This is a genomic window from Streptomyces sp. NPDC050509, from assembly GCF_044457965.1.
GTDB lineage: Bacteria > Actinomycetota > Actinomycetes > Streptomycetales > Streptomycetaceae > Streptomyces.
This window is the reverse complement of record NZ_JBITHL010000003.1, coordinates 55,617-170,959: the sequence shown is the minus strand read 5'-3', so window position 1 is coordinate 170,959 and position 115,343 is coordinate 55,617. Positions and strand designations below refer to the sequence as shown.

Below are 115,343 nucleotides of genomic sequence, written 5' to 3'. Positions count from 1 at the left end.
GCGACGAGAGCCGGTTCAGCTCCATCAGCAGGACGCGGATGAGCGTGGCCCGGTCCGGGATGTCGTCCTCGATGCCGAGCAGCTTCTCGACGCCCAGGCAGTACGCCGTCTCGTTGAAGAACGACGTCAGGTAGTCCATGCGCGTGACGAAGGTGGTGCCCTGCGTCCAGTTGCGGAATTCGAGGTTCTTCTCGATACCGGTGTGCAGATAGCCGATGCCGCAGCGGGCCTCGGTGACGGTCTCGCCCTCGATCTCCAGGATCAGCCGCAGCACCCCGTGCGTGGAGGGGTGCTGGGGACCCATGTTGACGACGATCCGCTCGTCGTCGGCCTTGGCGGCGGACTGGACGACCTCGTCCCAGTCGCCGCCCGTGACCGTGTAGACGGTGCCCTCGGTGGTCTCCCGGGCGGAGGCGAGCGCGTCGAAGGCGTCCGGGGCGGAGTCCTGCGACGCGGAGGGGTGTGAAGTGGTCATCAGGAGTACGACCTCCGCTGGTCCGGAGCCGGGATCTGGGCGCCCTTGTACTCGACGGGGATACCGCCGAGCGGGTAGTCCTTGCGCTGCGGGAAGCCCTGCCAGTCGTCCGGCATCATGATCCGGGTCAGGGCGGGGTGGCCGTCGAAGATCAGGCCGAAGAAGTCGTACGTCTCGCGCTCGTGCCAGTCGTTGGTCGGATAGACCGCGACCAGGGACGGTACGTGCGGATCGGCGTCCGGGGCGGAGACCTCCAGGCGGATCAGCCGGCCGTGGGTGAGCGAGCGCAGGTGGTAGACGGCGTGCAGCTCACGGCCCTTGTCGTCCGGGTAGTGGACGCCGGACACCCCCGTGCACAGCTCGAAGCGCAGGGCCGGGTCGTCGCGCAGGGTGCGCGCCACCTGGACGAGGTGCTCGCGGTCGATGTGGAACGTCAGCTCGGCGCGGTCGACGACCGTCTTCTCGATGGCGTTCGCGGGAACGAGGCCCTGCTCCTCCAGCGCGCCCTCCAGCTCGTCCGCGATCTCGTCGAAGACTCCGCCGGGGCCGCCGTACGGGCGGGAGGAGGCGCCCGGCAGCGTCACGGTCCGTACGAGACCGCCGTAACCGGAGGTGTCCCCGCCGTTGTTGGCGCCGAACATGCCCTTCTGCACGCGGATGGGCTCGTCGGCCCGGCCGCGCGCGGAGGGAACGTTCGCCCCGGACGCCTGCTCGTCGCTCCCGGACGCCTGCTCGTCGCTCCCGGACGACCGGTCGTCGCTCCCGGACGGCGGCTCGCTGCCTGCGGGCCGCTTCTTGTCATCTCCGGATCGCTGGTCGTCATCCCCGGATCGCTTCTTGTCATCTCCGGATCGCTGCTTGTCGCTCACCGCAGCAGCCCCTTCATCTCGATCAACGGGAGCGCCTTGAGGGCCGCCTCCTCCGCCTCGCGGGCCGCTTCCTCCGCGTTGACCCCGAGCTTGGAGCTCTGGATCTTCTGGTGGAGCTTGAGAATGGCGTCCATCAGCATCTCGGGACGTGGTGGGCAGCCGGGCAGATAGATATCGACAGGGACGACATGGTCGACGCCCTGCACGATCGCGTAGTTGTTGAACATCCCGCCCGACGAGGCACAGACCCCCATGGAGATCACCCACTTGGGGTTGGGCATCTGGTCGTAGACCTGCCTCAGGACGGGCGCCATCTTCTGACTCACCCGTCCCGCCACGATCATCAGATCGGCCTGGCGCGGCGAGCCGCGGAAGACCTCCATGCCGAACCGCGCCAGGTCGTACCGCCCGGCGCCGGTCGTCATCATCTCGATGGCGCAGCAGGCGAGACCGAACGTCGCGGGGAAGACGGAGGACTTCCGTACCCAGCCCGATGCCTGTTCGACGGTGGTCAGCAGGAAACCGCTCGGCAGCTTCTCTTCGAGTCCCATTGGTGGCCCCTCAGCCCCTTTAGTCCCATTCCAGACCGCCGCGCCGCCACACATACGCGTAGGCGACGAAGACGGTGAGCACGAAGAGCAGCATCTCCACGAGCCCGAAAATCCCCAGGGAGTCGAAGGTGACCGCCCAGGGGTAAAGGAAGACGACCTCAATATCGAAAATGATGAAGAGCATCGCCGTCAGGTAGTACTTGATGGGGAATCGGCCGCCCCCGGCCGGCGTCGGCGTGGGCTCGATGCCGCACTCGTACGCTTCAACTTTCGCCCGGTTGTAGCGCTTTGGGCCGATAAGCGTGGCCATGACCACGGAGAAGATCGCAAACCCGGCCCCGAGGGCGCCGAGCACGAGGATGGGTGCGTAGGCATTCACGCCCCTCAGCTCCTTCCAGTCGTCCTTGACCGTTGGATCGCACCGGGCGGACCGCCTCGCCGCCTCGTCGCGGATCACCGAAGATCGCGCACATGTGAGGCAGTTCACAAGCCCGGCTGCCCCGCATCCTATGCCCGGTGGGCTGTGATCTGCGACACGGGGTACAGAGGCGACTTTGTGATCTCCACCACCTGACGAAGGATCATGAAGTCGGATGAGGGGTGATCTTCATACGCGAAGCGGCCACGTGATCACCAGACGTGACATTCGAGCCCGTCGGTGCTGGCCAGAGGCGTGTTGCCCTATCAAGAGATGCACCGTACAAGCAAATTGGCGATGAGACACTTTCGAGTGATACGGCGTCGAGGGTCACCCGGGTGAGGGACCGGCGGGCTCCAGATGGACCGATGTGGATATGTGCACGCATTCACGAGCAACCCGGCGCGAGCGTGGAGACACCCCTCGCGCGGGCGCGCGAGCGACGGAACGACCTCGGGGGAGCAGCGGAAAGACCTCGGTCGGGAACGCCTTACACCTCATGTGACCGGACCGACAGTCGAACAGTGACCGAGCCGTTATCTGCGCGTCGGGAAAGTGACCTGTGTCACTTCACGCAACCCCCCAAAGAAGGGGGCTTGGCCATGAGTGCGAAGCAATGGTAGGCGACAGGCAATTCGGACGTTTATCGGAAAGCCCATGATCACGGCCATGATCACCCTTGCCCGGTTTGCCCGTTACGGCGTCAATAAGAGCCCCCGGAAAGCGGATTCACAGATTCCGGACGCAACTGTGGCGCACCCCACGTTTCTTGACGGGAACCCGGGCCGACCTGATAGCCGTTGGTCTCATGTCCCACACCGCTCAGATACCCAGCCACCGGAAACCCCGCCGGAGCACCCCGCGCGTCACCCTTCGGGCCGGAGTCGCCGGTGGCGTCCTCAGCACGATCGCGGTCGCAGGTGCCGCCGCGCCGGCGAACGCCGAGCCGGTGACCGAGACCATCGAAATGCCCACCCTCACCGCCGGCCTCGCCGGTGACTTCGCCCGGTCCGCCGACGCGACCCAGCGAGTGGCCAACACCCTGGACCTCCAGGCCCAGCAGGACGCCGCCGCCGCGAAGGCGGCCAAGACCGCCAAGACGGCGAAGGCGGAGGCCGAGCGCAAGGCCGAGGCCAAGCGGAAGGCCGAAGAGGCCAGAGTGAAGGCCGCCAAGGCCGCGGAGGCCGCCGAGCGCGCCTCCCGCTCCACCGAGCGCACGGCGCTCGCCAGCACCTCGAACTCGGACTCCGGCTCCAGCACGGGCTCGTCCTCTTCCTCGTCCTCGAACACGGTCTCCGAGACCACCTCGCAGGCCACCGGCTCGGCCGCGTCCGTCGTCGCCTTCGCACAGGCGCAGGTCGGCGACGCGTACATCATGGGCTCCACGGGCCCGAACGCCTGGGACTGCTCCGGCCTCGTCCAGGCCGCGTTCAGCCAGATCGGCGTCGACCTCCCCCGCGTCTCGCAGGACCAGTCGGTGGCAGGCACGCAGGTCTCCCTGGACAACCTCCAGCCGGGCGACATCCTCTACTGGGGTGGCGCGGGCAGTGCGTACCACACGGCGATCTACATCGGCGGCGGCGAGTTCATCGGCGCGCAGAACCCGAGCAAGGGCGTCGTCAAGGCCTCCCTGGACTACGACCCGCCGAGCGGCGCGGTCCGCGTCCTCTGATACGGCCCAGCCCCACGCTTCACGCTCCACGGCGAAGACCCGCACCCCGACCCGGGGATGCGGGCTTTCGCCGTTGCGGCGAGCCCGGGGTGCGTTGTGGCGGGCGAGCGGCCTGTCGGGGTGGGCCGGGGGTGCTTTATGGCGGGCGGTCCGCCCCCTCCCTGGTCCGATGATCGCGGCTCCGGGGCGTGCGTCAAGGGCGCTCCTACGTCGCGTCGGCTGCGCCGATGTCGCTGCGCTCCACCCTTGACCCACACCCCTCCACCGCTGGAAAAGGCGTGGGGAGGGGGCGGGGGGGAGGGGTCCCCTGGGGAGCACTGCTTGTCGCTGAGGTCGGTTCCAGGCTGGCGGGTGGGTTTGCCCTGCGGGGCGCGCGGTCGTGGAGTGGGGCGGTGGCGGCTTTCGTCAAGCGGCTCCCCACCGGATGGCGGCTGGGCTTCATGCCCCGCTGGTCACTCGTCGTGGGTGGGGAGGCCGGGTGGAGTCGGGGCGGATGTGACGTGTGGGGCGGGAGTGGTGTGCAATGGGGAAGTGTGTGCCGAGAGTCCCGCATAGGTGCGCTGGCTGCACGCAGTCACGGAACAACGGAGCCCCCCCCCCAATCAGACGGGGCAAACTGGGGCATAACGCATGCTTTCTGGGTGGGGAAGCGCCCTATCGACCACCAAGACCCCGCCCTGCCCCGGCACCGCATCCCGCCCCGGCACCCCACCACCCCGACTCCATCAAGGCACCCGGCTGCGTCAAGTCGCCCCACTCCACGCCCCATTCACCACCGCCCCCACCCACGGCGAATGACCAGCGGGGCATGAAGCCCAGCACACGACCGGTCGACGGACGCTTGACGAAGCCCGTCACCGCCCCACTCCACTACTGCGTGCCCCGCAGGGCGAGCCGGCCCGGCGGCCTGGAACGGAGCCCAGGGACATCGGTGTTCCCAGGGGACCCCTCCCCCCGCCCCCTCCCCACGCCTTTTCCAGCGGTGGAGGGGTGTGGGTCAAGGGTGGAGCGCAGCGACATCGGCGAAGCCGACGCGACGCAGGAGCGCCCTTGACGCACACCCCGGAGCCGCGATCATCGGACCAGGGAGGGGGCGGACCGCCCGCCATCATCCGCCACCGGCCCACCCCGACAGGCTCGGCGCCTCTGCCGACGCGGCGAGATCGGGGGGCTCCGGGCCGACGTTCAGGCTCCGGCCCTGATCCTCAAGATCTGATCAAGGTCGCACTTAACCCGATCGAGTGATGGCAAGCTAACTCCTCCTGGGTAGAAGACACTTACGTCATTTCGCACCACACGCCAGACGATCCCTACATCTTCTGGCCAGGAGGAAGCTCCCCCCATGACCATAAAAGGCATCGACGTCTCGTCGTATCAGAGTTCGAACTACACCACCTCCGGCTTCGACTTCGTCTTCGTCAAAGCCACCGAAGGCACCTCGTACATCAACCCGAGGATGTCCGCCCAGGCCGCCCACGGCCGGGCGGCCGGGCTTGTTGTCGGGTTCTACCACTTCCTGCGGGCCGGGAACATGAAGGCCCAGGCCAGGTACTTCGTCGAGGAGTGTTCCAGCATCGCCTACGACCCCCTCTTCGCGGATTGGGAGGACAGCGATGTCTCCAACGCGCAGAAGGACTCCTTCCTCGCCGAGGTGAAGCGGCTGCGCGGGGAGACGCATCGCGTCGGGCTGTACTGCAACCGGGACTACTGGCTGAACCGCGACACGACCAGCAACGCGGGCGACGCCCTGTGGATCGCCGATTACGTGACCGCCGGGAAGCCCCGGATCCAGGCCGCGTGGAAGTTCCACCAGTACACCGACAGCCCGCTCGACACGAACCTCGGTCAGTTCGCCGACCGTGCCGCGCTGAAGAAGTGGGCCAGAAAGGGCTGAGGTCCCCCACCGGGTCCGGGTCCCCGCCCCGGCACCGGTCGATCCGCGCCCCGGATCCATGCCCGTGCGCCACGACGCCGCCCTACGTCGCCTCGCTCAGCCGTAGTGCCACGCGTTCGCGTGTCGTCGCAGCACGCGGATCGTCGTAAGCGGCGAGGAGTTCGAGCGCCCTCGTCCAGTGCTGCCGCGCGGTGTCTCCCTCCGCGCCTGCATCCGCGCCCGCCCGCGCGTGACGCAGCGCCGCGCCCAGTCCTTCGAGCGCTACCGCCTCGTGCCACGCGTCGCCCAGTTCACGGTGGACCGTGACGGCCGCACGGTGGAAGTGGACGGCCTCGTCGGGACGGTCGAGCAGCGCGTAGGTCTCCCCCGCCCCCTGCCAGGCCTGTGCCTCACGGCTTCGGTCGCCCAGACGGCCGTGCAGCATCGCCGAGCGCTGGTAGGCCGTGAGCGCGTCGCCGTACCGCGTCAGCGCCCGGTGAGCGTTGCCGAGAGCGATCAGCCACCAGCCTTCCGCGACATGGCTGCGCAGATCCAGGGCGATCCGTACCGCTTCCTCGGCAGCCCGCAGGGAATCCTGGAACTCTCCACGATCCAGGTGAATCGCGCTCCGGATCCAGAGCGCGTTGCCGATGCTGCGTGCGTTCCCTCGCCGACGGTGGAAGGACAAGGCACGCTGAAGGCGCTCGGCGGCCTCCGTAAGGCGACCGGCTTGATAGTGGGCTTGCGCGAGATTGGTATCGGACACGGCTTGCCAGTGCGTCTCTTCCAGCTCTCCGAAGATCGCGGACGCCTGCTCCAGCGGGGCTTCCGCGCCGGCGAGGTCTCTTATCCGCAGGTACACCAGGCCCAGGGCGTTGAGCGAAGTGGCTTCGCCGTATCTGTCGTTCTCTTCCTGCCGGATCTCCAGGGCGGCCTGATGGCAGGAGAGGCTGTCGGCCAGTCGGCTGGTCTTCGTGTGTCCGAAGGCCAGGCTCTCCAGGATCCTGGCTTCCGCGGGGCGGTCACCGAGACGGCGGGCTGCGGGGAGGCCGATGCCGCCCATGACCATCCAGTCCGCGGTGAGCGCGGAGGGCGCCTTGGCATTCCACAGGATCGCCGGCAGCCGCCACGCGTATTCGTCGAGGCCGGACTTCTCGGCGGCCCGGATCAGGGGAAGGAAGTTGGCCTGCTCCTGTTCCGACCAGTCGACGGCCTGGTCGTACTCGCCGAACACCCGTGGCGAGACACGGGCGGCCGGTGGGCCGGTGAGGAGGTGCTCTTCCTCGGGCCTGATCCATGCCTGCGCCGCGTCGGCCGTGTGTACGTACCATTCGAGAAGGCGGAGCAGCGCCTCTTTCCGGCCCTCCGGGGATACCTCCCGCCGCACCTGATCTCTGGCATAGGCGCGTAAAAGGTCATGGAATTCGAACCGGTTCGGTGCTTTCTGTTCCAGGAGATGCGCGCCCATCAGTGTGTCCAGGAGTTGACGCGCACGACGCACTTCGACGCCTGCCAGGGCTGCTGCTGCGGCGGCGGAGATCCACGGCCCCGGGTGCAGTCCCAGCAGGCCGAACATCCGGGCGGCGGCCGGTGGCAGGGCGCGATAGGACCAGGCGAACACCGCGCGTACGGCTTCGGATTCTTCCTCGTCGCCGGCGCTCAGAGCGTCCCACAGCGCCGATTCGTCCCGCAGATCAGCGATCAGTTCGTCCAGCCGCATGTGTGGTTGGTTGGAGGCGCGTTCGGCGGCGATGCGCAGGGCGAGCGGCAGGCGGGCGCACAGCCGGGCGAGTTCGGCCAGTTGATCGCTGTCGTCGGACCGGTGGTCGGCGGTGATGGTACGGAGCAGGGCGACCGCCTCCGGCTCCGCCAGGGTGCCGAGGGTCAACCGGTGCGCACCGTCGCGGATGGTGAGTCCGGACAGCCGCCTCCGGCTGGTGACGACCGTCAGGCAGCGGGCGTTCCCCGGCAGCAGCGGACGGACCTGGGCGACCGTGGCGGCGTTGTCCAGGACGATCAGCATTCTGCGGTCGGCCAGCAGGGAGCGGTAGAGCGCGGCGGCGGCTTCGGGGTCGGAGGGGACCGCGTCCGGCGCTGTCCCCAGTGCCAGCAGGAAGCGAGGCAGCAGCTCCGTCGCGGTGAGCGGCGCCCCCGGGTCGTAGCCGCGTAAGTTGGCATACAGGTGCCCGTCGGGAAAGCGGTCTGCCACCCGGTGCGCCCAATGCAGGGCGAGCGAGGTCTTTCCCGATCCGGCCGTACCGACGATGACATGTACGGGGACGCCGAAGAGTGAGCCGGGAGCGCCCGTGGCCGCCGGATCGCCGCCCACGGAGAAAGCCGCGTCCAGCTTCCGCAACTGCTCCGCGCGATTGACGAAGTTTCGTATGTCCGCTGGAAGTTGGCGTGGTCTCGGGCTTTGGCCGGGGTGTTCTTGTGCATCGCGGCCGTGGAAGTGGATATCGCCGGTCACCTGACCGGCCTGCACCACATCACGGGTAGTCCCCGACAGGTCCGAGTGTGTACCGCCGGGGTTCGCTTGCCGGTTGGTCCTCGTGGTTCTCGGGTTTTCTTCGCCCTCACCGCTCCTGGTGATCTTCTACTCCCCTTCTGCCCGAGGAGGAGGCAGATGCGCCACATGGCGATCGACGTAGGAAGTGATGTCCTCGCCGTCCTCGTACAGCTCTTTGATGAAACCTTCCCAGCGTCCGATGAGACCGGAATCGGCGAAACGAATTCCCCCGTCCAGAACTCCGGCCTCGGTGTAGACGACCTCGTACAGCACCTGGCTCCCCAGGACGACGATCTCGGGCAGCGGGGCGGATGCCTCCAGCGCCTTCAGCCTGTCGCCGCTGGCCACGCGAACAGGGACTCCGTGCTCGGCCTGGAAACGAAGAGAGTTCAGCTCCCACTGGAGATAAGAGGTCAGGGGCTCTTCCACCACTCGAACCCGGTGGAAAACGCTGTCCCGTTCACCGCGTTCCCGGACGACCCTGGACCAGTGTGTGGCCCCTTTTTCCGCCATGAGCCGCAGCGCTCCGTCCCAGTCGCCGCTTTGAAAGGCTTCCCAACTGGGCGAGCCCGGCTCCTCGAAGTGCTGCCTTCGCTCGAACTTCCAACTGTCCCGTCCGGTGATCTTTTCGTCGCGCTGCCGGAAGTCACGCCGGTAGTCGTCCCGGAGAAGCCGCTGCCCCTGATGCCCTTCGAACGCGAGAGCGCTACGGTCACGCATCCGCGATGTCCGGCTTCGCCGCGCGCAGCATACGTCCGGGGATGACGATCAGACGCTCGTCATGAGAGATCGACATACCCGTGGGGAGATGGGACCGGTACGTATCCGTGAGGTCCCGGCCTACGACGGCGATATCACCGTTGTCCAGCTCCCAGATGTCGGGGCATCCGTCGTCATCGTCGGTGACACCGAGCTCTCCGGCCGATTTCCCCAACCGGCGCGACAGTAAAGCCGACGGATCGGCCTCCCAAGGACGGGCCATGTGAACACCCTTTCGGCAGGCGTCGATCACATTTGTAGTGCCCTCGATTCTAGGAAACCCGCCGACTCGGCAGTAAGGACATAACGAGCCAACAGCCCACACTTTCGGGTGAGTTGCCGAGCGGCGTCACGCCTTCGGCGCCACCTTGGAAAGCCCGTTGATGATTCGGTCCATCGCGTCGCCGCCCGTCGGGTCCGTCAGGTTCGCCAGCATCTTCAGCGTGAATTTCATCAGCAGCGGATGCGTCAGTCCGCGTTCCGTCGCGAGTTTCATGACCTTCGGGTTGCCGATGAGCTTCACGAAGGCGCGGCCCATCGTGTAATACCCGCCGTAGGTGTCCTTGAGTACCTTCGGGTAGTGCAGCAGGGCCAGTTCGCGCTGTGCGGGGGTCGCGCGGGCGTGGGCCTGGACGATGACGTCCGCCGCGATCTGGCCCGACTCCATGGCGTACGCGATGCCCTCGCCGTTGAACGGGTTGACCATGCCGCCCGCGTCGCCGACCAGGAGCAGGCCCTTGGTGTAGTGCGGCTGGCGGTTGAACGCCATCGGGAGCGCGGCGCCGCGGATCGGCATCGTCATGTTGTCGGGGGTGTAGCCCCAGTCCTCGGGCATCGACGCGCACCACGCCTTCAGCACCTCGCGCCAGTCCAGCTCCTTGTACGCGGAGGAGGAGTTGAGGATGCCGAGCCCGACGTTGGACGTGCCGTCGCCCATGCCGAAGATCCAGCCGTAGCCGGGCAGCAGCTTGTCGGGGCCCGGGCCGCGCCGGTCCCACAGCTCCAGCCAGGACTCCAGGTAGTCGTCGTCGTGGCGGGGCGAGGTGAAGTACGTCCGTACCGCCACGCCCATCGGGCGGTCCTCGCGGCGGTGCAGCCCCATCGCGAGCGACAGCCGCGTCGAGTTGCCGTCGGCGGCGACGACGAGCGGCGCGTGGAAGGTGACCGGGGTCTTCTCCTCGCCCATCTTGGCGTGGACGCCGGTGATCCGGCCCGTGCGCGCGTCGGTGATCGGGGCGCCGACGTTGCAGCGCTCGTGCAGCCGGGCGCCGGCCTTCTGGGCCTGCCGGGCGAGCTGCTCGTCGAAGTCGTCGCGCTTGCGGACCAGGCCGTAGTCCGGGTACGAGGCCAGGTCCGGCCAGTCGAGCTGGAGCCGTACGCCGCCGCCGATGATCCGCAGCCCCTTGTTGCGCAGCCAGCCCGCCTCTTCGGAGATGTCGATGCCCATCGACACGAGCTGCTTGGTGGCGCGCGGGGTGAGACCGTCACCGCACACCTTCTCGCGCGGAAACGCGGTCTTCTCCAGCAACAGGACGTCCAGGCCCGCCTTGGCGAGGTAGTACGCGGTCGTGGCACCGGCCGGACCGGCTCCGACGACGATGACGTCCGCGGTGTTCTCGGAGAGGGGCTGGGGCTCGGTCACAGCGGGTTCTCCCGAAGACTCGAAATCGTGTACCGGACGGCACTGGTCCTGTGCAGTCTATGGGTGCGTACTGATCCCCCAGTGAAGGGCTGCCGCCATGACCCATGTGACCGAACCGCTCCCCGTGGTGCAGCTCCGCGTCCCCACCGAGGAGGACGCCTTCGCCTGGCACCGCGTCTTCGACGACCCCGAGGTGATGGAGTTCCACGGCGGTACGTCGGCCGAGATGTCCCTGTACGAGGAGCTGACCGCCCGGCAGCGCCGCCACGACGCGGAGCACGGTTTCTGCCTCTGGACGATGCTGGACGCGTCCGGGGAGGTGATCGGCTTCACGGGCGCCCAGCCCTGGCCGCACGCGTCGTTCGGGCCGGTGGGCGAGATCGAGATCGGCTGGCGGCTGGGCCGGGCGCACTGGGGCCGGGGGTACGTGACCGCCGCCGCGCGGACCACGCTGGAGCGGGTACGGGCGGCGGGCGTCGGCCGGGTCGTGGCGATGGTGAACTCCCGTAACGCGCGCTCGGTCGCGGTGACGCGGCGGCTGGGGATGGAGCTGGCGGAGACGTACGTCGGACCGGTGTCCCGGCAGGAGGCGCACTGCTACCGGTTGGAGTTGTGAGCCGGTGAGTGAGTGAGCCGGTAAGTGAGTGAGCCGGTGGATGGGTGAGCCTGTGAGTCGATGAGCCGATGAGCCGGTGAGTGGGGACGTGCCCTCCGCTCATCGGCCCCGGCCGTCAGGCCCGTACGCCCCGGTGCAGCGCCACGATCCCGCCCGTCAGGTTCCGCCACGCCACCTTCGACCAGCCCGCGCCCTGGAGCCGGGCCGCCAGCGCGGGCTGGTCGGGCCAGTCGCGGATGGACTCGGCGAGGTAGACGTACGCGTCCGGGTTGGACGAGACGGCGCGCGCGGCCGGCGGGAGCGCCCGCATCAGGTACTCCGTGTAGACGGTCCTGAAGGGCGCCCAGGTCGGGTGCGAGAACTCGCAGATCACGATCCTCCCGCCCGGCTTCGTCACCCGGTACAGCTCGCGCAGCGCCTCGTCCGTGTCGTGGACGTTGCGCAGGCCGAAGGAGATCGTCACCGCGTCGAAGACCTCGTCGGCGAAGGGCAGCTTCGTCGCGTCGCCCGCCGTGAACGGCATCCACGTGTGCCGCTTCTTGCCCTCGCGCAGCATCCCCAGCGAGAAGTCGCACGGCACGACGTACGCGCCGGTCGCGGCGAACGCCTGGGAGGAGGTGGCCGTGCCGGCCGCCAGGTCGAGGACCTTCTCGGCCGGGCGCGCGTGCACCGCCTTGGCGACCTCCTTGCGCCATCGCCGGTCCTGGCCGAGCGAGAGCACGTCGTTCGTGAGGTCGTAGTTCTCCGCCACGTCGTCGAACATCGAGGCGACTTCGTGCGGCTGCTTGTCCAGGGAGGCTCGGGTCACGGTGTCGAGTGTGCCAGGGCGTGACCCGCCGCCCGGCATCAGGGCAGCAGCCTCGGCCGTCGTTTCGCCGCCACGTCCTCCACCCACCCGAAGAGCGCCACGGCCGCCGCGATCAGCACCCAGGCAATCCCGAACTGGAACCACGCGCTGTCGAGCGGCAGGTCCCGCTCGAAGGCGGGGATGTCCCACATCACGTCGATCACCGGCACGCTCACCATCAGCGCGACCTCGTGCCAGAGGTAGATCGTCACCGCGCGGGCGTTGAAGACCCGGACGACCCGGTCGGCCACGGGACGGCGCGCCAGCCACCCGAAGTCCGGCCGGAACCGCAACAGCAGCAGCACGAACCCCGCCGACCACAGGGCCTGCGCGAGCGGGATGTCGTCCAGGTCGTACGTACCGTCCACCCGGTGGTGGAACGCCCACCATCCGCCGGCCGCCATCACCGCGAGCGCCGCCGCGACCACGCGCCCCGGGCGGAGCCGGTCGAGCACCCCGTCGCGGTGCGCGAAGCCGAGCAGCCAGCAGAAGAGGAAGACGGACAGATCGCTGAGCGCGGCGCCGAGCCGCCCGTCCGGCAGGGTCCACAGGGTCTCGAAGGCCACGACCGGGACGAGCGACAGCAGGAGTACGGGGAGCGGCGCGCGCCGGAAGAGCCTCAGCAGGACGGGCGAGAGCAGGACGAACCACAGATACGTCCGCAGGTACCAGAGCACCGCCCACGCCTGCTCGCCCCAGGCGTCGCCCGGCGGATCCCCGACCGGCAGCACCCAGTAGACGGCGTCGGCGCCCGGCAGCCACCCGTGCTGCGCCATGGCCACGACGAGTACGGCCCCGAACACCCACATCGGCACCAGCAGCCGCCGCAGCCTGCTCCGGATCACCTTCCCGGCGGGCCGCTCCAGGGAGCGCGCCATCAGCGACCCCGCGAGCGCGAACATCACCCCCATGGAGGGGAAGACCAGGCCCAGCCAGGGCCACTCGAAGGTGTGGTACGTGACGACGCGGATCAGCGCGAGGGCGCGCAGCGCGTCCACGTATCGGTCCCGGCCTCCGGGAGATCCGTCGGGAGTGGGGGCCTCGACCGGGGTACGGGTTACCGGCGCCGCGTCCGCCTCCCGCACCGCCTCCGGCGGCAGCGCCCCCCTGCGGTGCGCGCCCGCCATCAGGCCGCCCCCGCCCCGGGACGCGGCGCGCCGACCTCGCCGGTGCGCTTGAGCTTCTGCCAGCGCAGCCGGCCGCCCGTGAGCGCGGTGACGCTGGAGTGGATCAGCACCAGGTACATCAACTGCCGGTAGGCGATCTGCTGTAGCGGCATCATCAGCAGATACCGGTACTTCTCCTTGTCGAGCCGGAACGCGTAGGCAGCGCAAAGCAGTTGGACGAGGAGGACCGCCAGCCACGCCAGCAGCGACGCCCGGAAGTCGACGAAGATCATCGCGTAGACGGTGAACACGTCGATGAGCGGGGCGAAGACGGGCGTGACGATCTGGAAGAGCACCACCAGCGGCATGCCGACCCGGCCGAACCGGCCCGAGGGCCCCTTGTCCAGGACCGATCCTCGGTGCTTCCACAGCGCCTGCATCGTGCCGTAACTCCAGCGGTAGCGCTGGCGCCAGAGCTGTCCGACGCTCGCCGGCGCCTCGGTCCAGGCGCGCGCGTGCTCCGCGTACACGACCCGCCGGCCGGCCCGGTGCAGCGCGATGGTGATGTCGGTGTCCTCGGCGAGGGTGTCCTCGCTCATGCCGCCGACTTCGAGGACCGCCCGGCGGCGGAAGGCGCCGATCGCTCCGGGGATGGTGGGCATGCAGCCGAGGACGTCGTACATCCGCCGGTCGAGGTTGAAGCCCATCACGTACTCGATGTGCTGCCAGGCCCCGATGACGGTGTCCCGGTTGCCGACCTTGGCGTTGCCCGCGACGGCGCCGACCCGCTCGTCACCGAACGGCTGCACCAACTCCCGTACGGTGTCGGGCTCGAAGACCGTGTCGCCGTCCATCATCACGACGATGTCGTGACCGGCCTGGCGCACCCCGTTGTTGAGGGCGGCGGACTTGCCCGCGTTCTCCTGGCGGATGACCCGTACGTTGGGCAGCCCCAGGGACTCCGCGATCTCGGCGGTGCCGTCGGTGGAGCCGTCGTCCACGACGACGATCTCGATCGGATGGGTGCTCGCGGCAAGGGAGTTGAGCGTGTTGGCGATGCACTCCTTCTCGTTGTACGCGGGCACGATCACGCTCACCGGTTCGTACACCGGCGGCCCCCACGTGAAGCGGCGTCTGTTGCGCTGCCGGTGGTGACGGCGGGCGAGGACGAGCATCAGCCCGAACCGGGCCATCACGGCGACGCCGACGACCGCGAGGCCGGTGGCGAGACCGGGGACGGACCACTCGGCGACGGCCACGGCGGCGATCAGGGCCCTGCCCTCCCAGAGGGTGGTGCCGGTGGCCTTGCGGTGGGCCATCTGCGCGACGTTGACGCCGGAGTCCGCGTTCCCGTTCGCGTTCCCGGCCCTGTTCGCGTTCCCGGCCCCCGGCGGGCCGGCGGGGCCGCCGCCTGCGGGGCCGCCGGCCGACTGATCCGCCGCGCGGTCCGCCTGCTGGGCGCCGCTGACCGTCGTGAAGGTGTAGCCCTTCGCCTTCATCTTCTTGATGTACCGCGGCAGCGCCTTCAGCGTCTCCGTACGGTCGCCGCCCGCGTCGTGGAAGAGCACCGCCGCGCCGTCGCCGTCCTTCGGCGTGGCCCACTTGATGATCTTGTTGACGCCCGGCTCCTGCCAGTCCTCACTGTCGGTGTCGATGAAGACGCTCGTGTACCCCATCGCGCCGAGGCGCTGGTAGATCGGCCAGCTCTCGTTGTCGATCGCGTCGTTCTTCGAGGAGTACGGGGCCCGGAACAGCGTCGTCGTGATCCCCGCGGCGCCCGCCAGCGCGAGCTGCGTCTGGGCGATCTCGCGTTTGACGCGGGAAGCGCTCTGGTACGAGAGATCGACATGCGTGAAGGTGTGGACGCCGACCTCGTTCCCCTGGCCGACCATGTCCTTCACCACGCCCGGATAGCGCGAGACCATCGAGCCGATGAGGAAGAACGTGCCGGGCACGTCCTGGTCGTTCAGGATCTTGAGGACCTTCTCCGTGTACTCGGGATCGGGTCCGTCGTCGAAGGTCAGCACGATGGTCTTGTCCGCCACGGACTGCGTACGCGCCCGGCCGCCCGCGAAGCTCAGGATGGGACCGCCGTCGGCCACGCCGGCGGGGACCTCGCTGTTGCTCGCGTCGGAGCGGATCCGCTGGTCGCCGCCGACCTCGGAGCGCAGATAGCCGTCGAGCAGCAGCACGCTGACGAGGCCGACCAGCAGCAGCACGGCGAAGACCACCCGGGGCTTGGGGATCGCCTGGCGCCCGACGCGCTCGATGCGGGAGGGGGTGGCGTGCCGGCGCTTGCCCGCGGGAGCGGGAGCGGGGGTGGGGGTGGGGCTGGGTTTCTGGGGCATCGGCTCAGTCGTCGCTGCCGGTGGAGGCGGAAGCGGACGGGGCCACGGAGGACGCGGCCGAAGGGGGCGCCGTGGCGGGCGCCGTGGGCGGAGCCTCCCCCGCGCCGGGCGGCGGGGCGCCGCCCGGCGGTCCGTACCCCGTTCCCTCCTGGGCGGCGGCCGGTCCGCCGTCGAACGGCAGGATCTCCGACGGGCTCAGGGAGATCCCGCCCATGAAGGCGAGCCCCAGGACGGCGACATACCCGAGGGTCACGACGCCCAGCGCCATCCCGGCGCGGCGCAGCAGGCGGGCCCGGCGCCCGGAGGCGTCCACGAAGACGGGGCCCTCCTGGGGGCGGCCGGCACCACGTTTACGGCGCCGGTCCGGCCTGTCCGGGCGTACCGGGCGTTCCTCAAGGGTGGGGTCAGAATGCATGCGAGCAGATTGGCCACCCTTTATGTGCGAAACCTGTGCCTGTGACGACGCGTTCCTATGAATTCTTTCTTTTCCTGTCAGCGAGCTGAGAGGGATACGGTCCGACGATCAGCAGGAGGTATTCGCGATCCCCGCGCACACGCTGTTCGGAATGGGGGGTTGGGAATTTCCACCGAACCGCCCTCCTCGAACTGTGTGCTCCGTCACCACATTCCCGTGTGGGAAGCTCCTGAGGCTCCTGCCGTCCGGAACATTCTTCGAGAACACACGAGAGCGGGTGTATTTCTCCATGCCGAGTTCGCCGAGTTCGCCGAGTTCGCGGAGTTCGCGGAGTTACGGGCGTACGGTCACCTGGGCGGCGGGGCTCGCCGCGCTCGCGCTGGCCTGCACGTCCTGTGCGACGGGCACCGCCGCGGACGCCGGCCCCCGGGGCAGGGCGGACGGGAACGGCGCGACCGCCGCCACGGCGACGGCGTTCGCCCCGTACGTCAGCGCCACCACCGCCGCCGACAGTGACGGATCCGGCTCCCCCGACACGTACAACCTGGCCTTCGTGGTCACTGGCGACGGCGAGGGCTGTACCCCGGCCTGGGGTGGTACGGCGGCGTACGACAGCGCGGCCGTCAAGGCCCGCGTCGCGAAGCTGACGGCGTCGGGCGCCGATGTCCGGGTCTCCTTCGGCGGCGCCGCGGGTACCGAACCGGCGCTCGCCTGCGGCAGTGTCGACGAGCTCGTGGCCGCCTATACGAAGGCGCTCGACGCGGTGGGTGCGACGAAGGCCGACTTCGACATCGAGGGCGACGCGCTCACCGACAGCGCCTCGGTCGCCCTGCGGAACAAGGCGCTCGTCCGGCTCCAGGAGGAGCGGGACCTGGACGTCACGTACACCCTGCCGGTGATGCCCGACGGTCTGGAGAAGAGCGGCGTCGCCCTCCTCTCCGACGCGGTGGAGCGCGGCGTGCGGCTCTCCGCCGTCAACATCATGGCGATGAACTACGGCTCCGCGTACACCGGGAACATGGGCGGGTACGCGGAGCGTGCGGCGCGGGCGGCCCACGGCCAGATCGCGTCCACGCTGGGCCTGTCGTCGGCGCGGGCGTGGAAGGCGCTCCACATCACGGCGATGGCCGGTGTCAACGATGTCGCGGGCGAGACCTTCACCCTCGCGGACGCCGCGCGGCTCCGCCGCTTCGCCCGGGAGCAGGGTGTGGGTGCGCTCTCGATGTGGGCGACGTTCCGGGACCGGGGGTGCGCGGAGGGGGTGTCGACGGCCGAGGCGTCCGACACGTGCAGCGGCGTCGAGCAGACGGCGGGGGCGTTCGCGAAGGCGCTGGCGGGCTGACCCCACCGGCGCCCCCGCGATCTCGGGCACCCCGCGTCGGGCACCCCGCGTCGAGCGCCCCCGCGCTCTCGGGCGCCCCCGCGTCTCAGGCGGCCGGAACGTCCAGCGCGCTGATCCGCTGGGCTCCGTCGACCGCCCCCGGGTGGCGGCTCGTCAGGTCCAGTCGCAGCCGGGAGCCGCGTACCGGGTCGAAGGTGATGACGGTGGGCGCGTCCGAGGTGGTGGCCCAGGTGATCGCCGCCCCGCGCACCGGGACGTAACGGCGCCCGTCCCAGCAGGACACCTCGACGGAGGCGGGCAGCGTGTGTGTCGCGTCGGTGGTGAAGGAGACCTCGACGCGACGGAACCGGCGCTTCCCTGCCCAGGTCACCGCGACCCAGTCGGCCGCCCTGGCCCCGTCGAAGGCGGGCAGCAGCCGTGTGGCGGGCTTGTGGAAGGCGTTGGACCAGCCGGTGGCCGGGTCGCCGTCCAGCATCGCCGCGGGCAACGTCCCCGGCGCCCCCGAGTAGCTCGCGTCGGCCAGCGGGTACGCCGGGGCGCCAGGCCCGAGGTCGGGCGCGAAGGGCGGCGCGGGGGTGCCAGGCTTCGAGGTTCCGCCGGTGGCCCGTACGGTGACAGCGCCCTTGCGCAGCCCGGCCGAGCGGGCGGTGACGGTGAGGGGGCCCGCCGCGGTGCCGGAGCGGACGATGGCCAGGGCCTTGCCGTGGAAGGCGGTGCGCGTGCTCGCCTGGTACCGCTCGGCGCTCTCCTGACGTCCGTTGTCGACCCCGGCCAGCCGGCCGCCGGTGACCTGGAAGGAGATCAGGTGGTCGGCGTCGGGCACCACGACGCCGTGCCGGTCGGTGATCTCCGCCGTCACGAAGCAGAGCGACGAGCCGTCGGCCTTCAGGGTCGTACGGTCCGGGGTGAGCCGTACGGAGTGCGCGGGGCCCGCGGTGCGCAGCACATCGCTGGCGACCACCCGGCCGCCCTCCCGGGCCACCGCCTTCAGCTCGCCCGGTGCGAACGGCACCTTCCAGATGAGGTGGAGCTTCCCGGCGCTGCCGCCCGGACTGGTGTAACTGCCGGGGTACGGACCGGAGGTGACGGTCCTGTCGTCGCCGGTAGCCTCGGTGGTCTCCAGGTACGCGCGGCCGTCGGCGGTCCTCTTGGCGTCGAACCGGCGGACCCCGAGCGATGTGCCGTTGAGGAACAGCTCCACGGTCGCGACGTTGGAGTACGCCCACACCTCGACGGTCTCGCCCGCCCGGTGCCCGGTCCAGTCCATGGGCAGCAGATGGACCATCGGTTCGGCCGTCCACTGGCTCCTGAAGAGGTGGTACATGTCCTTGGGGAAGCCGGCCGTGTCCACCGCGCCGAAGAACGACGCCTTGACCGGGAACACGTCGTACGGCGTGGGCTCGCCGATGTAGTCGATGCCCGACCAGAGGAACTGTCCGGCGAAGTACCTCCGGTCCCGGTCCTTCTTCAGGCCGTACTCGCCACTCATCGTCCACGCGGCGAGGTTGTTGTCGTACGAGGACGTCTCGCGCTTTCCCGGGGTGTGGTTCTCACCGGTGTTGAGGTGCTCCGGCTCCTGGTAGCTGCCGCGTGTGGAGGTCTCGGAGGAGGACTCGGACTCGAAGAGGAACAGGTGCGGGTACCTGGCGTGGAGGGCGTCCACCGAGGCGGCGGTGTTGTAGTTGAGCCCGAGGCCGTCGATCCTGGCGAGCATGAGGTCGGCGGGGGAACCGACGGCGGGCAGGTCGCGGTACTTGTCGGAGCCGATCACCACGGGCCGGGTGTCGTCCAGTGCCCTGACGGCGTCGATGAGCCGCTGGGCCATCGCCAGGCCCTCGGTGGTGGTCGAGTCGGTGATCTCGTTGCCGATGGACCACATGACGACGGCCGGGGAGTTGCGGGCCGCGTGGACCATTTCGGCGATGTCCGCCTCGCAGTGCTCGTCGAAGAAGCGGCCGTAGTCGTAGGCGTTCTTGCCCTTCTTCCAGCAGTCGAACGCCTCCACCAGCATGATGATGCCGAGCCGCTCGCAGACCGCGATCATCTCGGGCGAGGGCGGGTTGTGCGACGTGCGGAAGGCGTTGACGCCCATGGACTTCATGATCTTCATCTGGCGCAGCAGGGCGTCGGTGCTGACGGCGGCGCCGAGGGCACCGAGGTCGTGGTGGAGGTCGACGCCCTGGATCTTGGCGTAGGCGCCGTTCAGCGAGAACCCGTGGTCGGGGTCGATCGTGAAGTGGCGGAAGCCGAAGGGGGTGCGGTAGGTGTCGGCGGTCCTCCCGTCGACCCGTACCTCCGTTTCGAGCGCGTACAGCCGCGGGGTCTCGAACGACCACAACTGCGGCCGGGTGACGTGGAGTTCGTGGGTGGCGGTCTCCGTGGCGGCGGCTCCGACGGTGAGGGTGGAACTCGTCCTGGCCACCGTGCGGCCCTCGGGGTCCTTGACCGTGGAGATGACGGTGACCGGTGTCCCGCTCTCCGACGCGTTGACGACACCGGTCAGCGCGCGGACGGTCGCGCGCCCGGCGGGCAGGGTGGCGGCCAGCTCCGGGGTGGTCACCTGGGTGCCCCAGCGCGCCACGTGCACGGGGTCCGTGATGACCAGCCGGGCGTTGCGGTAGATGCCGCTGCCCGAGTACCAGCGGCTGCTGGGCAGCCGGTTGCGTACCTTGACGGCGAGTACGTTCGGGGTCGAGCCGTCGGTGTGCAGCAGGTCGGTGAGGTCGAGGGCGAAGCCGGTGTAGCCGTACGGGTGGTCTCCGACGAGCTGCCCGTTGCAGTAGACGGACGAGTCCATGTAGACGCCGTCGAACTCCACGGATATCCGCCGGCCTGCCGACTCGCGCGGCAGCGTGAAGGATCTGCGGTACCAGCCGAGACCGCCGGGCAGGAACCCGGTGTGGCTCCGGGTGCCCGACTCCGTCGTCGGGGTCAGCTCGATGCTCCAGTCGTGCGGCACCGCGACCGTACGCCAGCCGGAGTCGTCGTGGCCGGGGTCCTGCGCGTCGTCGTAGGCGCCGGTCGGATCGGTGATTCCCCCGGGGTTGACGAGGGCGAAGCGCCAGCCGTCGGTGAGCGGGACGCTCCGCCGCCCCGGTCCGCCGAGGGGCGCGGTGGCGGAGTGCGCGGTGGCGCCCGGCGCGGTCGCGCCCTGCGCGGGGGTGGCCGTGGCGAGCGCTCCGGCCACGGGTGCGACGGCTCCTGCGATCAGTAACGACCTGCGAGTGACGCCCATGCGATCCCCTTTGATCGGCCTGTTGGGTTCAGCGCACAGATTCTGACAGTTTCAAACAGGTGCATGTCAAGGGTGCGTGCGCGCCCGTACGGGCCCAAGTGGCGGGAATCAGGGGGCAGGAGTCAGGGGGCAGGAGTCAGGCGCGGCGGTGGACCAGGCGTCCCGCGCACACCGTGGCGACACAGCGCCCGTCCGCGTCGAACACGGCGAGGTCCGCGCGTCCCCCCGTCCCGGCGATCGCGGGGCGCCGGGCGGCCGGCGAGTCCGACAGTACGACCACGCCCACCCGCGCGGCGGCGGCCCGGAGCCCCGGGTCGTCCGCGACGTACGCGTCGAGCACCGCGACCGCGCCCAGCTTCAGCACGGCGTGGATCCGCTCGCGCGGGCTCGGGGCGTCGGGCAGGGGCCCTTCGTGGACCCGCCCGGGTCCGAGGACGCCGGACCACTTCCGTACCCGCGCGCCCGGGAACCGTACCCGCAGCTCCTCGAACGTACCGACCGCGACGATCCGGTCCCGGCCGACCACCACCGCGCCGCCCGCGAGCGGCCCGCCGTCGCCGTTGTCGTCGCTGTCCCACGTGTACCGGAGCACGTCGGCCGCGTGCAGGGTCTCCACCTCAGCGCCTCACGGGAGTCGAAAGCCGGTACGACGACGTCGTCAGTTGGTGGCGATGAGCTTGAGCTCGGGGTGGGCCGTGCCGCCCTCGATCGCCGTCGACGAGATGTGCGACGCCACCCGCTCGTCGACCGGGTCGTTCGCCGGGTCGTCGTGCACCACCAGGTGCTCGTACGTCGTGGCGCGCTGCGCCGGGACCCGGCCCGCCTTGCGGATCAGGTCGATGATCTCCATCCGGTTGGAGCGGTGCTTCGCGCCGGCCGAGGAGACGACGTTCTCCTCCAGCATGATCGACCCGAGGTCGTCCGCCCCGTAGTGCAGCGAGAGCTGGCCGACCTCCTTGCCCGTGGTCAGCCACGAGCCCTGGATGTGGGCGACGTTGTCGAGGAAGAGCCGGGCGATCGCGATCATCCGCAGGTACTCGAAGAGCGTGGCCTGCGTGCGGCCCTTCAGGTGGTTGTTCTCGGGCTGGTAGGTGTACGGGATGAACGCGCGGAAGCCGCCCGTCCGGTCCTGTACGTCGCGGATCATCCGCAGGTGCTCGATGCGCTCGGCGTTGGTCTCGCCCGTGCCCATGAGCATCGTGGACGTGGACTCGACGCCCAGGCCGTGCGCGGCCTCCATGATCTCCAGCCAGCGCTCGCCGGACTCCTTGAGCGGCGCGATCGCCTTGCGGGGCCGCGCGGGCAGCAGTTCGGCGCCCGCGCCCGCGAACGAGTCGAGACCGGCGGTGTGGATGCGCTGGATGGCCTCCTCGACGGAGACCTGGGAGATCCGGGCCATGTGCTCGATCTCGGAGGCGCCGAGGGAGTGGATGACGAGCTGCGGGTACGCCTGCTTGATCGCCGCGAAGTGCTTCTCGTAGTACTCGACGCCGAAGTCCGGGTGGTGCCCGCCCTGGAACATGATCTGCGTACCGCCCAGCTCGACGGTCTCCGCGCAGCGGCGCAGGATGTCGTCGAGATCGCGGGTCCACCCCTTGGCGGTGTCCTTGGGCGCGGCGTAGAAGGCGCAGAACTTGCACGCCGTCACACAGACGTTGGTGTAGTTGATGTTCCGCTCGATGATGTACGTCGCGATGTGCTCCGTACCGGCGTACCGGCGGCGGCGTACGGCGTCGGCCGCGGCGCCCAGCGCGTGCAGCGGCGCCGAGCGGTAGAGGTCGAGAGCCTCCTCGGGGGTGATGCGCCCACCCGCGGCGGCACGGGCCAGAACGGACGTGAGGTCGGCCTTCTCGGTCACCGGGGCGGGTCCTTCCCAAGGGGTTGTCACGACCGATTCAGCCTACGCCAGGGCGCGCGGTGGTCGGTCGGCGCCATGGCGGGCGGGCGCCGGCGGGTGCCGGCGCGCCCATCGCTCACTTCTTGGTGAGGGTGCCTTTCGGGGTGCCCGCGGCGTCCTCGGCGGACTCGTAGCGCAGGGTGGTGCCGGAGGTGCGCGTGAAGGTCAGCTCGGCCACACCGCCCGTGGTGCACAGGGACTCCGTACTCCGCTTCGACTCGTCCGTACGCTCCTCGACGCGCACCACGTCGGCGGTGGCGGAGACGAGCTTGCCGACGCCGAAGCACGCCACGGTGGTGCCGAGGACGGTGATCCGGCTCGTCGTACGGACGATGTCGTCGCCCTTCGCGCCCTTGACGAACTCGGCGGTGAGCGTGCCGTGCGGGAGCCCGCTGCGTTCGGTGACCGGCCCGCTCCAGGTGCCGACGAAGGCCGCGGGGACCTCGGCGGCGGGTGCGGGCGAGGTCCGTCCCGAGGGGGCGCCCGAGGAGGGTGCGCGGGTGGCGGGGGTGGTCCCGGACGGGCGGCTCGCGGCGCTGTCGCCGCTCCCGCCGCCGGACGTGTTGCCGCGTATCTGGTCGAGGAGCAGCGTGCCGCCGACCGTCACCGCGGCCAGGGCGCCCGCCACGACGAGGGCGACGGTGCAGCTCACCCTGCGGACGGGGCGGCGGGGGGCGGTGAGCGGTGGAGCGGTCGGCGGTGGTGTGGTCGGCGGTGGTGTGGTCGGCGGTGGTGTGGTCGGCGGTGGTGTGGGTGGCTCAAGGGGCGGCGATACGGGCGGCGATACGGGCGGTGGCGTGGCCGGCTCGACGGGCGGGCCGAAGGACCCGAGGGGCGGGCCGCCGACCGAGGCGCTGCTGAAGGGCACGGGACCGGTCTGCTCGGGGACGTACGCGACGGCCAGGCCCGGCCCTGACGCGACGGAACCGGACGCGACGGGCCCGGACACCTCGGGACCGGACGCGTCCGGCCCGTGCCCCGTCGTCTCCAGGTCCAGCAGCCGCACCACCGCCCGGCTGACCTCCTCGACCAGCGGCCCCGGCAGCCAGCCGCCCGCCACCAGCGCCCCCGCCCCCTCGGGGGCGAGGAGCCGACCGACCTCCGCGGGAGCGGGCCGCGCCGCCGGGTCCTTGGCCAGACAGCGGGCGACGACCTCCCGCAACTCGCCCCGCAGCGCGCCGAGATCGGGCTCCTCGTGCACCACCTTGTAGAGCAGCGCGGCGGCCGAGGAGTCGCCGGGGAAGGGGCTCGCGCCCGTTGTGGCGTACGTGAGGACCGCGCCCATCGAGAACACGTCGGCCGCGCCGCCGACGTTCCGGCCGAGGATCTGCTCGGGCGCCATGTAGCCCGGCGAGCCGACCGAGACGCCCGGCGAGGTGAGCGACGTGGCGCCTTCGGTGGCGCGGGCGATGCCGAAGTCGATCAGCCGGGGGCCGTCCAGGGCGAGCAGCACGTTGGACGGCTTGACGTCCCGGTGGATCAGCCCCAGGGCGTGGACGGCCGCCAGCGCCTCCGCGAGTCCGGCGCCCAGCGCCCGTACGGACGTCTCGGGCAGCGGCCCGTGGCCCGCGACGGCCTGGGTCAGCGAGGGGCCCGCCACATAGCCGGTGACCACCCACGGAACGTCCGCCTCCGGGTCCGCGTCCAGCACGGGCGCCGACCAGCGCGGCCCGCCGGGACCGGTGCCGACCCGCCGCGCCGCGTCCACCTCGCGCCGGAAGCGGGCCCGGAACTCCTCGTCGGTCGCGAAGTGCGGATGGACGGCCTTGACCGCGACCGTACGGCCGCCCGCCGAGCGCCCGAGATAGACCCGGCCCATCCCGCCGGCGCCCAGCCGCCCGAGCAACCGGTACGGGCCGATGGCCGACGGATCGCCTGTGTCGAGCGGCTGCATGCCCGTTCCCCCTGTCAACGGCGTGCCTATGGGTCTCTGGGAAGCACCTTAGGAGTGACGACCTCGTGGTTGTCAGGCGGTCAGCAGTTCCACGTGGACATCGGCGGGGAACCCGGTCGTCGGTCCCGTCCGGCGCGCGAACTCCGCGACACCGGCGAGCTGATCGGGGCCGAAGCGGAAGTCGAGCGTGGTGAAGTAGCGCTCCAGCAGCTCCGCGTCGAACACCTCCCAGCGGGCGGCGTGCTTGGCGACCGACGCCACCTCCACCAGCGAGAGGTCCCGGGACGCGAGGAACGTCTCGTGCACCTCCCGTACGACCTTCGGCTCGCGCGCCAGGTACTCCTTGCGCGCCGCCCAGACCGCGAAGACGAACGGCAGCCCGGTCCAGTCCTTCCACATCTGCCCCAAGTCATGGACCTGGAGGCCGAGCCGGGGCGCGTCGTGGAGGGAGGCGCGCAGGGCGGCGTCGCCGATGAGGACGGCCGCCTCGGCCTCCTGCATCATCAGGCCGAGGTCCGGCGGGCAGGTGTAGTAGTCGGGCCGTACGCCGTACTGCTCGCTCAGCAGGAGCTGGGCCAGCCGTACCGACGTACGGGACGTGGAGCCCAGGGCGACGCGGGCGCCGTCGAGCCGGTCCAGCGGCGTCTGCGAAACGATCACGCACGACATGACGGGGCCGTCGCAGCCGACCGCGAGATCGGGGAAGGCGACGAGATCGTCGGCGTTGCGGAGGAATTCGACGAGGGTGACGGGGGCGATATCCAGCTCGCCGCGCACCAGCCGTTCGCTGAGCTTCTCCGGGGTGTCCTTCGTCAGTTCCAGATCAAGAAGGGTTCCGGTCCTGGCGAGCCCCCAATAGAGGGGCAGGCAGTTCAGGAACTGGATATGGCCGACGCGCGGCCGGGTGCCGTGGCCGCCTCCCGCACCTTCGGCCAGGCCTGGCGCACCGGGCGCCACCGTCGCCACGGGTGCCTCTTCTGTCGCTTCTGCCGCTGACTTTTCCTCTGGACTGTCCACAGCGCGAGGCTAGACCCGCGCCGTACGGGGAAGTGCTCCGGGGGCGCGGAGCCGGTCCGGTGTCGCCCGGCCGGGCACCGCCGGCGATCTTCTCGGCCGCCCGCTGTGGGCCCGCCGGCCGCCCGCTGTGGGCCCGCTGTGGGTGCGCCTTGGGCCCGTCGGCGACGCCGTTTCGTCAGCACGCGGGGCCCTTATACAAACGTCCGGGTGAAGTGATCTTTCCCTCTACCGCTGCGCACACGGTGCGTGCTAGGCTCGCCGCAAGTTGCAGTTTGGTTTCCCTTGCAGTACAGAGCCTGCGGAGCATGTGACCCGCAGGCTTTTGTAGTTTTCAGACTTCTTTGCAGGTTCTGGAGCAGGGCAACCCTTTGGCCCAAGGAGGGCTTATGGCTACCGGAACCGTCAAGTGGTTCAACGCTGAAAAGGGCTTCGGCTTCATCGCCCAGGACGGCGGCGGCCCGGATGTCTTCGTCCACTATTCCGCGATCAACGCAAGCGGCTTCCGTGCCCTTGAGGAGAACCAGGTAGTGACCTTCGACGTCACTCAGGGTCCGAAGGGCCCGCAGGCGGAGAACGTCACCCCGGCCTAGTTGCCAGGTCGCCAGGTCCGTCGATCGCGGACGTCTTACACGCAGTACCCAAGGAGCCCTGCTTCTCCCACTCAGGTGGGGGAAGGCGGGGCTCCTGCCTTTATCCCGCCCTTACCCCGTTTCCCGCCTCCGCCCCGGCCGCGTCCCGGAATTCCCCGAGGAATCAAAGGGAACGCCTGTTCACTCCCGTTCACTCCGGTTCGCTCCGGTTCACTGGTGCACCGTATACAACCCTTTACGCGTACAGCTCGGCGATCTCCGCCGCGAAGTCCTCGGCGATCGCCGCACGCCGCAGCTTCAGTGTGGGCGTGAGATGGCCTGCCGCCTCCGTGAAGTCCCCTTCGAGGACCCGGAAGCGGCGGATGGACTCGGCGCGCGAGACCAGCCGGTTCGCCTCGTCGATCGCCCGCTGGAGCGCGGCGCGCAACTCCTTGTCGTGGACGAGGGCGGCGAGCGGGGCGCCCTGCTTCCCCCGCATCATCCGCCAGTGCGCCAGGCCCTCCGGCTCCAGGGTGATCAGCGCGCCGGCGTAGGGGCGGTTGTCGCCGACCACCAGGCACTGGCTGACCAGCGGGTGGGCGCGCAGCCAGTCCTCCAGCGGCGCCGGGACGATGTTCTTGCCGCTGGACGTGATGATGACGTCCTTCTTGCGCCCGGTGATCGTCAGATAGCCGCCCTCGTCCAGGGACCCCAGGTCCCCCGTGGCGAACCACCCGTCGGCCGGTCCCGGACCGGACCCCGATCCGGGACCGGACCCCGGGCCCGGCTCCAGGGTCCGTACGGCCTCGCCGCGCTCGGCGTCCCAGTAGCCCGCGAAGACGTGCCCGCCGCGCAGCAGCACCTCCCCGTCGTCCGCGATCCGTACGGAGGTGCCGGGCATCGGCCAGCCGACCGTGCCCAGCCGGGGTTTGAGCGGCGGGGTGACGGTCGACGCCGCCGTGGTCTCCGTCAGCCCGTACCCCTCGAAGGTCACGACGCCGGCGCCCGAGTAGAACGCGGCCAGCCTGCGCCCGAGCGGGGAACCGCCGCAGATCACGTACTTCACCCGCCCGCCCAGGGCCGCGCGGATCCGCCGGTAGACCAGCGGTTCGTAGAGCGCCCGCAGGGCCCGCAGCCCGAACGACGGGCCGGGGCCCTCGCCGTGGCCTGCCGCCTCCACCGCCGCGCCGTACGCCTGGGCGATCCGCGCGGCGCGGTCGAAGGACGCGCCCCGGCCCTTCCGCTCCGCCGTGGCGAGGCCGGTGTTGTAGACCTTCTCCAGGACGTACGGGATGGCCAGCAGGAACGTCGGCCGGAACCCCGCCAGGTCGGCGAGCAGGTCCTCGGTCCTGATGGAGGGCGCGTGGCCGAGCCGTACCCGGGCGCGCAGACAGCCGATCGCGACCATCCGGCCGAAGACGTGGGAGAGCGGCAGGAAGAGGAGGGTGGAGAGCGTGCCGGACGCGTCGGACGGGGTGGACGAGGTCAGTGAGGTGACGGAGGCGGAGCCGTCCGCCGGAGCCGCCGGATCCGCCGGAGCCGCCGGGGCGTAGCGCGCCTGCCCCGGCGCCTTGAAGACGGGGTGCAGCAGTTCGATCGCGTTGTCCACCTCCGCGAAGAAGTTGCCGTGCGTGAGGACGCAGCCCTTGGGGCGTCCCGTGGTCCCCGAGGTGTAGCTGATGGTCGCGGCGGAGTCGGGGCCGAGGGCCGCGCGCCGTACGGTGACCTCCTCGTCCTGGACCTCCCGCCCGGCCGCGCACAGCGAGTCGACGGCCCCCTTCTCCACCGTCCACAGCCGGGTGAGTCCGGGCAGCCGCTCCCGCTCCTGGCTGATCAGCCGCGCCTGGATCCCGTCCTCGACGACACAGGCCACGGCGCCGGAGTCCTGGAGGATCCAGCGGACCTGGAAGGCCGAGGAGGTCGGGTAGATGGGGACGGTGACCAGTCCGGCGGCCCAGGCGGCGAAGTCCAGGAGCGTCCACTCGTACGTCGTACGGGACATGATCGCGAGCCGGTCGCCGGGGCGCAGCCCTTCCGCGATCAGCCCTTTGGCGACGGCCAGCACCTCGTCGGCGAAGGCGGTGGCCGTGATGTCCTGCCACTCCGCGCCGCTGCCGCCGCTCCTATTCCTGCCGCCGCTCCTGCCGTGCGACGGCGCGGACTGCGCCGGTGCCGCCCCGGGCCGCTTGCGGCTGATGACGACCGCGTCCGGCGCCTCACGGGCGTTGTCGAAGGGGATACCGGCGAGCGAGCCGCGCCGTACGGGCCGTGCGAGCGGCGGTACGGACACTTCCCTGACCACCCCGTCCTCCCACCGCTTCGCCGGCTCGACCAGCGGCGGTACGGAGTGCGGTACCGGCAGCGGTACGGGCACGGCGGTGGCGGGCGGGGCGTCGGCGGGCAGGGCGTCGGACACGGGCGTGCTCCTCCAGTTCGTGCGGCGGACCGCGCTCGCAGGACGGCCCCGCGACGAACTCGCCTTTCAGCAACCTTATTTAACAGTCAAGCTACGACCGCGCGGGGAGTCAGGACAACGGCCGACCGCTATCTGCACTTCTCCGGCACAGCACCCGGCCGATTCCTCACCGAAAACCTCGGACTTCCGCGGTCGGTGGCGCGAGGACGACGGCGGCGGCGAGCAGGGCGGCGGCGACGGGGCCGCGGCGAGCGGGGCGCCGACAACGGGGTCGCCTTCGCTACTCGTTGTGCAGCACCTCCGCGATGGTGAGGCGCGCCGCCGACCGCGCCGGGACCAGCGCGCCGAGCACGGCGATCGTGACACCCGCCAGCGCCAGGCCGGTCATCTGCGGTACGTGCCAGACGCTCTTCATCGACTCCGGGAACGCGATCACCCCGACGTTGTCCACGACCAGCCGGTGCGCCACGATCCCGAGCGGGATCCCGAGCACTCCGCCGGCCGCACCCAGCCCCGCGACCGATGTCACCGTCATCGCCACGGTCTGGCGCGGTGTCATCCCGATCGACTTGAGCATGCCCAGGTCCCTGCGCCGCTCCCGGGTGTTGAGCAGGACGGTGTTGAAGACTCCGAGCGCCGCGACGACGGTCAGCAGCACGGTGAACACCGTCGAGAAGGTGACGACGGCCACGACGGCGCCGGCGCTCGCGGTGATCAGCGACGGGCGCAGCGCCGGATCGACCGCCTCGACGGCCTTGAGGTACGCGCGGGTGTCGGTGCCGGGGGCGAGCCGGACCGAGTAGCCGAAGACCGGTGTGTCCGGGGCCAGTTCGGCCATGGTCCGCCGCCCCGCCTCGAAGGACCGGGCGTCGCCGTCGATGACCCGGCCGACCACCGTCACGGGGAGCCGCCGGCCGTCCAGGTACAGGGTGGTCCGGTCGCCGACCGTGAGCCCGTTCTCCTTCAGGAACGCGGGCCCCGCCGCGATCTCGCGCCGCCCGTCCGGCCAGTGCCCTGCCACGATCCGGTCGGCGAGGGGCCGGGTGTCCCCCCAGTAGAAGTCGAGGAAGCGCGTGGTGGTCGTGGACCCCGCGAGTTGCACCTTGGTGAGGGCGCGGACCGTGATCCGGTCGGTGCCGGGCACCGCGCGCAGCCGCGCCTCGATCGCGCGGTCACCGAGCTTGGACGCCGCCCCACCGGCCTCGGGCTCCCTCATGTCGACGTTCACCCGGTCGGCGCCGTCGCCCGTGGCCGCGTCCGCGTACGCGACCATCGTGCTGGTCAGGCCGGTGGTCAGGGTCACGGTGGTGACCCCGAGGACGATGGCCGCCATGGTCAGCAGCGTCCGGCCGGGGCGGGCGAACGGCTGGCCGAGGCCCAGGCTCACGGGGCGCGGCAGCCGCGTACCGCCGAGCCACCGCTGCACCCGCAGCCCGCGCCCGGTCCGCGGCGCGCTGCCCGCGCTGATCGCCTGCGCGGCGGGCAGCCGGTGGGCGCGCAGTGCGGGGATCAGCGCGGCGAGGACGACGAGGGCGGGCATGGCCAGGAGACAGCCGGCGGAGAGCCAGGGGCTGACGCCGATGGACGCGGTGCCGGTCTCGATCCCGCCGAAGGCCAGTTGGAGGATGGGCGGTGCCAGTACGTTGCCGAGCGCGGTGCCGAGGACGCAGCCGGCGACGGCGGGCACGGAGACCATCGTCAGATAGACGGCGACGACCTGGTGCGGGGTGAACCCGAGCGCCTTGAGCACGCCGATGTGCCGGTACCCGGAGACCACCGCCCCGCTGACCACGTTCCCGACGATCAGGACCGAGATCAGCAGCCCGAGCACCCCGAAGAGCGTCATGAACGGGAGGTAGGCGTCGGCCTGCGCGGAGAAGGCCTGCTTGAGGGTGAGGTAGGACTGCGAGCCGGTCAGCGCGCCCGCGGGCAGCCCCGCGGTCGCGGTGTCCAGCGCGGCGCGGAGCCGCGCCTGCGTCCCCGTACCCGCGTCGGAGAAGCGGTAGAGCATCTGGGCCGAGGTCGGATGCAGCGCGGTGACCTGTTCGGGTGTCACCCAGCCGCCCGCGGACCGGCTCATACCGGCCGCGAACCCGACGACGGTGAGCGTCGGGGCCCCGGGCGTCCTCAGCTCGGTCCCCAGCATGGCGGAGTCGGGCGTGCCCTGGATGGGCCATTCCACGACGAGTTCACCGGGCGCGGTGGCCCAGCGGCCGGTCAGGAGACGGATACGGTCCACCGGGCCCGCCGGGTCGGCCCGCCCGACCACGGTGAGCGGACCGCCCGGTCTGCCCAGCCAACTGTCGGGCACGTGGAGGACGGCCTGGCCGAACGGCCCCGCGGCGGCGACCCCGGGCCGCCCGGCGGTCCTGGCGAGCCGCTCGTCCGACACCTTCGCCGGGTCGAAGCTCACCACCGCGTGGGCGCCCCGCTGTTCGGCGAAGGCCCGGTCGAAGGGGGCGGAGGTGGCGTCGAGCACGGCCAGCGCCAGCAGCACGGTCACGGTGGAGCACAGGACGACGAGACCGATGACGAAGGTCTGGAGCCCGCGGCGCCGCACGGCCCCGCGCGAGGCCCGCCACACGGCGCTCATCCGGCCGCCTCCAGTGCGCTCGTACGGGCCACCCGGCCGTCGGCGACCTCGACCAGGCGGCTGGCGCAGCGCGTGGCGAGATGCGGGTCGTGGGTGACGATCAGCAGGGTCTGGCCTATCTGGTTGAGGTCGATCAGCAGGTCCATCACCTGTTCGCCGGAGCGGCTGTCGAGGGCGCCGGTCGGTTCGTCGGCGAGGAGCAGCGCCGGACGGTTCATCAGCGCCCTGGCCACGGAGACGCGCTGGCGTTCGCCGCCGCTGAGGGTCGCCGGGTAGTTGTTCCGGCGGTCGGCGACGCCCAGTTCGTCGAGGAGTTCCAGCGCGCGCAGCCGGGCCTGCCGGGCCGGGGTACCGGTCAGTTGGGCGGCCAGGGCCACGTTGTCCAGGGCGGGCAGGTCGTCGATGAGGTTGAAGAACTGGAAGATCATCCCGATGTGCCGCCGCCGGAACAGCGCCAGCCCCGTCTCGTTCAGCTCCCCCAGGTCCTGGCCGTTGACCTCGACGGTGCCGGAGGTCGGGCGGTCGAGTCCCGCGACCATGTTGAGCAGGGTGGACTTGCCGCAGCCGGAGGGCCCCATGACGGCGACCGCGTCGCCCGCGCGGATCTCCAGCGACATACCGTCCAGGGCCTTGGCCTCGCCGTACTCCTTGTGCACGCCGTCCAGCCGTACGACGATCCGTGGCGCGCTGCCGTCATCTGTTGTCATGGCACGAACCTAGAAGCGGCCTCCGGGCCCCGGCGTCACGCGCGGGATGTATCCGGCTCCGCCCGTCATCCCGGCGATGTACGAAACCGCACCGGGAGAATGACGCGGAACGCGCCGACCGCTGCAAGGCTGAGGGCGGTTCGAGGGACGGGGGCCCGAGGTGGTGGTGGGATGGCTGGTCGCGGCCCTGGTGGCGGCGTGCGGGGCCGTGGGATGGCTGGGGGTGCTGCTCGACCGCGCCCGCCGGTCGCACCGGGCGGCCGTGGAGGAGCGGGGCTGGCTGCTGGAGCGGGAACGGGAGAGCGCGGCGCGTACCGCGGTCGACGCCGAACGGTCCCGGATCGCGGCGGAGCTGCACGACATCGTCAGCCACAACGTGAGCCTGATGGTCGTTCAGGCCGGGGCCGCCCGCGAGGTGCTGGCCACGCTGCCCGACGAGGCCGCGACCGCGCTCGGCGCCGTCGAGACCGCCGGGCGGAACGCGATGACCGAGCTGCGGCATCTGCTCGGGCTGCTCGCCCCGGAGCAGGGCGGCGAGGACGAGCCGTACGGTACGGACCCGTACGGATCCGACTCGTACGGTACGGACGCGTACGGTACGGGCCTGGCGCCGCAGCCGAGTCTGCGCCGGCTCAGTCCGCTGATCGACCGGATCGCCTTCGCCGGGCTGCCCGTGGAGGTACGGATCTCCGGGGAACCGCGCCCGCTGCCGGCCGGCATCGACGCCACCGCGTACCGGATCGTCCAGGAGGCGCTGACCAACGCGCTCAAGCACGGGCACGGGGACGGGGACGGGGTGAAGGCCGAAGTGACGGTGCGGTACGCGGAGCGCCATCTGCGGGTCGAGGTGCTGAACAGCGGGCCGAGCGCGCTCTCCGGCGGCGGGGCGGCGCCCCGTGACCGCCCGGCCGCGGCTCCGGCGGACGGCGCGGGCCGGGGGCTGATCGGCCTGCGGGAGCGGGTGGCGGTGTACGGCGGCGACCTGGACGCCCGGCGCCGGCTCGGCGGCGGGTACCGCGTCCGCGCCCGGATCCCGCTGGACCGGCCGTGACGGCGCCGGACGGGACGGAGCCGTACGGGACGACGCCGGACGGTCCGGAGCCGTACGGGACGACAGCGGGCGGGACGGCGCCGGGCGGGAAAGCAACAGGCGGGCGCGGCCCCCGCGTCGTGATAGCCGACGACCAGGAGCTGGTCCGTACCGGCTTCTGCCTGATCCTGCGGGCGCGCGGTATCGATGTCGTCGGTGAGGCGGCCGATGGCGCCGAGGCGGTGGAGGCGGTGTGCGGACTGCGGCCCGATGTCGTGCTGATAGACATCCGGATGCCCGTGATGGACGGTCTGGAAGCCGCCCGCCGCGTTCTCGCGCGGGCTCCGGAGTGCCGGGTGATCATGCTGACCACCTTCGACCTCGACCAGTACGTCTACGCGGCCCTCGCCGCCGGTGCCAGCGGCTTCCTCCTGAAGGACGTCACCCCGGCGCATCTCGCCGCCGCCGTACGCCTCGTGGACACGGGGGACGCGCTGCTCGCGCCGTCGATCACACGCCGCCTGGTGGAACGTTTCGCGTCCGGTCCCCTGCCCACCCGCGCACCGGCAGTCCGCGCACCAGCCGCCCCAGTCCCGGCCGTCCACCGTGATCTCGCCGCGCTGACGCCCCGCGAGCACGAGGTGCTGACGCTCCTGGGCCGGGGGCTCTCCAACACCGAGCTGGCGCGGGCGCTGACGCTCAGCGAGGCCACGGTGAAAACCCACGTGGCCCGGATCTTCGCCAAGCTGTCCCTGCGCGACCGCGCCCAGGCCGTCGTCCTCGCCTACGAGACGGGGATCGTCGCCCCCGGCGACCGGGACCTGTCCCCGGGAGCCGGAGCCGACCGCTGACCGACCGCTGAGGCCGGTCTCCCCGCCGAACGCGCCGTGACCGGACGCCGTTACTGGACGGCGCCGTCCTCCTGCGCCCGGTTGGCCTCCAGCCGGGCCTTCGCGGTGTCGACCTTGTCCACGATCTGCTCGGACATGGCGTCGCGCTGCTTGCGCAGCAGGATGAAGCTGAGCGGCGCCGAGATGACGATGGCGAGCAGCAGCACCCAGACGAAGTTCGAGTCCCCGAGCCCCTTGGGCAGCACACCGACCTGGACCAGTCCGGCGACGACGACGAAGCTGGCGACGAAGATACCCAGGCGCATCGCGGTGTACCGGAGGGTGGCGCCTGTTTTCACAGCGGTCACGACGGGCCTTCTCTCTTCTTCCTGACGTCTTAAAGGTGCGAAAGGCGTACGAACAGTGAAGCACGCACCGTTCAGTGCCGGTCCAGCGGGAGCAGCATCGTGATGTCGTCGCGGTCGTCGCCCGGGGCGACCCTGATCGCGTCCGGCACGCGGCCGACCTCCTTGTAGCCGCAGGCGGCGTAGAACGCGTCCGCGCCCGTGCCGCCCCGGCAGGTGAGCCGTATCGACTCGATGCCCTCGACGGAGCGCGCCCCGTCGGCCGCCGCGGCCATGAGGTCGCGGCCGTATCCCTTGCCCTGGTGACGCGGGTGGACCATCACCGTGTAGAGCCAGAGCCAGTGGCGCATCAGCCGGTGGGCGTTGAGGGTGAGGAACGCCACCGCGGCGACGGCGCCCTCCTCGTCGTACCCGACCAGCAGCCGGGTGCGGCCCTCGGCCATCGCCGCGAGGTGCTTGACCAGCTCGGGCCGGATGTCCTCGGCCGTCACCGGCGGTACGAAGCCCACCGCGCCGCCGGCGTTGGAGACGTCCGTCCACAGGGCGAGGACCCCGTCGCGCAGGGCGCGGTCCACCGCCGGATCCAGCTCGAATATGAGCGCCATCGGAACGTCCCGCCTCAGAGCCGCATCGCCTGCGGAGTCTCGCGGCGGTCCTGGTCCGGCCCCGGGTACTCGCGGATGATCTCGTAGCGGGTGTTCCGCTCGACGGGGCGGAAGCCCGCGTCACGGATGAGGTCGAGCAGATCCTCACGGCCGAGCTTGTTGGGCGTGCCGTAGTTGTCCGCGTCGTGCGTGATCTTGTACTCGACGACCGAGCCGTCCATGTCGTCCGCGCCGTGCTGGAGGGCGAGCTGCGCCGTCTGCACGCCGTGCATCACCCAGAAGACCTTGACGTGCGGGACGTTGTCGAAGAGCAGCCGGGAGACCGCGAAGGTCTTCAGCGCCTCGGCGCCGGTCGCCATCGACGTACGCGCCTGGAGGCGGTTGCGGACCTTGCCGTCCTGCATGTCCACGAAGTCGTGCTGGTAGCGCAGCGGGATGAAGACCTGGAAGCCGCCGGTCTCGTCCTGGAGCTCGCGCAGCCGCAGGACGTGGTCGACCCGGTGCCGGGGCTCCTCGATGTGCCCGTACAGCATCGTGCACGGGGTCTTGAGCCCCTTCTCGTGCGCGAGGCGGTGGATGCGCGACCAGTCCTCCCAGTGGGTGCGGTGGTCGACGATGTGCTGCCGGATCTCCCAGTCGAAGATCTCGGCGCCGCCGCCGGTCAGCGACTCCAGGCCGGCGTCGATCAGCTCGTCGAGGATCTCGGAGGCGGAGAGCCCCGAGATCGTCTCGAAGTGGTGGATCTCGGTGGCGGTGAACGCCTTGAGGGAGACCTGGGGCAGGGCTTCCTTCAGCGCGCTGAGCGAGCGCGGATAGTAGCGCCACGGCAGCGTCGGGTGGAGGCCGTTGACGATGTGCAGCTCGGTGAGGCTCTCGCCCTCCATCGCCTTGGCGAGGCGGACGGCCTCCTCGATGCGCATCGTGTACGCGTCCTTCTCGCCCGGCTTGCGCTGGAACGAGCAGTACGCGCACGACGCGGTGCACACGTTGGTCATGTTGAGGTGCCGGTTGACGTTGAAGTGGACCACGTCGCCGTTCTTACGGGTCCGCACCTCGTGGGCGAGCCCGCCGAGCCAGGCGAGGTCGTCCGACTCGTACAGGGCGATGCCGTCCTCGCGCGTCAGCCGCTCGCCGGCCAGAATCTTGGCTTCCAGCTCGCGCTTGAGACCCACATCTTGGACAGATGCAGTCATCAGGCCGCCTCCCATACGTCTACCAAATCGGGCCTGTCGAGCCTACGCCCCCCGACCGACAGAACCCGAAGCGGCCCTCCGTCCGCCTCCTCGCCGCGCGCTCAGTCCTCGGGCAGTCCGCCCACCCTGTTCTCCCACTTCGTGGAGAGGACGATGGTCGTACGGGTCCGGGAGACGCCCTTCGTGCCGCTCAGCCGCCCGATCGTCTTCTCCAGGCCGTCGACGTCACTCGCGCGCACCTTGAGCATGTACGAGTCGTCGCCCGCGATGAACCAGCAGTCCTCGATCTCCTCCAGGTCGCGCATCCGGCGCGCCACGTCCTCGTGGTCGGCGGCGTCGGAGAGCGAGATCCCGATCAGCGCGGTGACCCCGAGGCCGAGCGAGGCGGAGTCGACCGTGGCGCGGTAGCCGATGATGACGCCGGCCGCTTCGAGACGATTGATGCGGTCGGTGACGCTGGGCCCGGAGAGCCCGACGAGCCGGCCCAGCTCGGCGTACGAGGCTCTGCCGTTCTCCCTGAGGGCCTGGATGAGCTGCCTGTCCACGGCGTCCATATGCCTGGAACCTTCCATTATTCAGTGATCTCGCAAAGATATAGAGAGAATCTAAGGCATGAAGAGGTGAAGTCCTGCGAATTTACCAAATGATCAAAAGAATGCTCAGCCGTCGCTCACCGCTCGGCTCACTGCTCACTGCTCACTGCTCACTGCTCACGAGAGCCTCCCAGCTCTCCCTCCCAACGGCGGTACAGCCCGTGCGCCACCCCGGCCGCGTCCAGCACCCGCCCGGCGACGAAGTCGACCAGGTCCTGGATGTGCGTCGCCCCCGCGTAGAACGCCGGGGAGGCGGGCAGCACCACCGCGCCCGCCTGGTCCAGCGTCACCAGGTGCCCCAGCGTCTGGCCGTTCAGCGGCGTCTCCCGTACGGCGACGACCAGCTTCCGGCGCTCCTTCAGCGTGACGCTCGCCGCCCGCTGGAGCAGATCCTTCGAGAGCCCGAGCGCCACCCCGGCCACGCACGCCGTCGAGGCGGGCACGATCAGCATCCCCTTCGACGGGTACGAACCGGAGGAAGGACCGGCGGCCAGGTCCCCGGCGGCCCAGTACCGTACGTCCGAGAGGGCGGGCGCCAGGTCGCCCGTGAAGGTCTCCGGCTTGCCGTCCGCGCCGCGCGCCAGCCAGGCGGCCAGATCCTCCCGCCAGTGCGCGTCCCGGAAGGCGACGCCCGTCTCGTCGAGCAGCGTCAGCCTGGACGCCCTGCTGACGACGAGGTCGACGCTCTCGCCGGCCGCCAGCAGCCCGCGCAGCACGGCAGCGGCGTACGGCGTCCCGGACGCGCCGGAGACCCCGACGACCCAGGGCCGCCTCGGCCGGGGCGGGCTGTGGTGGTCTGCGTACGATCCGGGTTTCACGCGTCCGAGCCTATCCGGCGGCCCCGGCAAGGAACCGACGGCCGGGTCCCGGACGTTCTCCGCAGAAGGGAGCACATGGATCACCGTGGACCACAGGGGGCCTGCGATGCCGTACCCGTCCGTCGGACCGACCACCTCGACCGCCTCGACCCCGCGCACCCGCGGCGACCGTGTGAAGGGCGCCGCCGCGCTGATGGCCGGGTGGGTCGCGCTGCTCTGGATCCTGGAGGCGGTCAACAGCGCGACGGGCTCGCTGAGCACGTACGGGCTGAGCCCGCGCGACATCGGCGAGCTGCGTGACGTCATCCCGATGGCGTTCCTGCACCACGGCTTCGACCATCTCGCGTCCAACACCGTGCCCCTGCTGATCCTCGGCTTCCTCGCCGCGCTGAACGGGCTGCGGCGGTTCGCCGCCGTCGTCCTGACGATCATGGTCGTCGGCGGTCTCGGCGTCTGGCTCACCGCCGCCGACCACTCGGTCACGGCGGGCGCCTCGGGCGTGGTCTTCGGGCTGCTCGGCTATCTGCTGGTCCGCGGCTTCGTGGACCGCAGCGCGGTGGACATGGTGACCGGCCTGCTGGTGCTCGCGGTGTACGGCTCGGCGCTCTGGGGCGTCCTGCCGACCAACCCGGCCGTGAGCTGGCAGGGCCATCTCTTCGGGCTGATCGGCGGGGTCATGGCCGCCTTCATGTTCCGCAGGAAGCCGCCCATGAACGAACTCATAGGCTGAGGCTCCTCACCCGCTCACAGCGTGAGGCCCCGCACCAGCAGGTCCAGCAGCGCGCAGAGGAACAGGGCGATCCCGATGAACCCGTTCACGGAGAAGAACGCCCGGTTCAGGCGCGACAGGTCGCGGGGCTTCACGATCGTGTGCTCGTAGAGGAAGGCGCCCGCGACGATCACCAGCCCGGTCCAGAAGAACACCCCGGCGCCGGTGGCCAGCGCGTACCAGACCAGCAGCAGCGTCGTCACGACGTGGCACGCGCGCGCCCCGTACAGCGCCGCCGGGATACCGAAGCGCGCCGGTACGGAGAGCACCCCGTGCGCCCGGTCCGCCTGGACGTCCTGGCAGGCGAAGATCAGATCGAAGCCGCCGATCCAGATCCCGACCGCCAGACCCAGGATCACCGCGTCCCACGACCAGGACCCGGTGACGGCGAGCCAGGCGCCGACCGGGCCGATGGCCTGGGCGAGACCGAGGATGGCGTGCGGGTAGTTCGTGAACCGCTTCCCGTACGGGTAGACCACCATCGGGATCACGGCGATCGGCGCGAGCGCGAGGCAGAGCGGGTTGAGTGCCGCGGCGGCCCCGAGGAAGACGACGACGGCGATCAGCGCGCCCGTCCACGCCGACCGTACGGAGACCGCGCCCGTCACCAGCTCGCGCCCCGCCGTGCGCGGATTGCGGGCGTCGATCTCGCGGTCGATGATCCGGTTGCACGCCATCGCGAACGTACGGAGCCCGACCATCGCGACCGTGACCAGCAGCAGCCGGCCCCAGTGGACGTTCCCGTCGAGCTGGAACATCGCGGTCAGTGCGGCGATGTAGGCGAAAGGCAGCGCGAAGACCGAGTGCTCGATCATCACCAGCCGCAGGAACGCCTTCGTCCGGCCCGGCTGCGGTACTGCCGCCGCTGCGCTGGTCACAGCCCGTACTCCTGCCACCGGCGGTCGACCTTCGCCGCCGTCTCCGGGTCGGACTCGACCATCTCCGGCCAGCCCCCGTCCCGTGTGTACCCCTCCTCGGGGAGCTTGCGCGTCGCGTCGATCCCCGCCTTGCCGCCCCAGAACTGCTGGTAGGACGAGTGGTCGAGATGATCGACCGGGCCCTCCACGACGGTGAGGTCGCGCGCGTAGTCGGTGTTGCCCAGCGCCCGCCAGGACACCTCGTGCAGATCGTGCACATCGCAGTCCGCGTCCACGACCACGATCAGCTTGGTCAGCGACATCATGTGCGCGCCCCAGATGGCGTGCATCACCTTCTGCGCGTGTTTGGGGTACTTCTTGTCGATCGAAACGATCGCACAGTTGTGGAAACCGCCCGACTCGGGGAGGTGGTAGTCCACGATGTCCGGCACGATGATCTTCAGCAGCGGCAGGAAGAACCGTTCCGTCGCCCGCCCCAGCGGCCCGTCCTCCGTCGGCGGCCGGCCCACCACGATCGACTGGAGCAGCGGCCTCTTCCGCATCGTCACACAGTCGATGGTGAGCGCGGGGAACTCCTCCTGCGGGGTGTAGAAGCCGGTGTGGTCCCCGAACGGGCCCTCCGGCAGCGTCTTCCCCGGCTCCAGCCACCCCTCGATGACGACCTCGGCGTTGGCCGGGACCTGGAGCGGCACGGTCTTGCAGTCGACCATCTCGATCCGCCGCCCCTGCACGAACCCCGCGAACAGGTACTCGTCGATGTCGCCGGGCAGCGGCGCGGTGGAGGCGTACGTCACGGCGGGCGGGCAGCCGAACGCGATCGCGACCGGCAGCCGCTCCCCGCGCTTGGCCGCCACCTGGTAGTGGTTGCGGCTGTCCTTGTGGATCTGCCAGTGCATCCCGATGGTGCGCCGGTCGTGGCGCTGGAGCCGGTAGAGCCCGAGATTGCGGACGCCGGTCTCCGGGTGCTTGGTGTGCGTCAGCCCGAGGTTGAAGAACGAGCCGCCGTCCTCCGGCCAGGTGAACAGCGCGGGCAACTGGTCGAGGTCGACGTCGTCACCCGTGAGGACGACTTCCTGGACGGGCGCGTCCTTGATCTTCTTCGGCGGCACGTGGGCCATCGCGCCGAGCTTCCCGAACGCCTCGCGCACCCCGATGAAGCCCTGCGGCAGCTCGGGCTTGAGCAGGCCGCCGATCTTGTCGCTGATGTCGCTGTAGGCCTTCAGCCCGAGCGCCTTGAGGAGCCGGCGGTCCGTCCCGTACACGTTCATCGCCAGCGGCATCGAGGAGCCGCGCACGTTCTCGAAGAGCAGCGCGGGACCGCCGGCCTTGTTCACCCGGTCGACGATCTCCCCGACTTCCAGGTACGGGTCTACTTCGGCCTTGATGCGCTTGAGGTCGCCGTCGCGCTCCAGCGCCCGGAGGAGCGAGCGAAGATCGTCGTAAGCCATGCCGTCCAGTATCTGCTACTCGGTACGCTGGACCTGTCACGGGGGCCGCGATCCGGTCTCGAACTCCACGACCAGGGGGAGCGCCATGCTTCGGGTGCTGATGATTCTGGTGCCGCTGGGCCTCAGCATCTACGCGTTCATCGACTGCATCACCACCGAGGAGAAGGAGGTCAAGTACCTCCCGAAGCCCATCTGGGCGATTCTGGTGCTGCTCTTCCCGCTGGTCGGCTCGGTGGCCTGGCTGATCGTGGGACGGGAGCGTACGGCGACGGTGCGGGGCGGCGGCTGGGTGGCCCCGGACGACAACCCGGACTTCCTGAAGTCCCTCAAGGACCGTAAGGACGACGGCGCCGCGAACCCCAAGGACAAGGCCGCCGAGGCCGCCGAGGCCGCCGAGGACAACGACTCCGCCCACCTCGAACAGTGGGAGGCGGACCTGCGCCGCCGCGAGGAGGAGATCGAACGGCGCGAGCGGGGCGGCGGCGCGGACGACACGCCGCCGAAGCCCTGACAACTGTGTACGGGGCCGACGAGGCACGGGCGCGGGCGTGGCTGGCGACCGCCGTCGAGGAGGCGCGGGCCGGACTGGCCGAGGGCGGCATCCCGATCGGCGCGGCGCTGTACGGCGCGGACGGGGCGCTGCTGGGCCGGGGCCACAACCGGCGCGTACAGGACGGTGATCCGTCCCTGCACGCCGAGACGGCCGCCTTCCGCGCCGCAGGGCGGCAGCGCTCGTACCGGGGCACGACGATGGTGACGACGCTCTCGCCGTGCTGGTACTGCAGCGGGCTCGTGCGGCAGTTCGGGATCTCGCGGGTGGTGATCGGCGAGGCGGAGACCTTCCACGGCGGCCATGACTGGCTCGCGGAGCACGGCGTGGAGATCGTGCTGCTCGACGCGGCGGAGTGCGTGGCGCTGATGCGGGAGTTCATCGGCCGGAGCCCGGGGCTGTGGCACGAGGACATCGGCGAGGACTGAGCGGCACGCCTGCTTGTTGACGGACGAAGAGGCGCCCCGCGCGGATAGTGATCCGCGCGGGGCGCCTCTGTGACCGGACGTGGCTAGACGCCCGCGTACGAGTGCTTGCCGGAGACGAAGATGTTGACGCCGTAGTAGTTGAACAGCCAGCAGCCGAAGGCGATCAGCGCCAGATAGGCGGCCTTGCGCCCCTTCCAGCCGGCCGTGGCGCGCGCGTGCAGGTAGGCGGCGAAGGCGACCCAGGTGATGAAGGACCAGACCTCCTTGGGGTCCCAGCCCCAGTAGCGGCCCCACGCGTCGCCCGCCCAGATCGCGCCCGCGATGATCGTGAACGTCCAGAGCGGGAAGACGGCGGCGTTCACGCGGTACGCGAACTTGTCGAGCGTCGCCGAGGCGGGCAGCCGCTCCATGACGGAGGTGGCGAAGGCGCCCGGTGTGATCCCGGCGGCCAGCTTGGACTCGTACCGCTCCCGGAAGAGGTAGAGCAGCGTGGAGACCCCGCCGACGTAGAAGACCGCGCCGCAGAAGATCGCGGTGGAGACGTGGATCCACAGCCAGTACGAGTGCAGGGCCGGTACGAGCTGGTCGCTGGCGGTGTAGAGGACCGTGACCGCGAGACCGAGGTCGAGCAGGACCGTGGTGATGAGCGGCAGGCCGAGCCAGCGGACGTTCTTCTTCAGCAGGAGGAAGCTGAGATAAACCCCGACGACGACCGTGGAGAAGGTGATGTTGAACTCGTACATGTTGCCCCAGGGCGCCCGCTGCACGGACAGCGCGCGGGTGACCACCCCCGCCGCCTCGACCGCCCAGGCGAGGACGGTGAGGGAGACGGCGATCCGGCCGTACAGGTCGCCCTGCTCGTCGCCGGCCGCCGCGCCGGGGCCGTCCGGGATGTCGCGGACCCCGGACGCGGAGCGGGTGATGATCTTCGGCCGCTCCAGGACGGCGGTCGAGCCGCCCTGCTGCTGGGCCTTGACCTGTACGGAGGGGGCCGTACCGCCCTGGGCGTCGCCCGTCAGCGCGGCGGCCGTACGGGCGACCTTGCTGCGGCTGCCGAACAGCCACTCGGCGATATGGGCGAAGAAGGCCAGCAGGTAGACGGCCATGGCCGAATAGATCAGGACGTTGCTGGTGGAGGCCAGGCTTTCGTTGGTTGCTGCGGCGGCGAGAGTCACTTCTCAGCCCCTTCGACTTCGGGAGTCTCACGTGCGGGTGCAGGCGCGCTGGGCGCCTCTGAATGGAGGGTGCTGGCCAGGTCGGCCAGTTCCTCGGGGAGCTTGGCGGACTCGCTGCGGCCGAGGCCCGCCATCTCGACCACGGTGACGCCGTCGGCGCCCCGTACGGCCCGGACCCAGACCCGGCGCCGCTGGATGAAGAGCGATCCGGCCAGTCCGGCGATGGCCGCGATCGCTCCGGCGAGCGCCCAGCCGTCGCCCGGCTGGTGCGAGATCTGGAACGTCGCCCACTCCTTGACGTCCTTCTCGAAGGTGATCGAACCCGCGCCGTCCGGCAGGGCGAGCTTGTCGCCCGGCAGCAGGGTCTTCTTCAGCACGTCCCCCTTGGCGTTCTTGAACGCCTTCATCTTGCGGGTGTCGAGCTGGTACACGTTCTGCGGCACACCGGCGTCCACACCGAGGCTGCCGCGGTAAGCGCCCACGTTGAGGACGGGGAAGTCGAGCGCGGGGAACCGCGAGAACATCTTGCTGGCGCCGCCCTCGCCGCCGCCGTAGGTGGGCACGAAGAAGGCGGCGAAGCCGAGCTGCTCCTTCTTGCCGTTCTTGTCCCGGTAGCCGTCCATCACCTTGATGGCGCCGGTGGACGAGGCGTTGCTGTCGATGGGCAGCAGCGGGACCGCGCCGTTGAAGACGACCTCGCCGCGGCCGTCCCTGACAGTGACGACGGGCGCGTACCCGTGACCGATCAGATAGACCTTCGAGCCGTCGACCACCAGCGGCTCGTTGACCTTGATGACCGACTTGTGCTCCTCGCCGTCCGCGCCGTCGGTGTAGTGGATGTTCGCCTGGTACGTACGGGGCGTGCCGACCTGCGGTCCGCTGCGCTCGTACGTACCGATGAACTTGTCGAGCCGGAAGCTGAAGGGCGCGAGGTCGTTCGTGTCGAAGAGCGAACCGGACCTGAAGTCGTCGTACTGGGTGAGGGTGTTGGCGAACCCGTCGCCCTCGACGACGAGCTTGCCGCCCTCGGACTTGTAGAGCTGCCCGGCGGCGAAGGCGAGGAGCATCACGATCAGCGCGATGTGGAAGACCAGGTTGCCCGTCTCGCGGAGGTACCCCTTCTCGGCGGCGACGGCGTCACCGGCGACGTCGGCGCGGAAGCGGCGCTTCTTCAGGATCGCGAACGCGGCGGTACGGACGTCCTCGGGCTCGGCGGTGGTACGCCACGTGGTGTACGCGGGCAGCCGGGAGAGCCGCTTGGGCGCGCCCGGCGGACGGCCCCGCAACTGGCCGACGAACTGCCAGGTGCGCGGGACGATGCAGCCGATGAGCGAGATGAACAGCAGGATGTAGATCGCGGAGAACCACACCGAGCTGTAGACGTGGAAGAGCTGGAGGTTGTCGTAGATCGGCGCGAGCGTCTCGTGGCGGTCCTTGAAGTCCTGGACCTTCAGCTCGTCGACGCTGGTCTGCGGGATCAGGGAGCCGGGGATAGCGCCGAGGGAGAGCAGGAAGAGCAGGATGAGCGCGACGCGCATGGAGGTGAGCTGGCGCCAGAACCAGCGGGCCCAGCCGATGATCCCGAGGGTGGGGCCGCCGATCGTGGCGTCGTAACGCTCCTCGCGGGGGGCGGTGGAGAGCTGGGAGCCGGCGGCGCCGAGTTCGCGGGCGTCGGCGGAGGCCGCGCTGTCCTGGTCGGTACGGGTGCCGGTGCCTTCGTCGTTACCGGTACTGATGTCGGTCTCGGTGTCGCTCATGGATTTCCCGCTCGTGGACGCCTTGCTCATGGAACTAGATCCCCACCGTGAAGCCGTTGGACCAGGTCTGCGTCGCCTGCACGATGCCGTCCCACGCACCGGTCAGCAGCAGCAGACCGGTCGCGATCATCATGACGCCGCCGATCCGCATCACCCAGGTGTAGTGGCGCTTGATCCAGGCGAAGGCGCCGAGCGCCTTGCGGAAGGCCACCGCACCGAGCACGAACGGCACGCCCAGACCCAGGCAGTACGCGACGGTCAGTATGGCCCCGCGGCCGGCGCTCGCCTGTTCGAACGCCAGCGCGTTGACGGAGGAGAACGTCGGACCGAGGCACGGCGTCCAGCCGATCCCGAAGAGCGCGCCCAGCACGGGGGCGCTCGCGAGGCCGGTCATCGGACGCCGGTGGAAGCGGAACTCCCGCTGGGTGAGCCAGGGCATCAGCCCCATGAAGAACACGCCCATGAGGATCATGAGCACGCCGAGCACCTTGGAAAGGGTCCCGCGGTACTCCTGGAGCGTTCCGCCGAAGTAGCCGAAGAGCGCACCGCCCGAGACGAAGACGGCGGTGAAGCCGAGGACGAAGAGGGAGGCCCCGGCGAGCATCCGGCCGCGCCGGGCGTCCGCCAGATCGGTGCCGCTGACGCCGGTGACGTACGAGAGGTAGCCGGGCACGAGCGGCAGTACGCACGGTGAGAAGAAGGAGACCAGCCCGGCCAGCAGCGCGATCGGCAGGGCGATCAGCAGCGCCCCGCTGAAGACGGTCTCGTTCCTGCCGGTCGCCTCGGCGAGGAACTGGGCCTGGGCGAGGGTGTCGGCCTGGAGAAACTGCACGGGATCACTTCTCCGCGATCAGCGGGTCGATCATCTTCCGCAGTTTCTCCTCGTTCAGCGCCATCAGGGAGCGCGCCGCGATCTTCCCTTCCCGGTCGAGCACGATCGTGGAGGGGATGGACTGCGGGTTCAGGCTGCCCTTGGGGAAGCCGCTGACGATGAGCTTGCCCGTCGGGTCGTACAGGCTCGGGTAGGCGATGCCGTAGTCCTTCTCGAAGGCGACCGCGGGGCCCTTGTTGGCGTCCCGGGTGTTGATCCCGACGAAGGCCACGCCCTTCGACTCGGTCTCCTTGGAGACCTTCGCGAAGTGCGGGGCCTCGGCGCGGCAGGGCGGGCACCAGGATCCCCAGACGTTCAGCACGACGACCTTGCCCTTGAGGTCGGCCACGTCGAGCTGCTTGCCTTCGAGGGTCTCGCCCGCGATCTTGTTGACCGACTGGCGGTCCGCCGACGCGACGGTGGAGATGCCACCGGTGTTCGTCACGAAGTTGGTGTCACCGCCGCCGCCGGACTTGCCGCCGCTGCCGCAGGCCGTGAGCGTCATCGCCGACGCGACGGCGACGAGGGGCAGGACGGCGCGGAGCCGACGGTCCGAACGGCGTCGTGGGGCACGGCCTGAGTTCATGTGAAAAGTTTCGCATGGGCGATTCGAGGATCTTGGGCACCCCCCTGCATGCCCGTAAAGCCCGAAGTAAAGATTTCCGCGGCGGCCCGGGCGCGCCGGACGCCTTTTCTTGGTTGTCTCCGGCGCTCAGCGACGCGTGGACGCGCCGTCGGAAGCGCCGGCCCCGGCGGTCTTCGCCAACGCGTTCCAGCCGCCGGCCGGCGCCTGTCCGACGCCGAGCGTACGGAACTGGTCGAGCACGGCCGGGTCCTGGACATCGAGCCAGTCGGTGAACTGCCGGAACGACACCAGCCGTACGTCCTTCTTGCCCGCCATGCCCTTCAGGGCCTCTTCCACGGCGTCCATGTAGATGCCGCCGTTCCACTGCTCGAAGTGGTTCCCGATGAAGAACGGCGCGCGATTCGTCTCGTACGCGCGATTGAATCCGGCGAGATAGGCGTCGGCGGCCTGCCTGCGCCATTCCGGATAACGGGAGGTCATTCCGTTGGTCGAGTTCTTCGACTGGTTGGCGAGCATGTTGTAGTCCATGGAGAGGACTTCGAAGGAATGTCCGGGGAACGGCACCGCCTGTAGCGGGAAATTCCACATTCCCCCGAGCTTGTCCGGCCAGACCTGGGTACCGCCGGGCGAGCTGGCGTCGTACCGCCAGCCCAGCTTGCGGGCCGTCGGCAGCAGGTTCTCCTGGCCGAGCAGGCACGGCGTACGGCCGCCGACGAGCTCCTTGTGGTAGTCGAAGGGCAGCGGGTCGAGATCGGTCCAGCCGGTGTTCGTACGCCACTGGGTGACGAAGGAGACGGCCTGGTCGATCTCGTTGCGCCACTGCTCCGGGGTCCAGTTCCCGACGGTGCCGGTGCCGCCGCAGAAGTGCCCGTTGAAGTGGGTGCCTATCTCATGGCCGTCCAGCCACGCCTGGCGGACGTTCTTGAGGGTGTCCTTGATGTGGTCGTCGGTGAGGTACCCGATGTCGGAGGCGCCGACGGGGTTGTTCGGCGGGCGGTAGAGGGTCTTCTTCGACTCCGGCAGCAGGTAGAGGCCGGAGAGGAAGAAGGTCATCGCCGCGCCGTGGTCCTTGGCGAGTTCGAGGAAGCGCGGGAAGAGGCCGTTGCCGACCTCGCCCGCACCGTCCCAGGAGAAGACCACGAACTGCGGCGGGGTCTGACCGGGCTCCAGCGGCACGGGCGCGCCCGGCTGGTGGGGCTGCTTCCCGGTGTCGGAGGTGGAACCGTCCCCGATGAGCCTGACGTCCTTGGCCGCGGGACGACTGTTCGTGTTTCCGCCACTGGCCTTGTCCGCACCGCTGCCCTGCGACGCGTGGCCGGTGGAGCAACCCGCGATACCCATCGCGGCGGCGGCTCCCATTCCGGCTCCCAGCAGACTCCTCCGACTGATGTGGCGCATTACAGATCCCATCCGCGCTCGTTCGCTCGTATGTGCGCCGCTCGTAAATCCTTACGAGCGGCAACCCGTATGAGCTGCTACCGAACGCGGAGGTTCCTAAACTTGTCGCACTTTTTCGCACGTAACAGCGACTGTGACAAACCCGACCTCAGCCGCTGAGACCGGCCCGAGCCGACGAAATCCGGCCAGGGCGGTGAGGTGCCGCCGGCCCGGAGGAGAAGCTGGCCCGAAGGGGGAAACCGGCCCGAGTGGGAAGCCCGGCCGGGTCCTCAGGCCCCGAACGCCTTGGCCCCGCCCTTCACCGGCCTGGCGCCGGCGAGCAGGTGCGCCGGTACGAGATCGCGGGCCGGCTCGGAATAGCCGACCGAGACGATCCTGTCGCCCTGATAGGTGAAGCTCGTCAGGGAGGCGAGGGTGCACTGCCGGCGCCGCGGGTCGTGCCAGAGCCTGCGCCGCTCGACGAAGCTCCGCACGATCCAGATCGGCAACTGATGGCTGACACAGACGGCCTCGTGGCCGCGGGCCGCGTCCCGCGCGGAGGTCAGCGCGCCCATCATCCGTACGACCTGGTCGATGTACGGCTCGCCCCAGGACGGCTGGAAGGGGTTGGTGAGGTACTTCCAGTTGCCCGGCCGGCGCAGCGCGCCGTCGCCGACGCCGAAGGTCTTGCCCTCGAAGACGTTCGCGGCCTCGATCAGCCGGCCGTCGGTGTCGAGGGTCAGCCCGTGCGTCTTGGCGAGCGGGGCGGCGGTCTCCTGCGCGCGCTCCAGCGGGGAGGAGACGACATGGGTGATGTCGCGCTCCGCGAGATGCTCGGCGACCCGGTCGGCCATCCGTCGCCCCAGCTCGGAGAGGTGGTAGCCGGGGCGTCTCCCGTACAGGACGCCGTCCGGGTTGTGCACCTCCCCGTGCCGCATCAGATGAACGACAGTGATCTCCTCACCGCTCACCGCGCCGCTCCTCCCACTCTTCCCGCTCTTCCCTGAACTCTGGCTCATGCGGCACTCTCCGGCCGGGTGTAGGGGTCCGTGGCTTCGGCGGCGGCGCGCGCGGCGGCGGGCAGCGCGGCGGCGATCCGCTCGACGGCCCGCTCGTCGTGGGCGGTGGAGACGAACCAGGACTCGAAGGACGACGGCGGCAGGTAGACGCCGTCGGCGAGCATCGAGTGGAAGAACGGGGTAAAGCGGAAGGACTGCTGCCGCTTGGCCCCCTCGTAGTCACGTACCTCGTCGGCCGTGAAGAACACGGAGAACATGTTGCTCGCCGTCTGCACCCGGTGGGCGACGCCCTCCTTGGTCAGCGCCTCCGTCACGAGCCCCTGGATCTGCGCCGAGACCGCGTCGACCTTCTCGTACGCGGCGTCGTCGAGCAGCCGGAGCTGCGCGAGGCCGGCGGCGGTGGCGACCGGGTTCCCGGAGAGCGTGCCGGCCTGGTAAACCGGCCCGGCGGGGGCGAGCCGCCCCATGACATCGGCGCGACCGCCGAACGCGGCGGCGGGGAAGCCGCCCCCCATGACCTTCCCGAAGGTCATCAGGTCGGGCGTGACGCCGTCGACGCCGTACCAGCCGGCCTTGGACGTACGGAAGCCGGTCATCACCTCGTCGGAGATGTACAGCGCACCGTCGGCGGCGCAGATCTCCTTGAGCCCGGCGTTGAACCCGTCCCGCGGCGGTACGACGCCCATGTTGCCCGGCGACGCCTCGGTGATCACGCAGGCGATCTCACCCGGGTGCGCGGCGAAGGCCCGGCGCACGGCGTCGAGGTCGTTGTACGGCAGGACGATCGTGTCCCCGGCCTGCGCGCCGGTCACCCCGGGCGTGTCCGGCAGCCCGAACGTCGCCACCCCGGAGCCGGCCGCGGCGAGGAGCGCGTCGACATGCCCGTGGTAGCAGCCGGCGAACTTCACGACCTTCGCCCGCCCGGTGAACCCACGGGCGAGCCGGATGGCCGACATGGTCGCCTCCGTACCGGAGGACACGAGCCGCACCTGCTCGACGGGCGCGACCCGGGCCACGATCTCCTCGGCCAGCGCGACCTCACCCTCACCGGGAGTACCGAACGAGGTACCCCGCGCGACCGCCGCCTGTACGGCCGCGATCACCTCCGGGTGGGAATGTCCGAGGATCATCGGCCCCCAGGAACATACGAGGTCGACATATTCACGACCGTCCGCATCGATGAGGTATGGACCGTTACCGGACACCATGAACCGGGGCGTACCCCCCACCGCGCCGAAGGCACGGACAGGAGAGTTCACGCCTCCGGGCGTCACGAGGGCCGCACGGTCAAAGAGTGTCTGCGAAACTGGGGCGTCAAAGGGGAAGCTCACGCAATCCATGGTGTCAGAGGCTCGGACGTATCTGCGGACAGGTGTTTCACCGGACGTTCGTGGGGGAGGTCACTGTCACGATGATCGGGTTGCGCGGCCGGGGCTGCGAGTGGTCGGGTGGAGATATGCATCGCGGTGGCGGACTGGGCGAGGGTACAGACGACCTGGGTCCCGAGCCTGCCCGGCGAGGGAAACACCGACGCGGCGAGCGCCACGAGCGCGACGCGCGCGAGGAGGCTCCGGAAATCAGGAGTGGTGGCCGGGTGGGGGTGACCTACAAATACTTCGGCGCGCCCGACGGAGCCACGGCAGCGCGCGTCCCCATCTCCATGCGCCCGGAGGAACTGGGCGGCGACGAGCTGGGCATGGGCGGCATGTTCACGAAGATCAAGCCCGAAACGATAGCGGCGATGGTCCTGACGGGCATACAGGGCATGCCCCTGCACAAGGTCCCCCCGCTCGAACTGGTCGTCCTGCACCCGGACTACGCGGTCGTGAAGCTCCCGATGACGGTGGTGGACCCACTCCGCGGCATCGGCGAGGAATCGGTGGGCGCGGCGGCCTTCATCTGGTCGACGGTCCCGGACCGGGGCGGCCCGAAGGACGCGTACAACGTCTACCAACTGCTGCACGAGTGGCAGGACTTCTCGGTGCGGCTGCACGAGGCGGGGCATCAGCCGTACTGCTTGGTGTGGCCCTGACGCAGGGTCTCGCGGCGTCGGGGCGGGGCGCTTTCGGGCTCCGCCCTGGTCTTGCGCGGGAGGCGGACCGTCAGACGGCCGGGGCTTGAGGGCACGTCAGCTCTCTGCGGACACCGATGCGCCCTGGGCGCCGCGCTCGCGGGGAGGGATCACGCCGGCGGCCATCTGTGCGGGCAGGTGCACTGACCGGATCCTGTTCCCCTTGGGCCGGGCGAACAAGCCTTCGCCTTCGGCCGATATCGCGCCTCACCAGGCTGCCGCACCGTCATGCAGATACACCGGCCGTCCCCCGTCCAATGCCTGTACTGCGGCATCCAGCCGGTACCGCATTCGCGTACGCAGCAGTTCCCGTGCCTTGTCCAGGGTCACGAAACGGGCTTCGGACAGTTCCTCGTCGTGCGGGCGCAGTTCCTCGGCCGCGTCGAGGGTTCCGCCGTCGAAGATGAACGCGATCTGGTCGTCCCACGGGCCGTGCGGTGCGACCCAGTCCACGACCAGCAGTCCGCGTACGTCGACGTCCCTGCCCAGTTCCTCCCGCAGTTCCCGCCTGGCCGCCTGTTCCGGGGGCTCGTTCGCCTCGGCCATGCCGCCCGGCAGGTCCCAGCCCGGCTTGTAGGTCGGGTTCACGAGCAGCACGCGTCCCGATGGATCGCGTAGGAGCACATCCGCCGCGACACGCTTACGGGCCTGCTTGGCGTTGCCCTCGGCGAGGTACGCGTTCCAGGCGTCGGGGTCGGCGGGTGTGGGCCTCATGTAGGGATCCCTCCCCTGGGCGTGATGATGTCGGCGAGCAGCAGCATTCTCGCGCGTCGCGCGTCATCGAACCGTGTCAGGTACTCCCGCACCGGCCGGTACCCCGTGTGAGGTTCCAGAAGTCGTCGGAGGTCGTCGAGTTGGTACGCGACACGGATCGATCCCAGGGTGGGGCTTGTGCTGAGCAGATCGTGACCGACGCCCACCGCGGCGTCGAGGTCTGACCGGAGCACATGGATGCCGGCCAGGGTGATGCGGCTCAAGGCCAGAGAACGAGCCCGGCCCTCCTCCCGGAGCCGAACCGCATCCTCGGCATGCGTCAGCGCCTGCTCATGCTGCTCCAGGTCGCGCAGTACCAGCGCCGATTCGCTGGCCAGCGCAGCCGCGTCGAAGGGGCTCAGCCACGGGTGCTCGTAGTCCGCGGAGGCATCGAGCGCGCCGAGGGCCTGTTCGAGGGATCGGGCGGCCGGCACGTACTGAGATGCGGCGGCCAGGGCACGGGCCCGCATGGTGTGCAGTCGGGCCGTCAGGGCCGGGATTCTTGGTCCCTGGCCGACGAAGTCGAGGCCGGTCTGTGCCCAGTGGGCGGCTCGGGGCGCGTCTCCGGTCTGTAGCGCCAGGTGGCTGCTGCTGGCGGCGATGTGGGCGGCAAGCGGCAGGTCACCGGACGTACGGGCGAGGGGAAGCGCTCGGGCGAAGTGGCGTGCGGCGAGATCGTCCTGGCCGGAGTCGTGGGCCATCCAGCCGGCCATCTCTGTCAGTGCCGCCGCTGCCGCGAAGATCTGCGGCCCGCTGTCGGCGTCGACCAGTCGCGCGGCGACACGGTCGCCGAGGTGCCGCACGACAGCTCCGTACAGGCGTCCTCCGCCGGTCTGGCGGTCGGCGGTACGAAAGGCATCCATGGCGGCAAGGTCGTTACCGTCCGGCGGTACGTCCACGTCGTGGCGCTGCGCCTCGACAGCCGGGGGTTCCCAGGCCCGCCGGGCCAGTCCCAGCAGGTGCCCGGGGATGTGAAAGGCATCCGCGATCTGCTCGAACAGCGCCAACTTCTCCACCCGGCTCTTGCCGTTCATGTAGTCGTAGAGCCTCCCCTGGGTGATCTCGACGGCGGACGCGAGACGGCGGGTACTGACGCCTCGGTGATTGAGGAGCCGGAACAGGGCACCCATGTCGCGCCCTGCGCACGCCGCGAGAAAGCGAGCATCATCGAGCATCCCCGCGGCAATTACGCGTGGGTCCGTTGTCTGGCGGTCCATCGACCATCCCCCTGCTGCGCGTTGACTCGATGCTACGTGCGGCCACCGCTGAGTGACTCCATCTCGGGGTCACCTCTCGGAGTCTCCTCCGCATGCTCATACGTCGTTGAGTGGTCATCAGCCGTTGGGCAGGGACAAGGCTCCCCCACGCTCAGCGGGTTGGAGAGAGCCCGGCCCTGAGTTCACCCGACGGGGCCGGGCGTCCCACCCTCAAGGAGATGGCTCCGTGACGATGACCGCCGCTGAACCGAACGCGACCGGCTCGCCCGGGTACAGCGAGACGATGCCGTGTGACGCCGAGTCCGTCGGCCGTGCCCGGCGGCTTGTCGCGGGGTCCCTCGGCGCATGGGGGCTCGGCGACCTCGTCGACGCAAGCACGCTCGTTGTCTCCGAGTTGGTTGCCAACGCCGTCAAGCACGCCCGATGCCTCCTGTTCCACGTCGCAGTACGCCGGCTCACGGACCACTCGGTTCTGGTATTTGTCGCCGACAGGTCTCGCGATGTCCCGAGGATGACGTGCTCCAGTGACGACTCCGAGGACGGCCGCGGTCTGGTGCTCGTAGATGCGCTGAGTGATCGCTGGGGCTACGAGCGCCATCGTTCCGGCAAGACCGTCTGGGCAGAGCTGCGCCTCAAGGCCGAGGACCCCGAGCAGTGAGGTGGTCGAGGGGTACTCCTCACATCGCCGTACGGCTTCTTCCTGAAGGCGAGCTGAACCAGGATCCGCGTCCGGAGGCCTGCGTCGGAGTTTCCTTCGCCTCCGTACGACCTTTCGGCGCCCCGGACATGGTGAGGACCCCGGCGTCTCTGCGTATCACTCCCGCTGACCTTGCACGGCTCCGCGTCGAAGCGCTCGCCACGCTGCCGACGACGCTGGACGGTCGGCCGGATGTGCCTCCGCGCGGCGACGCCGTGGCCCGGTGGAAGCACTTCGGCTACTCCGACGAGGCAATCGCCCGGTACGACACGGGACAGGCCCCTCGGTTCCGACCCGCACCACGGCTTGCCCCAGACCTCCTGGGGAGCGAGCCAGGCGACCCGCCTCACAGCGGGAATAGCAGCCCGTGCCCCCGGAAGAAGATCAACCCGGTGCCTCGGAGCCGCGATCCGCAGCTCCGAGGCACCCCGAGCGGATGCCCAACGGGGCTCTGCTCTTCATCTCCCACTGACAGCCGGACACGCTGCCGTGCCTGGCGGAGGAGCATGCCGTGATCAAAGAGGGATTACACGAGTTCGTCGAAGGCCGGGACGAGGTCGTGCCGTACCGGGGCAAGTACGCGGTCAAGACGCCGGACGTCTTCGCCCGGGTACGTGAGCGATGGGCGCGGGTCGGGCTCGACCCGGCTTCGGCTTATCTGCCGATGCGGGTGGAGATGGAACTCACCACCAAGTGCAATGACACCTGCGGCACTTGCGGAATGGGGGCCCTGCCACTGGCCGAGGGGCGGACTCTCACGGACGGCCAGATCCATTTCCTGCTCGATCAGTTCGCTTCCATCGGTCTGCCGTCGCTGGCGGTCACCGGCGGGGAGCCGTTCACGGCGTGGCGGGCCCTGCTGAAGGTGCTGGAGGGAGCCCAGGAGCGTCGGATCGACATCTCGAAGCTGACGACGAACGGTGTGTGGGGCACGGCGAGGCGGTGCGGGCCGGTCTTCGAGCGCCTGGAAAAGGCCGGTTTCCTGGACACCCGGCTGTTCGTGCCGCTGCTGATGCTGTCGATCGGCGAGCAGACCACACCGCTGGAAGACGTCGCGCGCGTCCTGCACCACGCGGTCAGCCACTACAGCGACCGAGAGCTGAACGTGGCGGTGTCCTCGCTCGCCGATCCGGCCACCCGTGTCCACCGGATCGATGAGCTGATCGCCGTATACGAGAAGACGTACGGAGCCTTCCCGCACGACCGCGTGCATTCCACCATGCGGGTGTACCTGAACAACGTGCGCCTGGACGCGCAGGGAGAGGTCAACCGGCCCGGCCACACTCCGGTCGCGCGGTGGATGGACCGCTGTTTCGACTGCTTCGCGCCCACCGTCGGCGCGTACATCCTGCCGACCTCCCTGCTCAAGCAGAACGGGGACTGGTACACCTGCGCGGCATTCAACGTGCCGGAGAAGCTGGCGTTCGGGAACCTCCTGCGTGAGCGCGCCACGGACGTCATCGGCCACGCCAACCGGTCCGCCTATGTGGCCCGGGTGCGGGCCGGCCACGGGCTGAAGGCGCTGCACGATGTCGTACCGCGTTCGTTCACGGAGCAGACCCCCTGCACCAGTTTCTGCGACTCCTGCACGCTGCTCATCGACCGCTTCGACAAGGAGACCGGACAGGTGACCGGGCGCAGCAGCCCGTCCCCGCTGATTCCCATCGCCGCGCTGCTCTCCCGTACGGATTCCACGGCGGGAGAAGGAGCGTGAGCGACCGGACGGCGACCAGCGTCGTGGTGACTCTGGCTTCGATCACCGGGCTACCACAGGAGGTGTGCGAGCAGCCTGACGCCATACTCGAACACGATCTGGGTGTGGACAGTCTCGCGCTGCTCGAAGTGGTGGAAATCCTCCAAGAGCGCTTGGGCATTACTGTCCCGGACGAGGTGACCGTCCGTGTCCGAACGGTCGCAGACTTGCAGGATGCGGTGCGACCTCTGGTCACCGCATCCGCGTCCACGACCCCGAAGGACACAGCCTCATGAGCGAACGCGTCATCACGCCCCGAAACCGCGGCTTCCTGTTCATCGACTCCCACCCCGCGGGCTGCGAGCGGGTGGTGAACGACATGTGGCAGGCCGCCGGCCCATCGGTCCCCGTTCCGGACAGCGCGCCTGTCGCGCTCATCATCGGCTCGTCCGCCGGGTACGGGCTGGCCGCCACCATCGCCGGTCTGGCCAGGGTCGGCATCCGGGGCATCGGTGTCAGCTTCGAGAAGGCGCCCGAGCGGCGCACCGGGACCGCCGGCTGGTATCGCACCGCCGCCACCGCGGAACTCGTCCGTCAGCACGGCCGCGACATGGCGTTCCTCAACGGTGACGCGTTCTCCGACTCGATGAAGGACCAGGTCGCCGAACTTGTCGAGCAACGGTTCGGCGGCCGGCTCGACTACCTCATCTACTCGGTGGCCGCCCCGCGCCGTACCGATCCCGACACGGGCGTCACCTATGCCTCCGTTCTCAAGCCGATCGGTCACGCGTACCGGACGAAGACCCTCGTCTTCGACGGCGACGGGAAGCCTGAGGTGACGGACGTCGAAATGCAGCCGGCCGCAGGCGACGACATCGAGCAGACGGTGGCCGTGATGGGCGGCGCCGACTGGGAGCGGTGGATCGACCACCTCGCCGACCGGCGTCTGCTCGCAGACGGCTTCACCACGGCCGCACTCTCCTACATCGGCTCCACACTGACCGGCGAGATCTACCGGCAGGGCACCATCGGCGCCGCCAAGACCCACCTCGAACAGACCGCGCGCACGCTGGACGAGCGCCTGGGCAAACTCGTCGGTGGCCGAGCGGTGACCTCCGTCAACGCGGCGGCCGTCACCCAGTCCAGCACCGCCATCCCCGGAATCGCCCTCTATGTGGGGCTGCTTCGCGGCGTCCTCGGCGACGCGATGGTGCCGCCCATCGTCCAGCTCGCCGAACTGTGGGACCAGCTCACCGGAGCCCGCCCGCTCGACCTGGACGACGAAGGCCGCGTACGCCTCGACACCTGGGAACTCGAACCCGGCGTCCAGGCCGCCGTCGCCGAACGGTGGACCACCGCCACCACCGAGACCATCACCGGGCTCGCGGACATCCGATGGTTCCACGCCGAAGTCGAACGGCTCTACGGCTTCGCCGTGCCCGGCATCGACTACACCCAGCCCGTCGAGACCGACATCCCCTGGCCCGACCTCACTCCCTGACACCCCCTGGAGGAACGTCATGCACGCACCGTCCCACGGCACACTCATCGCCTGGCAGCAGGAGCTGGAAGCGAAGCTCACCCGCCTCGCCTCTGACATGCGGTTCACCGCCCGGATCAGTGAGCCGCTCGTGCACGAAGCGGCCGTCGCCTACCTGACCCGCCCGAGCAAGCGGCTGCACGGCATGGCGTTCCTCCACGCCGCCCACATGCTCGGCTGCGACGAGTACCGGTTCCACGACCTCATCGCCGTCTCGGCCGCACTGGAAATCCGACACGGCGCGATCCTCCTCCACGATGACATCGTGGACGGCGACACCCAGCGCGGCGGTCACCCCACCGCCCACCACGCCCTCCGGAACCCGTTCGGCACCGACGAGGCGGCCAGCGCCGCCCTCCTCGCCGGCGACATTCTGGCCGGCATCGCACCCCTGCCCATCCTGCGCTCCGGCCTGCCGGGCTCCGTACGCTCCCGTCTGTCCGAACTGTTCCAGGCGAACACGGCACTGGTCGCCGCAGGACAGATCGAACAGCTCCACCTGGACGTGCGCCGCGACCCCAATACGGTCAGCGAGAACGAGATCCTCCGCATCCACGCCGGTCAGTTCGCGCCCTACCTGATGTGCTCAATCCACCTGGCCGGCGCGCTGGCCGACCTCGGCGACACCACGCTCGCACGGATCACCGAGGCCGGAGTCCCTCTGTGCCAGGCATTCCAGGTACAGAACGACCTCGCCGGATACACCGAACTCGCGCGGGTTCTCACCAGCGATCCGGAAACCGAGTCGGCCCTGACCCTCGCGAACACATCCGATCTGGCGCGGCGGCGCCGGACCGTACTGGTCCGCGCCGCCCTCAACCGGCTCCCCGGCGGGGCCCACGCGCATCTCACCGCCTATCTGGACGGCGCCGACACCGATCTCGTCACGGTCACCAGACTGATCGAGGCATCCGGCGCCGCCGAGCACTGCACGGCGCTCATCACCAAGCTGCAGGCCCAGAGCCGGAAGAACATCAGCAACAACCCGGAACTGTCGGCCGCAACCAGTGCCACGCTCACAGCAACCTGGGACTACATGAACGCGCTGTACGACCCGGCCTCACCCACCAGCCGGCTCTACCTCGACGCGCGGACAGACCTGATTCGCACGGCCTGACAGGTGGCACCCGAAGCGCTGTAACCACCAGGTCCCGACTGATGCGCGCGCGAGCGGAGGAGGTTTCGGCCCTCGCGAGAGCACACCGTGAGGCTGTCAGCCTGCACCTTGTAGGGAGCGCGTGCGGCGTTGTTCCTGCCGGCCCCGGCGACGGTAAGGAAATCCCCTCGACCGTGCCCAGGCAGCGAGCCCCCACTCCTTTCATGCGTGTGCGGTGCGTGAGCGGACGGTCCGACACAACGCGTCACAAGCAAGATCGAGCACGTAGCCGCGTGGCGCTGAACAGGCAGGACAGCACCACGCGGCAGGCTCGGACACTACCCGGCAAGGATTCGATCCCACTCCTAAAGCGGGTGTCGCAGGTTCGAATCCTGCCGAGGTCACAGGGAATACCTGGTCAGATGCCCTTCCGTCCGGTGGACAGGAGGGACGCTGCTCACCACTCTCGACATCCCCTGCGGCGCCTTCCTCGACGTGTACGCCGACGCACGCGCCCCGCTGCTCCACATGCCGGACGGTGCTCACGATGGCGATCCGCGCCAACCGCTGACGGGCCCTCATTTCTCCTCCACGTCTCTCGTGCTGAATCAGGATGCGAAGCGTCAACTCAGGTGCCTGTCCTTCTTCCCCCATCCGGTCGGCGGCGAGAGACAGAGGCCGGCGTTGGACGTTGCGCAGAGGAGTTGGAGTTCGGGCCACGGCCCTTATCCGCAGGCACCTGAGGAGAAGGTCGAACAGGACGCGCTACCAAAGTCGCCGCGAGGTCGTTCAGTGTTGCGTTCACCACCGGCCAGCACATGTCGAGCGTGTCGCGGTTCGGGCTGTGTCCGTTCTGTTTCTCTGCCAGAGGATGGACGAGATTCCTACACTGCCGGATAAGCTCCGAGGCCAGTTTGGCATCGTGCTCGATCCATTTGTTGTCGTACGCGAAGTCCAGGAAGTCTTTCAGCCCCATGCTCCGCATCGGCCTCGGCAGGGGTACACCTGCAGCCCGGGTCTGCGCGGCATGTGCAAGCACCCCCTCCAGGAGGCTGCCCAGCATGATGACCGCCGACGTGTAGGCTCCGTGCTCGTAGCAGGTGCGTGCCTCGTCCAGCCGGAGTTGCACGGTGGCAGCGAGTTCGGGGTCGCTCACCACCTCCGCCACGGAGACGTTCAGTTCGACACGCGGCAGTTGCCGCGTCTGGTCCTCGAAACCGGCTTCGCAGCGGACGAGGACCGGCTGGCCTCCTTCCTCGCCAATCCGGCGTCCGTCGAGCACGAGTATCTCGTTGAGCCGCTTCAGCGTGGCGTGGTACTCCTGCTGCTGGTTGTAATACTCAAGGCGGTTCGCCAAGCGCAGGATTGCGCGCTCGGCGTCGTCCATACCATCCTCCTGCCGCTCCTTGAGAAGTTCCCGGGCCCACTTGTGCCTCGGTGTGCCGTCGTACTCCGGAACGTCGTCCCAGCCCGCCCGTTGGAAGAACGCGGCGATCTCGTACCCCTTCCGGTAGAGCTGCGGCGGCTCGTCCCCGCAGATCAGGTGGGCGATCTCCGTCAGCGTGCTGTCGTCGAAGATCTCGTTCACATCAGGCTCCTTCGAGAGAGACAGACGCATCCTCATCGAGCATGGCGTCGAGTTCATCGGGGGTGAGGTCGGTATCGCCTATGTCGACCGGGGCCCATGTGCTCCCCGAGTCGCCCTGGACCTCCTCGGTGACTCCGGGCCGGATACCCAGGGCATCAAGGCGCTTCCACAACGGAGTCAGCGAATTCTCCGGAGACAGGGCGAACTCGCTGCTTCGTACACGCCAGAACTGCCAGCCCGCCCTGCGTAGTTCCCGCTCCCGCTCGTAGTCCTCACGGATCTGATCGGGGGTGGAGTGATACGGGCTGCCGTCACACTCCACGGCGAGGCGGCCCGTCTCTCCGACGACGACGAGATCGATGCGTTTGCCGCTGACTTTCCATTGGGGGACGACGTGGTGGCCGCGCTTCTTGATCCTGCGGAACACCCGCTGCTCGAACAGGGAGTCGAACGGCTCGCATCGCTCGTCGGGTGAAACGGCGGAGAGGCCGGGAGAGATGCCCTGGAGTTCCGGCGGCGCCTGCATATAGGTGAGCAGGGAGTGCCGCAGATCTTTGCTGCTCAGTTGGTCCGGTGTGACGGAGGTGAACAGCCACATCTGGTCGCGGGCGCGGCTGGCAGCCACGTTGAACCGCCTTCCGTCACCCTGGCCGGTGAGGGCCCGGGTGTTGTCGGCGTCGACGACCAGCGAGAGCAGGATGACGTCCCGTTCGTCTCCCTGGAACTGTTCTGCTGTACCGACCCGTATGTTGTGCCGCTCCTGGATCGTGGAGTCGATCCGCGTGTCGATGAGATTCGACAGCAGCCTTGTCTGGTGTCCGGAACGGAGCACGATGACTCCGAAACTCCGCTTCGCGTACGCCTCGTCCTCAGCGAGTTCCTGCAACTTGGCAACGATGCGTTCGGCCTCGGGCCTGTTGACCAGGGTCTCTCGCCGTCCCTCGCAGTGGCCTTCCTGGACATGAACGACTTCGAGGGGCCGCAGCCGGTCCGCTCCGTACTGCCGCAGCGGAACGAGTTCGTTGTCGGGATAAAACTGCGCCGAGGACCACTTGATGATCTCCGGCATGCACCGGAAGTGCTCGGTGAGCCGGATCGTCTCGCTGAAGCGCGCGGACAGCAAGTCGTAGAGATTGGACTTGGGGTTGAGCCCGTCCCGCTGCCAGTCGGTGAGATGGGGCAGGAGTGAGTCGAGGAGTTCGTTGAGCCGCTCGTGCTTGCTGCCCGTGTAGAAGGGGACACACTGCTTATCGTCACCCACGACGATGATCCGCGGAGCGAGCCACAGCAGCATCAGCCCGTCCAGACCTACCTGGCTCGCCTCGTCCACGATGACGACATCGAAGGCGTCTGGCTCGGGATCGATCATTTCGGCCACCTGTTTGATCGGCATGACCCATGCCGGGACCGCGGCACGCGCGTCACGCATCGCGGAACGGGCGGCCTTCAGGTGTCGCTTGCCGAGTGCCGTCATTCCTCTGCCCGCGTTCGCCGTTGCCGACGCGTAGGCACTCAGTGCCTGTTTCTGTCCGGCCGTCATGCGGTCAAGACAGTGGTACAGCGCTCTGTCAGCAGCCAGCTGCGTCACCGTGTTCCTCAACTGCGCCTCGACCGATTCCAGTTCTCCTTCCAGCTTGGCTTCCCTGCCAGGTGCCAGCATCGTGTCCTGGAAGGCGCGGGCCCGCCGCCATGCCCAGGCTCCGTCCAGGTCTACGAGGCGGGTTTCCCAAACCGCCTTGGTCGGGCACTCGGTGAAACGCCGGGCTAGTTCGGGGTGGTCCTCGGACAGTCGCTCCAGGATCTTGCGGGCCTCCCGGCGATCGGCCTCACGATGGAACGCCTCGGTCAGTGAGTCGATCGCGGACGTGTACGCCCGCGGATCACGGGCAGTGACGGCTCGATGTGCCTCCGCTAGTTCGGCCACTCCGTGGGCATCGGGCCGCGGCAGCTGCTCGGCGATGGACCGCAGCTTCTCCTCCGCCTCACGGGCACGGAGCAGCCGTTCCGCGCCGTTCGCCGACGTACGGATGTCGTCCCACTGCTGTGCCGTCCGCACCGTCGCCTTGATCCGGGCCATGAGCAGGACGTCGTGCAGCGAACGCACGGAGTGGGTGAACCCGTCCACCGCGCGGAGCGTCGGAACCCGGTCCAGCAGCTCCGACAGAGCCACCTCCGTGGAGCCCTCGGCCACGGGCATGCCGACGCTCTGCCAGCGCTCGTTCAGCTGCCGGACGCACTGGCGTGCCGCCAGGTGAGCCACCAGCGCGGAGATCTCGTCCGGCGTACTGGGCAACCGCCCTTCCACTCGGCAATCCCGGAGAAGGACTTGGGCTTCCTTCTGCACCGCCTTCGGAGCCAGCTTGCGTAGTTTGCCGCCACCGCGGAGAAATTGTTCGAGGTCCTTCCCGGCTGCGATGAGACGCGATTCCTCGGCAAGCCCCACATCAGGTACGTCGAGCACGGCGAAGGGGATGTGCTGAAGTACGTTCTGCACTTCCTCGGCGCGGGCGGATGACCGGCGCACCCCGTCCCACAAGTGCTTTCGTTGCCCGGCCATTCCGTCCGTCAGGGCACGAGTGGTCCATTCGTCGGGTGACCAAGCGGCCGGCTCACCTGGCAGTCCCTCGCTCTGAAGAGCGTGCTCCGCCGCGTCCAGCAGTTCCACCAATGTCGCGATCAGTTCGCGGCCCTGATGCGCGAGTTCGAGAGAGAGCGTGTCGGACGACGCCTCGGCGCAGGAGCGCACAGCGGTGTCCAGGGCTTTGACCGCCTCTTCGAACAGCACGGGTGCGACGAAGTCCGCGGGGTCCGGACAGCGGGCGGCATGCTCGTCCAGCACGCCGGCTCCGTGCCGGGACACCAGACCCAACAGGCGCTGGGCCTCATCCTGGCTCAGAGTAGGCTCCCGCGGTGCCGAGGAGGGCAGGCCGGGCATCCAGTCGTACTTCGGTGCACCGGCGGCGACGGTTTCCACGATCTCTGCGAGCCGCCCCTGGTAACCGGCAGCCACGTCGAGGTGTTCGTACCACTCTCCCTCACGAACAGCGCGAAGTTCGGCACGGAGCCACGCCTGGGTGTCCGACAGTTCCGAGCGCAGCGCCTCATGGCCCTTGATCTTTGAGTCGAGACGCTCCGTCGACTGGGTGGCGCTGAGCTGGGAGAGCGCGCGCACGGACTGTTCCAGGTCGCCGCTGCCGTCCTGGCGCCGGTCACCCTGGAGGACACACAGGCTGCGCAACTCGGCAGGCAGTTGGTCCCGCAGGACCTTCAGCGCCTGGCCCTTCTCACTCGTCACAAGTACCCGCTTGCCGTCCGCCAGCAAGGCACACACGAGGTTGGCGATGGTGTGCGTCTTTCCCGTGCCTGGCGGCCCCTGAACGACGACGCCGGTATCGGTCTGAAGGCGCCGCAGGACATCCCGCTGTGCTTCGTTCGACAGCAGCGGGAACAGCGGGTCGGGGCCGAGGGCGGGCGGCACGTCGCGGCCCCCCGCTGTACCCCACATGCGGCGGTCCTCCGCTTCCAGTTGGTACAGCAACTGGGCCAGGCCCAGTGGAGCGATGGCCCCTGGCTGGGCCAAGCGGTTCGCGATGCCGTCGTAGAAGTTCACGAGGGCGCCCTGGCCACGCTGACGGAGGATGATCGCCGGCGCGAACCCGAGCGTGGGCTCCGGCAGCACCGGGTCGGCGGGCGGGCGGCCCCAGCCACGATGGAACGCCACTGCGCGATCGGTGCCGAACGCCCTCTCCGACCAGTCACCGAGCGCGTCTTGGGAATCGCGGGACAGCGGATGGAATCCTTCCGCGTCGACACGCTCTCGCAGCGGGCTCATCAGACGCGTGCTGTAACCCTCGTCCGCGCTGAGGAACTCGCCGTCCTCCAGCCGCGCGGGGTCGCCGGGTGAGAGGTCGACGGTGATGGACATGTTCGTGGAATTCACGGTGAGTATCAGCGGCGCCGTCAGAATGTGCCGGGCGATACGCGCCGACGGACGTGCGGCTCCGATGGTCAGGAATCCACTGCCCAGTACCGCCTCGTACTCCTCGCCGTCCTGTTGAATCCGGGTCGCCATTCGGTACAGCTGCTGATGGAGTTCTCGATACGGGCGGTCGACGCGCTCTTTTTCTGACCACTTGCGCCACGCGTCGAGCCATCGCGTGTAGGCGCGCAGCACGTCGTGCGCTTCCTCTCGGCGGATCTCCGAGACCTCGAACAGGTCTCCGTTCTCGTCCTCCTGCCAGCCCTGCCCCGGTCCCGACTCGGCCAGCGCTGGCGCTTCGGGCGTCGCGGTGGCGGCGGCCTCGGGATCGATCCATCCCGCCAGCACCTCTGGCAGGACGGGAGCCGGGCGAGGCGGGCGGTGTGCCACCTTGAGCAGCGTACGGTCGCCGTCCGGGGATCGCCGGAGCCTGTCGTCCGGCAGTCCGGAAAGCCAAAGGACCTCCGGATACTTCTGCCAGTCCCTCACCGGCTTGTACGACCCACGAACGATTTCGCGCATATATTCGATGAGTTGGCGCGTGCGGTGGACCGCCTCCGGATTGTTCGCACGAAGTTCAGAGTGAAGAGACACCTATCCCCCAGATCATGGCTCGACGAAAAGCCTTCCAGGATGAGGGAGAGAAGCGGCGCCATCAACAGGGACCGATGAGTAATGACGCGAACAAGCCACATTCCACGAAATTTGGCTTCAACCCAGCCAACCGTTAAGAGCGAACCCACGTACGGCGATCGCGTGCCGCCGCGTACACCCACTCAACCTCGTCCGGTCGCCAGCCAGCCCTGAGGTGCTTGAACGCCGCGATGTCGCGCTCCCGCAGGACCCGCACATCCCGGAGTGACGGCACAACCCTCAGCTCCGCCACCGCAACGAAGGCAAGCACCGGCTGAACCTCGACGGGAAAACCGCACGCATTCGTCAACGCAGCCGAGGCCCGCCTTGCCTCTGCCCGGCTCTTTCGCACGTAGGGGTACGACCGGCCGCCTACGCGAACAGAGTCGTCACCCACCCAGACTCGCGCTCCGCGAAGGCACTTTGTGTTGAAGCAGAAGGCTCCGCCTGGGCCGACCACGACATGGTCGATGTCGACATCATCCGTCAGGGGTATGGAATGCAGTACGCGCCAGCCTCGCCGCGTCAGCCTCTCCAGCTCCGCTCCCACCCGGCGCTCACCGGCCAGTCCTGCGCGCCAGCTGTCCGCCTCCAGGCGCCGCCCCGACAGCCTGGCCAACGCCCACCGCCAGAAGCCGGGGGCCAGCTCATCCATCTTCTTCCGCAGCGCGTCCCCCGGGCGGTTCCCCGCGAGGTCATCCTCGGCATGCAGTTCCTGGTGCACTGCAGACTCGGACAGCGCAGTGAGATAGGGGGCGAGTACGTCAAGTACCGCGTCCCGCTGTTCCTCGACCAGAAGTTTCAAGTACCCCGTGCGACGGTCGAGCCAAGCCACCTTCTCGCCGTCGGGCCGATTCACGTACAGACGGTCATGTCCGTAACGCTTCCACACAGAGACCTGTAAGCCACTCACGTGCCCCCCGTTCCGCAACCCACCGGATTCCGACAACCATGTGACCAGGACCGGAAACAGCGAGCAAGACGGCCTCATGTCTGCGCCGAGCGGGCTGGTGCCGCGACTGGGCGCTTCCTACCTGTTTCCGCAGGCAGGGCGAGGGCACATCCAGGGCACATGAGACTGGGAAACGGCGTTGACCCGTGAGAACTAGCGGGATCAGTTTTCCCAGGTCAACGCACGTTTCGCCGAGAAGTACCAGGGCAGCGGCCTCCCGCCCCCACTCGCTGCACGAGTGGCAGGACTTCTCGGTCCGCCTGCACGAGCCGGGGCATCAGCCGTACTGCTTGGTGTGGCCCTGACCTGGGATTTATTGCGGATTGGGCGGTGTTCTCTCGGGCTCCGCCCTGGTCTTGCGCGGGAGGCGGACCGTCAGACGGCCGGGGCATATTGAGGGCACATCAGCTCTCTGGGGCGCCGATGTGCCCTGGGCGTCTCGGCCATCCTCCGGCTCGGCTTCCACCCTCCTGGGAAGATGAGGACACCCTGCTCGGCGCGACCGTGCGCCTGCGCATCCGGTTGCGAACCCTCCTGGGCTGATGAGGACGAGCTGGGCCAGGCCGAGGGTGACTGCGACGGCCGAGTTGCGAACCCTCCTGGGCTGATGAGGACTCGGCGGTGAGGTCGTACACGTCGCGGTCGAGCTGGAGTTGCGAACCCTCCTGGGCTGATGAGGACGCCGCCGCCCTCCGGGGTGTCGCCCTCCGGCTCTCGTTGCGAACCCTCCTGGGCTGATGAGGACGCCGGCCGGTCTGTTCTCCGAGTCTCGGGAGGCCGTTGCGAACCCTCCTGGGCTGATGAGGACCGCCCGCATGCGGGCACGACGTAACGCGCGAACCCCGTTGCGAACCCTCCTGGGCTGATGAGGACCCGCGCGGTGATCAGGTCACGGCGCGTGTCGACCATGCGTTGCGAACCCTCCTGGGCTGATGAGGACCTGCCCGCCGGAGGACTGCGGGGGGCCACTCGGCTAGTTGCGAACCCTCCTGGGCTGATGAGGACGTTGCCGCTGTCCGGGCGGGGTGCCCGTGGCGGATCGTTGCGAACCCTCCTGGGCTGATGAGGACCCGCACTTCTGGAAGACGAGTGGGACGGGATTGTGGTGTTGCGAACCCTCCTGGGCTGATGAGGACGTTGCCGCTGTCCGGGCGGGGTGCCCGTGGCGGATCGTTGCGAACCCTCCTGGGCTGATGAGGACCCGCACTTCTGGAAGACGAGTGGGACGGGATTGTGGTGTTGCGAACCCTCCTGGGCTGATGAGGACTCCGGCGGAGCCGTACACCGGTCGCGGTGCTGCTCCCCGCGTTGCGAACCCTCCTGGGCTGATGAGGACAGGATGTTCCACAGCTCGGTGGGGGTGGTGCGGTCCCGTTGCGAACCCTCCTGGGCTGATGAGGACCGGCGGTCCACCCGCTGATGTCCGTCTCCAGCCCGTTGCGAACCCTCCTGGGCTGATGAGGACAAAAAAGGCGCCCCCGGATGTCGACAAGCTGACCTGTTGCGAACCCTCCTGGGCTGATGAGGACCGCGAGCATCGTTGACCTCGCTGTCGGTCATCTCAAGGTTGCGAACCCTCCTGGGCTGATGAGGACCAGGGATGATTCGCCCCAGTGGCCGTCCTCGGGGAGTTGCGAACCCTCCTGGGCTGATGAGGACGCGCCCCCGCCGGACGCGCGGCGGCCGAACGGCAACGGTTGCGAACCCTCCTGGGCTGATGAGGACAGGCGGTTGGCCGCACCGACTACGAGGGCGAGTGGCTGGTTGCGAACCCTCCTGGGCTGATGAGGACGCGCTCCCAGTAGCAGTCCGACAACGTCCCCGACGTCGTTGCGAACCCTCCTGGGCTGATGAGGACGCCGATGCGGCACACGGTCGCGGGCTGGCGGTTCGCGTTGCGAACCCTCCTGGGCTGATGAGGACGCGCTCACCTTGCTCTGGTCGATGACCCGATCAAGGAGTTGCGAACCCTCCTGGGCTGATGAGGACACGCCGTACAGGTCCTTCGCCGGGCGGCCGTGCCGGTGTTGCGAACCCTCCTGGGCTGATGAGGACCCGCGTTCGTGCTGCTGTCGCGGGACCTGGACGCAGGTTGCGAACCCTCCTGGGCTGATGAGGACGCCAATGATCCGCGTGTAGGTCCAGATGGTGACCCGTTGCGAACCCTCCTGGGCTGATGAGGACAGGTGGCCAGAGCCGCCAATCATTGGCAGAAGGCCATGTTGCGAACCCTCCTGGGCTGATGAGGACGCGGGTGGTGCATCAGCAACCGGTACTCTCGTCACGTTGCGAACCCTCCTGGGCTGATGAGGACGGGCCCGGCCCTCGCCCCTCCTTTTCTTCCCCACCTCGTTGCGAACCCTCCTGGGCTGATGAGGACGTACTTCAAGCCGAGGGGCGACCAGCGCGTCAGCGCGTTGCGAACCCTCCTGGGCTGATGAGGACCGTCTTCGAGGACGGTGATGTCCATGTTGGGCTGGTGTTGCGAACCCTCCTGGGCTGATGAGGACGTACGTGTGCTGCAACTCCACCTGCGACATGTACAGGTTGCGAACCCTCCTGGGCTGATGAGGACCCGACGGTAAAGCCGCAGGTCAGCGCCCCTCCACTGCGACGTTTCGGTGGCGTTTCTGCAGCAGTCCGGCGGTAGTGCATCAGTGCAGGTCAAAGCGGTTCAGAGGATGTCGCCGGGGCCGCCCAGGTCAACGCCGAGGGTGTTGGATTCGATCATGTCGGGGGATCGGGCAGCGTAGGTGACGATGCTGTCGTAGTCCGGGTCGATGGTGGTCTTCAGGGCTGCCATCAGCGCGCGGTACTGCGCTGTGGTGAGTTCGCCCTGGAAGACGCTGCGCTGCGTCCAGTGGAGGTATTTGCGGCAGGTCTTGAGGACCTTGGGGTTGCGTTCGACGGCGGTGTCGTAGACGAGGATCACGAAGATGGCCGCTCACCACCAAGGCCGGAAGGGCTTGTAGGGCTTGTCCTCCAGGCACATACGGACGATCTTGAGGGCCTCCAGGTGGATGAGTTCCTCGTAGCTGACCTTGCGCTTGAGGGTGCGGTGATGGACCGTCGTCGCCAGTTCTTCCTTGACCAGGGCGGCGACCTTCTTGCGGCCGTCCTTGCTGAGGGAGGCGCGGGCGACGTCGGTTTCGAAGTCGGAGGGCTTCAGCTTCTTCTGGGCCGCGGCTCGTTTGAGGAGCCGCTCGGCGAAGAGGGGCTTGAAGGGTTCGGCCAGGTCCAGGGCGAGGGTGTTGCGGCGGCGGTCCGTGTCCGCGTGGAGGAATCCGATCGCCGGGTGCAGGGGCGTGGTGCGCAGGGCGGTGAGGACGCGGGCGTAGACGAGGGTGTTGAGGTAGCTGACGAAGGCGTTGCCGGCGTTGGTCGGCGGGCGGCGGGTGCGGCCGTCGAGGCGGAGCCAGGCCGGTAGCTGGGTGTCGAGAACGGCCCAGGCGGTGCGGCGGAAGTTGCCCTCCTGGCCCATGATCGCGTCGCTGTCGCCGCAGTCGGGCAGGGCGGTGCGTAAGGACTGGAGGGCCGGATCGAGGAGGTCGGTGTCCAGTGCCCACCGCAGGTTTTCCGCTGTGGCGAGTACGAGGGCGCGGCCGGTCGCGGCACGGTGCTCCGGGTCGGCGGTGATTTCTACCTGTCGGCGTACGACGGCGGCCGACGACATGGATTCCGAGGGGCTGAAGTGCCCGGCGTGGTTGCCGTAGTGGTCCAGGACGTGGAGGGCGACGCCGTTGCGGCTCAGGAGTGAGAGGGCCGAGGTGTTGATGTCGACGTGGTCGAAGGTGACCAGGTCGCGGATGTCGGTGATGGGGATACGGACCGGGTTGCCGTCGGCGCGCTCGATGCGGACGCTGTTGTCCTCGCGGCGGATGCGGCAGGGTTCGGTCAGCCAGTAGGTACGGCCGACGGCGGGCATCAGTCTCCCCAGCAGTAGTCGAGGTAGGAGCAGCCGCGGCAGTTGGCGCGGGTGAGGCGAGGTGGTGGTTCATCGGCAGCGATGGTGGTGCGGGCCTGGGCCTCGGACGCTTCGGCTTCGGCGCGGGCCTCGCTGTCCCAGGGGACGTCGGTGGTGCGGCGGATCAGGGGGTAGTGGATGGTGCCGCCGCGTACGGCTACACCCCGACGTTCGAGCAGGAGGCAGTAGTGGCGTACCTGTGCGGCGTGGGCGGGTGAGGGCGCGCGCGAGGACTTGGTTTCGTGGACGACCGCTCCCGTGGTGATCCAGTCGATCTTCGCTTCGCCGAGGTCGATGTCGCGGCGGCGGGTGAACGTCGTGTCGTCGACGACCTCGCCGAAGGCGACCAGGTCGCTGCGCTGCTCGGGCCGGTAGCCGCGGGTGTAGAGCCAGAGCTGACGTGGGCAGTGGTGGAGGTACTTGATGTGGACGCCGCCGAGTTGCGCGTCCTCGTCGTCCGGCCTGTTACCGGGGCCTGTGGAGGGGTTCACAGGATGGTGTCCGGTTCCGTCGGTGGCTTCAGCCCGATGGTCTCGTCGTAGGCGCCGTCGATCACACGGACTCCCAGATTCCGTTCGTACTGCGGTTTGTATGTCTTGAGTTGGCCGTATCGGAGAGGGATGAGGAGGCCTGCCGCGCGCAGGGGGTGGCCTTCCGGGCCGGTGGTGAGGTCGCGGTATTCGTCTACGTCTTCGCGGAGCAGCACCTCGACGCTGTCGAACTGTTCGCTGAGCTTGTCGGCGAACTCGGAGCGGTCGTGGAACGGGTCGGTGAAGGTGAGGAAGGTGGCCGCGAAGTCGTCCCGGGCCCGGCGGGCCTTCGCTTCCCACGCCCTGCCCCAGTCGGTGTCGTAGGCGAGGTGGAGAAGCCGTTCGATGTCCTCTTCGCTGAGGGTTTCGCGGCCTTCCGCGACGAGCGTGGTCAAGGCTCGCCAGGAGGCGGCGACCGCGGCGTCGTCGTACGGTCGGCCGGCTTCCGTACGGTGAACCCGGAACTCGACGGATCCTGCGGGGTGTCGGCCTCGGCGGTTGACGCGGCCCGCGCGCTGGGCCACGGCTTCGATGGGGGCGTTCTCCACTGCCCCGCGGTCGAAGTCCAGTTGCAGCGAGACTTCGACCGTCTGTGTGGCGACGGTGAGTCCGCCGCGGTGGGAACGATCGCCCACGGCACGTTCCGGGTGACGGCTCAGAAGGTTCTTCTCGATGGTGTCGCGGTCGCGGTTCTTGAAGCGGGAGTGCAGCAGCAGGGCGGCGTGCGGGTCGTCGGGGAGACGGGCGCGGGCGCTGGCGCTGGCGGCCAGTTCTTCGTACAAGGCCTGCGCGGTGGCCACCGTATTGACGACCGCGAGGACGCTGTGGCCTTCGTCGAGCCAGGTGCGCAGGCGTTCGACGCTCTCCGGGTCGATGAGGGGGTTCTCGTCCAGGACGAGGCGGTGGCGTACCGGGCTGGTGCCTTGGGGCGCGCGATGGCAGGTCACCGGCCGGGTCAGGCTTTCCTCGATGAGGGTGGTCATCGGCGGGGCCAGGGTGGCGGAGAGGACGGCGACGCGGCTGCCGAGCCGCTCCCACAGTCCCATGGCGGCGCAGAGGCGGCCGAAGGTTTCGGGTTCGTAGGCGTGGAGTTCGTCCAGGACGAAGACCGAGTTGGTCTGTTCCAGGAGTACGGAGGAGTAGACCGGGCCGGCGATGGCGCCTCGGAGCAGTTGGTGTGGAGTGGCGACACGTAGGCGCTGGGTGAACAGGCGCATGGCGCCGGCGCGGGCCCGTGCCTGGCGGGCCATCGCGGCAGTCGGTTCGGCGCCTCGGCTCGTGTCGGCGTTGGCTTCGGCTTCGGCTTCGCTGCATTCGGTTTCCGCCGCCTCGCTGAGAAGCGTGTGGGCGACGGTGCCGTGGAGCAGTCCGATGTCCGCCGTGTCCTCCCCGGGGGCCGGAGCCAGGTCGCGTTGCAGCCTTCGTCGTGCCGCGTTGAGGGAGGCGCGGTACGGCAGGGTCCAGACGACGCGGGGCAGGCCGGGCATCGTACGCAACTGCTGCCCGGCCCAGGACAGTCCGGCCTCCGTCTTGCCGCTGCCGGTGGGAGCGATGAGGACAAGGTGCCCCTCGGTGTCGGCGGCCTGCCGCTGGTGCGGGTAGGGCGGGTAGGGGAGCCGGTGGAAATAGTCGGTGGGCAGTGGCATGTGGGTCTGGAGGCGTTCATGTGCGGAACCGGCGTGGTCGGCGAGGGTGAGCGCACCCTGGGCGAGGACGGCGAGCAGTCCTCGGTCGGCTGCGACCGGCTGCCGCCAGGCGTCGAGCAGTTCGTCGAGGACGAGCCGTGCACGGTCGGCCACCGTGGGCCCGCCGCTGGGCAGGGAGGGCGGGTCCGTGTGCAGGGCGCCGGAGAACCAGGCGAGGAGTTCCCGGTGGAGCCCCCGGGTGACCTGAATCTGCGGGTCACCGTTCGGGCGTGGTGTGCGGGTGAAGGCTTCGTCCCACTGCGTACGGAAGTTGTACTGCTGAGAGAGGCTCTGTTTGCCCTTGGCCGCGCCGGAGGTCGCCGTGAGCAGAGCCCGATGATGGGTCGCGACGAGCGTGGCGATCACCAGCCGGTCCTCGTCCGTCCAGCCGGTGACCGTTGCCAGAAGGTCGACGTAGGCCAGAGAGAGCACTTCATGGCGCTGCCCCCAGAACGTGCCACCCGGCAGCAACTGCTGCTGGAAGCCTTCGGCGACCTTGCCGGCGTCGTGGAGGAGGGCCGCAGCCCGTACGCGGGTCCAGAACGCGGGTTCCGTCGCGAGCGGCCCGGCCGTGGCCACGCGGTGTTCGATCTGCGCCACCGTGTCGTGGACGGTGCGCGAGTGCGTCGTCAGCCGTTCGGGGTCGTGCTTCGGCGCGGACTTGGCGCGGACATCGGAGAGGGCACGCGGCGCGGGCTTCGGGGTCAGGGGGCGAGCAGCCATACCGCCTGCCCCAAGTCGTCCTCGTACGCGTCGCGCACCGGGTGCGCCCCGGTGGGGGCGTCGCACCACAGGTAGTCGGACCACGCGGTGGAGAGCCGGTCGGTGGATACGCTCGCCGCCATACGGTGCACGGTCGCCTGGGGCACGTCATGTCCGCCCGTCGGTGCCAGCGCGTGATCGACGGTGGCCGTCGTCGCCGGACGCAGCGTGGTATGCAGAAGCCGCAACGGGTGGACAAGGTCCTGGGACCGTCCCAGGCGCAAGGGCCAGCGGGGGCGGCGGAGTGCTCGCGCGATGCGGTCGCCGTCGGTGCCGGGCAGCCAGACCGTAAGACGTACATGCGCGAGGAAGGGACGGTCGCGGATCGTCATGCCTCCCTTGACGGCGCGCACGCGGCCGGAGACCGCCGGGTTGGAGCCGTCGGCGGAGATGGGGTGATACGTCTCGGCATCCACGCCGCTGCCTTCGGCACGGGCGGCCATGCCGAAGGCCAGGGGTTCGCTCCGCTCCCCCGTGGCGGCGGCCAGCAGGCCGCGTACGGTCGAGGGCGGGGGCAGCGGAAGGCCGCGGCTGAGCCCCGGGAAGAGCGGATCGCGGAACGAGGCCACGGGAGCCCAGAACTCCGCCCGCCACGCCGTACGGAGCGCTGTTCGGGATGTGTCCGGCACGGAGATCACCGGGCGGGGTCGTCGAACCAGCCGTCCAGCCGGCCGTCCCGCAGTTCGGCCGCCAGATCGCGCAGGATCGTTCGGGGGTGATCGATGACGATGGTCCCGTCCTCGATCTCCTGGGCGCACTCCTTCTCGAAGTCCTCCCGCAGGAGGTCACGGAAGCCGGGACGCCAGCCGATCCGGACCGGGGCCTCCCACTCCCCGTCCCACGCCTTCAGCTCCTCGCGCAGTACGTCGCCGCGTACCCGCAGGCCGGTCTCTTCCTGGCCGTCCACGCAGTGGGCCAGCGGGTTGATGCCCCCCTTGAAGGGGACCATCACCAGCAGGGCGGGTACGCGGTCCCCGTAGTGGAGGGCCTGCTTGGCGCCGCCGCTCAGGTGCGCGAGCGCCTCCAGGAGGAGTGCCGCCCGGTTACGGCGCTCCTCGATCGGCAGCCGTACGGCCGGCTGGTCGCGGAAGTTGAGCGAGGAGGCTCCGGCCTGCGCGGCTTCGGCGACCTGCATGGCCTCTTCCTCGTTGAGATAATTCGGGCGGCCGGCGCCTGCGGCATCGGGGAGGGTGAACGTGCCGATCCTCGGCAGGTCCAGGAGGAACGGGGCAGCCAGATCGGCGGTGTAGAACTCGTGCCCGTGCAGGACCGGCTCGGACACTCCGCGCGACATGACGCCGAAGTCCTCGGTCGGGTAGGCGGGTTCGACCGACATGAGGGTGCCCAGCATGAACGGGCTGTCGCGCAGGGTGGTGGCCGCGCCGTCCTTCTTCGCGCCTGCCTTCATGTAACCGAACAGGTCGTCGTCCGCGTAACGCACCGGGTTCGCTTCGGTGTTGCCCTTCTGCGCCTTGTTCTGCGCCTTGCCGACCCGGCTCACCGGCGACGGTACGGAGCCGAGCTCGACCATCCCGTCGCGGGTCCAGCGCCGTACCGCCTGGGCGGAGACGTACGGGTAGTGCCTGCCGCGGATCCGTGCGTACTTGACCCTGGCCTTGGTGTCCTCGCCCTTGCCGTTGTTGGGCGCTCCCGCTTCGACGGCCAGCACCATCTTCCCTGCCAGATAGGCCATTACGCCGCTCCCCTGTCGTCGTCATCGTCCATGCCGTCGCCGTCCCGCATGTTGTCGCCGTCGCCCTGGCCGAGCACCGGTCGCGCCAGCAACCTTTCGGTACGGACCTCCTCGTCCGGGTCGACCGGTCTTTCGTTTACAGCCACGCCCCGCTCCTGAAGGAGCTGAAGCACGGTGGCGGACAGCAGCATGCGCTGCTCCCAGGCGCGGGGGCGCTGCTGGATCAGTGGCCGCCAGTCCTTGGGCCCGGCCGATACCGACCGGCCGTCCAGGGTCAGGCGGAAGTGCGCCTGCATCAGGAGGGCGCCCAGTTTGTAGTCGCTCAGCGCTACGTTCCGGTACTCCGCGAGGCGCCCCCGGGGCGCGCCGCCGCCGTACTCGATCCAGTCGGCGATCACCGTCGCCACCGGCTTCAGGTCCGGGTTCATGCCCAGAATCTCCTCGGCGTAGATGAAGGCGAGCCGCGTCAGAGCCGCTCGATTCCGCAGGCTCCAGGACTTCTCCGGCTCGTCCAGAAGCTGGTGAAGCTGTGACAGCAGCAACCGGCTACGGCCGTCCTCGGCCTCGAACAGCAGCCGGGCCGCTTCGGCGGGCCCGTTCTTGACCGGCTGTCCTTCCTTGTCCCGACGGGTGAGAGCCAGCTCCAGCAGCCGCCATCCGCGACGCGGCTCGGCGTTGCCCTCCACCGTCGCCAGGAAAAGCGGGACGGCACGGCGGGTCCGTGTCACCCGCAGCCACGGATCCTGGTTGTCGTTCTTGAAACTCCACAGCGTGGCGGCGGCCGGCAGATCCGGGCCCAGCGCCTTCAGCGCCCGCAGGACCACCGCTTCGGGCCGGGCGCCTGCCGCAAGCCCGTCGAAGCCGAGCTGCATGATCCGCCTGGCACGGAGCACATTGCGCGCCGAGAACTCGCGCTCGGCCTCGTCCTGCTCACAGGAGAGCACCGTCGCCGACCCGGCGGTGACCCACGCTCCATACGGCAGGGCCCAGGCGGCGACACGGCAGCCACGGCAGATCGGCCAGCCCGCGACGCCTGGCGGCAACGTGTTGAGCGCCTTATTGGTGTCGTACATCGGCAGATTCTTCTTCGTCCACACCACGGCGGCGGGCGCTCCGCAAAAGGTGCACGGCCAGGCCCGGGAGCCCGGGGCATCGGGGACGAACAGCGCCAGGATTTCAGGCAGCAGGGCGGCGTGATCGCGAGGTCGCTTGCTGTGCGTCGCCTTGGAGTTGGGGTAGAGCGCGAAGAGAACCTTCCACCAGTCGTACACCGCCGAGTCCTTCGGTGCCACGGCGGCAACCATCACGTCCTCGACCAGCCGGGCGGCCACCGCGTCCAGGTCGACCTCGGTGACCTCCTGCGGGGCCGCCCGGCCGGCCAGTACGGCGACCGCCCAGGCTCCCGCCCGCTGGATCGGGTGACTCGTCGCGGTCAGCCCCGGCGAGTCGGTGGCGAGCGGGCTCACCGGATCCACCCGAATCCCTGCACCGTGTCTAGCCCGAGGCCCCAGGACCGTAACGCGTCCACGAACCGGGCATCGGCCTCCATGCCCACCCGCACCTGCGCCCCGATGCGCGGCGCCCCCCGCACCGTGAACCGCCGACGCGGTCCCGCCTCCAGCACACGTAACCCGCTCGGCGCCGGAAGCCCGAGGATGTCCGCCTTGTGGGCCAGGTTGTGCTGGAGCCGAGCAACGTAGTGGGGCTCCCCAGGAAGGAGATAGCGGCCCTCGTGCTTGACCACGACCGGAGTCGCAGTCGCCAACTCCACCGGGCCGTCCGCTACCGGAGCCCCGACATCGACGGTGAAGCCCCGCATCTTCAACCGCGCCGGTCCCCACACGATCTCGGTACGGGAAGCGAGGGCCGCCACCAGAACCGCTGCGATCTCCGGTACTGGCGACCCCAGCCAGACCGACCCCTCGGTCGAAGTCGTGTACACACCGCGCTTCCTCGGCGCGCCCTTGAACTGAGGCGCGGTCAAGCCCAGGGGCTTGAGCGGCTGCCCCTTCCAGCCCTCGTCGTGCAACGACCTTGCGAGGGCGGCGTCCTGGCTTCCGAGCAACTCATACATGACGGCGCGCGCCGGCCCGTGCACGTGCTCCCAGCCCATGCTCGGAACATCGGCGTCGATGTCCACCCTGACCCGCACAGCACCCCCAAGGACGCTACAGAACAACGGTGTTACGCCACCCGGATCGATGAACCGGAGGCGACAACAGGAAGGTAGCGAACCAGGCGGATAGAAGTGGCGGTAACCCATAAACGCCCCTGAAGCACTACTAAGTGTGCTATAGGGGATCTCCATCAGGACTCAGTGGTCGCCCTATGCAACTCAGTCGCTCAGAGCCGTAAGCTAGCGGGCACCACTGACAGCCTCCCTGTGGCAAGCTCCGTGCCAATGTTTCGCGACGCTCTGACCTGCGCTGATGCACTACCGGCGGATCGCTGCAAAATGAGCCGCGCGACGCCGAACGAAGACACTGGTGACCAGCGGCTTTACCTTCGGGTCGTCATCACCCCTGGAGGGGTCGCAACATGAGCAGCCAGCCCCGGCACTGGTCCCAGGCCAGGTCGTCATCACCCCTGGAGGGGTCGCAACTGAAGGTGCTGGCACTGCCGGTGATCTCCGTGGACGTCGTCATCACCCCTGGAGGGGTCGCAACGTGGAGATGACAGATGCTGCTGACGGGTCAGCGAGTGTCGTCATCACCCCTGGAGGGGTCGCAACTTCTGCGCGTCGCGGGCCGCCGCGCCCAGCGCGCGGGTCGTCATCACCCCTGGAGGGGTCGCAACTCGAAGCCGAGGTCGGCGGCGAGGCGCTGGTTTCCGTTGTCGTCATCACCCCTGGAGGGGTCGCAACACCGCGTTCTGTGCGGCGGCAAGGAGGGTTTGGTCGGTCGTCATCACCCCTGGAGGGGTCGCAACAGCATCAGCGGCGCGATCACCAGCCACCAGGCCTGTCGTCATCACCCCTGGAGGGGTCGCAACGCGACAGCGGCGTCTACAAGCCGACCCGCACCCACGGTCGTCATCACCCCTGGAGGGGTCGCAACGGCCGCCCGGCCGGGGGCGGAGACCTCACGGGCATGGTCGTCATCACCCCTGGAGGGGTCGCAACGACAGCCGGTCCGCCGTACCGGCCGCCAGCGAGCCGGTCGTCATCACCCCTGGAGGGGTCGCAACAAGTCCGCCGGTTCGGGGGTGCGGGTGCGGCGGATCTCCAGTCGTCATCATCCCTGGTGGGGTCGCAACTGGTCGGGGTGATAGGCAGCGGTCAGGGTGAGGGTGGTCGTCATCACCCCTGGAAGGGTCGCAACAAGAGGATTCCGCCGTAGTGCCGGGCGGTCTCGAATCGTCATCACCCCTGGAGGGGTCGCAACACGTACGCCTGACCGGGGTCCTGGGCCTCCGTCGTCGGTCGCCATCATCCCTGGAGGGTCACGACAGACGGCAGACCGGGTCGCTCACGTACCCCCTCCGCCGTCGCGGCCCGCCCCACCCCGGGGGCCGGAGGGCACATCCAGGGCACATGAGCCTGGGAAACGGCGTTGAACCGTGAGAACTGGCGAGATCAGTTTTCCCAGGTCAACGCACGTTTCACCGGGAAGCACCAGGTCAGCACCCTCCCGCCCCCACTCGCCGCACACGGCAGGACTTCTCGAAGAGGCCGCACGAGAACGGGCACCAGCCTTACTCCGAGCCCGGCTCGGTCACGGCGGGACCAGTTCATCGCTGCGGTCACGTACGGCGGCCTCGATGCCGTCCGGATACGCGGTCGGATCCGGGGCGCAGGTGCCGCCGCCGTGGCGCAGGGCATTGGTGATGCGCTCCGGGACTACCAGGACCACGCCGCCGGCAGCCTCGGCTGCGATCGCCGTCCGTACAAGACCCTCGAGTAGATCTCGGGTGCCCGCGCGTGCGTCGGCACGGCGGTTGCGGAGCGAACAGTTGCGACGTTGCCCCTCATGGTGCCCATCAGGTCACCCTGGTCCCTGAATCGTCCATGCCCGTCCTGTCTGCTCGGCGCTTCCGCCCCGGCCTGTGGCGTTCTGTGACGAGACTGGGCCGAGCGTGCTGGTCAGAGCGGGCTTCCCTGGCCGAGGTGGGGGCCGCCGTATGCCCCTTCAGCGGTCGAGGCCAACTATCTCTCCACCTGGAGCAGGGAAATCTATGTCGGCCAGGGTAGACATTGGGTGGTGGTGTGGTTATGGTTTCTCTCGTAGCCGAGATCGAGCAGGGCCTGGCAGAGATGAACTGCCGGGCAGTAGTAGTCGCAGTGCGCAGGACGGTGCGGTGGTGGAGTACCGAAGCCAGGTTTGTTGCAGGACGGCGACGGGACTGACGACCGGACCGGGTGGCCCGCGGTGATGAGGGGCCGCCATGAGCAGTACCGCAGTGGCAGTACCCGAAGGTGCAGTTCGCAGTACCCAGCAGTGAAGTCAGTGTGCAACACCTTGGTGAAGGCGTCGGCTGCGGACGCGCGCACCGGGAAGTTCGGCAGTGGGGTTCCAAGCCAGAGCAGACGCAGGACGGGCGACGGGGCTGGCTGCCGAAGAGTGGCGCTGAGGCAGGCCACTGAGCAGTTCGTATCACCAGCAGTGACCCCAGAGGGAAGAACGGAGGAGCCAGGCGCCATCAGGATCGCCCGGGCGGAAGCCTGAGCCCGGGTACCGCAGGACATCGATAGCGAGGTGGTCTCCGGTCAAGCAACCGCGATCCCCGCACACCCGACAGCATCCCGGTCGGGTCCGCGGAAACAGAAGGCCGGCGCAGGAACAGGGCCGGCTGATGGTGTAGCAGTTCCTTCGGGGCCCTGGTGCCATATGGCACCAGGGCCCCTCGACGCGTTCCGCAGAGAGGTGCAAATGACAGCAGACGACTCGTACGACCGTCTCGACGACGACGACTACCCCGCCTACACCATGGGCCGGGCCGCCGACATGCTCGGCACCACCCAGGGCTTCCTCCGCGCCATCGGTGAAGCCCGCCTGATCACCCCGCTCCGCTCCGAGGGCGGCCACCGCCGCTACTCCCGCTACCAGCTGCGCATCGCGGCCCGCGCCCGGGAACTCGTCGACCAGGGCACCCCCATCGAGGCCGCATGCCGCATCATCATCCTCGAAGACCAGCTCGAAGAAGCCCAGCGCATCAACGCCGAACACCACCGCCCCGCCGAATCGGTGAATCCACCGCCCACGGTCTGACGTGGTGCGCGTCCGCCGGGTACCGGCGGGTCGCGCACACCCATGTCGGGGGGTGTGGCGCATGGCTCGTTCTTCTGGTGACAGGGCGCGCGGACGAGGAGCGTCCGCGTCAGCCTTCCCGGTTCGGAAGTTCCCTCTTCGCCCACGTCTTCGGCGTGGGCGTGGGCGTTCCACGTCGCCGCGCACCCGAGAACCTGGGCGATCACCCCGAGCCGTGAAAAGCGAGCACTCCTCCTGAAATGCCGCACTACAAGTGGATCGATATCTATGGCCGCCGAGTAAGGGTTTAAGGGTTCATGCGAGGAGTGTTTTTACCGCAACGAACGGAGTGGAATTATTTAACGCACCCAGACCGCTACCGCATGCTACTGTCACCCTCAGTTGCAGTCTTGGTTCCCAAAATTCCTCCGCGTCTTCGGTTTTTCTCTGCCGCTGGAAGCGTTCTTGTATTTCCGGTAATTTTCCGGGCGGGGCATCATCACGGCGACCCGGTATCCGCGCATTGCGGGTCCCGGCGTACTGCCCCAAAGGAGATATGACATGGCATCCGGCACCGTGAAGTGGTTCAACGCAGCCAAGGGTTTCGGCTTCATCGAGCAGGACGGTGGGGGCGATGACGTGTTCGCCCACTTCTCGAACATCGCCGCCCAAGGCTTCCGCGAGCTGACCGAAGGCCAGAAGGTCACCTTCGACATCGCGGCGGGCCAGAAGGGCCCGACGGCCGAGAACATCATTCCCGGCTGACGCTGCGGCGCACTTCGTGGCTGGGGCCCGCATCCCTCGGGGTGCGGGCCCCAGCCACGGGCGTTTCCCGCAGACGTTTCACCTGTGGGACACCCACCGCCCGCACGCCTCCTCCAGGGATGCGGGCCTCTTCAAAGCCACACCCGCCGGCGTCCTGGATCTCTCATCCGCATGACGTCACCTATTCCATGCCTGCACCGCACCCCGAATTCACTGCAGGCCGGATTCACTGTCGCATTCCATTCGGCCCGTTCTTGTGATTCTCCGCGCTGCTCTTTCGCTGCGAGAATTCCTTGATACGTGCCGTATCAAGGAAGGTTCTGAATGAACCCCACACGTACGAACGACCGCTCCTCGCGCACCCGCAGCCGTACCGGCGGCCCCGCTTTCGGCTCGGGTGCCGGTTCGGGCCGGGGCAGCCGCTTCAGCTCGCCCGCCCCGAGCCGTTCCGGGGGCGCACGCCGCTCGGACGGCTACGGTCGGCGGCCGGCAGCGGTACAGGGCGAATTCGCCCTGCCGAAGACGATCACTCCCGCGCTGCCCGCCGTCGAGGCGTTCGCCGACCTCGACATGCCCGAGCAGCTGCTGAGCGCGCTCACCGCGCAAGGTGTGAGCGTCCCGTTCCCGATCCAGGGCGCGACCCTGCCCAACACCCTCGCGGGCCGCGACGTCCTCGGGCGCGGGCGTACCGGCTCCGGAAAGACCCTCGCCTTCGGCCTGGCCCTGCTGGCCCGCACCGCCGGACAGCGCGCCGAGCCCCGCCAGCCGCTGGCTCTGATCCTCGTGCCGACGCGTGAGCTGGCGCAGCAGGTGACCGACGCACTCACCCCCTACGCCCGCTCGGTGAAGCTGCGCCTGACCACTGTCGTCGGCGGAATGCCGATCGGCAGGCAGGCCAGTGCGCTGCGCGGTGGCGCCGAGGTCGTCGTCGCGACGCCGGGCCGCCTCAAGGACCTCATCGACCGTGGTGACTGCCGGCTGGACCAGGTCGCGATCACCGTCCTGGACGAGGCCGATCAGATGGCCGACATGGGCTTCATGCCCCAGGTCACCGCCCTGCTGGACCAGGTCCGCCCCGAGGGCCAGCGGATGCTGTTCTCCGCCACCCTCGACCGCAACGTCGACCTCCTGGTCCGCCGCTACCTCACCGACCCGGTCGTCCACTCCGTCGACCCGTCCGCAGGTGCGGTCACCACGATGGAGCACCACGTTCTGCACGTCCACGGCGCCGACAAGCACCGGACGACGACGGAGATCGCAGCGCGCAAGGGCCGGGTGATCATGTTCCTGGACACCAAGCACGCCGTCGACCGGCTGACGCAGGACCTGCTGAACAGCGGTGTCCGGGCCGCAGCCCTGCATGGCGGGAAGTCGCAGCCTCAGCGCACCCGGACCCTGGCCCAGTTCAGGACCGGGCACGTCACCGTGCTCGTCGCGACGAACGTCGCGGCGCGCGGCATCCACGTCGACAACCTCGATCTCGTCGTCAACGTCGACCCGCCGACCGACCACAAGGACTACCTCCACCGCGGCGGCCGTACCGCGCGGGCAGGCGAGTCCGGCAGCGTCGTCACCCTGGTCACCCCCAGCCAGCGCCGCGACATGACCCGCCTCATGTCGGCTGCCGGCATCGTGCCCCGGACCACCCAGGTCCGCTCCGGCGAGGAGGCACTCAGCCGGATCACCGGCGCCCGGACCCCCTCCGGTATCCCCGTGACGATCACCGCGCCGGCGGCCGAGCGGCGTAAGCGCGGCGCGCCCTCGCGCGGCCGACGCAGCCCCGCTTCGGCTGCCCGGCGCGTGACCGTGCGGCAGTCCTCCTTTGACTCGGCGGCCTGAGGTTCGTCCGTCTTGACAGGTGACCGCGTCTGGCGCCTGCTCGTCCGCGTCAGGACGTCAGAAGGTCAGAACGTCATGCTCCAGCGGTCCAAGTACCCCGGGTCGACCGTGAAGATGCCCGGCGTGTTGTCCGTGACGCGGAGTTTCCAGGTGCCGTTCGCCGGGAGGGACGAGGCGTCGACCGTGTACGTGGTGTGGAGTTCCGTGCCCGTGTCCCAGATGAAGTCCTTGACCAGGATCGCCGTGCCGTCCTCGCTCACCAGGTGGAGGATCTGGCCGCCGATGAAGTCGTGGACGAGGTCGACCGTGATCTTCAGGTCGGTGGGGGCGTTGCCCTCGTGGCCCGTGACGGTGAGCGGGGCCTCGATGGTGGCCCAGTTGGGGATGGAGTAACGGGCCGGGTTGACGAAGTGGTCGCCGCCCGAGGCGAGGACCGTCCAGGGGAAGGGGAGGGTCAGGGTGTCCTGGGCCGTGGTGGTGATCGTGATCGTCGGGGTGTAGGCGCCCGCGGTGGTGGGGGTGCCGGAGATCAGGCCCGTGGTGGGGTCGATCGTGAGGCCCGGCGGGAGGCCCGTGGCCGTGTAGGTCAGGGCGCCCGGGCGGGAGGTGGTGGCCTCGATGCGGCGGGTGGTGGGCTGGCCGGTCGCCACGTCGCGGGTGGACGGGGCCGCCGCGGCGATGTGGTTGACGTAGCGGGGGCCGACGTTGACGGCGGCCCAGGCGTTGCCGACCGCCTCGTATCCCGCGCTGTCGCGGCCGAAGAGGTCTTCCGCGGCCCGGAGCGTGGCGGTGCGGGCGCCCGCGTAGTCGGTGGAGCTGGTCATGTAGAGGGTCAGCGCCCGGTACCAGACGCTGGTCGCGAGCGGCAGGCCCAGCGGGGCGACCGGGGTGTTGTCGTAGGTGGGGCTGTCGTACGCGATGCCGTTGATGGTCTTCTGCCCGCTGCCCTCGGCGAGCAGGTAGAAGAAGTGGTTGCCGATGCCGGAGCTGTGGTGCGGGTCGAGCTTGCGGGTGCCCGGTGTCCAGTGGTCCTGTGAAGTGCCCCTGTCCGAGGCGTCCTTGGAGGGCTGATCCATGTGGCGCAGGGGCTTGCCCGTACCGCGCAGGTCGGCCAGTTCGCCCATCAGGTAGTCGGGGACGTCGTTCGGGTTGTCCGTGAAGAACTCCACGGCGGCGCCCATGATGTCGCTCGTCGCCTCGTTCAGACCGCCGGACTCGCCGGAGTACGTCAGGTTCGCGGTGGCGTAGGTCAGGCCGTGGGTCATCTCGTGGGCGGCGATGTCGAGCGAGGTGACCGGCCGGGCGTTGCCGATGCCGTCGCCGTACGTCATGCAGAAGCAGGAGTCGTTCCAGAAGGCGTTGGCGTACCCGTTCCCGTAGTGGACGCGGGAGCGCGCGCCGACGCCGTCGCCCCTGATGCCGGCCCTGCCGAACCGCTCCTGGAAGAAGTCCCAGGTCTGCTGCGCCCCGTACGCCGCGTCCACGGCCGCCGTCTGGCGGTGGGCGGGGGTGCCGTCGCCCCAGATGTCGTCGGCGTCGGTGAGCAGCACGCCGGATCCGCCGGCCGAGATGTCGTACGTACGGTGGCTGCCGCGCCCCGCGTCGGTCAGTTCGTACAGGTCCCCGTTGCGTACGGAGCCGATCTCGACCCGGCCGTTGTACTGGCCCTCGCCCGCGCCGGGGTGGATACGGTCGAACTCCTGGAGCTTCCGTCCGTCCGCCGCGTCCGTGATGACGTGGAGTTCGCTGGGGGTGCCGTCCTTCCCTACGCCCTTCTCGACGGACTCCCAGGCGAGCGTGGGCGCGCCACCGTACCCCGCCCAGATCACCTTGCGCCGTGTGCCGCCGGGGGGCTCCTCGGGGGTCAGCTTCGCCGTGGTCGTCGGTACGGAGAGGGGCGCGTCCATCGCGTGGGTGACGGTGGGGGCCGCTTGCTTACCGGGCTTCTCGTGGACGACCAGGTCGCCGCCCAGGACCGGGAGTCCGGCGTACGTGCGCTCGTAGCGGGTGTGGACCGTGCCGTCGGCGTCCTTGGCGACGTCCTTCGGGATCAGCTTCTCCTCGGCGCCCAGCTTGAGGGAGCGGGCGGTGTCCGGGCTGGTCTTCGTCGCCGACTTGAGGAGGTCCGCGCGCTGTTCGGGAGTCAACGGCACCGGTCTCGCCCCGGGGTTGGGGGTCGCCGATATGCGGGGCGGGGCGGGGGACTTCGTGGACGTGGACGCGGTCGCGGTCGCGGTCGCGGTCGCGGGGAGTGTGGTGGCGGTCAGTGCGGTCAGAGTGGTCAGAACGGTCAGTGTGAGTGCCGCTGCTGTTGCTGTTGCTGTGCGTGGCTTACGTGTCATTGCGGTGCGTCAGCTCCTCTGTGGGGCCCTACGCACGGCGTGTCTCTGATTTCCTGAAAAACACACCATAACGCCAGGGCGGACATAGTCTGTGCGTCTGCCGGGCTGCCATTGGGGGGTGCCCGGCCTGAGATCAATGGGGATTGCTCATGCGCTGCACCCGCACGCTCACCGCCGCCGCCCTGGCGGTCGCCGCCGGGGTCGTCCTGCTGCCGACACAGGCGCAGGCACAGGTACAGGCACAGGCACCAGTACGAGCCGCGGCCGGTTCCGTGCACCTGTACAAGATCTATTACGACTCGCCGGGCACGGACAACCGTTCCAGCGCGTCCCTGAACGCCGAGTACGTGCAGATCAGGAACACGACGTCGAAGGCGGTCTCCCTGAAGGGCTGGACCCTCGTCGACGCGTCGAACCACAAGTACGTCTTCGGTACGTACAGCCTCGGCAAGGGCAAGACGGTGACCGTACGCACCGGTAAGGGGAAGGACACGGCCGCCAACCGGTACCAGAACCGCGCGGCCTACGTGTGGAACAACGACAAGGACACCGCGACGCTGAAGAAGGCGAACGGCACCAAGGCGGACACCTGCTCGTACAACTCGACCAAGGTCGACTACAAGATGTGCTGACCCTTCGGGGCCTGGTCCCCGCCCGTCCGTTGCTGCGGGCGGGCGGGGACCTCGTGATGACGCGGACGTCCTGGTGTTACGTCAGCTGGTGAAGCTCAGGGCCCACCTGTCGATGTAGCCCGCGTCCGCCTGGTACACGTCCCGCACCCGCAGCTTCCACGTACCGTTCGCCGCGATCGCCGACGCGTCCACCGTGTACGTCGCGTGGACGTTGTCCGCCGAGTCGGAGCTCGCGCTGTTCTTCAGGCGGTGGACGGAGCCGTCCGAGCCGACCAGGTCGATCTCCAGGTCGCCGCGCCAGGTGTGGATGATGTCGACCGTCACCTTGAGGTCGGCGGGGGCGTTGCCCTCGCGGCCCGTGACGACGAGCGGGGACTCGGCGGCCGGGCCGCCGCCGTCCGGGATGTCGACCCGGGCCGGGTTGACGAAGAAGTCGCCCCCGGAGGCGATCACCGTCCAGGGGAAGGTCGCCGTCGCGCCGCCGCCGTCCGTCGTGCTGACGGTGATCTCGGGCGTGAAGTCGCCCGCCTCGGTCGGGCTGCCGGAGACCACGCCCGTACCGGAGTCGATCGTCAGGCCGGCGGGCAGCCCGGTGGCGCTGTACGTGAGTCCGCCCGGGCGGCTCGTCGCCGCGTCGATGGTGAGCGTGGCCGGCTGGCCCACCGCCGCCTTCTGGGCGGTCGGCGGGGTCAGGGCGATGTGGTTGACGAACCGGTTGCCGACGTTGACGGCCGCCCAGGTGTTGCCGACCGCCTCGTACGCCTCGCTGGAGCGGCCGTACAGGTCCTCGGCGGCCTGGAGGGTGGCGGCGCGGGCGCCCGCGAAGTCCGTCGTGCTCGTCATGTAGAGGGTCAGCGCCCGGTACCAGACGGTGAAGGCGTTGTGCAGGCCCAGGCCGGGGACGGGCAGGTCGTCGTAGGTGGGGCTGTCGTAGTCGTGCCCCTTGACCGTCTTCTTTCCGCTGCCCTCCGCGAGGAGGTAGAAGAAGTGGTTCGCCACACCGGAGGAGAAGTGCGGGTCGAGTCCCTCGGTGCGGGGGCTCCAGTAGTCCTGGGAGATGCCGTCCTTGGAGGGCTGGTCCATGTAACGCAGCGGGGTGCCGTCGCCGTTGATGTCGATGCGTTCGCCGACCTCGTAGTCGGGTGCGTCGTGGGGGTTGTCGGCGAAGAACTCCACGGCGGCGGCCATGATGTCGCTGCTGCCCTCGTTCAGCCCGCCGGACTCACCGTTGTTGTAGTACAGGTCCGCGGTGGCGGAGGTGACCCCGTGCGTCATCTCGTGGGCGGCGACGTCGAGCGCGGTCAGCGGGTTGGCGTTGCCCGCGCCGTCGCCGTACAGCATGCAGAAGCAGTTGTCGTCCCAGTAGGCGTTGACCACTTGGTTGCCGAAGTGGACGCGGGAGGAGGCGCCGACGCCGTCGCCGGCGATGCCGTCGCGGCCGAACTGGTCGTGGTAGAAGTCGTAGGTGACCTGCGCGCCGTAGGCGGCGTCCACGGCCGCCGTCTGCCGGTTGGTCACGGTCGTGTCGCCCCACACGTCCTCGGGGCTGGTGACGAGGGTGCCGTCGCCGGAGGTGGCGCCGTTCAGGTCGTACGTCTTGTGGTTGCCGCGCCGGGCATCGGTCAACTCGTAGACGTCACCGTTGCGTACGCTGCCGATCTCGACCTCGCCGCTGAACTGGCCGTGTCCGACGCCCGCCTGGATCCGGTCGAACTCCTGGAGCTTCTTGCCGCTCTTCGCGTCGGTGACGACATGGAGTTCGGTGGGGCCACCGTCCTCCCGTACGCCCTTCACGACGGACTCCCACGCCAGCGTGGAGGCGCCGTCCTTCGCCCAGATCACCTGGCGCGGCGCGCCGTCGGGGGTCGCCTTCCCGGTGCCCGCGTCGGCGGCGGCCTTCAGGGACGACTTCCGCGCCTCGGCGGCGGGGACGGCGGCCCGGGTCGTCGGTACGGAGAGGGGCGCGTCCATCGCGTGGGTGACGGTGGGGGCCGCTTGCTTACCGGGCTTCTCGTGGACGACCAGGTCGCCGCCCAGGACCGGGAGTCCGGCGTAGGTGCGCTCGTAGCGGGTGTGGACGGTGCCGTCGGCGTCCTTGGCGACGTCCTTCGGGATCAGCTTCTCCTCGGCGCCCAGCTTGAGGGAGCGGGCGGTGCCGGCGCCGGCGGTCGCGGCGGCCTTGAGGAGCTTCGCGCGCTGCGCGGGGGTGAGGGCCACGTTTCTGGCCCCGGGTCTGGGCTCCGCGGCTATCGCGCCGGACGCGCTGGAGCGCTCTTGTGGCGCGGCGGGCGCTGCGGGCGAAGCCGACGCGGGGAGCGCGGTGACGACCAGGGCCGCCAGGGCGAGGGCGGCGGTGGCCGCCGTACGGGTCCTACGGAACGTGGTAAGGGAGTTGATTCGGGAAGCAGTACGAGAGGTGGTTCGGGAGGTGTTCGTCACTCCTGGTGCTCCTTCTGTCCGGGCGTCCGGGGACGGCCGGCTGGAACGGGATCGGGCGGCTGGATGTGCCGTCCGGCGAGGAGAGGTGCGATGGCTCTTGCGCGGGGTGCGGCCCGGGCGACGCTGCCCGGCCGGTGCGCGTACGGGCGCGACGGCGGCCCGTGCGGAGTGCGGCACATGCGGTGTACGGCGGGTGCCGAATGCCGGAAATGCCGTCAGAAATTGCTGTGTACAGGTAGGTGCCGCGCGTAAAGCGCGCTTCCTAAATCGTTTCAGCGGCGGGCGCGCTTGTCAGCAACGCATCGAATGGTTGTCCGAAAGAAGGTCGACCCCTCGGGGCCCGACGCACGGCATACGCCAGCGATCACATGGGCCTTTACATGGTCGCAACAGACCGCGTCCGTCGGTGCTTTGGCCGCTTCCGGCCCCTGGCAGACGCCCTGGCAGGGCTCTCAACAGGGGTTCTGTGGGAAGTCCGGGGGCCCAACATGTCGGGGCGGGGCGGAGATGTCGCCTCCGCCCCGCCCCGCCCCCCGATCCCCCCTCTTCCCCCGGCCCGGTGCCCCCGCGGCCCCCGCACTCCCCCGTACGCTCATCGGCTCATCCGACATGACACCGTGATGCCAAGCGTCAACCTTCTCGCACGCTCCGTCAACAGGGCGTCGCCCCGTGTGATCGTTCCCGCGTGATCGCGGACTCCACCGCGCCCACCCGATCGGCGAGCACCCCGAGCGCCGCGACCGCTCGCGACAGGGGGTCGTCCGCCGGGGAGCCGAGCGCCGCCGACCGTACGTACGCCGCCTTGACCGCCGCCCACCGGTCCGCCTGCTCCGGGTTCAACGTCCCCCGGAGTTCGGCGAGTTTGAGGAGGTTCGCCTCCGCGCCCGTCGTCAGGGTCTGGGCCTCGCCCGCGTAGTGGTCGGCGACGACGGCCGCCACCTCCGCGTCGTTCATCACCGCGTCCAGCCGGGCCACGATCTTGTTCATGTTCCGGTACGAGCCCTGGAGCAGGAACGGCGGCTCCGTACGGGACGCCTCCGACTGCGCCGCCGAGGCGATGTACGCCGCGTTGACCGCGAGGACCGTCTCCCGCGCCGTCAGCACATGGCGCAGGACGGCGAGGACACGGTCCGACTCGGCCGGTGCGTACGGGTGGACGAGCCGGTCGGCCCGCGCCGTCGGGTCCCCGGCCGCCAGCCGTACGAAAAGGTCCAGGTCGGCGCTGTCGCGGGCGGCGAGCGGGGCCAGCACCGGGTGCGCGGTGAGGGCGTTCTCCACGAAGCTCAGCGCGAAGACGTCCTCCTTGCCCGTCAGCACCTCGCCCAGATTCCAGACGTCCGCCCGGTTGGCGAGCATGTCCGGGATCCGGAAACGGTGGCCGGACTCGGTGTACGGATTGCCCGCCATGCACACCGCGAAGCGCTTCCCGCGCAGGTCGTACGTCCGCGTCTCCCCGTTCCGCACCCCCTCCATCCGGCGCTGCGCGTCGCACAACGGGATGAACTGCTGGAGGAGTTCGGGCGAGGTGTGCTGGATGTCGTCCAGGTGGAGGAGGGTGTTGTTGCCGCTCTCCAGCGCGAAGTTGATCTTCTCGACCTCCTGGCGCGCGGTCGCGTTCGGCGCCTGCTCCGGGTCGAGCGAGGTGACGGCGTGGCCCAGCGCCGGGCCGTTGATCTTCACCAGGACCAGGCCGAGCCGGTCCGCGACGTACTCCATCAGCGTCGTCTTGCCGTAGCCCGGCGGGGAGACGAGCAGCAGCAGACCGTGGGAGTCGGTGCGCTTGCCCTCGCCCGCCGTGCCGATCTGCCGGGCGAGGTTGTCCCCGATGAGCGGCAGATAGACCTCGTCGATGAGCCGGTTGCGCACGAAGGACGACATGACGCGCGGCCGGTGGTCGTCCAGCCGCAGCCGGGCCCGCTCGGCGGCGACCAGCGCGCCACGTCGGCGCTGGTACGCCCGGAAGCCGGGAGCCACGCGCTCGCGGAAGTCGGCCGTACGGGCGAGGAGTTCGTCGATCCGGACGGTCAGACGCCGGCGCTCGAACCTCGGGTGGCTGCCGAGCAGACCCTCGACGGTCTCGCTGAGCGGCGCGGCCGAGTCGTGGCGGACCAGGCCGGGGCAGAGCTCCACGGCCACGGCCTCCGCGAGGTCGCCCTGGAGTTCGCCCTGGAGCTCGCCTTGGAGCTCGCCTTGGAACTCGCCTTGGAACTCGCCTTGGAGTTCGCCTCCCTGAGCTGCGGCGACACCGCTCGACTCCACGTACGCCGTCAGCCAGTTCTCGACAATCTGGCGCCGTGTGTCAAGGTCCTCCTCGCCCAGACCGTCGAGATCGTCGTCGTACGCGGACGTGCCCACCGCGCGGCGGAACGCGGCGAGCAGCGTCCGGGCGCCCGCGCTGGTCACAAAGCCCTTCGGGCCGCTGGTCAGCTCCTCGAAGAGGTACGCCGCGCTGAGCGGGCCGCCGCCGTACGGGGCCATGACCCCGGCCAGTTCGGTCCGGAGCGCCGCGATCGCGGGCGCGAGGCCGAACGTCGCGCGGGCCCGTGCCATCGAGACCGCGCGCCGCGTCCAGGCCTCCCGCGCCTCCTCCGTCGTGCCGTGCGCCCAGAAGAGCTGGGCGGCGGCGCGCGCCTCGGGCGGGAAGCGCAGCAGCCCGGCCTCGGCGCCCAGCCGCAGCAGCGCGCCGAGGATGAGCGTGGCGTCGTGGTCGTGGACGCCCCGCTCGTACCCCTCGTCGTACGCGGACTCCGCCGACTTCCGTACGAAGGGGAGCAGTTGATCCGCTTCCGGCAGCCCCTCCGGGCCGTGCTCCGCGAGCAGCCGCGCCGCCAGGTACTCGCCGCGGTAGACGTCCGGCGACTCCGAGGGCAGGGTCTGCGCCCAATAGGCGCGGGTGGCCGCGAACTCCGGGTCGGTGACGGGAGCGCGGTAGTCGGTCCCGGTGAGGGCGAAGGCCAGCCCCGCGCCATCGGAGCCGTCCCCGTCGTGGGAGCCCGCGCCGCCCCGCCGCCCGTCCGGTACGAGCGTCAGCTCCAGCGGCTGCGTGTTCACCGCGAAGCGGTGCCGCCCCAGGCGGATCAGGGCGCCGCCGTCCGCGTACAGGTCGGCCCGGTCGCGCAGGGCGCGCGCCGCCTCCTGCCGCGCGGCCTTGAGCCGTCCCTCCAACTCCTCCGCCCGTACGGTGTCGCCGAGTTCGCGCAGCTCCGCCACCGTACGGCGGACCTTCGCGGCCATCGGGTCGGAGGCGAAGTACGTGCTGATCGCGTCCGCCGAGCCGAGGGTGGCCGCCCGGCGGGCGATGGTCTCCAGCACCCGGGCCGCCGACCCGCCCAGCCGCTCCGCCCGCCGGGCCCGCGCGTCCTGGAGGCTCTGCTTGCGGGCGGCGAAGGCGTCGTGGACCTCGGTGCGCCTGGCGGACAGCTCCGCGAGGTGGTCGTCGGACTCCGCGAACCGCGCTTCCAGGTCCTCCAGCCGCAGCAGCAGCCCGGCCACCTGCTCGTCGCAGGCGTCGGGGGTGTCGGCCACGGCCATCGCGCCCGTGACCGCCTGCCCCAACAGGGCAGTCTCCGCCGCGAATTCGGCCCGGCCCTCGTGGTCGAGCAGTTCCCTGCGGCGGGCGTCGAGCGTGGCGCGGGCGGTGTTGACGCCGCCGAGCACCTCGGCGATCCGCTCCAGGATGGACGTACGGACGGTGGCGTCGCCGATGTCCAGACCGGCCACGACCTCGGTGACGGTCCGCAGCCCGGCGGTCAGTTCGTCCAGGCGCGCGGTGACGGGCGCCGCCTCCGCGGCGGTGGCGAGGGTGCCGCCCTCGGCCGTGAGCCGCGCCGCTCCGATGGCCTCGTGGTACCAGGCGAAGGCGTCCGCGCCCCGCAGGAACCCCACCGCGCGCTGCGCGAACGACGTGAGGTCCCCCGTCAGCTCCGCGGCGAGCGCGTCGACGGCCTCGATGTCCGCGTACCGCCGCTCCTTGAGCGTCAGCAAGTGGCCGTGCGCATGCCGGAGTTCGGTGATGCGGTCCACCCAGCCGGCGGCCGTGCGCGGCGCCTCGCCGCGTGCCCGGCGCACCAGCGCGGCGATCTCGGCGGCGGCCTCCGCGAACGCCTCGGCCGCCTGCCGCGTCAGCGTCGTCACGGTCTCGAACTCGGCCAGCACCTGCCCGGCCGTGTCCCGTACCCCGCCCAGCGGCTCGCGCAGATCGCCCACGTCCGGGTCGCCCAGCCAGTGGTACGTGTCGGCGGCGCGCACGCAGGCGGCGCGCAGCGCCCCGTACCCCTCGGCGGTGGTGGACAGGGGGTCGGTGACGGAGCGGGCCAGCGAGAGGCAGTCGGAGATGCCACGCACCAGATCGGCGTTGCCGATGCGCGCCAGCGGCCCGTCCCCGGCGGGCGTCGCGGCGGCGTACGTGTCGGAGACGAACGGCGAGCGCCAGAGCTGGACCGGATGGACCCGTACGGGCTCCTCCGCGTCCCCCGCCGCCGGGGCGGACCGCAGGGCGACGAGCGCCCCGTCCTCGAAGAGCGCGTGGCCCCGCCAGGGCAGCGGGGCGGCGGCCTCCTCGCGGATCAGGTTGTACGGGAGCAGCAGGCCGCGGCCCCGGGTGCGGTCGTGGAACGCGTACAGCACGTCCTCGCCGTTCGGGGAGCGCAGCTCGCGCTCGAACTCCATTGCCTCCGTGTCGAGTTCGAAGGTCTTGTGCGCGCCGGTGGCGAGGACGTAGCCGCCGGGGAAGATGATCCCCTGCTCCTCGGGGAGCCGCCGGCACGCCTGCCCGAGGGAGTCGAGCCGCAGAGCCGTCCTGGTGGCGGTGTGGACGACGAGATGGCGCCGGGTCTCCTCCTTGTACGGGCGGACGCGCAGCAGGGTCAGGGCGCCGGCCTTCGCGTACTCGATCTCGGCGTCGGCCAGCGACTGGAGCGGTTCGGTGACCGGTTCGGTGTACAGCACCTCGTCGGCCCCACCGACGCCCCCGTCCCTGACGGTGAGGGCGCCGCCCACGGTCGAGACCCGCAACCGCCCGCCGTCAACGGCGACATACGGGTGGCCGCCGGGGACCTGGTCCTCGCGGGTGGTCGGCGTCCAGGTGAAGTCGTGGGCGGGCGGCGGGACATGGTCGCGCTCGCCGCGCGCGTCGAGGAACTCGACCACGCTGTGCGCTCCTTCGCCGGAGAGCGCCCAGCGCAGTACGCGGATGTCGTCGGCGCTCTCGCCGGTCTGGAAGACGGCGAGCAGCCTGCCGTCGACGCACCGGAGCCGGCGCAGCCGGGCGTCGCGGAAGTAGCGGTACAGCTCCGCGAACTCCCTTACGAAGCGCGGGTCGTCGAGCAGTCCGGGCACGGCGTCCGGCGGCAGCGGGTTCAGCTCGCGGTCGTACAGCGCGAGGACGTCCCCGACCTCGACCGCCGCCCCGGGGCCGCCGCCCGGCCGCCCGTGGTGGCCGAGGAGCAGCGCGCCGCCGACGGCGACGAGGTCGCGGGGCACGCTGGGCCGCTCGGTGCGCAGGTGCTCGGTGCCGGTGAGGGCCAGCTCCGTAGCGCCGAACGCCGCGACGCGGCGGGAGTTCAGCTCCTCGGCCCGGCGGGCCAGCTCCCTGGCCTGGGCGCCGAGCCGGTCGCGCAGCACCTCGTACGTACCGGCGTCCACGGCGTGCGCACCGGACTCAGCGGCGTGCGCCGCGCCCGTACCGGTTTCCATCGGACTCACTTCTCACTCTCCCCGCGCTTCATGCTTCTTCCGTACGCACCTACGCACGCGTCACGGCGCGCGGATCCGGATCCACCGACCCCCGTGCGGCAGCTCCGGACCCGCGCGTCCCCGAGACCGGGCTCTCAGGCCGTGACCGCGCCGTTCAGGGCACCGTCCGGTGTCCCGTGCAGCGCGGAGAGCGGGGTGTCGGAGAGGCCCAGCCTCTCGGCGTGCTCAAGGAGTTGCTGGAGCTGCCCGGCCTGCACGCCGTAGCCGTTGCCGTTGCCGTTGCCGCCGGACTTCATCAGCTTCATCAGCAGCGCCGACACCGTCAGGTTCTGCACGTCGGCCGTCGAGACCGAGCCGAGGATCCGCGTCAGGTCCTCGGGGAAGCTGGCCGTACCGTCCAGCCACGGCTTGCCGAGCGCCCGCGCCGTCTCGGAGTGCTGGACGAAGCCGTCCACGCTCTTGCCGAGCGAGATCGACGAGACGAGCCGGTCGAAGAAGACGGAGTCGCCGCCGACGATGTTGATGTCGGCGCTCTCCAGACCCGTCGCGAGGATCGTGGCCTGCGCCTCCGCGACCTGCCGCTGTACGTCCAGACCCGCGAGCCGGATCTCCTTGTCGGCGGCCAGCCGCAGCCGGTACTCCTCGTGCGTACGGGACGCGTCGTCCAGCGCGGCCATCGCCGCCGCCTTCTCCGTGAGCCCCGCCGCCTCGGCCTTCAGCTTCTCGCCGATCATCGCGGCGTCCGCCGTGGCCTGCGCCCGCATGCCCTCGGCCGCCGCGAGGGCCTTCAGCCTGGCCCCCTCAGCCTCGGCGCGCAGCCGCGCCTCGGTGGCGCCGGCCTCCGCGAGGCCCGCCTTCTCGATGACGTCCGCCTCCTTGTCACGGACCTGGACCGCCGCGAGACCGGGCGCCGCCGTCTCCGCCTGGACGCCCTCCGCGAGCCGCAGCTTGGCCTGCGAGTCGAGATCGGCGGCCTTCAGCCGCGCCTCGGCGAGCGTGAGCTGCTCGGCCGCGTGGTGGCGGGCGGCGACCTCGGCCGCCTCGGCGGCCTTGATGTCCTTGACCAGCTTCTCCTGGGCCTCCGCCTCGGCGGCGATGATCACCGACTGGCGGGTGCGCTCGGCCTCCTCGACGATCCGGAGCTTCTTGATCGACTCCTCCTGCTCGGCGACCGTACGGTCCACGGCGATCCGCTCGCGGATGACATCGGCCACCTCACGGCGCTCCGCCTCGACCTCCTTGTCCTTGGAGATACGGCTCAGCTCGGTCTCGCGCTCGCGCCCGATGACCTCCAGGACACGGTCCTTCTCGATGCGCTCGTTCTCGACGGCGATGACCCGCTCGCGGTTCTTCTGCGCCACGGCGATCTCCCGCGCCTGGTTCTCGCGCTGCACGCCGAGCTGCTCCTCCGTGCGGAGGAACGCGGTCTGCGCGCCGAGCCGTTCCTCCTCCTGCACCTTGGCCGTCGCGGCCTCCTCGCGGGCGCGGAGCGTCTCCACCTCGCGGTGCTGCTTGATCTCGGCCTCGGCCTGGCGGCGTTCCAGCTCCAGGATGGTCTCCCGGGCGTCGACGTTCTGCCGGGTGATCTCCTTCTGCTCCGTACGCTGGAACTCGTTGGTACGGACGTGCTCGACGGCCGTCAGCTCGGTGATCTTGCGGATGCCCTGGGCGTCCAGGATGTTGGCGCCGTCGAGCTGTGTCATCGGGGTCTGCTCAAGGAAGTCGATGGCGGCGTCGTCGAGGTGGTAGCCGTTGAGGTCCGTGCCGATGACGCGGATGATCCGGTCCCGGAACTCCTCGCGCTTGGTGTAGAGGTCGACGAAGTCGAGCTGCTTGCCGACCGTCTTCAGCGCCTCGGAGAACTTCGCGGCGAAGAACTCCTGGATGGCGATCTTGTCGCTGGCCCGTTCCGTGCCGATCGCCTGGGCGACCTTGATGACGTCCTCGACGGTCTTGTTGACCCGTACGAAGAACGAGATGTGGATGTCGGCGCGGATGTTGTCCTGGCAGATCAGGCCCTCGCGGCCGGTTCTGCGGATCTCGATGATCTTCACCGAGATGTCCATGTACTCGGCCTTGTGCAGCACCGGCAGGACAACGGCGCCGGTGAAGGTCACGTCGACCTTCTTGGTCTTGGAGATGATCAGCGCGCGGCCCTGCTCCACCTTGCGGAAGAGCCGGCTGATCACCAGGAACAGGGCGATGGCGACGAGCAGGGCGACGGCGACGAGCACGCCGAGGCCCAAGGAGATGGCATCCATGAGGAATCCTCGAAAAGAGTGCGAGCGTGGTGGCGGTGACGGCGGTCCGGGGCGCCGGTGAGGGCACGGCTCCCGGCCCGAAGGCGGTGATACCGGTCGGACGGGGAGGGCCGCTGGGTCAGCGGGCGGAACGCGGGTCGAGCGCCGGGTCGTACGGGCCGACCCAGAAGAACTCGCCCTCGGCGTCGAACGCGTACAGCAACCCCGTGGACCCGGCGGCGAGATGCGCGGCCTCGTCGGCCCCGGCCCGCCTGACCTGGACGAGCGCGGTCGAGCCGTCGGCCGCCGCGACCTCGGCCTGACCGAAGTCGGCGGAGACGGAGCCGGTACGGATCGTGCAGGTCAGCCCGATGAAGTCCAGCCGGGACGGCGGCGCCTGTTCAGGCACGAGGTCGCGCAATCGGCGTACGAGGAGCCGGGTGACACCCCAGGCGATCAGCGCGGCCCCGGCGAGCACGGCGCCCGACCAGAGCGTACGGGCGGCCCCGGGCTCCACGGAGCGGCGCACCAGCACCGATCCGGCGAGGCTCACGAACCAGGCCGTGGCGATCAGCACCGACACGGGCACGGCGACCGGGACTCCCCCGAACCCGCCGCCGGCCGGGGTGTTCATATGCCCGGAGAAGGAGTCGTGCTCGGCGGCCCCGGCGACGACCAGCAGCCAGAAGCCGACGACGACGATCAGGGCGGCGCCGAAGAGCGCGGCGGGGAAACCGAGGGCGGCGCGGTAGAACTCGTTCATCCGTCCCCACCCCCCGATGTCCTGTCACACCCGTACGCCCGTGCGTACGTCTTCCGCGTCCGTCATCCACGTTCGCCGTTCACGTCCGTCATCCGCGTACGTCAACTGCGTTCGTCGCGTCCGCGTGCGTCGTCCGAATACGTCATCCGCGTCCGCGTGCGTCATCGCCCCGGCGCGGGACACGCTTCCGTGTCCCGGCACCAGGGTCCTTCCCCCGTCTGTGCTGCGCCCATTCTGTGTGACAGGGGCATGTGCGCGCATTGCCGGATCCCGGCAATGTCTACGTTTTCTTGATGCCGGGCGCGCACCCGGAGCGCCCCATGACGCGCGCCCCCTGCACCTCTTGACGGTCCATCCGCCGAGGAGTCTAAAGTACTAGCTCACTAGATAACTGGAGGAACCAGTGATTGAGTTCCACCTGGACAGCGGGTCCGGCCTCTCGCCGTACCAGCAACTGGTCCAGCAGGTGCGCCACGCGCTGCGGCTGGGGCTGCTCGCGGAGGGCGATCAGCTCCCCACCGTCAAGGGCGTGGCGGGGCGGCTCGCGATCAATCCGAACACCGTGCTCAAGGCGTACCGGGAGCTGGAGCACGACGGTCTGGTGGCCGCCCGGCCCGGCGTCGGGACGTTCGTGACGCGCACCCTGGCCGGGGCCTCGCCCGCCGCGCTCGGGCCGCTGCGCAAGGATCTGCGGCGCTGGCTGACGAAGGCGCGGCTGGCCGGGCTCGACGACGAGTCGATCGAGGCGCTGTTCCTGACCACCTTCCGGGGCGTCGCCGGGGAGGACGTGGCATGACCGACATCCTGCGGGCCCGCGCGCTGGGCAAGAGATACCGGCAGCGCTGGGCGCTCTCGGAGTGCACCCTGGACGTTCCCGCCGGCCGGGTCGTCGGACTCGTCGGCCCCAACGGGTCGGGAAAATCGACCCTGTTGAACCTGGCCTCCGGGACGCTCACCCCGTCCGCCGGCATGATCGAGGTGTGCGGCGGCCGGCCCGCCGACAGTACGGAGCAGCTCGCGAAGGTCGGCTTCGTCGCCCAGGACGCCCCGACGTACCAGGGGTTGAGCGTCGCCGACCACCTCAGGATCGGCGCGCGCCTCAACCCCGGGTGGGACGACACCATGGCGAGGGAGCGGATCCGGCGGCTCGGGCTCGACCCGGCGCGGCGGACCGGGAAGCTCTCCGGCGGCCAGCGCGCGCAGATCGCCCTCACCCTGGGCATCGCCAAGCGGCCCGAACTCCTCATCCTGGACGAGCCGGTGGCCGCCCTGGACCCGCTCGCGCGGCGGGAGTTCATGCAGGACCTGATGGAGGCCGTCGCCGAGCAGGAACTCAGCGTCATCCTCTCCTCCCACCTCGTCTCCGACGTGGAGCGGGCCTGCGACTACCTGATCGTGCTGGTCGACTCGCGGGTGCGGCTGGCCGGTGACATCGACGAACTGCTGGCCACCCACCACCGGCTCACCGGCCCCCGGCGCGACCCGGCCACGCTCCCGGCCGGCCAGGAGGTCGTCTCGTCCAGCCACACCGAGCGGCAGACCACCCTCCTCGTACGCACCGACGCCCCGATCCTCGACCCCGCCTGGACGGTCAGCCGGCTCAGCCTGGAGGACCTCGTCCTCGCCTACCTGCGCGGGCCCGCACCCGAGAGCCCCGAACCCCGCTCCCGACCCGCCCTGGAGGCGCTGCGATGATCTGGCTGGCCTGGCGCCAACTGCGCCCGAACGTCCTGGCGGTGGGGGCGGCCGCCGCCGTACTCCTCGCCCTTCTCGCGGTCACGGGACCGGGGCTGGCCGATCTGTCCGGCACCGCGGGCGGGAGCGCGCTCCAGCAGATCTCCGGCACCGAACAGGCCGTCTACTACGCCGGGCTGATCGCCGTCCTCGCCCTGCCCGGTGTGATCGGCATGTTCTGGGGCGCGCCGCTGGTCAGCCGCGAGCTGGAGACCGGCACCCACCGGCTGATCTGGAACCAGAGCGTCACCCGTACCCGCTGGCTCGTCACCAAGCTCGGCCTCACCGCACTGGCCGCCATGGCCGCCGCCGGGGTGACCAGCCTCGCGGTGAGCTGGTGGAGCCGCCCGGTCGACGCCGCGGTCGCCCGGGGCGCCGACCTCGACCACTTCCCGCGGATCGACCCCCTGATCTTCGGCGCGCGCGGCATCGTCCCGCTCGCGTACGCCGCGTTCGCCTTCGCGCTCGGCGTCACCCTGGGCCTGTTCATCCGCCGCACCGTACCGGCGATGGCCGCGGTGCTGGTCCTCTTCGTCGCGGTCCAGCTCGCCATGCCCCTGTGGGTACGGCCCCACCTGGCGACGCCCGCCGAGGTCACGGTCCCGGTCAGCGTCCGGTCCCACCTCGGCATCCGCGAGGACGGCACCATCACGATGGAGCTGAAGGAACCCGGCGCCTGGCTCGTCGCGGAACAGACCGTCGACGCCCGGGGCCACGCCACCACCGTCCCCGCGTCGTTCCCCGACTGCCTCAACGCGCAGCCGAGCCCCCCGCCCATCGAGGAGATCAACGCCTGCGTCGCCGACCTGGCGTCACTCCACTACGGCCAACGCCTGACCTACCAGCCCGCCACCAACTTCTGGCGCCTCCAGTGGGCCGAGTCGGCGATCTACCTCGGCCTCACGGCGGGGCTGGGCGGGCTCTGCGCAGGGCGGGTACGGCGACTGTCCTGAACCCGGTACGGGGGCGGGCTCGGCCGACACACCGCGGGAGCTTCCGGCACCCGGTGGTGTCACGTCGCGCCGGACGGCACCCGGAACCGGACACCCACCGACGGGCGAAAGGCGTCGGCACCCGATGTCCCCCAGCCCGTCCTGAGCAGAGAAACGGACAACCCATGAACCACACGCACTTCCGTCGTGGCCTGACCGCCGCGGCCGCGCTGCTCGCGCTCACCGTCGGCGTCGGCGGGGCTCCCGCCGCGGCCGCCGACGAGCCGCGCGGCACACCGTACCTGCCCGCGCCGACCGGACCCCATGAGGTCGGCACCACGTCCTTGCACCTCACGGACGGCTCCCGCCCCGATCCCTGGGCTCCGGGGGCGAACTCCCGCGAACTCATGGTCTCCCTGTGGTACCCGACGGCCTCGCCGAGCGGACCGCGGGCGCCGTACATGACGCCGACGGAGTCGGAGCTGCTCCTCAAGGACGGGGGCATCACCGGCGTGCCGTTCGACGTGTTGAGCACGACACGGACCAATGCCTTCGCCGACGCCCGGCCCGCCGGGCCCGCGCGCGGTCTGCCGCTGGTCGTACTCTCTCCCGGCTTCACCAAGCCGCGCGCCACGCTGACCACGCTCGGCGAGGACCTCGCGAGCCACGGCTACCTCGTGGCCGCGATCGACCACACCTACGAAAGCGTTGCCACCACCTTCCCGGACGGGCGGGTCGCCACCTGCGCCGCCTGCGAGGTCCCGCATGACGAGGCGTTCTGGAAACGGCTGGTCACGGGCCGGGCCGCCGACGTCTCCTTCGTACTGGACGAACTGACCGGGGCGCACGCGCGACGGAACGGCGCCCGGCTCGTCGACCCGTCACGGATCGCGATGGCGGGCCACTCCGTCGGCGGTGCGAGCGCCGTCACCTCCATGGTGGCCGACCCCCGGATACGCGCGGGAATCGACATCGACGGCACGACCCAGGTCCCGATCCCGGACAGCGGCCTGTCCCGGCCGTTCCTGTTCCTCGGCAGACAGGCTCAGTACACCCCGGGCAGCGGTGGCGACGCGGTCGCCACCTGGGAACGCGACTGGCGAGGCCTCACCGGGTGGAAGCGGTGGCTCGTGGTGACCGGAGCCGAACACGCCTCCTTCACCGACGTCGGACTGCTGGCCGAGCAACTGGGCATCGACATCGGCGCCGACCTGCCGTCCGCCACGGCCTCGCGGATCACCGGCAGGTACACCCGCGCGTTCCTCGAACTGCACCTGCGCCACCGGCCCCAACCCCTCCTGGACAAACCCTCCACGCGCTACCCGCAGGTCAAGCTCTGCACCCCGGAAGCGGGCATCTGCGTCTGAGTCCCGTCCGGCCGGTCCAGGCGCCGGTTCGGCCCCGGTCTCCGCCGGGAAGGCGCGGCACACGCTGCGGATCGCGCAGCGTGTGCCGCGCCCACCGGATCAGAGCGGGTTTGGAGTCAATTCGGCAGCCGGGACTCCTCGATGAACTCGATGATCTGCGAGGCGATTTTCCTGGGGGCCATGACGACGGCGCCGTGGTTGAGCCCGGGCAGGGTGCGGTGGTCGGCCTGCGGCAGGATCCCGGTCACGGCGAGCGCGGCACGCTGGAAGGCGGCCGGGCTCTTGCCGCCGGTCAGCACGCGGGTGGGCACGGCCACCCCCTTCCACTCCTCGGCGTCGAGCGGCCTGCCCTGCTGGGTATCGCCCATGACCGCGATGTCGTAGGGCAGAGTGCGGGCCAGCCCGGTGAGGTTCGACCACATCCTCGGCATGAGCTTCATGAAGAACACGGCGATGCCGGGCATGCCCTGCACCCTGGTCATGAAGTACGTGACCGCGTCGCCGTGCCGGCCTTCCGCGAGCAGCTCGGTGATCCGCTGCGCGAGATCCTTGGGCGGCCCGTCGTCGCCCTCGGCGACCACGAACGGCGGCTCATACAGGGCCAGTCGGTCGACGTTCACTCCGGCAGCGACCGCGCGCAGGGCGAGGACCGCGCCGGAGGACGAGCCGAACAGCGACGCCGAACCGCCGACGTGCTCGATCAGGGCGGCGATGTCCTCCACCTCGCGCTCGGGGGCGTAGGCATCGGCGTCACCGCTGGCACCCCGTCCGCGCCGGTCGTAGTTGACCACGGTGAAGTGCTGGGCGAGGAGAGCCGCGAGTTTGGCAGTGTCGGACCGGTCGGCCAGCGCCGACGCCACCAGGACGACGGCCGGCCCGCTGCCCGACTGCTCGAACGCGATCTCGGTACCGTCGGCGGAGACGACACGGGCCTCGGCTCTGGCCGGCTGGTCCCGGGCTACTGACATATCCATCACTCCGGTTCGCGTAGGGCCCTACCGCTGTGGCGAGTTACCGCGGATGAGACCCCCGGGACACAGAAAACTCATCGGGGAGAAGACACCGGGCCCTGAGGTCCTGCTAACAGCTACGCAGAAAGGCGCGCCACGGGGCGGGCTCGAAGCGCAGGGACGGGCGGCGCGTGTCCTTGCTGTCGCGTACGGAGCGGCCGCCGTTGGCGGTGGGGGCCAGCTCTACGCAGTTGCCCTGCTGCCCGGAGTACGAGGACTTCCGGTACGGGCCTATGACGTCAGAGGTCACGAGCCGCCTGCCTTGGCGTGCGTCAGGAAGGCGTCCCACTGGGCGGGGGCGAAGTGCAGCGAAGGGCGGGTCACGTCTTTGCTGTCACGTACGGCCCGGCCGCCGTTGAAGGTAGGGGCCACCTCGACGCAATTGCTGTCATGGCCCGAGTGGGACGACTTCCGGTAGGGGCCCACGGTCTCAGGGATCACGATGCATCTTCCTTGCCGCTCCGCAGTACTCGCCGGATGAGCCGTGCGCTCATATCCGGTGACAGTGCTTCCGATCGTAGACGCTCGAACACACTGGCGTAAGCGGTCAGATCGTCCGTTGCTTCGAGAATTGATGCACCCCGAAGGTTCTCGATTGCGACGGCTTCAACGTTGGGCTGACTGTCGAAGGAGAACGAAGAGAACGGGTAGGCGATGCCGGCCTTCACTCCTGCCGACGTGGGGAGGATCTGCAGGGTGACGTTCCCCCGCTTTCCCGCCTTCAGAAGATGCTCCAACTGCTCACGGTGGACATCGGCAGGCACCAGCGGGAGGGTTACCACTGGCTCCCAGACAATGACCGCGTAGCTGGTGCCGCCTTCCTCAATCTTCGCCTGTCGTCCCTCTCGGACCTTGACGAACTGGGCCACCACATCGGGTGGTACCGAGTGGGGAGCGAGTGCGGAGACCTGCTCGGTGTACGCCGCTGTTTGCAGGAGGCCGGGGACCAGCACCGTCTGCCACTCACGGATGAACGTCGCATCGTCCTCCAGCGAGATGTGGTCGCGATAGCTCTCCGACAGCTCCGGGAAGTTGAGCCACCAGCCCCGATGGCCCGAGTTCTTCGCCAACCACACCAAGTGGCCGCGTTCCGTCTCGTCCGTGACCCCGTACCGGTCCAGCAGAAGCAGAACTTCCGCAGGTCTCGCCGTGGTGATCCCGTCCTCCATGCGGCTGATCTTGGACCTGGACCCGTGGATGAACTCCGCCGCCTGCGCCTGGTCAAATCCCGCGCCGACCCTGTGCCGCTGCATCTTGCGGCCGAATCGCCTGCTGCGCACGGTCGGCTTTCCACCTGCGGGCATCTTGTTGCCTCCCTCTCCGCTCGCGCCCAAGTCTGCCGCTCCAGGGCCTGCTTGGTGCGCCGTCACACGATCGAGCTAACCATGCACGCGTGCATAAGTTTTGGGTTGTGGAAGTTGCGAAGCTCACTCTAGCCTCAACAACGCGCCGCTCGCATCCCGCTACGCAGCGCAACATCGACCATGCGTCAGCCTGGGAGTAACCCATGCCCACAACCCTTTTCGCGGAGCCGTTCCGCGACACCTTCCGCATTCCGAAACGCAAGAAGCACGTGCCGGCCGTACGGGCCCGCGTCAGGGAGACCCTGGTGAAGTGGGGGTTCGAACAGCTTGCCCCGGATGTCGAGTTGGTGGCCTCGGAACTCGTCACCAACGCCGTCCGCCACTGCCGCGTCAGCTACGCCGAGGTCGAGGTGACCTTGCATGTCGACTGGGGCGACCTGGTGTTGGAGGTGTCCGACCCCGATCGGTCCAGGCTGCCGCAGCTCCGGGAGGGCTGTCCCGAGGACGAGGAGGGCGGGCGCGGGCTGTTGCTCGTTGCCGGGCTGGCCGATGGCTGGGGATGCCGGGAGCTGGCGTACGGGAAGTGCGTGTGGGCGCGGTTCGCCCTGAACGGGCGGCCGGGGTGAAGGGGGGTCTGCGCCGCGTCTTCCGGGGGCGCCGTAGCGAAGCGTCCGTGCCCATATCCGTACCGGCGCCCGGGCTCGCTCCCGTACCCCTGTGTACCGAGACTCCCGAAATGTGGGACGCACTGCTCACCCTCGCCCGTCACCGCCGTGCCCGGCGGGCGCGGGAGGGCAGGGGAGCGCTTCGGCCCTGGGTGCTGTGACGATCGGGAAAGGGCGGAACCCGGGGGTCAACCGGGTTCCGCCCCTGTCGGCGGGCGATGCCTCAACCGGGCTCCGCCCCGTTGGTCGCCGCGTGCAGAAGCGCCTCGTACTGCTCGTCCGTCAGTTCGTGCCGGGCGTACGCCATGACGACCTCCTCGAACGAGTCCGGCAGCGGCGGTTCCGGATCGGCCAGGGCCGGTGCCCTCGGCGGGGCCGGGTGGCGCCAGGCGAGGTGCCGGAACCGCCCCGCGACCTGCTCCAGGGTCATGGAGCCGGTGCGCAGGGCGGTCAGGAGGTCGGTGACCTCGCTCATTTACCGGGTACGGCGTTGCCCCGGCCGGAGGCGATCAGGGTGGGCTCGGCGCCGGCGGAGTTCCAGAGGGACCAGGTGTTGAAGAGGTTCTTGGTCTCCTCGAAGGCGCGACGGTTGACGCTGCCCCATTGCGGGTCGGCGCCGGAGCGGATCAGCGCGGGGGGTACGTAACGCCCGCCGCAGCCCTCGCCGTTGCGGTACGCCTCGTGGCCCTTGCGGTGCCGCTGGTCGGCGCGTTGCACGCTCATCTCCACCGGGATGTCGACGAAGAGGGCGGCGATGTCGCCGTAGCCCGCCGTGCGCATGGGCGTCAGGCGGCCCTCGACCGAGCCGCGGGAGGACATCGAGAAGTCCCAGACGATGTTCTTGCGTGCCTGGTAGGCGCGGGAGGCGACCATGTTGGCGATCAGCTTGGACTCCTCCTGTACGAGGGTGCTGGCCTCCAGCGGGGTCAGACCCCTGGCGGCGGGGATCATGCGGCGCTCGCACATGACGTCCTTGACGTCGTCGGCGCTCACGACCAGGTACTGGGAGAGCTCGACACCGGAGTAGCGGGTGAGGACGGTGGTCTTCCCGGCGCCCATCGGCCCGCCGGTGAGGATCGCCCGGCCCTCGTCCGGTACGGCCGCGCCGCGCGCGTACAGCTCGTCGGCGACCTCGCGCTGGAGGCGTACGCGGGAGGCGAACCAGTGTTCACGGTCACCGCCGACGGTGTAGCGCACGGCGGTCTCCTGGCCGTCGGCCAGGGCCCGGTCCAGGTTGCGCTGGACACTCGCTACGTGCCGGTTCCACTGCGCGTCGGTCAGCGGGGCCTTCGGTGCCGCCGGGGCCGCCGGGGCCGCCTGGGTGAGACCGGCGGACTGGCCGGCGGACGGACCGGTGGAGTGGCCGACTGCCTGACCGGCGGGCCCGGCGAACAGCAGCGCCAGCGCGGCCAGCAGGCCGAGCAGGGCGCGCAGCGGTCCACGGGAGGAGGCGGGGGAAGAAGAACGAGGGGGGAGAAGTCTTAACACGTCGGCATCCCTGGAACGTGACGAATGAGGGGCAGATGGCGCCACACCCCTCCGTATACGGATGAGAACGGATCAGCCGTACCAGTCGGGCCGTCGCGCCGTCCGGAATCGTCCCAGTACGGCACGGAACACACCCGCGCCGACACACCGGTGTCCGGGCCGCCGTCCCAGGAGGCCGTGTTCCGCACCGGCGCATTCTGACCCATGATGACGTGAAGAGTGGCGATTTCGGTGCGGCTCCGACTGTCCCAAGAGGGGGTCCTGGTGAGCGGTTCAAGGGAAACGGAAGCCGAGGTGATCGTGGTGGGTGCGGGTCCGGCGGGCTCGGCCGCCGCCTGTCACCTGGCCAGGGCGGGCGTCGACGTACTGCTTCTGGAGAAGTCCCACTTCCCCAGGGAGAAGGTGTGCGGGGACGGTCTGACCCCGCGGGCGGTGCACCAGTTGATCCGCATGGGGGTCGACATCAACGCCCCGGGGTGGATGCGTTCACGCGGTATGCGCTGGGTGGCGGGGAGCCGGCAGGTCCACATCGAATGGCCCAGCTCGGGCAGCTACCCCGATTTCGGTCTCTCGCGCAGTCGGCACGATTTCGACGACATCCTGGCCCAGCACGCGGCAGCCGCCGGAGCACGGCTGCACAACGGTGTGAAGGTGACCCATCCCGTACTCGACCGCTCCGGCCGCGTCACCGGTGTCAGCGGCGTCAGCGTGCCGGCCGGGCCGAAGGGGCCCAAGGAGTCCAAGGAGTCCAAGGAGTCCAAGGGGGCGAAGGAATCGGGCGAGCCGACGGTCTACCGCGCGCCGATCGTCATCGCCGCCGACGGCGCCTCGGCCCGTCTCGCCCTCGCCCTGGGGCTGCAACGGGACGAGAACCGGCAGCTCGCGACGGCCGCCCGTCGTTACTACCGCAGCCCGGAGCGTTCCCAGGACGAGTATCTGGAGCTGTGGGCCGACCTCCGCCTTCCGGGGACCGACCGTTACCTGCCCGGATACGGCTGGATCTTCCCCATGGGCGACGGCAGGGTCAACGTGGGGCTCGGCGCGCTGCCTCACCGCCGGTACGGAAAGGTCGAGTTACGAACCGCCCTCGACGAGTGGCTGGCCCGCACCCCGTACGCGTGGGGACTGCGCGAGGAGAACGCCGAGGGCCCCGTACGGAGCGCGGCGCTGCCCATGGGCTTCAACCGTCATCCGCTGTACACCCGGGGGCTCCTCCTGGTCGGCGACTCGGGCGGCATGATCAGCCCCTGGAACGGCGAGGGCATCGCCCAGGCCCTGGAGGCCGGCGAGGTCGCGGCCGGGAGCGCGGCGCTCGCCCTGGCCCTCCCCCAGGGGCCGAAGCGGGAGCGGGTGCTGCTCAACTATCCCGTGGAGATGACCCGCCGCTGGGGGCGCTACTACCGCCTCGGCAACACCGTCGCCGACCTCGTCTTCAGCCGGTCGGGCTTCCAACCGGTCCTCAACCGCTATGTCCTGGGCTCGCCCTTCCTGCTCAAGACCCTGGCCCGGCTGCTCACCGACCTCACCGACAAGCCGTCGCGCGACACGATCGACCACCTGATCAACACGGCGGTCCGCCTCGTCCCGGCGCCACCCGTCCGGCGCAAAACCCGGTGACCGTGCCGGGGATCCGGCGCCGGACCGGTACGGGCGGGGCCCCACCACAGCACGCGCCACAGCGCAGGCCCCGCCCACCCCTCAGTCGTCCTCGCCCTCCAGCTCACCCTCCGTCTCCAGGAACACCTTCCGCAGCGCGTCCAGCACCCCCGGGTCCGGCTTCTCCCACATGCCGCGCGACTCGGCCTCCAGCAGCCGTTCCGCGATGCCGTGCAGGGCCCAGGGGTTGGCCTCCTGGAGGAACTGGCGGTTCTCCGGGTCCAGGACGTAGGTCTCGGTCAGCTTGTCGTACATCCAGTCCGCGACGACGCCGGTCGTCGCGTCGTACCCGAAGAGGTAGTCGACCGTCGCCGCCAGTTCGAACGCGCCCTTGTAGCCGTGGCGGCGCATCGCCTCGATCCAGCGCGGGTTGACCACGCGGGCGCGGAAGACGCGGGACGTCTCCTCGACCAGGGTGCGGGTGCGGACGGTCTCCGGGCGGGTGGAGTCGCCGATGTACGCCTCGGGGGCGGTGCCCTTCAGGGCGCGGACGGTGGCGACCATGCCGCCGTGGTACTGGAAGTAGTCGTCCGAGTCCGCGATGTCGTGCTCGCGCGTGTCGGTGTTCTTCGCGGCCACCGCGATGCGCTTGTACGCGGTCTCCATCTCGCCGCGCGCCGGGCGCCCGTCGAGTTCGCGGCCGTACGCGTAGCCGCCCCACACCGTGTAGACCTCGGCGAGGTCCGCGTCCGTACGCCAGTCGCGGCTGTCGATGAGCTGGAGGATGCCCGCGCCGTACGTACCGGGCCGGGAGCCGAAGATACGGGTCGTGGCGCGCCGTTCGTCGCCGTGTTCGGCCAGGTCGGCCTGGGCGTGGGCGCGGACGAAGTTGGACTCGGCGGGCTCGTCCAGCGCGGCGACGAGCCGTACCGCGTCGTCCAGCAGCCCGATCGCGTGCGGGAACGCGTCGCGGAAGAAGCCGCTGATGCGCAGGGTGACGTCGATACGGGGACGGTCGAGCTCCGCCAGGGGTACCGGCTCCAGGCCCGTGACCCGGCGCGAGGCGTCGTCCCAGACGGGCCGGACGCCCAGCAGCGCCAGGGCTTCCGCGATGTCGTCGCCCGAGGTGCGCATCGCGCTCGTACCCCAGAGGGAGAGCCCGACGGAGGTCGGCCAGTCGCCGTTGTCGGTGCGGTAGCGGGTGAGGAGGGAGTCCGCGAGGGCCTGCCCCGTCTCCCAGGCGAGGCGGCTCGGTACGGCCTTGGGGTCGACGGAGTAGAAGTTGCGGCCGGTCGGCAGGACGTTGACCAGGCCGCGCAGCGGGGAGCCGGACGGGCCCGCCGGGACGAAGCCGCCGCTCAGGGCGTGCACGACGTTCTCGATCTCGTCGACCGTGCCGGCCAGCCGCGGGACGACCTCGCGGGCCGCGAAGGTCAGGATGTCCGCGACCGGACCACCCAGGCCCGAGGCCACGCCCGCCACCGCCGCCGGGTCCCACTGCGCGTCCTCCATCGCCTGGACGAGCGCGCGGGCCCGCTCCTCCGCGTCGTCGGCGGCGGTGCGGGTCGCGGCCGACTCGTCGAGGCCGAGGGCTTCGCGCAGGCCGGGCAGGGACGACGTACCGCCCCAGATCTGCCGGGCGCGCAGGATGGCGAGGACGAGGTTGACGCGTGCCGCGCCGGTCGGGGCGCCGCCGAGGACGTGCAGTCCGTCGCGGATCTGCGCGTCCTTGACCTCGCAGAGCCAGCCGTCGACGTGCAGCAGGAAGTCGTCGAACCCGTCGTCGTCCGGGCGCGCTTCGAGCCCGAGGTCGTGGTCGAGCTTGGCGGCCTGGATCAGCGTCCAGATCTGGGCGCGGATCGCGGGCAGCTTCGCCGGGTCCATGGAGGAGATCGCCGCGTACTCGTCGAGCAACTGCTCCAGGCGCGCGATGTCGCCGTACGACTCGGCGCGCGCCATCGGCGGTACGAGGTGGTCCACCAGTGTGGCGTGCACGCGCCGCTTCGCCTGCGTGCCCTCGCCCGGGTCGTTGACGAGGAACGGGTAGATCAGCGGCAGGTCGCCGAGCGCGGCGTCCGGCGCGCAGGAGGCGGACATGCCGGCGTTCTTGCCGGGCAGCCACTCCAGGTTGCCGTGCTTGCCCAGGTGGATCATGGCGTCGGCGCCGAACCCGCCGTCGTGGCTCGACGCCTGGATCCAGCGGTACGCGGCCAGGTAGTGGTGCGAGGGCGGCAGATCGGGGTCGTGGTAGATCGCGATCGGGTTCTCGCCGAAGCCGCGCGGCGGCTGGATGAGGATCAGCAGATTGCCGCGCCGCAGGGCGGCGAGCACGATGTCGCCGTCCGGGTCGCCGCCCGCGCCGACGCGGCTGCGGTCGAGGAACATCTCGCCGGGCGGCGGCCCCCAGTGCCGCTCGACGGAGGCGCGCAGATCGGCGGGGAGCTGCGCGTACCAGCGCCGGTAGTCGGCGGCCGGTATGCGGACGGGGTTGCGGGCGAGCTGCTCCTCGGTGAGCCATTCCTGGTCGTGGCCGCCCGCGTCGATGAGCGCGCGGATCAGCTCGTCGCCGTCGCCGGACTCCAGGCCCGGTACCAGCTCCGTACCGAAGTCGTACCCGTCCGCGAGAAGTCGGCGCAGCAGCGTGACGGCGCTGGCGGGGGTGTCGAGGCCCACGGCGTTGCCGATGCGGGAGTGCTTGGTGGGGTACGCGGAGAGGACCAGCGCGACGCGCTTCTCGGCGTTCGTACGGAACGCCAGCGTGGCATGGCGTACGGCGATCCCGGCGACGCGCGCGGCCCGCTCGGGGTCGGGTACGTACGCGGGCAGCCCGTCCTCGTCGATCTCCTTGAAGGAGAACGGGACGGTGATCAGCCGGCCGTCGAACTCCGGTACGGCGACCTGTGAGGCGGCGTCCAGCGGCGTCAGCCCCTCGTCGCTCTCCTCCCAGGCGGCGCGGCTGCTGGTCAGGCAGAGGGCCTGGAGGATCGGTACGTCGAGCGCGGCGAGCGCGCCCGCGTCCCACGCCTCGTCGTCGCCGCCGGCCGACGCCTGGGCGGGCTTGGTGCCCCCGGCGGCGAGCACGGTGGTGACGATCGCGTCGGCCTCCCCCAGGGCGGCCAGCAGCTCCGGCTCGGGCGCGCGCAGGGACGAGACGAAGATCGGCAGGGGCCGGGCGTCGGCGTCCTCGATCGCCGAGCAGAGCGTCTCCACGAAGGCGGTGTTGCCGCTCATGTGGTGCGCGCGGTAGTAGAGGACGGCGACGGTCGGGGCCTTCTCCGTCACCGCGTGGCCCGGCCGGCCGATACGGGGCGGGCGGACGCGCCGCTCCAGCCGGCCCCAGGTGGGCGCGGCGGCGGGCGGCTCGAAGCCGTGGCCGGTCAGCAGAACGGTGTCGGAGAGGAACCGCGCGAGCTGCTCCAGGTTGGCGGGCCCTCCGTGCGCGAGATAGGCGTGCGCCTCGGCGGCGATGCCGATGGGGACGGTGGACGCCTCCATGAGCTGCGCGTCGGGCGCCTGTTCACCGGTGAGGACGACGACGGGGACGTCCCGGGCGAGGAGGGCGTCGATGCCGTCCTGCCAGGCGCGCAGACCGCCGAGGAGCCGTACGACGACGAGGTCGGCGTCCTCCAGCAGCGCGGGCAGTTCGTCGAGCGCGAGCCGCGCCGGGTTGGCGAACCGGTACGGGACCGGGCCGCCCGCCGCGTTGGCGGCACGGGCGCTGAGCAGATCGGTGTCGGACGTCGACAGGAGCAGAAGCATGCGGCGTCTGGCCTTCCTCGGGGTCCGCGCCCCGGGCGGGTGTGGAGGACGGCGGGAGTTCCTGGCTCACCCGACGACCGGATCGCTCCGGCCGGAGCTGTCGGGTTCACAGTGGCGGGACCGCGCCGGGTTCGCACCGGGCTTCCTCCCCATGACGCCGTCACTGGCGTGTGACGGGCCTGACGGCCCGCCGTCTGCATAGTAAGCGCTGAGGTCACGGGCGGGGAGGGCGCCCGGTCGGGACGGCGGACGAGAAGGGGGCGGGCGGGGGCCACGTGGGTATGCTCGCGGCCATGCCGCCCACCTCGCCAACACCCGTGAACCGGGACGAAGCCGCCGCGCGCGCTCCGTCCCGGGGCGCGGTGCGCGATGCCCCAGGGGAGTCCGTACGGGACAGCCTCCCGGACGCCGTACGGGATGTCGTACGGGTACGGGGGGACGCCTGCCCCGGCGCGCTGCGGCTGCACCACGCCGACGACGGCGCCCTGGCCCGGCTCCGGCTGCCCGCAGGGCTGCTGACGCGCCGCCAGGCGCTCGCCCTGGCCGACGCGGCCGAGCGCCTGGGCGACGGCCACCTGGACCTCACCTCCCGGGGCAACGTGCAGCTCCGGGGGCTGGACGCGGACTGCGGCGGCGAGCTCGCGGACCTCCTGCACGAGGCGGGACTGCTGCCCTCGGAGGAACACGAGCGGATACGGAACATCGTCGCCTCACCGCTGGCCGGACTCGACGGACTCGGCGCGGGCGACGTGCAGTTGTGGGCCCGGCGGCTGGACGGGCTGCTGTGCGCGAGCGACGCGGCGACGGAGCTTTCCGGGCGCTTCCTGTTCGCGCTGGACGACGGCCGGGGCGATGTGGCGGCACTGGGCGCGGATGTGACGTTGCTCGCACGGCCGGACGGCACGACAGAGGTGCATATAGGGGCATCCCGCCCGCCAACCGGAGAGCGGGCGGTACAGGCCGTACGCGTCCCGGCCGCCGACGCCCCGCGCGCGGCCCTGCTGGCGGCCGAGACCTTCCTCACGGCGGCGCGGGCGAGCGGCACGGGCGCCTGGCGCGTACGGGACCTGCCGGCCGGGGCGGCCCGGGGACTGGGCGCCGCGATGGCGGAGCGCCTGACGGCGGCCGGGATCGAAGTCGTGGCGGGGGACGCGGAGGACACGCGGGATGCGGCGAAGGCTCCTGCCCTTGGCCCCGGGCTGATCCGCTCCCCCGACGGGACGGTCGCGCTCTCCGCGTACCCCCGGCTCGGCCGGCTGAGCGTGGCGCAGTGGCGCCTCCTGCTGTGCGGGGACGGCGGCCTGCGGCTCACGCCCTGGCGCGGGGTGATCGTTCCCGGCCTGGCTCCGGACGCCGCCGCCGACCTGCTCGGACGGCTCCGTACCGCCGGACTGGTCACCGAGCCCGACTCCCCCTGGCTCGGTGTCGGCGCCTGCACCGGGCGGCCCGGGTGCGCCAAGGCGCTCGCGGACGTACGGGCCGACGCCGCCGCGTCCGTGGCCGCAGGCCGGGACGGCGACCGGACCGGCCTGCCCGTGTACTGGTCGGGATGCGCGCGGCGCTGCGGTCATCCGCAGGGCGACCGGGTGGACCGGGTCGCGACCGGCGAGGGCCGCTACACCGTCTCCGTACACACGCGGGACGAGCGGGACGAGAACGTGAAGAAAACACAGTCGTGACGACGTGACGAGATGAGCGAGACCACAGTGTTCGACTATGAGAAGGACGGCGCGGCGATATACCGCCAGTCGTTCGCCACGATCCGCGCCGAGGCGGACCTCGCCGGGCTGCCCGCCGATGTCTCCCAGGTCGCGGTGCGGATGATCCACGCCTGCGGCATGGTCGACCTCGTGCGCGACCTGGCCTTCACCCCCGGGGTGGTGGCCCGCGCCCGCGAGGCGCTGCGCGCGGGCGCGCCGATCCTGTGCGATGTGCGGATGGTCGCGAGCGGGGTCACGCGCAAGCGGCTGCCCGCCGACAACGACGTGGTCTGCACGCTCTCCGACCCGGCCGTCCCGGCCCTCGCCGCCGAACTGGGGACGACGCGCAGCGCCGCCGCCCTGGAGCTGTGGCGGGACCGGCTGGACGGGGCGGTCGTCGCCGTCGGCAACGCGCCGACCGCGCTCTTCCGGCTGCTGGAGATGATCGAGGCGGGCGGACCGCGCCCGGCGGCCGTCATCGGCGTCCCGGTGGGCTTCATCGGCGCCGCCGAGTCCAAGGACGCGCTCGCCGGGCACCCCTCCGGTCTTGAACACCTGGTCGTACGGGGACGGCGCGGCGGCAGCGCCCTCGCGGCGGCGGCCATCAACGCGATCGCGAGCGAAGTGGAATGACCGAGAACACCAGCCTCCCCGCCGGCCGTCTGTACGGCGTCGGCCTCGGCCCCGGCGACCCGTCCCTGATGACCGTACGGGCGGTGCAGGTCATCGCCGAGGCGGATGTGATCGCGTACCACAGCGCCCGCCACGGCCGCTCCATAGCGCGTTCCATAGCCGCCGGACATCTGCGCGCGGACCACATCGAGGAGCCGCTGGTCTACCCGGTCACCACCGGTACCACCGACCATCCGGGCGGCTACCAGGGCGCGATGGACGAGTTCTACGCGGAGTCCGCCGCCCGGCTCGCCGTCCATCTCGACGCGGGGCGCACGGTCGCGGTGCTCGCGGAGGGCGATCCGCTCTTCTACGGCTCGTACATGCACATGCACAAGCGGCTGGCCGACCGCTATCCGACCGAGGTCATCCCCGGGGTGACGTCGGTGAGCGCCGCCGCGGCGCGGCTCGGCACCCCGCTCGTCGAGGGCGAGGAGGTGCTGACGGTCCTGCCGGGCACCCTGCCCGAGGAGGAGCTGACGGCCCGGCTGGCCTCGGCGGACTCGGCGGTCGTGATGAAGCTGGGCAGAACGTTCCCGGCCGTACGGCGGTCGATCGAGCGGGCGGGGCGGCTGGCGGACGCGCGGTACGTGGAGCGCGCGACGATGAGCGGGGAGCGCACGGGCGCGCTGGCGGAGACGGACCCGGACTCGGTGCCGTACTTCTCGGTGGCGGTGCTGCCGAGCCGCGTGGACCGGACCCCCGACCTTTCTTCCACAGACTCCGGTGAGGTGGTGGTCGTGGGAACGGGCCCGGCGGGTCCGCTGTGGCTCACGCCCGAGACACGGGGCGCGCTGGCCTCCGCCGAGGATCTGGTCGGCTACACCACCTATCTGGATCGCGTTCCGGTCCGCCCCGGCCAGCGGCGGCACGGTTCCGACAACAAGGTGGAGTCCGAGCGCGCCGAGTTCGCCCTCGACCTGGCGCGGCGGGGCCGCCGCGTGGCCGTCGTCTCGGGCGGTGACCCCGGCGTCTTCGCGATGGCCACGGCCGTCCTGGAGGTCGCGTCGGCCGACCCGTACCGGACGATCCCCGTACGGGTCCTCCCGGGCGTGACCGCGGCCAACGCCGCCGCCGCGCGCGCCGGCGCGCCCCTCGGCCACGACTACGCCGTGCTCTCGCTCTCCGACCGCCTCAAGCCGTGGGAGGTCATCGCGGAGCGGCTGCGCGCGGCAGCGGCGGCGGACCTGGTGCTCGCGCTCTACAACCCGGGCTCCGCCAGCCGTAACTGGCAGGTCGGCAAGGCCCGCGAACTGCTGCTGGAGCACCGCGCCCCGGACACCCCGGTCGTGCTGGGCCGCGATGTGGGCGGTGCGGAGGAGAGCGTACGGATCGTCCGGCTGGCGGAGCTGGACCCGGCGCAGGTGGACATGCGGACGATCCTGATCGTCGGCTCGTCGCAGACGGTGACGGTACGGCGGGGAGCCGGCGAGGGCGGCGGCGAGCAGATCGTCTGGACGCCCCGCCGCTACCCGGAACCTTCTGCGGCGCCCTCCGAGAAGTGAGCCACCCACGCCACCGCGTCCTCGGCGGTCTCCGCGACGGCCACCCCCTCCGGCACGGGCGGCCGTCGCACGACCACGACCGGAATCCCCGCCTCCCGGGCGGCGGTGAGCTTGGGCGCGGTGGCCGCGCCGCCGCTGTCCTTGGTGACGACGACATCGATCCGGTGCCGGCGCAGGATGTCCCGCTCCCCGTCGAGCGTGAACGGCCCCCGGTCGAGCAGGGTCTCCGTACGGGCGGGGTACGGCGGTTGCGGGGCGTCCACGGACCGTACGAGGAACCAGTGGGCGTCGAGTTCCGGGCCCGCGAAGGCGGCGAGCCTCATCCGTCCGGTGGTGAGGAAGACGCGGCGGGACCCGCCGAGCCCGCGCAGCGCCCCGGCGGCCTCCTCCAGCGAACCGGCCGTACGCCAGTCGTCGCCCGGCACGGGCGCCCAGGAGGGGCGGCGCAGCGCCAGCAGGGGAACGCGGGCGGTGGCGGCGGCGAGGGCGGCGTTCGCGCTGATCGTCGCGGCGAAGGGATGGGTGGCGTCGACGAGCGCGTCCACGCGGTGCTCGCGCAGCCAGTGCGCCAGCCCGTCGGCCCCACCGAACCCGCCGACGCGCACCTCGCCCGGCGGCGGTACGGGCCGGGCCACGCGCCCGGCGAGGGACGTCGTCACACGCGGCCGGGGGTCCGGCCGGTCGTGGAGCAGTTCCGCGAGGCGCCGCGACTCGGTGGTCCCCCCGAGGATCAGCACATGCAAGGGCAACGGTTCTCTCCATGACTCAGGACGGCACGGGTACGGGTACGGGTACGGGTACGACGGGTACGGGCGCGGGCGGGCGCAGCGCCCAACTCAAGCACACCGGTCTGCGCTCCGGCTGGACGACCGGCGCCTGTGCGACGGCGGCGACGACGGCCGCGTACACCGCCCTGCTGACCGGCGACTTCCCCGACCCGGTGACGATCACGCTGCCGAAGGGCCAGACCCCGGCGTTCGCGCTGGCCACGGAGGAACGGTCGGCCGGGGCGGCCACGGTGGGCGTGGTCAAGGACGCGGGCGACGACCCGGACGTCACGCACGGCGCCCTGGTCCGCGCGACGGTACGGCTGCTCCCGCCGGGCGCGGGCGTCGTCTTCCGGGCGGGCCCCGGCGTGGGAACGGTGACGCGCCCCGGGCTGCCCCTGGAGGTCGGCGAACCGGCGATCAACCCGGTCCCGCGTCAGCTCATGCGGGCGCATGTGGCGGAGGTGGCGGGGCGGTACGGCGGCACGGGCGACGTCGAGATCACGGTCGCCGTGGACGACGGCGAGGAGATCGCCCGCTCGACGTGGAACCCGCGCCTGGGCATCCTGGGCGGCCTGTCCATCCTCGGCACGACGGGGGTGGTCGTCCCGTACTCCTGCTCGGCGTGGATCGACTCGATCCGGCGGGGCGTGGACGTGGCGCGCGCGGCGGGCCGTACGCATGTGGCGGGCTGTACGGGCTCCACCTCCGAGAAGACGGTCGTGGCCGTCCACGGCCTGCCGGAGGACGCGCTGCTGGATATGGGCGACTTCGCGGGGGCGGTCCTCAAGTACATCCGGCGCCACCCGGTCGACCGCCTGACGCTCTGCGGCGGCTTCGCGAAGCTCTCGAAACTGGCGGCGGGCCATCTCGACCTGCACTCGGCGCGGTCCCAGGTGAACAAGGCGTTCCTGGCGGAACTGGCCTCGGCGGCGGGCGCGGACGAGGCGCTGGCGACCCGGGTCGCGGAGGCCAACACGGGCCTGGAGGCGCTGCGCCTGTGCGAGGCGGCGGGCGTCGCACTGGGCGACGCGGTGGCGGTGCGGGCCAGGGCGGAGGCGCTGGCGGTGCTGCGGGGGGCGCCGGTGGAGGTGGACGTGATCTGCATCGACCGGGCGGGGGCCGTGGTGGGACGCAGCGAGCGGTCCTGGTGAACGCGGCCCGGCACGGCCACGTACACCACGGCGGAAAGGAATCGATCCCATGGCAGCACCACTGTCCGCCTCGGCCTTCCTCGCGGCCCTGCGCGCCGAGGGCGTGAAGGTCAAAGAGGTCGGCAACTGGCGTACGCACAACCGCAATCACAAGGGCCCCTGGGGCCCGGCCAACGGCGTGATGATCCACCACACCGTCACCTCGGGCACCACGGGCTCCGTGGCGCTCTGCCGCGACGGGTACGCCGCCCTGCCGGGGCCGCTCTGTCACGGCGTCATCGACAAGACCGGTGTCGTCCACCTCGTCGGTCACGGCCGGACGAACCACGCCGGGGGCGGCGACCCGAAGGTACTCGCGCGCGTGATCGCGGAGGACTACGGCGACCGGCCGCCCAAGCCCACCCAGGGCAACACCGGCGGCGCTGACGGCAACGCCCGCTTCTACGGCTTCGAGTGCGTCAACCTCGGTGACGGGAAGGACCCGTGGCCACAGGCCCAGCTCGACGCGGTCGAGCGGGTGGGCGCGGCGATCTGCCGGGCGCACGGGTGGAGCGCGCTCAGCGTCATCGGCCATCTCGAATGGTCCAACGACAAGATCGACCCCAGGGGGTTCGGGATGCCCGGCATGCGCGACCGGATCGCCGGGCGGCTGAAGACCTCCCCGCCCAAGAAGTGAGCGTCGGCGGGACACGGTGACGGCGGGACACGGAGCGCGCCTCCGTGTCCCGCCGTTCCCGTGCGAAAGGGGTCAGCCCGGAGAGCACTCATGGCCGCCGTCCCCGTCCCCGTCCCGGTCCCGGTCCGCCGAGTACAGGTGGCTGTCCCTGAACTGCTCCGCGCCCAGCGTCCTGCCCACCATGATCACCGCCGTACGC

92 protein-coding genes, 1 pseudogene, 2 CRISPR repeat arrays and 1 riboswitch (2 of these 96 cut by a window edge) are annotated in these 115,343 nt (G+C 70.2%); of the genes and pseudogenes, 31 read left to right on the top strand and 62 right to left on the bottom strand.

All coding sequences use genetic code 11. From position 1 onward, the window contains the following. The 4 genes in view from ACIBJC_RS09840 to ACIBJC_RS09825 are tightly spaced (at most 19 nt apart) and all read right to left on the bottom strand, a layout consistent with a single transcriptional unit that may run on beyond the window. A protein-coding gene (locus ACIBJC_RS09840) for an NADH-quinone oxidoreductase subunit D (protein WP_329828476.1) crosses the window boundary here: on the bottom strand, positions 1–475 show its 5' end (the start). 893 nt of this gene lie to the left of the window's left edge; the window shows 475 of its 1,368 coding nt (coding positions 1–475); the start codon lies at positions 473–475; the stop codon falls past the left edge of the window. Beyond that, on the bottom strand, positions 475–1,344 hold the full coding sequence (locus ACIBJC_RS09835) for an NADH-quinone oxidoreductase subunit C (RefSeq protein ID WP_399290120.1): 870 nt from the start codon (positions 1,342–1,344) through the stop codon (positions 475–477). The genes ACIBJC_RS09840 and ACIBJC_RS09835 overlap by 1 nt, the downstream gene beginning before the upstream one ends. Beyond that, positions 1,341–1,895 carry an NADH-quinone oxidoreductase subunit B family protein gene (locus tag ACIBJC_RS09830; protein WP_313944763.1) on the bottom strand — a complete coding sequence of 185 codons (555 nt, stop codon included), beginning with the start codon at positions 1,893–1,895 and terminating at the stop codon, positions 1,341–1,343. The genes ACIBJC_RS09835 and ACIBJC_RS09830 overlap by 4 nt, the downstream gene beginning before the upstream one ends. Before the next feature lie 19 nt (positions 1,896–1,914). Then, a complete protein-coding gene (locus ACIBJC_RS09825; RefSeq protein ID WP_329828472.1) occupies positions 1,915–2,274 on the bottom strand; it encodes an NADH-quinone oxidoreductase subunit A in 360 nt (119 codons plus the stop codon). A gap of 847 nt (positions 2,275–3,121) precedes the next feature. On the opposite strand from ACIBJC_RS09825, the gene ACIBJC_RS09820 reads away from it, so the two are divergent. Both ACIBJC_RS09820 and ACIBJC_RS09815 read left to right on the top strand, forming a co-directional pair. Next, on the top strand, positions 3,122–3,985 hold the full coding sequence (locus ACIBJC_RS09820) for a C40 family peptidase (protein ID WP_399290117.1): 864 nt from the start codon (positions 3,122–3,124) through the stop codon (positions 3,983–3,985). 1,342 nt (positions 3,986–5,327) lie between these two features. After that, positions 5,328–5,879 (top strand): glycoside hydrolase family 25 protein, encoded by a 552-nt coding sequence (locus ACIBJC_RS09815; RefSeq protein ID WP_399290115.1) that lies wholly within the window; start codon positions 5,328–5,330, stop codon positions 5,877–5,879. 82 nt (positions 5,880–5,961) lie between these two features. Here the strand turns inward: ACIBJC_RS09815 and ACIBJC_RS09810 are convergent, their stop codons facing one another. From ACIBJC_RS09810 to ACIBJC_RS09795, 4 genes are all read right to left on the bottom strand, one after another. After that, positions 5,962–8,214, bottom strand: coding sequence for an ATP-binding protein (locus ACIBJC_RS09810; RefSeq protein WP_399290113.1), 2,253 nt, complete (start codon positions 8,212–8,214; stop codon positions 5,962–5,964). A 240-nt stretch (positions 8,215–8,454) separates the two neighbouring features. Then, positions 8,455–9,087, bottom strand: a complete 633-nt coding sequence (locus ACIBJC_RS09805; RefSeq protein WP_399290111.1) for a DUF6879 family protein — start codon at positions 9,085–9,087, stop codon at positions 8,455–8,457. Beyond that, entirely contained in the window at positions 9,080–9,349 is a 270-nt protein-coding gene (locus tag ACIBJC_RS09800) for a hypothetical protein (protein WP_399290109.1), read from the bottom strand. Before ACIBJC_RS09800 ends, ACIBJC_RS09805 begins: the two co-directional genes overlap by 8 nt. A 126-nt stretch (positions 9,350–9,475) precedes the next feature. Continuing rightward, a complete protein-coding gene (locus ACIBJC_RS09795; RefSeq protein ID WP_399290107.1) occupies positions 9,476–10,768 on the bottom strand; it encodes a geranylgeranyl reductase family protein in 1,293 nt (430 codons plus the stop codon). 97 nt (positions 10,769–10,865) lie between these two features. Between ACIBJC_RS09795 and ACIBJC_RS09790 the strand changes: the two genes are divergently transcribed. Further along, positions 10,866–11,384, top strand: a complete 519-nt coding sequence (locus ACIBJC_RS09790; RefSeq protein WP_399290105.1) for a GNAT family N-acetyltransferase — start codon at positions 10,866–10,868, stop codon at positions 11,382–11,384. Positions 11,385–11,499: 115 nt separating this feature from the next. On the opposite strand, the gene ACIBJC_RS09785 is transcribed toward ACIBJC_RS09790, so the two are convergent. Genes ACIBJC_RS09785 through ACIBJC_RS09770 form a run of 4 tightly spaced genes read right to left on the bottom strand, consistent with a single transcriptional unit; the run spans position 11,500 to position 16,100 of the window. After that, positions 11,500–12,192, bottom strand: coding sequence for a demethylmenaquinone methyltransferase (locus ACIBJC_RS09785; protein ID WP_399290104.1), 693 nt, complete (start codon positions 12,190–12,192; stop codon positions 11,500–11,502). Between the two features lie 38 nt (positions 12,193–12,230). Continuing rightward, positions 12,231–13,358 carry an acyltransferase gene (locus tag ACIBJC_RS09780; RefSeq protein WP_399290102.1) on the bottom strand — a complete coding sequence of 376 codons (1,128 nt, stop codon included), beginning with the start codon at positions 13,356–13,358 and terminating at the stop codon, positions 12,231–12,233. Then, positions 13,358–15,685 (bottom strand): bifunctional polysaccharide deacetylase/glycosyltransferase family 2 protein, encoded by a 2,328-nt coding sequence (locus ACIBJC_RS09775; protein ID WP_399290100.1) that lies wholly within the window; start codon positions 15,683–15,685, stop codon positions 13,358–13,360. Before ACIBJC_RS09775 ends, ACIBJC_RS09780 begins: the two co-directional genes overlap by 1 nt. 4 nt (positions 15,686–15,689) lie before the next feature. Further along, on the bottom strand, positions 15,690–16,100 hold the full coding sequence (locus tag ACIBJC_RS09770; protein WP_399290098.1) for a hypothetical protein: 411 nt from the start codon (positions 16,098–16,100) through the stop codon (positions 15,690–15,692). A 289-nt stretch (positions 16,101–16,389) separates the two neighbouring features. On the opposite strand from ACIBJC_RS09770, the gene ACIBJC_RS09765 reads away from it, so the two are divergent. Then, the gene (locus ACIBJC_RS09765) at positions 16,390–17,442 is read left to right on the top strand and encodes a chitinase (protein ID WP_399290096.1); all 1,053 of its coding nucleotides are present in this window, start codon (positions 16,390–16,392) and stop codon (positions 17,440–17,442) included. An 85-nt stretch (positions 17,443–17,527) separates the two neighbouring features. On the opposite strand, the gene ACIBJC_RS09760 is transcribed toward ACIBJC_RS09765, so the two are convergent. The 5 genes from ACIBJC_RS09760 to ACIBJC_RS09740 all read right to left on the bottom strand — a co-directional run bounded on the left by ACIBJC_RS09760 (position 17,528) and on the right by ACIBJC_RS09740 (position 25,434). After that, positions 17,528–20,677, bottom strand: coding sequence for a glycoside hydrolase family 2 TIM barrel-domain containing protein (locus ACIBJC_RS09760; RefSeq protein ID WP_399290094.1), 3,150 nt, complete (start codon positions 20,675–20,677; stop codon positions 17,528–17,530). A gap of 136 nt (positions 20,678–20,813) precedes the next feature. Next, the gene (locus tag ACIBJC_RS09755; RefSeq protein ID WP_399290092.1) at positions 20,814–21,293 is read right to left on the bottom strand and encodes an imidazolonepropionase-like domain-containing protein; all 480 of its coding nucleotides are present in this window, start codon (positions 21,291–21,293) and stop codon (positions 20,814–20,816) included. Positions 21,294–21,335: 42 nt separating this feature from the next. After that, positions 21,336–22,535, bottom strand: a complete 1,200-nt coding sequence (mqnC, locus tag ACIBJC_RS09750; RefSeq protein ID WP_329821849.1) for a cyclic dehypoxanthinyl futalosine synthase — start codon at positions 22,533–22,535, stop codon at positions 21,336–21,338. Between the two features lie 115 nt (positions 22,536–22,650). Continuing rightward, positions 22,651–24,468, bottom strand: coding sequence for a serine/threonine-protein kinase (locus tag ACIBJC_RS09745; RefSeq protein ID WP_399290090.1), 1,818 nt, complete (start codon positions 24,466–24,468; stop codon positions 22,651–22,653). Positions 24,469–24,540: 72 nt separating this feature from the next. Continuing rightward, on the bottom strand, positions 24,541–25,434 hold the full coding sequence (locus ACIBJC_RS09740) for a menaquinone biosynthetic enzyme MqnA/MqnD family protein (protein ID WP_399290088.1): 894 nt from the start codon (positions 25,432–25,434) through the stop codon (positions 24,541–24,543). A 437-nt stretch (positions 25,435–25,871) separates the two neighbouring features. On the opposite strand from ACIBJC_RS09740, the gene ACIBJC_RS09735 reads away from it, so the two are divergent. After that, positions 25,872–26,075: a cold-shock protein gene (locus ACIBJC_RS09735; protein WP_365814426.1), complete on the top strand. Its 204-nt coding sequence runs from the start codon at positions 25,872–25,874 to the stop codon at positions 26,073–26,075. 235 nt (positions 26,076–26,310) lie between these two features. On the opposite strand, the gene ACIBJC_RS09730 is transcribed toward ACIBJC_RS09735, so the two are convergent. The 3 genes from ACIBJC_RS09730 to ACIBJC_RS09720 all read right to left on the bottom strand — a co-directional run bounded on the left by ACIBJC_RS09730 (position 26,311) and on the right by ACIBJC_RS09720 (position 31,770). Beyond that, a complete protein-coding gene (locus ACIBJC_RS09730) occupies positions 26,311–28,470 on the bottom strand; it encodes an AMP-dependent synthetase/ligase (RefSeq protein ID WP_399290085.1) in 2,160 nt (719 codons plus the stop codon). 280 nt (positions 28,471–28,750) lie between these two features. Further along, complete coding sequence (locus ACIBJC_RS09725) at positions 28,751–31,063, bottom strand: FtsX-like permease family protein (RefSeq protein WP_399290083.1); 2,313 nt, start codon at positions 31,061–31,063, stop codon at positions 28,751–28,753. Next, positions 31,060–31,770, bottom strand: coding sequence for an ABC transporter ATP-binding protein (locus ACIBJC_RS09720; RefSeq protein WP_399290081.1), 711 nt, complete (start codon positions 31,768–31,770; stop codon positions 31,060–31,062). Before ACIBJC_RS09720 ends, ACIBJC_RS09725 begins: the two co-directional genes overlap by 4 nt. Positions 31,771–31,930: 160 nt before the next feature. Between ACIBJC_RS09720 and ACIBJC_RS09715 the strand changes: the two genes are divergently transcribed. Beyond that, the gene (locus ACIBJC_RS09715; protein ID WP_399290079.1) at positions 31,931–32,821 is read left to right on the top strand and encodes a sensor histidine kinase; all 891 of its coding nucleotides are present in this window, start codon (positions 31,931–31,933) and stop codon (positions 32,819–32,821) included. 119 nt (positions 32,822–32,940) lie between these two features. After that, positions 32,941–33,651 carry a response regulator gene (locus ACIBJC_RS09710; protein WP_399291140.1) on the top strand — a complete coding sequence of 237 codons (711 nt, stop codon included), beginning with the start codon at positions 32,941–32,943 and terminating at the stop codon, positions 33,649–33,651. Between the two features lie 50 nt (positions 33,652–33,701). Here ACIBJC_RS09710 and ACIBJC_RS09705 read toward each other — a convergent pair whose 3' ends face one another. From ACIBJC_RS09705 to ACIBJC_RS09685, 5 genes are all read right to left on the bottom strand, one after another. Next, positions 33,702–33,998, bottom strand: a complete 297-nt coding sequence (locus tag ACIBJC_RS09705) for a DUF4229 domain-containing protein (protein ID WP_399290077.1) — start codon at positions 33,996–33,998, stop codon at positions 33,702–33,704. Between the two features lie 71 nt (positions 33,999–34,069). Then, positions 34,070–34,600 (bottom strand): GNAT family N-acetyltransferase, encoded by a 531-nt coding sequence (locus ACIBJC_RS09700; RefSeq protein ID WP_399290075.1) that lies wholly within the window; start codon positions 34,598–34,600, stop codon positions 34,070–34,072. A 14-nt stretch (positions 34,601–34,614) separates the two neighbouring features. Further along, positions 34,615–35,808, bottom strand: coding sequence for an aminofutalosine synthase MqnE (gene mqnE / locus ACIBJC_RS09695; protein WP_399290072.1), 1,194 nt, complete (start codon positions 35,806–35,808; stop codon positions 34,615–34,617). A gap of 86 nt (positions 35,809–35,894) precedes the next feature. Beyond that, positions 35,895–36,347: an Lrp/AsnC family transcriptional regulator gene (locus ACIBJC_RS09690; protein ID WP_329821833.1), complete on the bottom strand. Its 453-nt coding sequence runs from the start codon at positions 36,345–36,347 to the stop codon at positions 35,895–35,897. A gap of 149 nt (positions 36,348–36,496) precedes the next feature. Further along, positions 36,497–37,204: a UbiX family flavin prenyltransferase gene (locus ACIBJC_RS09685; RefSeq protein ID WP_399290070.1), complete on the bottom strand. Its 708-nt coding sequence runs from the start codon at positions 37,202–37,204 to the stop codon at positions 36,497–36,499. A 106-nt stretch (positions 37,205–37,310) separates the two neighbouring features. Here ACIBJC_RS09685 and ACIBJC_RS09680 point away from each other — a divergent pair, with 106 nt between their 5' ends. Beyond that, entirely contained in the window at positions 37,311–37,934 is a 624-nt protein-coding gene (locus ACIBJC_RS09680; RefSeq protein WP_399290068.1) for a rhomboid family intramembrane serine protease, read from the top strand. A 14-nt stretch (positions 37,935–37,948) separates the two neighbouring features. On the opposite strand, the gene mqnP is transcribed toward ACIBJC_RS09680, so the two are convergent. Together mqnP and ACIBJC_RS09670 are read right to left on the bottom strand one after the other, a co-directional pair. Continuing rightward, positions 37,949–38,851, bottom strand: coding sequence for a menaquinone biosynthesis prenyltransferase MqnP (gene mqnP, locus ACIBJC_RS09675; protein WP_399290066.1), 903 nt, complete (start codon positions 38,849–38,851; stop codon positions 37,949–37,951). Further along, positions 38,848–40,299, bottom strand: coding sequence for a menaquinone biosynthesis decarboxylase (locus tag ACIBJC_RS09670; protein ID WP_399290064.1), 1,452 nt, complete (start codon positions 40,297–40,299; stop codon positions 38,848–38,850). The genes mqnP and ACIBJC_RS09670 overlap by 4 nt, the downstream gene beginning before the upstream one ends. Positions 40,300–40,384: 85 nt before the next feature. Between ACIBJC_RS09670 and ACIBJC_RS09665 the strand changes: the two genes are divergently transcribed. Beyond that, positions 40,385–40,810: a PLD nuclease N-terminal domain-containing protein gene (locus tag ACIBJC_RS09665; RefSeq protein ID WP_399291137.1), complete on the top strand. Its 426-nt coding sequence runs from the start codon at positions 40,385–40,387 to the stop codon at positions 40,808–40,810. 5 nt (positions 40,811–40,815) lie between these two features. Further along, complete coding sequence (locus ACIBJC_RS09660; RefSeq protein ID WP_399290062.1) at positions 40,816–41,277, top strand: nucleoside deaminase; 462 nt, start codon at positions 40,816–40,818, stop codon at positions 41,275–41,277. 83 nt (positions 41,278–41,360) lie between these two features. Here ACIBJC_RS09660 and ccsB read toward each other — a convergent pair whose 3' ends face one another. From ccsB to hemL, 7 genes are all read right to left on the bottom strand, one after another. Further along, positions 41,361–42,452 carry a c-type cytochrome biogenesis protein CcsB gene (ccsB, locus tag ACIBJC_RS09655; RefSeq protein ID WP_399290060.1) on the bottom strand — a complete coding sequence of 364 codons (1,092 nt, stop codon included), beginning with the start codon at positions 42,450–42,452 and terminating at the stop codon, positions 41,361–41,363. Further along, positions 42,449–44,209, bottom strand: coding sequence for a cytochrome c biogenesis protein ResB (locus ACIBJC_RS09650; RefSeq protein ID WP_399290058.1), 1,761 nt, complete (start codon positions 44,207–44,209; stop codon positions 42,449–42,451). The genes ccsB and ACIBJC_RS09650 overlap by 4 nt, the downstream gene beginning before the upstream one ends. 34 nt (positions 44,210–44,243) lie before the next feature. Further along, positions 44,244–45,041: a cytochrome c biogenesis CcdA family protein gene (locus ACIBJC_RS09645; protein ID WP_399290056.1), complete on the bottom strand. Its 798-nt coding sequence runs from the start codon at positions 45,039–45,041 to the stop codon at positions 44,244–44,246. Positions 45,042–45,045: 4 nt separating this feature from the next. Next, positions 45,046–45,666, bottom strand: coding sequence for a TlpA family protein disulfide reductase (locus ACIBJC_RS09640; RefSeq protein ID WP_399290054.1), 621 nt, complete (start codon positions 45,664–45,666; stop codon positions 45,046–45,048). Positions 45,667–45,792: 126 nt separating this feature from the next. Further along, entirely contained in the window at positions 45,793–47,064 is a 1,272-nt protein-coding gene (locus ACIBJC_RS09635) for a hypothetical protein (protein WP_399290052.1), read from the bottom strand. Between the two features lie 269 nt (positions 47,065–47,333). Then, on the bottom strand, positions 47,334–47,981 hold the full coding sequence (locus ACIBJC_RS09630) for a histidine phosphatase family protein (protein WP_399291135.1): 648 nt from the start codon (positions 47,979–47,981) through the stop codon (positions 47,334–47,336). A gap of 77 nt (positions 47,982–48,058) precedes the next feature. Further along, on the bottom strand, positions 48,059–49,402 hold the full coding sequence (gene hemL / locus ACIBJC_RS09625; RefSeq protein WP_399290050.1) for a glutamate-1-semialdehyde 2,1-aminomutase: 1,344 nt from the start codon (positions 49,400–49,402) through the stop codon (positions 48,059–48,061). A 116-nt stretch (positions 49,403–49,518) separates the two neighbouring features. On the opposite strand from hemL, the gene ACIBJC_RS09620 reads away from it, so the two are divergent. Further along, positions 49,519–50,094, top strand: coding sequence for a hypothetical protein (locus tag ACIBJC_RS09620; protein WP_399290048.1), 576 nt, complete (start codon positions 49,519–49,521; stop codon positions 50,092–50,094). A gap of 246 nt (positions 50,095–50,340) precedes the next feature. Here the strand turns inward: ACIBJC_RS09620 and ACIBJC_RS09615 are convergent, their stop codons facing one another. Beyond that, on the bottom strand, positions 50,341–50,847 hold the full coding sequence (locus tag ACIBJC_RS09615; RefSeq protein WP_399290046.1) for an NUDIX domain-containing protein: 507 nt from the start codon (positions 50,845–50,847) through the stop codon (positions 50,341–50,343). Then, positions 50,844–52,103, bottom strand: coding sequence for a helix-turn-helix domain-containing protein (locus ACIBJC_RS09610; protein WP_399290044.1), 1,260 nt, complete (start codon positions 52,101–52,103; stop codon positions 50,844–50,846). The genes ACIBJC_RS09615 and ACIBJC_RS09610 overlap by 4 nt, the downstream gene beginning before the upstream one ends. A gap of 232 nt (positions 52,104–52,335) precedes the next feature. On the opposite strand from ACIBJC_RS09610, the gene ACIBJC_RS09605 reads away from it, so the two are divergent. From ACIBJC_RS09605 to ACIBJC_RS09585, 5 genes are all read left to right on the top strand, one after another. Then, the gene (locus tag ACIBJC_RS09605) at positions 52,336–52,761 is read left to right on the top strand and encodes an ATP-binding protein (protein WP_399291132.1); all 426 of its coding nucleotides are present in this window, start codon (positions 52,336–52,338) and stop codon (positions 52,759–52,761) included. Between the two features lie 550 nt (positions 52,762–53,311). After that, on the top strand, positions 53,312–54,514 hold the full coding sequence (locus ACIBJC_RS09600; RefSeq protein ID WP_399290042.1) for a hypothetical protein: 1,203 nt from the start codon (positions 53,312–53,314) through the stop codon (positions 54,512–54,514). After that, entirely contained in the window at positions 54,511–54,789 is a 279-nt protein-coding gene (locus tag ACIBJC_RS09595; RefSeq protein ID WP_399290040.1) for an acyl carrier protein, read from the top strand. The genes ACIBJC_RS09600 and ACIBJC_RS09595 overlap by 4 nt, the downstream gene beginning before the upstream one ends. Then, positions 54,786–55,994, top strand: coding sequence for an enoyl-[acyl-carrier-protein] reductase FabV (gene fabV, locus ACIBJC_RS09590; protein ID WP_399290038.1), 1,209 nt, complete (start codon positions 54,786–54,788; stop codon positions 55,992–55,994). The genes ACIBJC_RS09595 and fabV overlap by 4 nt, the downstream gene beginning before the upstream one ends. Positions 55,995–56,013: 19 nt before the next feature. Beyond that, positions 56,014–57,150 carry a polyprenyl synthetase family protein gene (locus ACIBJC_RS09585; protein WP_399290036.1) on the top strand — a complete coding sequence of 379 codons (1,137 nt, stop codon included), beginning with the start codon at positions 56,014–56,016 and terminating at the stop codon, positions 57,148–57,150. Positions 57,151–57,757: 607 nt separating this feature from the next. On the opposite strand, the gene ACIBJC_RS09580 is transcribed toward ACIBJC_RS09585, so the two are convergent. From ACIBJC_RS09580 to ACIBJC_RS09525, 12 genes are all read right to left on the bottom strand, one after another. Beyond that, complete coding sequence (locus ACIBJC_RS09580) at positions 57,758–58,717, bottom strand: hypothetical protein (protein WP_399290034.1); 960 nt, start codon at positions 58,715–58,717, stop codon at positions 57,758–57,760. Position 58,718: 1 nt separating this feature from the next. Beyond that, the gene (locus tag ACIBJC_RS09575; RefSeq protein WP_399290032.1) at positions 58,719–63,218 is read right to left on the bottom strand and encodes an AAA domain-containing protein; all 4,500 of its coding nucleotides are present in this window, start codon (positions 63,216–63,218) and stop codon (positions 58,719–58,721) included. A 205-nt stretch (positions 63,219–63,423) separates the two neighbouring features. Further along, complete coding sequence (locus ACIBJC_RS09570) at positions 63,424–64,188, bottom strand: nuclease-related domain-containing protein (RefSeq protein ID WP_399290030.1); 765 nt, start codon at positions 64,186–64,188, stop codon at positions 63,424–63,426. A 550-nt stretch (positions 64,189–64,738) separates the two neighbouring features. After that, positions 64,739–66,856: direct repeats of the CRISPR family, unit length 29 nt; unit sequence GTTGCGAACCCTCCTGGGCTGATGAGGAC. A gap of 99 nt (positions 66,857–66,955) precedes the next feature. Continuing rightward, a complete protein-coding gene (cas2, locus tag ACIBJC_RS09565; RefSeq protein WP_365638484.1) occupies positions 66,956–67,213 on the bottom strand; it encodes a CRISPR-associated endonuclease Cas2 in 258 nt (85 codons plus the stop codon). Positions 67,214–67,225: 12 nt separating this feature from the next. After that, positions 67,226–68,206 (bottom strand): type I-B CRISPR-associated endonuclease Cas1b, encoded by a 981-nt coding sequence (gene cas1b, locus ACIBJC_RS09560; protein WP_399290028.1) that lies wholly within the window; start codon positions 68,204–68,206, stop codon positions 67,226–67,228. Further along, positions 68,206–68,736, bottom strand: coding sequence for a CRISPR-associated protein Cas4 (locus ACIBJC_RS09555; protein ID WP_399290026.1), 531 nt, complete (start codon positions 68,734–68,736; stop codon positions 68,206–68,208). Before ACIBJC_RS09555 ends, cas1b begins: the two co-directional genes overlap by 1 nt. Beyond that, positions 68,733–71,183 (bottom strand): CRISPR-associated helicase Cas3', encoded by a 2,451-nt coding sequence (gene cas3 / locus ACIBJC_RS09550; protein WP_399290024.1) that lies wholly within the window; start codon positions 71,181–71,183, stop codon positions 68,733–68,735. Before cas3 ends, ACIBJC_RS09555 begins: the two co-directional genes overlap by 4 nt. Further along, positions 71,165–71,851 (bottom strand): CRISPR-associated protein Cas5, encoded by a 687-nt coding sequence (gene cas5 / locus ACIBJC_RS09545; RefSeq protein ID WP_399290022.1) that lies wholly within the window; start codon positions 71,849–71,851, stop codon positions 71,165–71,167. Before cas5 ends, cas3 begins: the two co-directional genes overlap by 19 nt. A 5-nt stretch (positions 71,852–71,856) precedes the next feature. Then, entirely contained in the window at positions 71,857–72,915 is a 1,059-nt protein-coding gene (cas7i, locus tag ACIBJC_RS09540; protein ID WP_399290020.1) for a type I-B CRISPR-associated protein Cas7/Cst2/DevR, read from the bottom strand. Continuing rightward, positions 72,915–74,381 (bottom strand): hypothetical protein, encoded by a 1,467-nt coding sequence (locus tag ACIBJC_RS09535; RefSeq protein ID WP_399290018.1) that lies wholly within the window; start codon positions 74,379–74,381, stop codon positions 72,915–72,917. Before ACIBJC_RS09535 ends, cas7i begins: the two co-directional genes overlap by 1 nt. Beyond that, positions 74,378–75,055, bottom strand: coding sequence for a CRISPR-associated endoribonuclease Cas6 (cas6, locus tag ACIBJC_RS09530; RefSeq protein ID WP_399290016.1), 678 nt, complete (start codon positions 75,053–75,055; stop codon positions 74,378–74,380). The genes ACIBJC_RS09535 and cas6 overlap by 4 nt, the downstream gene beginning before the upstream one ends. A 369-nt stretch (positions 75,056–75,424) precedes the next feature. Next, a CRISPR array of direct repeats spans positions 75,425–76,364; the repeat unit is 29 nt; unit sequence GTCGTCATCACCCCTGGAGGGGTCGCAAC. A 264-nt stretch (positions 76,365–76,628) separates the two neighbouring features. Continuing rightward, complete coding sequence (locus ACIBJC_RS09525; protein ID WP_399290014.1) at positions 76,629–76,766, bottom strand: hypothetical protein; 138 nt, start codon at positions 76,764–76,766, stop codon at positions 76,629–76,631. A gap of 1,017 nt (positions 76,767–77,783) precedes the next feature. Here ACIBJC_RS09525 and ACIBJC_RS09520 point away from each other — a divergent pair. The 3 genes from ACIBJC_RS09520 (at position 77,784) to ACIBJC_RS09510 (ending at position 80,705) form a co-directional block, all read left to right on the top strand. Beyond that, the gene (locus ACIBJC_RS09520; RefSeq protein ID WP_399290012.1) at positions 77,784–78,122 is read left to right on the top strand and encodes a MerR family transcriptional regulator; all 339 of its coding nucleotides are present in this window, start codon (positions 77,784–77,786) and stop codon (positions 78,120–78,122) included. Positions 78,123–78,662: 540 nt separating this feature from the next. Then, positions 78,663–78,866 carry a cold-shock protein gene (locus ACIBJC_RS09515; RefSeq protein ID WP_399290010.1) on the top strand — a complete coding sequence of 68 codons (204 nt, stop codon included), beginning with the start codon at positions 78,663–78,665 and terminating at the stop codon, positions 78,864–78,866. 324 nt (positions 78,867–79,190) lie between these two features. Further along, complete coding sequence (locus ACIBJC_RS09510) at positions 79,191–80,705, top strand: DEAD/DEAH box helicase (RefSeq protein WP_399290008.1); 1,515 nt, start codon at positions 79,191–79,193, stop codon at positions 80,703–80,705. A gap of 65 nt (positions 80,706–80,770) precedes the next feature. Here the strand turns inward: ACIBJC_RS09510 and ACIBJC_RS09505 are convergent, their stop codons facing one another. Then, positions 80,771–83,047 carry a M4 family metallopeptidase gene (locus ACIBJC_RS09505; RefSeq protein ID WP_399290006.1) on the bottom strand — a complete coding sequence of 759 codons (2,277 nt, stop codon included), beginning with the start codon at positions 83,045–83,047 and terminating at the stop codon, positions 80,771–80,773. 149 nt (positions 83,048–83,196) lie between these two features. Here ACIBJC_RS09505 and ACIBJC_RS09500 point away from each other — a divergent pair, with 149 nt between their 5' ends. Then, complete coding sequence (locus tag ACIBJC_RS09500) at positions 83,197–83,679, top strand: lamin tail domain-containing protein (RefSeq protein WP_399290004.1); 483 nt, start codon at positions 83,197–83,199, stop codon at positions 83,677–83,679. 81 nt (positions 83,680–83,760) lie between these two features. Here ACIBJC_RS09500 and ACIBJC_RS09495 read toward each other — a convergent pair whose 3' ends face one another. The 4 genes from ACIBJC_RS09495 to ACIBJC_RS09480 all read right to left on the bottom strand — a co-directional run bounded on the left by ACIBJC_RS09495 (position 83,761) and on the right by ACIBJC_RS09480 (position 94,815). Next, positions 83,761–86,118 (bottom strand): M4 family metallopeptidase, encoded by a 2,358-nt coding sequence (locus ACIBJC_RS09495; RefSeq protein ID WP_399290002.1) that lies wholly within the window; start codon positions 86,116–86,118, stop codon positions 83,761–83,763. A gap of 651 nt (positions 86,119–86,769) precedes the next feature. Beyond that, the gene (locus ACIBJC_RS09490; protein WP_399291129.1) at positions 86,770–91,812 is read right to left on the bottom strand and encodes a DNA repair ATPase; all 5,043 of its coding nucleotides are present in this window, start codon (positions 91,810–91,812) and stop codon (positions 86,770–86,772) included. Between the two features lie 134 nt (positions 91,813–91,946). Continuing rightward, positions 91,947–94,073 carry a flotillin family protein gene (locus ACIBJC_RS09485; protein ID WP_399290000.1) on the bottom strand — a complete coding sequence of 709 codons (2,127 nt, stop codon included), beginning with the start codon at positions 94,071–94,073 and terminating at the stop codon, positions 91,947–91,949. A gap of 118 nt (positions 94,074–94,191) precedes the next feature. After that, on the bottom strand, positions 94,192–94,815 hold the full coding sequence (locus ACIBJC_RS09480; RefSeq protein WP_399289998.1) for a hypothetical protein: 624 nt from the start codon (positions 94,813–94,815) through the stop codon (positions 94,192–94,194). Between the two features lie 391 nt (positions 94,816–95,206). On the opposite strand from ACIBJC_RS09480, the gene ACIBJC_RS09475 reads away from it, so the two are divergent. From ACIBJC_RS09475 to ACIBJC_RS09460, 4 genes are all read left to right on the top strand, one after another. Further along, the gene (locus ACIBJC_RS09475; protein WP_399291126.1) at positions 95,207–95,611 is read left to right on the top strand and encodes a GntR family transcriptional regulator; all 405 of its coding nucleotides are present in this window, start codon (positions 95,207–95,209) and stop codon (positions 95,609–95,611) included. Further along, the gene (locus tag ACIBJC_RS09470) at positions 95,608–96,510 is read left to right on the top strand and encodes an ABC transporter ATP-binding protein (RefSeq protein ID WP_399289996.1); all 903 of its coding nucleotides are present in this window, start codon (positions 95,608–95,610) and stop codon (positions 96,508–96,510) included. The genes ACIBJC_RS09475 and ACIBJC_RS09470 overlap by 4 nt, the downstream gene beginning before the upstream one ends. Continuing rightward, positions 96,507–97,502, top strand: a complete 996-nt coding sequence (locus ACIBJC_RS09465) for an ABC transporter permease subunit (protein WP_399289994.1) — start codon at positions 96,507–96,509, stop codon at positions 97,500–97,502. The genes ACIBJC_RS09470 and ACIBJC_RS09465 overlap by 4 nt, the downstream gene beginning before the upstream one ends. Before the next feature lie 164 nt (positions 97,503–97,666). Continuing rightward, positions 97,667–98,848, top strand: coding sequence for an alpha/beta hydrolase family protein (locus ACIBJC_RS09460; RefSeq protein ID WP_399289992.1), 1,182 nt, complete (start codon positions 97,667–97,669; stop codon positions 98,846–98,848). A gap of 116 nt (positions 98,849–98,964) precedes the next feature. Here the strand turns inward: ACIBJC_RS09460 and ACIBJC_RS09455 are convergent, their stop codons facing one another. The 4 genes from ACIBJC_RS09455 to ACIBJC_RS09440 all read right to left on the bottom strand — a co-directional run bounded on the left by ACIBJC_RS09455 (position 98,965) and on the right by ACIBJC_RS09440 (position 101,162). Then, positions 98,965–99,816, bottom strand: a complete 852-nt coding sequence (locus ACIBJC_RS09455) for an alpha/beta fold hydrolase (protein WP_399289990.1) — start codon at positions 99,814–99,816, stop codon at positions 98,965–98,967. Between the two features lie 112 nt (positions 99,817–99,928). After that, positions 99,929–100,108, bottom strand: coding sequence for a DUF397 domain-containing protein (locus ACIBJC_RS09450; protein ID WP_399289988.1), 180 nt, complete (start codon positions 100,106–100,108; stop codon positions 99,929–99,931). Further along, entirely contained in the window at positions 100,105–100,299 is a 195-nt protein-coding gene (locus ACIBJC_RS09445) for a DUF397 domain-containing protein (RefSeq protein WP_399289986.1), read from the bottom strand. Before ACIBJC_RS09445 ends, ACIBJC_RS09450 begins: the two co-directional genes overlap by 4 nt. Further along, the gene (locus ACIBJC_RS09440; RefSeq protein ID WP_399289984.1) at positions 100,296–101,162 is read right to left on the bottom strand and encodes a helix-turn-helix domain-containing protein; all 867 of its coding nucleotides are present in this window, start codon (positions 101,160–101,162) and stop codon (positions 100,296–100,298) included. The genes ACIBJC_RS09445 and ACIBJC_RS09440 overlap by 4 nt, the downstream gene beginning before the upstream one ends. A gap of 203 nt (positions 101,163–101,365) precedes the next feature. Between ACIBJC_RS09440 and ACIBJC_RS09435 the strand changes: the two genes are divergently transcribed. Continuing rightward, positions 101,366–101,788 (top strand): ATP-binding protein, encoded by a 423-nt coding sequence (locus ACIBJC_RS09435; RefSeq protein ID WP_399289982.1) that lies wholly within the window; start codon positions 101,366–101,368, stop codon positions 101,786–101,788. Positions 101,789–102,050: 262 nt separating this feature from the next. Here ACIBJC_RS09435 and ACIBJC_RS09430 read toward each other — a convergent pair whose 3' ends face one another. Continuing rightward, positions 102,051–102,302, bottom strand: a complete 252-nt coding sequence (locus ACIBJC_RS09430) for a hypothetical protein (protein WP_399289980.1) — start codon at positions 102,300–102,302, stop codon at positions 102,051–102,053. Then, complete coding sequence (locus ACIBJC_RS09425) at positions 102,299–103,315, bottom strand: zeta toxin family protein (RefSeq protein ID WP_399289978.1); 1,017 nt, start codon at positions 103,313–103,315, stop codon at positions 102,299–102,301. The genes ACIBJC_RS09430 and ACIBJC_RS09425 overlap by 4 nt, the downstream gene beginning before the upstream one ends. Positions 103,316–103,579: 264 nt before the next feature. Here ACIBJC_RS09425 and ACIBJC_RS09420 point away from each other — a divergent pair, with 264 nt between their 5' ends. Further along, complete coding sequence (locus tag ACIBJC_RS09420; RefSeq protein WP_399289976.1) at positions 103,580–104,932, top strand: geranylgeranyl reductase family protein; 1,353 nt, start codon at positions 103,580–103,582, stop codon at positions 104,930–104,932. An 81-nt stretch (positions 104,933–105,013) separates the two neighbouring features. Here ACIBJC_RS09420 and cobN read toward each other — a convergent pair whose 3' ends face one another. Next, complete coding sequence (gene cobN, locus ACIBJC_RS09415; protein WP_399289974.1) at positions 105,014–108,670, bottom strand: cobaltochelatase subunit CobN; 3,657 nt, start codon at positions 108,668–108,670, stop codon at positions 105,014–105,016. A gap of 55 nt (positions 108,671–108,725) precedes the next feature. After that, positions 108,726–108,818: riboswitch (cobalamin riboswitch) on the bottom strand. Between the two features lie 145 nt (positions 108,819–108,963). Here cobN and cobG point away from each other — a divergent pair. Genes cobG through ACIBJC_RS09400 form a run of 3 tightly spaced genes read left to right on the top strand, consistent with a single transcriptional unit; the run spans position 108,964 to position 112,547 of the window. Beyond that, positions 108,964–110,349 (top strand): precorrin-3B synthase, encoded by a 1,386-nt coding sequence (gene cobG / locus ACIBJC_RS09410; protein WP_399289972.1) that lies wholly within the window; start codon positions 108,964–108,966, stop codon positions 110,347–110,349. A 12-nt stretch (positions 110,350–110,361) separates the two neighbouring features. Continuing rightward, the gene (locus ACIBJC_RS09405) at positions 110,362–111,003 is read left to right on the top strand and encodes a precorrin-8X methylmutase (protein ID WP_399289970.1); all 642 of its coding nucleotides are present in this window, start codon (positions 110,362–110,364) and stop codon (positions 111,001–111,003) included. Then, the gene (locus ACIBJC_RS09400; protein ID WP_399289968.1) at positions 111,000–112,547 is read left to right on the top strand and encodes a precorrin-2 C(20)-methyltransferase; all 1,548 of its coding nucleotides are present in this window, start codon (positions 111,000–111,002) and stop codon (positions 112,545–112,547) included. The genes ACIBJC_RS09405 and ACIBJC_RS09400 overlap by 4 nt, the downstream gene beginning before the upstream one ends. Here the strand turns inward: ACIBJC_RS09400 and ACIBJC_RS09395 are convergent. Beyond that, positions 112,511–113,290 carry a cobalt-precorrin-6A reductase gene (locus tag ACIBJC_RS09395; RefSeq protein ID WP_399291123.1) on the bottom strand — a complete coding sequence of 260 codons (780 nt, stop codon included), beginning with the start codon at positions 113,288–113,290 and terminating at the stop codon, positions 112,511–112,513. The two genes, ACIBJC_RS09400 and ACIBJC_RS09395, sit on opposite strands and share 37 nt — an antisense overlap. A 17-nt stretch (positions 113,291–113,307) precedes the next feature. Between ACIBJC_RS09395 and ACIBJC_RS09390 the strand changes: the two genes are divergently transcribed. Both ACIBJC_RS09390 and ACIBJC_RS09385 read left to right on the top strand, forming a co-directional pair. Further along, positions 113,308–114,468 carry a cobalt-precorrin-5B (C(1))-methyltransferase gene (locus tag ACIBJC_RS09390; RefSeq protein ID WP_399289966.1) on the top strand — a complete coding sequence of 387 codons (1,161 nt, stop codon included), beginning with the start codon at positions 113,308–113,310 and terminating at the stop codon, positions 114,466–114,468. A gap of 49 nt (positions 114,469–114,517) precedes the next feature. After that, positions 114,518–115,132 (top strand): annotated as a pseudogene (locus ACIBJC_RS09385) (N-acetylmuramoyl-L-alanine amidase); the annotation flags it as partial. A gap of 84 nt (positions 115,133–115,216) precedes the next feature. On the opposite strand, the gene cobM reads toward ACIBJC_RS09385, so the two are convergent. Next, a protein-coding gene (cobM, locus tag ACIBJC_RS09380) for a precorrin-4 C(11)-methyltransferase (RefSeq protein WP_399289964.1) crosses the window boundary here: on the bottom strand, positions 115,217–115,343 show its 3' portion. It continues 653 nt past the right edge of the window; 127 of the gene's 780 nt are visible here — the last part of the coding sequence; its start codon lies off the right edge, out of view; its stop codon occupies positions 115,217–115,219.

What these genes read in the sequence shown, in the direction of transcription:
- ACIBJC_RS09440 (WP_399289984.1), bottom strand. Translation starts at nt 101,162, where the DNA reads ATGCCCGCAGGTGGAAAGCCGACCGTGCGCAGCAGGCGATTCGGCCGC.
- ACIBJC_RS09820 (WP_399290117.1), top strand. Translation starts at nt 3,122, where the DNA reads ATGTCCCACACCGCTCAGATACCCAGCCACCGGAAACCCCGCCGGAGC.
- ACIBJC_RS09585 (WP_399290036.1), top strand. Translation starts at nt 56,014, where the DNA reads ATGCACGCACCGTCCCACGGCACACTCATCGCCTGGCAGCAGGAGCTG.
- hemL (WP_399290050.1), bottom strand. Translation starts at nt 49,402, where the DNA reads ATGGATTGCGTGAGCTTCCCCTTTGACGCCCCAGTTTCGCAGACACTC.
- ACIBJC_RS09735 (WP_365814426.1), top strand. Translation starts at nt 25,872, where the DNA reads ATGGCTACCGGAACCGTCAAGTGGTTCAACGCTGAAAAGGGCTTCGGC.
- ACIBJC_RS09455 (WP_399289990.1), bottom strand. Translation starts at nt 99,816, where the DNA reads ATGTCAGTAGCCCGGGACCAGCCGGCCAGAGCCGAGGCCCGTGTCGTC.
- ACIBJC_RS09690 (WP_329821833.1), bottom strand. Translation starts at nt 36,347, where the DNA reads ATGGACGCCGTGGACAGGCAGCTCATCCAGGCCCTCAGGGAGAACGGC.
- ACIBJC_RS09635 (WP_399290052.1), bottom strand. Translation starts at nt 47,064, where the DNA reads ATGCGCCACATCAGTCGGAGGAGTCTGCTGGGAGCCGGAATGGGAGCC.
- ACIBJC_RS09610 (WP_399290044.1), bottom strand. Translation starts at nt 52,103, where the DNA reads ATGGACCGCCAGACAACGGACCCACGCGTAATTGCCGCGGGGATGCTC.
- ACIBJC_RS09680 (WP_399290068.1), top strand. Translation starts at nt 37,311, where the DNA reads ATGCCGTACCCGTCCGTCGGACCGACCACCTCGACCGCCTCGACCCCG.
- mqnE (WP_399290072.1), bottom strand. Translation starts at nt 35,808, where the DNA reads ATGGGAGGCGGCCTGATGACTGCATCTGTCCAAGATGTGGGTCTCAAG.
- ACIBJC_RS09505 (WP_399290006.1), bottom strand. Translation starts at nt 83,047, where the DNA reads ATGACACGTAAGCCACGCACAGCAACAGCAACAGCAGCGGCACTCACA.
- ACIBJC_RS09405 (WP_399289970.1), top strand. Translation starts at nt 110,362, where the DNA reads ATGAGCGAGACCACAGTGTTCGACTATGAGAAGGACGGCGCGGCGATA.
- ACIBJC_RS09515 (WP_399290010.1), top strand. Translation starts at nt 78,663, where the DNA reads ATGGCATCCGGCACCGTGAAGTGGTTCAACGCAGCCAAGGGTTTCGGC.
- ACIBJC_RS09720 (WP_399290081.1), bottom strand. Translation starts at nt 31,770, where the DNA reads ATGACAACAGATGACGGCAGCGCGCCACGGATCGTCGTACGGCTGGAC.
- ACIBJC_RS09670 (WP_399290064.1), bottom strand. Translation starts at nt 40,299, where the DNA reads ATGGCTTACGACGATCTTCGCTCGCTCCTCCGGGCGCTGGAGCGCGAC.
- ACIBJC_RS09400 (WP_399289968.1), top strand. Translation starts at nt 111,000, where the DNA reads ATGACCGAGAACACCAGCCTCCCCGCCGGCCGTCTGTACGGCGTCGGC.
- ACIBJC_RS09790 (WP_399290105.1), top strand. Translation starts at nt 10,866, where the DNA reads ATGACCCATGTGACCGAACCGCTCCCCGTGGTGCAGCTCCGCGTCCCC.
- ACIBJC_RS09640 (WP_399290054.1), bottom strand. Translation starts at nt 45,666, where the DNA reads ATGAACTCAGGCCGTGCCCCACGACGCCGTTCGGACCGTCGGCTCCGC.
- ACIBJC_RS09480 (WP_399289998.1), bottom strand. Translation starts at nt 94,815, where the DNA reads ATGAACGAGTTCTACCGCGCCGCCCTCGGTTTCCCCGCCGCGCTCTTC.
- ACIBJC_RS09575 (WP_399290032.1), bottom strand. Translation starts at nt 63,218, where the DNA reads ATGCGCGAAATCGTTCGTGGGTCGTACAAGCCGGTGAGGGACTGGCAG.
- ACIBJC_RS09460 (WP_399289992.1), top strand. Translation starts at nt 97,667, where the DNA reads ATGAACCACACGCACTTCCGTCGTGGCCTGACCGCCGCGGCCGCGCTG.
- fabV (WP_399290038.1), top strand. Translation starts at nt 54,786, where the DNA reads ATGAGCGAACGCGTCATCACGCCCCGAAACCGCGGCTTCCTGTTCATC.
- cas1b (WP_399290028.1), bottom strand. Translation starts at nt 68,206, where the DNA reads ATGCCCGCCGTCGGCCGTACCTACTGGCTGACCGAACCCTGCCGCATC.
- ACIBJC_RS09510 (WP_399290008.1), top strand. Translation starts at nt 79,191, where the DNA reads ATGAACCCCACACGTACGAACGACCGCTCCTCGCGCACCCGCAGCCGT.
- ACIBJC_RS09390 (WP_399289966.1), top strand. Translation starts at nt 113,308, where the DNA reads ATGACTCAGGACGGCACGGGTACGGGTACGGGTACGGGTACGACGGGT.
- ACIBJC_RS09745 (WP_399290090.1), bottom strand. Translation starts at nt 24,468, where the DNA reads ATGCAGCCGCTCGACACAGGCGATCCGTCGGCCATCGGCCCGTACCGG.
- ACIBJC_RS09605 (WP_399291132.1), top strand. Translation starts at nt 52,336, where the DNA reads ATGACCGCCGCTGAACCGAACGCGACCGGCTCGCCCGGGTACAGCGAG.
- cas3 (WP_399290024.1), bottom strand. Translation starts at nt 71,183, where the DNA reads ATGGCTGCTCGCCCCCTGACCCCGAAGCCCGCGCCGCGTGCCCTCTCC.
- ACIBJC_RS09465 (WP_399289994.1), top strand. Translation starts at nt 96,507, where the DNA reads ATGATCTGGCTGGCCTGGCGCCAACTGCGCCCGAACGTCCTGGCGGTG.
- ACIBJC_RS09430 (WP_399289980.1), bottom strand. Translation starts at nt 102,302, where the DNA reads ATGAGCGAGGTCACCGACCTCCTGACCGCCCTGCGCACCGGCTCCATG.
- ACIBJC_RS09520 (WP_399290012.1), top strand. Translation starts at nt 77,784, where the DNA reads ATGACAGCAGACGACTCGTACGACCGTCTCGACGACGACGACTACCCC.
- ACIBJC_RS09630 (WP_399291135.1), bottom strand. Translation starts at nt 47,981, where the DNA reads ATGCGGCACGGGGAGGTGCACAACCCGGACGGCGTCCTGTACGGGAGA.
- ACIBJC_RS09650 (WP_399290058.1), bottom strand. Translation starts at nt 44,209, where the DNA reads ATGAGCGACACCGAGACCGACATCAGTACCGGTAACGACGAAGGCACC.
- cas7i (WP_399290020.1), bottom strand. Translation starts at nt 72,915, where the DNA reads ATGGCCTATCTGGCAGGGAAGATGGTGCTGGCCGTCGAAGCGGGAGCG.
- ACIBJC_RS09485 (WP_399290000.1), bottom strand. Translation starts at nt 94,073, where the DNA reads ATGGATGCCATCTCCTTGGGCCTCGGCGTGCTCGTCGCCGTCGCCCTG.
- ACIBJC_RS09800 (WP_399290109.1), bottom strand. Translation starts at nt 9,349, where the DNA reads ATGGCCCGTCCTTGGGAGGCCGATCCGTCGGCTTTACTGTCGCGCCGG.
- ACIBJC_RS09615 (WP_399290046.1), bottom strand. Translation starts at nt 50,847, where the DNA reads ATGAGGCCCACACCCGCCGACCCCGACGCCTGGAACGCGTACCTCGCC.
- ACIBJC_RS09435 (WP_399289982.1), top strand. Translation starts at nt 101,366, where the DNA reads ATGCCCACAACCCTTTTCGCGGAGCCGTTCCGCGACACCTTCCGCATT.
- cobN (WP_399289974.1), bottom strand. Translation starts at nt 108,670, where the DNA reads ATGCTTCTGCTCCTGTCGACGTCCGACACCGATCTGCTCAGCGCCCGT.
- ACIBJC_RS09500 (WP_399290004.1), top strand. Translation starts at nt 83,197, where the DNA reads ATGCGCTGCACCCGCACGCTCACCGCCGCCGCCCTGGCGGTCGCCGCC.
- ACIBJC_RS09620 (WP_399290048.1), top strand. Translation starts at nt 49,519, where the DNA reads ATGCATCGCGGTGGCGGACTGGGCGAGGGTACAGACGACCTGGGTCCC.
- ACIBJC_RS09775 (WP_399290100.1), bottom strand. Translation starts at nt 15,685, where the DNA reads ATGCCCCAGAAACCCAGCCCCACCCCCACCCCCGCTCCCGCTCCCGCG.
- ACIBJC_RS09770 (WP_399290098.1), bottom strand. Translation starts at nt 16,100, where the DNA reads ATGCATTCTGACCCCACCCTTGAGGAACGCCCGGTACGCCCGGACAGG.
- ACIBJC_RS09765 (WP_399290096.1), top strand. Translation starts at nt 16,390, where the DNA reads ATGCCGAGTTCGCCGAGTTCGCCGAGTTCGCGGAGTTCGCGGAGTTAC.
- ACIBJC_RS09490 (WP_399291129.1), bottom strand. Translation starts at nt 91,812, where the DNA reads ATGGAAACCGGTACGGGCGCGGCGCACGCCGCTGAGTCCGGTGCGCAC.
- ACIBJC_RS09700 (WP_399290075.1), bottom strand. Translation starts at nt 34,600, where the DNA reads ATGGCGCTCATATTCGAGCTGGATCCGGCGGTGGACCGCGCCCTGCGC.
- ACIBJC_RS09665 (WP_399291137.1), top strand. Translation starts at nt 40,385, where the DNA reads ATGCTTCGGGTGCTGATGATTCTGGTGCCGCTGGGCCTCAGCATCTAC.
- ACIBJC_RS09830 (WP_313944763.1), bottom strand. Translation starts at nt 1,895, where the DNA reads ATGGGACTCGAAGAGAAGCTGCCGAGCGGTTTCCTGCTGACCACCGTC.
- ACIBJC_RS09760 (WP_399290094.1), bottom strand. Translation starts at nt 20,677, where the DNA reads ATGGGCGTCACTCGCAGGTCGTTACTGATCGCAGGAGCCGTCGCACCC.
- ACIBJC_RS09470 (WP_399289996.1), top strand. Translation starts at nt 95,608, where the DNA reads ATGACCGACATCCTGCGGGCCCGCGCGCTGGGCAAGAGATACCGGCAG.
- ACIBJC_RS09725 (WP_399290083.1), bottom strand. Translation starts at nt 31,063, where the DNA reads ATGAGCGCCGTGTGGCGGGCCTCGCGCGGGGCCGTGCGGCGCCGCGGG.
- ACIBJC_RS09780 (WP_399290102.1), bottom strand. Translation starts at nt 13,358, where the DNA reads ATGGCGGGCGCGCACCGCAGGGGGGCGCTGCCGCCGGAGGCGGTGCGG.
- cobG (WP_399289972.1), top strand. Translation starts at nt 108,964, where the DNA reads ATGCCGCCCACCTCGCCAACACCCGTGAACCGGGACGAAGCCGCCGCG.
- ACIBJC_RS09815 (WP_399290115.1), top strand. Translation starts at nt 5,328, where the DNA reads ATGACCATAAAAGGCATCGACGTCTCGTCGTATCAGAGTTCGAACTAC.
- ACIBJC_RS09805 (WP_399290111.1), bottom strand. Translation starts at nt 9,087, where the DNA reads ATGCGTGACCGTAGCGCTCTCGCGTTCGAAGGGCATCAGGGGCAGCGG.